Raw genomic sequence first — 115,343 nt, 5'->3', positions numbered from 1 at the left:
CTTCACCTCGTTCATCTTGTTGGTGTAGGCGGACCGCAGGACACCGCCGCCGCTGCGGTCCTCGTCGAGGATGTCCACGGCGTCGCAGAACTCCTCGTGGGTGACCACGCTGAGCGCGTGCACCACCGGCACATGGCTGGGGTGGATGCAGGTCTTGCCCTGCAGGCCGTTGGCCCGGTCCAGCTCGATCTCGCGGAGCAGGCCGTCCATGTCGCGCTCGATCAGCGTGGTGCGCAGGTCCTCGGCCTCGGGCGTGAAGGGGCTGCGGCGCAGCTGCGGCTTGAACATCCGCTCATGGTGGCGGAAGTACTCCCAGACCGGCCCGGTCACGGTGAAGCCGCTGCCGTCGGCGCGGCCCAGCACATTGACCACGTCGGCGATGACGGAGGCGACGATCTGCACGTCGTAGGCGGTCATCGCGGGGGCGCGGCGCAGCCCGTAGGACGAGCAGAAGTCGGTGACGCCCAGTCGTAGCGCCAGCACCCGGTCGCGGTACTTGTCGACGGTGCGGGCGATGCCGTTGAGCGACTCCACCCGGGTCTCCAGGTGCAGCAGCTGGGGCGATTCCAGGACCGGCATGGCGAACAGCCGGTGACCGCTGTCCGCCTCGGCCTGGGAGAGCGCCTCCAGGAAGGGGACCCCGGTCTCCTCGGTGAACTTCGGTAGTACGAATCCGGACAGCAGCGCGACGGTGTCGCCGAGCCGGGCGACGAGGTCGGTGATCTGGCCGGGGGTGCGCACCCGTATGAACAGCAGCGGGATGCCCGCGGCGGCACCGGGTCGCGCGGCGAGGTCGGCGAACTGGTGGACCAGATTGGCCTCACCTGCGCTGACGTCCCGGTCGTCGATGGAGTCCTCCAGGCACAACACCATGGACACGACGCCGCGCGCGGCCTGTTTGCGTATGTCGTCCGCGAGCTGCGGACGGGTGGCGGGGCTGTACAGCGTTGCCCCGAGGGCGACCGCGAGCATGCGTGCGGGCGAGGCGGCAGTGAACTCCTGCGGCTCGCGGTAGAACAGTTCACTCCTGGTATCAGAAGCGAGGTGTCCGAAGTGTCGCATACGCCCCATTCCGAGGTAGTGGGCCCGAGGATATCTGGCCGATTATCGTACGTGCGAGCATGCGGTACAGGTTCCCTCCCTACGTGAAAAACAGGTAACCAGGGCAGGTCCGCCGCGTGACCTTCCACGCGACGCGCCGGGCGCCCGGTTCCGGCGTTGTGGGCCGCCCCGCGGGAAGGGCAGGATGGCCCGCATGACGCACGTGATGGTGAAGGGCTCGAACATCCAGCTGGACGCTCCCGGCATCCGGGCGGTGCTGCGCTGGAGCTCCGGTCCCGGCGCCCCCGACGTGGACGCCTCGATGCTGTTGCTGGGACCTGACGGCCGGGTCCGCTCGGACACCGACTTCGTGTTCTACAACGAACCCAGGCACCCCTCGGGGCTGGCCCGCCATCTTCCGAAGACGCGGGTGGCCGAGGGCCTGACCGACACCGTCGAGGTGGACCTGGCGGCACTGGACGCCGACGTGCACCGGATCGTGATCGCCGCGTCCTGCGACGGCGGGCCGTTCCGGCTCGTCCAGGACCTGTGCGTACTCCTCTATGACACCACAGGCCCGCAGCGGGCGCCGATCGTGACCTTCGAGGTGCGCCCCGACACCGGCCACGAGACCGCGCTGATCTGCGGCGAGCTGTACCGCAAGGGCGACGGATGGAAGTTCCGCGCGCTCGGCCAGGGCTACGCGACCGGGCTGATCGGACTGGCCACCGAGTACGGCATCACCGTCGACGACGTGGAGGGCGGCGACTCCGACCGCACCGCCGTCCCCGCGGCCACCGCCCCGCCGACCGTGGCCCCGGCCGTGGCCGCCGCCGCGGACCCCGGGCCGACCAGCGCCTACGGCTACCCGCTGCAGGCGCCCGCTTCCGGCCATGTGCCCGCCCAGCCCGCCTACGGCTACCCGCAGCCCGTCGCGGGGCCCGTGATGCCCGCCGCGGCGCCCGCCGTGCCCCCGGTGCACCAGCAGCCGCAGCAGGGCTACCCCGCCTACGGCTATCCGCAGCCGGTGGCCGCCGCCGCGAGCGCCCCGGCCGACCCGTCCTTCACGCTGCCCCCGCAGGGGCCGCAGTTCCAGCCCCAGCGGTAGCGGCGGTGCCGGGCGCGGCCACGGCTACGGCCTGACGACCGCCTGGAAGGTGTACCGCCCGTTCGGCTCCAGCTTGACCAGCGCCATCGGCTTGTTCTGCGGGTTCCCGGCGGGACCCAGGTCGATCGGGCCGCTGACCCCCGACACCGGCTGCCCGCTCAGCAGGGCGTTGAGGGTGCTGCCGCTGGTGACCGGGACCGTGCCGCCGTCGCCCGCCGCATCCCTGATCGCCACCCCGAGCGTCCACAGCGCGTCGTGGGCGAGGATCACCTGGCCGTCCTGGAAGTCGTCGTCCCCGGTCCCGCCGAACTCCTGGTGGTACAGCGTCCGGAAGCCCGTGTACGGGTTGTTGGCGGGCTTGTAGAGCAGCCCGGGCAGCTCGGGGTGGCCCAGCGCGGTGTAGAGCGCCGTCACCCCGCTCACCCGCCAGTCGGCCTGGAACTGCCGGCGGGTCGCGTCGCTCACCGACGCGTCGTAGTAGACGCCGACCGCGTCGTCCCCGGTCAGCACGGTGACCGGGCAGCGCCGGCCGGCCGCCGACATCGCGGTGATGAAGCCGCGCAGGTCCACCCCGCGCCCGGCGAAGAAGACCGCGTCCGGCTTCTTGTCGCAGACCCGGTCGGCCACCGACGACAGGTCGTTGCTGATGCTGCCGTCGATCCCGGAGATGTAGCCGAGGTCGCCGCTCATCAGGGCGAGCTGCTTCTTCGCCGCGGCCCGGGTGAAGTCGGTGAAGAGCGAGGTGTTGTAGATGTCGTCCTCGTTGCGGTCACGGACGACCAGCACCTTGTAGCCGGGCTTCGCGGTCTGCTGCTGCCTGAGGTAGCCGGCCGCGCCGCTGGCCTGGTCGGCGTTGGGCGAGGAGGTGCTGAAGAAGCCCACCTCGTCGGCGGAGGCCAGGCCGTCGGCGGTCACCGTGGCGCCCATCATCGGGACCTTGGCCGCGCGCAGCGCCTTGACCGCGTCCAGCGTGCCGCCGCGGCTCTGCCCGAAACCGGCCACCGCGACCAGGTGGTTGCCGTCCTTCGTCATCGCGATGAGCTTGTCGGTCAGCGGCTTCCACTGCTCCGAGCGCAGCCCGATGTTGGCCACCAGCAGCCGGATCTGCGGCAGGTCTCCCCGGCCGCCCAACTGGGCGTCGTTGAGCTGCCGCTGGGCCAGGTACGCGCCCTCCAGCTCCTCCTTGATGCCGTACTTGATGGCCTCCTGGTTGGGGTCGGTGGTGATCGGCTCGACGTAGGCGACGCTCACCCAGGGCCGGTTCGCGTTCTTGACCCGCTTGTTCTCCGCCAGGATCTTGGCCATCACCGGCCGCAGCGACTTCTCGAACGTGAACGAGCCGTCGCTCACGCCGATGCACTCGTCGGCCGACCCGGTCTTGTCCACCCCGTGCCCGCAGCTCTGCAGATGGTCGTAGATCGCCACCCCGCCGAAGGCCGCGGCCGCCAGCAGCACCACCACGACGACGAGCAGCGGCCACTTGCGGCGCGGCGGCGTGGGCAGGGTGAAGGGCGGTAAGGGGTCCTGCGTCCCGGTGCTCACCAAGGTTTCCTCTCGTACTGCCTGACCTTGCGGTCGAAGACGTCACGGTCGCGCTCGCCGCCGCGGGTCAGCCGCCGCAGCGTCCTGAACTCCTCGGCGATGTAGTAGTAGAGCTCCGCGTAGGGATCGCCGAACGGGTCCTCGTACGCGTCGGCGCAGGGGTCCGTGTGCGGGTGCGCGGTGATCCAGCCCGCCGCGAGCAGCCGGACGATCGCCTGCCGTGCCTCGTCGCCCGTGGGGCTGCCCACCAGCCGGTCGTACCGGTCGCGGGCGGGCTCGGGCCGGCCGCCGGGCCAGCGGGCGGGCGCCCGCTGCACCGCGGACAGGTCGTCGCACCACTGCGCGGCGGGCACCGCGTGGAAGCGCGCGTGCAGATGGTCCACGGCGAGGCCCAGCTCCTCCCTGGCCAGGGCGTGGTAGGCGGCCGTGCGCGGGTCGTCGGCCAGCGCCGCCTCCCGCAGCGCGGCGTGCGCCCCGTCCCAGGAGCCGGGCCCGTCCGCGGCGCCCGCCGCGTCCAGCCTGCGCAGCAGCAGGAAGCGGACGACCGGCTGGTACACCACCTGCCCGTCGTCCTCGAAGCGGCGCCGCAGCGCGGGCGCCACATGGCGCCACAGCGCCGGGGCGGCCTCGGCCTGCCCCTGGCTGAGCGCGGCGGCGGCCCGCGGCAGCACCCGGCGCAGCCCGGAGTCGCAGTCGGCCAGCAGATGGTCGAGGGTGGCGTCGGCGACGCTCGCCGTACGCCGCCCCCCGTCGCCCGGCTGCGAGGGCGCGCTGAGCGCGGGCCACCGCCTGAGCCGCTCGTCCCAGGGGGTGTCGGCGGGGAAGCGGCCCAGCGCGTCGAGTACGGCGCCGGTGGCGGACGGCTGGCCGCGGGTCAGCCCGTGCACGATCCAGCCCAGCCAGTACCCGGCGTTGTCCGCCTCGGGCTGCCGGGCGCCCTCGGGGAGCGCGGCGAGCACCGCCTCGGCGTGCTCCTCGACCTCGCCGCGGTCCAGGTCGCGCAGCCAGCCCACATGCAGCCGCCCCACCGGGACGGGCTGGAAGTGCTCCGCGCCCGCCGCCCAGCTCGCCGCGTAGTCCGGCGCGGCCGGCAGATGCCGCTCCTCGCGGATCAGCACCTCCGGCGGGCGCCGCGAGGTCGCCACCACCAGCAGCGGATCGGTACGGGCCGGGCGGCCGTGGTCGCCGCCGCGGGCGTCCAGCAGCAGGTGCAGCAGGGACTCGCCGAGTTCGCCGTCGGCGTTGTCGAGCAGCACCAGGCAGTGCACCGTACGCCGCCGGTCGCCCGAGCGGTGCTGGTACTCGGCGCGCAGGTCCGCCAGGAACGCCTCGAAGAGCAGCCGCTGCGCCTCGCGCTGCTCCACGGGATGGCCGCGGAAGAGCCGGTTGACGCCGACCAGGAAGTCCGCGCCCGCCCGGGGGCCGCCGACGTCCCGGGCGGCGCGGGCCGCGGTACGGCTGCCCAGCATCTTGGCCCGGATCCGCTGGCCGCCGCGGAGCACCGGCACGATCTGGGTGATCCACTGGGTGACCCAGCCGGGCAGCACCCCGCCGGTGACCCGGGCCACGGCGTCCAGCAGCCCCTGCAGCGACTCGAAGGAGTAGTTCTGCTGGGCTGTGGACTCCAGCCACTGGCGCATCTGGGCCAGCGCCGCCGCCCGGTCGCGGGTGTTGACCTCGGCGACCGCGGCCAGCAGCACCACGGTGAACGACCGGAAGACCAGCGGCGGAAGGCCGTCCTTACGGGCCTGGAGCTGGTAGGCGACATCGGCCAGCGCGTCGAAGAGGGTCTTGTCGCCCTGTTCCATGGCCGTCAGGTCGAGCGAGGCCAGCGGCACCGCCGCGCCCCAGGTCTCGATGTGCCGCAGCAGCGAGGTCTTGCCGCTGCCGCGCGGCCCCAGCAGCAGAACGGCGGGCAGTTCGGCCAGCGGGCCCCGCGGGCGGGTGAGCCGGGTGCCGACATGGTTCTGTATCGCACGGTCCCGTAAGGACCGCCCGGGCCAATCGGGCACAGCTCTCCCCCTGCACGCCGCACAACGAATGTGGTGGCTACCCAGGGTGCCGCAATTCCCTCACGGAGTAAGCGGGTTGCCGCAATTTACTGGGCCGTTCAACATTGCGGTCGGTCAATACTCGGGCGGTCAAACCTTCGACTTGTACCCGCGGCCCCACTGCAGGCCCCAGCCGTAGAGCCGGTCGATCTCGGCCTGGAAGCCGTAGACGTACTTCACCTCGCGGCGCACCACCAGCTCGCCCTTGCGGTTCTCGATCAGCACCACCGCGCAGGAACGGGCCTGCGGCTCGCGCTCGTTGAGCGGGATCTCGATCCGCGGCCCCGAGGTCGGGAAGATCTCCACCTTGGCGTGCGTACGGTCGAACGCGGGCGTGCCGTCGTAGATGTAGACGAACACCAGCAGCCGCTTGAACTCGTCGCGCTTGTCGAAGTTGATGTAGAGCGTCTCGCCGGAGGTGCCGCCGAACCGGTCGTCGCCGCTCATCTGGATGAACGGCGGGGCGTCCAGGTCGCCGAGGAAGTTGCCGAGCGGCTGGACGACGCCCTTGGTGCCGTCGGCCAGTTCGTACATGCAGGCCAGGTCGAGGTCGACATTGACCATGGCGGGTCCGGCGGCCTGCACCACCCGGGGTTTGAAGACATCGAGCTGGCGGCGGAGGAAGCCGCGCTGGTCGGTGCTCCAGCCGCCGGTGTCCGAGGTGCGCATCGACCAGGAGAGGTTGACGCGCAGATTGCCGACCGCCGCTCCCTGCTTGGTCAGCGACACCATCGGGTGGCGCTTGGTGAGTTCCACGGTGTGCGCGTTCGCCACGTCGAACTGCTCGGCGCCACTGGGCCGGAACAACCTCCACCAGGACATCCGCTGTCACCCTCCCCCTTCGTCATCCCGTACACAGCACGCTGCCCCCGCCGGACGGCGAGGGCAGCGCAGGAGTGGCCGACCGGGTCAGACCCCGGTCGTGACTTCCGCCTTGTCGTCCGACTGCTCGGAGTCTTCCCCGAGTCGGCGGTTGCGTACCACCGACGACCAGTAGGAAGCGGCGATCAGCACCACACCCACCAGACCGGTGATCACCTCGCTGACGTCGTACTTGATGGTGATCATCAAGATGACCGCCAGCGCGCCGATCGCGTAGTGCGCGCCGTGCTCCAGGTAGACGTAGTCGTCCAGGGTGCCCTTGCGGACCAGGAAGACGGTCAGCGACCTGATGTACATGGCGCCGATGCCGAGGCCGAGCGCGATCTGGAAGATGTCGTTGCTGATGGCGAAGGCGCCGATGACACCGTCGAACGAGAAGGACGCGTCGATCACTTCCAGGTACAGGAACATGAAGAACGCGGCCTTGCCCGCGAGCCCGACGGCCGCGAGGGCGCCGGAGCCGTTGGACTTCGCGGGCGCGGCGGACTCCTCGCCGTCCGCCCCCTCGGCGCCGTCCTCGTCCTCGTCCTCCTCCTCTTCGAGGCGCTCCTCGAAGAAGCCGGAGATGCCGCCGACCACCAGGTAGGTGACCACGCCGGCGACGCCGGAGAGCAGCACCGTGGAGGACTTGTCGATGGTGCCGTGGCCGCCGTGCAGCGGAACCCCGGTGGCCACCGTGGTGGCGACGACGATCAGGACGGTCAGCGCCACCGCGACCGAGAGCATGTCCAGCTTGCCGAGCTTGGCCAGCGGCCGCTCCAGCCAGGCCAGCCAGTTGATCTCCCGGTCCTCCAGGATGAAGTCGAGGAAGATCATCAGCAGGAACATCCCGCCGAAGGCCGCGATCGCCGGGTGCGCGTTGGTGACCAGCGTCTCGTACCGGTCGTGGTCGTTGATCGCGACCTTGACCGCCTCGTACGGGCTCAGCTTGGCGGTGATCGCCACGATGATGATCGGGAAGACGAGCCGCATACCGAAGACGGCGATGAGCACGCCCACGGTGAGGAACATCTTCTGCCAGAACGGGTTCAGCTTCCGGACGATCCCGGCGTTGATGACCGCGTTGTCGAAGGAGAGCGAGATCTCCAGGATGGACAGGATCGCGACGACCGCGAGCCCCTTGCCCCCCCAGAAATAGCCGGCCAGGGCGAGGCCGGCGGCTGTGATGCCGAACGACCAGCCGAATGTTCTGAGGAGCACGTGCTTCCCACCCAATCCCTTGTGCACCCCCTGCAACGCAGGAGCCCCGCGCGGTACGCGGTTTTACGAAACGTTGACCCCGAAGTCTAGGGCGATGCCTCGCAGTCCGGACGCGTACCCCTGACCTACCGCACGGAACTTCCACTCGCCGCCGTAGCGGTACAGCTCACCGAAGATCATCGCGGTCTCGGTGGAGGCGTCCTCGGTCAGGTCGTAACGGGCCAGCTCGGCGCTGTCCGCCTGATTGAGCACGCGGATGTACGCGTCGCTGACCTGGCCGAAGGTCTGCGAGCGGGCATCCGCGTCGTAGATCGAGACGGGGAAGACGATCTTGTCGACATTGGCCGGGACGGCGGTCAGGTCCACCAGGATCGTCTCGTCGTCACCGCCGGTGCCGCCGACGAGTTCGTCGCCGGTGTGCTCCACGGAGCCTTCCGGGCTCTTGAGATTGTTGTAGAAGACGAAGTACTCGTCTCCCAGTACCCGGCCGTTGCCGCACAGCAGCGCGCTGGCGTCCAGGTCGAAGTCGGCTCCGGTGGTCGAGCGGGACCTCCAGCCGAGGCCGATCTGCACCTTGGTGAGATTCGGCGCGGCCTTGGAGAGGGAGACATTGCCTCCCTTGGCGAGCGTGACGCCCATCGTGGTTCGTTCCTCCCCGTAGTCACGGTCGTGTCATGCGGTTGTCGTGCCGGCGCGCGACGTCAGACGTTGACGCCGAAGTCCTGGGCGATGCCGCGCAGGCCGGAGGCGTAGCCCTGCCCGATGGCCCGGAACTTCCACTCGGCGCCGTGCCGGTACAGCTCGCCGAAGACCATCGCGGTCTCGGTCGAGGCGTCCTCGGTCAGGTCGTAGCGGGCCAGCTCGGCGCCGCCCGCCTGGTTGAGCACCCGGATGTAGGCGTTGCGCACCTGGCCGAAGCTCTGCTGGCGGGACTCCGCCTCGTAGATCGAGACCGGGAAGACGATCTTGGCGACGTCGGCCGGGACCCCGGCGAGGTTCACGTTGATGACCTCGTCGTCGCCCTCGCCCTCACCGGTGAGGTTGTCGCCGGTGTGCTCCACCGAGCCGTCGGGGCTGCGCAGGTTGTTGAAGAAGACGAAGTGCTGGTCGGAAAGGACCTTGCCCTGGTCGTTGGTGAGCAGTGCGCTCGCGTCCAGGTCGAAGTCGTTGCCGGTGGTGGTGCGGGCGTCCCAGCCCAGGCCGACCACTACCGCCGTGAGGTTCGGGGCCTCCTTGGTCAGCGAGACGTTGCCACCCTTGCTGAGGCTGACTCCCACGAGTCCTCCCAATCGGTTTCGTGCGTTGGATTGCGCCCGCGGTGCTGCGTGCGGTCCGTGCGCTGGTTGCGGATCTGCTACCGGATCAACGTGCCGAGCTTAGTGACCGGTTCCCCTGGACTACAGCGCCTGGAGGGCCTTTGCGTAGTCATGAAGGTCGCGGGCGTCCGGCAGCCCGTTGACGACGGTCCAGCGGACCACGCCGTCCTTGTCGATCACGAAGGTGCCGCGCAGCGCGCAGCCCTTGTCCTCGGCGAAGACGCCGTACGCCCGGGAGACCTCGCCGTGCGGCCAGAAGTCGGACAGCAGGGGGTACTCCAGGCCCTCCTGGTGGGAGAAGACCCGCAGGGTGGGCACGGAGTCGCAGGAGGCCGCCAGCAGCTGCACCTGGTCGTTCTCGAACTCCGGCAGCGCGTCGCGCAGCGCGCACAGCTCACCGGTGCAGACGCCGGTGAAGGCGAAGGGGTAGAAGACCAGGACGACGTTCTTCACGCCGCGGTAGCCGGAGAGGGTCACGGGCTGCCCGTGCTGGTTCATGAGCGTGAAGTCCGGGGCGGCGTCGCCCACTTCGATGGCCATAGGGCCACTTTATCCGGCGGCGGTCACCCGGGACATCCGCCCGGCAACCGCCCTGTGTCCGCCCGGCATCCACCCCGCATCCACCCCGCATCCACCCCGCATCGGCCCCGCATCGGCCCGCCGCACGCACGGGACCCCCGCCGGCCACGGCCGGCGGGGGTCCCGTTGGGTCTGTGCGGAAGGGCTAGCGCTTTCCTGCGCGGGCCGTCTTGGGGGTCACCAGTCGGCTGCCGGTCCAGTCCTTGGCGGCGTTCACGCTGCTGGTCTGGGCAAGCCCGGCGGTCTGTGCCGCCTCGCCGATCTCACTGGGCTCGACATGGCCGTCACGCCCCGTCTTCGGGGTCATCAGCCAGATCGGGGCGCCGGGGTCGACCGTCGACGTGGCGTCGACAAGTGCGTCGGTGAGGTCGCCGTCGTCCTCGCGGAACCACAGCAGGACGGCGTCGGGCACGTCGTCGTACTCCTCATCGGCGAGCTCTTCGCCCGTGAGCTCCTCGATACCCTCGCGAAGCTCCTGGTCGCAATCCTCGTCGTACCCGAGCTCCTGGACCACCTGTCCGGGCTCGAAACCAAGCCGGCTCGCCGGGTTGGTCCGCTCCTCCGCGTGGTCCGCGGTCGCGCTCACGCTTTGCCTCCTGTCATGGGGAAAATCTACCCGCGCCAGTGCGGGTTATGGGCGGTAGTCCACACGGGCGCGGCGGATCGCGCAAGTACCCGGCGTACGAGACCGCCGAAACGGTGATGATTCGACCGTGTCACCGCAACCCGTACCCCCAATGGTGACGCACATCACGGCGGTTTGCCGGTGTTGTGCGGGAATGGCGCCGCGAGTCGGTCGTACGTCCGACTGGGCGTAGAGTTCAGGTTTGGCCTCCCCCGCCCTCCGGACGGGGGTCCAGGCGCCACCTGGTCTCATGGCCGCCCGTCTCACGGTGCGGCGGTTACCGCTCGGTAGAGGTGACGTATCGAACGTCGCGGTACACGATGGAGGCGGCGCGACCCAGCAGAGCACCACCTAGCAGCGAAGGAACAGCGTGGCTTCCGGATCCGATCGCAACCCGATCATCATTGGCGGCCTTCCCAGCCAGGTCCCGGATTTCGATCCCGAGGAGACGGCGGAATGGCTTGACTCGCTCGATGCGGCCATCGACGAGCGCGGCCGGGAGCGGGCACGCTACCTGATGCTGCGCCTCATCGAGCGCGCGCGCGAGAAGCGTGTCGCGGTGCCCGAGATGCGCAGCACCGACTACGTGAACACGATCGCGACCAAGGACGAGCCGTTCTTCCCGGGCAACGAGGAGATCGAGCGCAAGATCCTCAACGCGACCCGGTGGAACGCCGCCGTGATGGTCTCGCGCGCACAGCGCCCCGGCATCGGCGTCGGCGGCCACATCGCGACCTTCGCCTCCTCCGCCTCCCTCTACGACGTGGGCTTCAACCACTTCTTCCGCGGCAAGGACGACGGCCTCGGCGGCGACCAGATCTTCTTCCAGGGGCACGCCTCCCCCGGTATCTACGCCCGCGCCTTCCTGCTCGACCGGCTGAGCGAGGCGCAGCTCGACGCCTTCCGCCAGGAGAAGTCGAAGGCGCCCAACGGCCTGTCCAGCTATCCGCACCCGCGGCTGATGCCGGACTTCTGGGAGTTCCCGACCGTGTCCATGGGCCTCGGCCCGCTGGGCGCGATCTACCAGGCCCGGATGAACCGCTACATGGAGGCGCGCGGCATCGCCGACACCTCCGACTCGCACGTGTGGGCGTTCCTCGGCGACGGCGAGATGGACGAGCCCGAGTCGCTCGGCCAGCTCTCCATCGCCGCCCGTGAGGGCCTGGACAACCTGACCTTCGTCGTCAACTGCAACCTGCAGCGCCTCGACGGCCCGGTGCGCGGCAACGGCAAGATCATCCAGGAGCTGGAGTCGCAGTTCCGCGGTGCCGGCTGGAACGTCATCAAGCTGATCTGGGACCGCTCGTGGGACCCGCTGCTGGCCCAGGACCGCGACGGCCTGCTGGTCAACAAGATGAACACCACGCCGGACGGGCAGTTCCAGACGTACGCCACCGAGACCGGCGCGTACATCCGGCAGCACTTCTTCGGTGACGACCAGCGGCTGCGTTCGATGGTCGAGCACATGACCGACGAGCAGATCCTGCACCTGGGCCGCGGCGGCCACGACCACCGCAAGGTGTTCGCGGCGTACACCGCGGCCAAGGCGCACAAGGGCCAGCCGACGGTGATCCTCGCCCAGACCATCAAGGGCTGGACGCTGGGACCGAACTTCGAGGGCCGCAACGCGACCCACCAGATGAAGAAGCTGACGGTCGACGACCTCAAGCGCTTCCGCGACCGGCTGCACCTGCCGATCACCGACAAGCAGCTCGACGAGGGCTACCCGCCGTACTACCACCCGGGTCGCGACTCCGAAGAGATCCAGTACATGCACGACCACCGCAAGGCGTGCGGCGGCTACGTGCCCACCCGGATCGTGCGGGCCAAGCCGCTGCCGCTGCCGGGCGACCAGTCCTACGCGGCCGCCAGGAAGGGCTCGGGGCAGCAGTCGATCGCCACCACCATGGCCTTCGTCCGCATCCTCAAGGACCTCATGCGGGACAAGGAGATCGGCAAGCGCTTCGTGCTGATCGCCCCCGACGAGTACCGCACCTTCGGTATGGACGCGTTCTTCCCGAGCGCGAAGATCTACAACCCGCTGGGCCAGCAGTACGAGGCGGTCGACCGTGAGCTGCTGCTCGCGTACAAGGAGTCGCCGACCGGGCAGATGCTGCACGACGGCATCTCCGAGGCGGGCTGCACGGCGTCGCTGATCGCGGCCGGTTCCGCGTACGCCACGCACGGCGAGCCGCTGATCCCGGTGTACGTCTTCTACTCGATGTTCGGTTTCCAGCGCACCGGTGACCAGTTCTGGCAGATGGCCGACCAGCTCGCGCGCGGTTTCGTGCTGGGCGCGACCGCCGGCCGCACCACGCTGACCGGTGAGGGCCTGCAGCACGCCGACGGCCACTCGCAGCTGCTGGCCTCCACGAACCCGGGCTGTGTCGCGTACGACCCGGCGTTCGGCTACGAGATCGCGCACATCGTCAAGGACGGTCTGCGCCGGATGTACGGCGAGACGGCGGACGGCAAGCCGGGCGAGGACGTCTTCTACTACCTCACCGTCTACAACGAGCCGATCCAGCACCCCGCCGAGCCGGCCGACGTGGACGTTGAGGGCATCCTCAAGGGCATCCACCGCTACAAGGCGGGCGAGTCCGGTGCCATCCCGGCGCAGATCATGGCGTCGGGTGTCGCGGTGCCGTGGGCCGTCGAGGCGCAGCGGCTGCTCGCCGAGGAGTGGAACGTACGGGCCGACGTCTGGTCCGCCACGTCCTGGAACGAGCTGCGGCGCGATGCCGTCGAGACCGAGGAGTACAACCTGCTGCACCCGGAGGAGGAGCAGCGCGTGCCGTACGTGACGGCCAAGCTGTCCGCCGCCGAGGGGCCGTTCGTGGCCGTCTCGGACTGGATGCGCGCGGTGCCGGACCAGATCGCCCGCTGGGTGCCCGGGACGTACACCTCGCTCGGCGCGGACGGCTTCGGTTTCGCCGACACGCGCGGCGCGGCACGCCGTTTCTTCCACATCGACGCGCAGTCGGTGGTGCTGGCCGTGCTGACCGAGCTGGCCAAGGAGGGCAAGATCGACCGCTCCGTGCTCAAGCAGGCGGTGGACCGCTACCAGCTCCTCGACGTGGCCGCGGCGCACCCCGGCGCGGCGGGCGGCGACGCCTGAGCAGGGGCGGAGCGACGGCGTTTACGCCGACTGAGCGACGGATGTCGCATATGTCACGTAGGCGCCCTCCGCACTGAATCGCGTACCGCGAGAACGGCCGCGGGGCCCCGGACGACTGGTCAGTCGTCCGGGGCCCCGGTGTTTTCCGGGGCCAAGAGACCGTCAGTTCATTCCGCCGCCAAACGTGATGTGAGTCACCCTTGTCCCGAGCATCGGCCCGCGTCTTCTACGCTGGTGCGCGGAACGCCGGCGAGCGGCGTGCTCTCCCCACCCCCGGCCACCCCGCCTGATCCCGGGACGAATTCGCGAGGCATCTGCGAGTGACCCTTCTTGAAGAAGCGCGCCTGAGCCCCACCTCCTTCCGCGCCCTGCTGGCCCTGGCCGTCGTCTTCGTCATGCTCGGGACCACCGGCTGGACGGCCATCCATCAGCACGGGCCGGGCGATCCACGGGCGGCCCAGCTGTCGGCCTGGATGCGGGGCACGGTCGGGGCACGCAAGCTGCCCGACCCGGACAGCGCCCCCTCGGCCGTCGCGCGCTTCTTCTCGTCGCTCACCAACGCCCAGCGGGTCCGGCTGGCCGGCCACTACCCACTGGTCGTGGGCAATCTCAACGGCGCCCCGCTGACCCTGCGCTACCGGGCCAACCACACCGCGCTCCAACAGGCCAGGGCGGTGGAGACCAGGCTCTCGCAGAGCGACAAACTCACGCCGTACGGCCGCCGCGACGCGGGCCGCACCGCGCACCGCTACACCTCGCTGCTCAGCGGCGGCCGGCAGATCCTGGCCTTCGACCCCTCGGGCAGCGGCCTTGCCGCCGAGGTCTTCGGCGACCTCGACACGGCCAGCAGGGTCTCCATCGTGGTGCCCGGCGTGGACACCAACATGCTCACCTTCGAGCGCACCAACAAGCCGTACGCCGCCCCCGTCGGCATGGCGAACGCGCTCTACGGCGCCGAGCGGTCCGTCGACCCCGGCGCGAAGACCGCGGTGATCGCGTGGGCGGACTACACCACGCCCTCCGGGCTGGGCCTCGACGCCTCCACCGGCAGCATGGCCGAGCGCGGCGCGACCCGGCTGAACGCGCTGCTGACCGCGCTGCCGCAGCACGCCGAGGTGTCGCTCTTCTGCCACTCCTACGGCTCGGTGCTGTGCGGGGTGGCCGCGCCCGACCTGCCCGCGCACCAGGTCTCGGACATCACCGTCTTCGGCAGCCCCGGGATGCGGGTCAGGCACGCCTCGCAGCTGCACACCACGGCGAACATCTGGGCGGCCCGCGACAGCAACGACTGGATCAGCGATGTGCCGCACCTGGAGTTCGCGGGCCTGGGCCACGGCGCCGACCCCGTCTCCGGCTCCTTCGGCGCCCGGGTGATCAGCGCGGCGGGCGCCAACGGCCACCCGGGATACTTCGCCCCGGGCACCGCCAGCCTGGCCAATTTCACCGAGATCGCCCTCGGCCGGTACGGCTCGGTCGCCTGCCGCAACGGCGACACCTGCACCGCCGGGCTGTCCTGACACGCTCAAGGACGGAGAGCCTGTCCTAAGCTGGCCCGCATGGGTGATGTGCTGGCCGGAAACAACGCCGTATGGGAGTTCGAGCCCGACGCTTTGGTGATCCGGTACAGCAGGGCGGTACGCGGCGCCCGGCTGCTGCAGGCGCTCGGCGAGCGGCGGATCCCCCATGAGGCGCTGGCAGGCGTGGAGTTGGAGGACGGCAGGCGCGGCACCGCGGTGCTGCGGGCGGTGCCGCGGCCCGGCGCCGACCCGCTGCTGGAGGCGGCGGGCGGCCAGTTGAAGGACAGCGCCGACCCCTACCGGCTGGTGCTGCCCGAACAGTCGCGCACCCTGGCGGAGTTCTACCGCGACGAGCTGCGGACCGCGCTCGCCGAACGGGTCCGTCGGTCGGCCGAAACCGGCCACAGCGAGCGCTTCCTGGTGGAAGCGCCCACCGTGCCGCGCTCGTTCAAGGCGTACGACGCCAAGGCCCTCTTCGACGGCCGTACGGTGACGTTCCGCTGGTTCTGGACCGGCGCGTCCTCGGCCAAGTGGAAGGCGGGCGACCAGAGTTTTCCGGTGGAGCGGCTCAGCGGCGTGGACTGGCGCTCCCCCGAACTGCTCCACGGCCATCTGCGGCTGCGGCTCAAGGACGGCGGGGACCAGCCGGGCGAGGCCGACCAGGACCCGGCGGCCGTGGTCTTCGGGCTCGGCTACGGGCCGGTGCACGAGTCACTGCCCTTCGCGGCGGCCGTACTGGCCGCGATCCGGGCGGTGCGGGTGAAGCCGAACCCGTAGCCGTACGAGTAGTCGCTGTCGTGGGCGCGGTCGTGAGCGGCGTCGTGTGCGCAGTCGTGTGCGTGGCGGGCGCTACTCGCGGTCGGCCGAGGTGCTGCTCATGTCCGGGTAGCGGTCGCCCGCGACATGCTCGGCGATCGGGTCGAGCCAGGCCAGCTCCATCTCGTCCAGGGTGATCCGGGCGGCCGCGGTGTTCTCCAGCACCCGGCTCGACTTGCGGGTGCCCGGGATCGGCACCACCGGCAGCCCGTGCACCGCGGCGCGCTGGTGCACCCAGGCCAGGGCGATCTGCCCGAGGGTCGCGCCGTGCGCCTTGGCGGCCTTGCGGACCGGGTCGAGCAGATCCGCGTTGTGCCGGGCGTTCTCGCCGGTGAAGCGCGGCTGGCTCTGCCGGAAGTCCCCGCTGGACAGGTCGGTGGCCGCGTCGGTGAAGGCGCCGGTCAGGAAGCCGCGGCCGAGCGGCGAGTACGGCACGAAGGCGACGCCCAGCTCGGCCGCCGCGCCGACCGCGGACCGCTCCACGTCCCGGCTGAAGAGCGACCACTCCGACTGGACGGCCGCGATCGGGTGCACCGCGTGCGCCTCGCGCAGCTCGGCCCCGGTCACCTCGGAGAGCCCCAGGTGGCGCACCTTGCCCTCGGCGACGAGCTCGGCCATCGCACCGACCGACTCGCTCAGCGGCACCGCGGGGTCGCGGCGGTGCATGTAGTACAGGTCGATCACGTCGGTGCCGAGCCGCCGCAGGCTGGCCTCCACGGCCTGCCGGATGTACGGCGGGTCGTTGCGGATCATGCGGTACGTCGGGTCGTCGCGGCGGCGCTCGACGGCGAATTTGGTGGCGAGGGTGATCTCGTCGCGGTGCGCCCTGACGAACGGCGCCAGGAACTCCTCGTTGTCGCCCTGCCCGTAGATGTCGGCCGTGTCGAAGAGGGTGACGCCCGCGCCGAGCGCCGTCTCCAGCGTCTCGCGGGCCGCCGCCTCGTCGGTCTCGCCGTAGAACTCGCTCATGCCCATGCAGCCCAGGCCCTGCACGCCGACCAGGGGGCCGTCCGCGCCGAGCCGTACGGTGGGCAGTCCGCCGCTGTTCGTGGTGGTGTCGCTCATCAGGCGCCCTTCCTCGCCGACACCGGCCTGGCGCCCGCGTATGTGCTGATCTTGTGGTCGAGGACGGTCAGGGTGTCCTGCAGTTCGGAGATCCGCTGGAGTACGTCCAGCCGGGTGGCCTCCAGCAGCGCCTGCCGGTCGGGATACGTGTGGTCGCCGCTGCGCACCAGCTCCGCGTACCGCACCATGTCGGCCACCGGCATCCCGGTCAGCCGCAGCTTGCCGACGAAGGCCAGCCAGTCCAGGTCCCTGTTGGTGAACCGGCGCTGCCCGGTGTGGGAGCGGTCCACGTGCGGCATCAGCCCGATCCGCTCGTACCAGCGCAGGGTGTGCGCACTGAGCCCGGTGAAGGCCGCCACCTCACTGATCGTGTACTGGTCCTGCCCGTCGGGGCGCAAGTGCCCGTCGCCGTCCTCGCAGATCGTCGTCCGATCCGGTTTGCTCTTCGCCACCTGCACGACCGTCATGCCCTCCACGCTAAGACCCTGGAGTGCACTCGAAGCAAGTGGATTCGGCGGACCGCGCCGGAGGTTAGGCTCGCGGGCATGGAGAGTCTGGGGCTGATCGGGAACTGGCCGGTGGGAGCGGCGGCCGCCGCCGTGGTGCGGCAGGACGGCACGGTGGCCGGGACCTCGGGGCCGGTCGAGCGGCGGTTCCGGCTCGCGTCGGTCACCAAGCCGCTCACCGCCTACGCGGCGCTGGTGGCGTACGAGGAGGGCGTCTTCGAGCTGGACGACCCGGCGGGGCCCGAGGGCTCGACCGTACGGCACCTGCTCGCGCACACCTCCGGGCTGGCCTTCGACGAGCACCGGCAGGTGGCCGCGCCGGGCACCCGGCGGCTGTACTCCAACGCCGGTTTCGAGGTGCTCGGCGACCACCTCACGAAGGCCGCGGGCATCCCCTTCGCCGAGTACCTGCGCCAGGCGGTGCTGGAGCCGCTCGGCATGGGCGACACCACGCTGGACGGCTCGCCCGCCGCGGACGGCGTCTCCACCGTCGCCGACCTGGCCCGTTTCGCCGCGGAGCTGCAGGCGCCGCGGCTGCTGCACCCGTCCACGGTGGCCACCGCCACCTCGGTGGCCTACCCCGGTCTGAAGGGCGTGCTGCCGGGCTACGGCAGCCAGAACCCCAACGACTGGGGGCTCGGCTTCGAGATTCGCGCCGCGAAGTCCCCGCACTGGACCGGCGCTCTCTCCTCGCCCGCCACCTTCGGCCACTTCGGCCAGACCGGCACCTTCCTGTGGGTGGATCCGGCCGCCCACGCGGCCTGCGTCGTGCTGACCGACCGCGACTTCGGCGAGTGGGCGCTGCCGCTGTGGCCCCGGCTGACCGACGCGGTGCTCACCGAGCTGCGGCAGGGCTGAGGGCTCCTGGGGCGTGCCCTAGCCGTACGACGGCTCGGCGTGCATCTCCCAGACCAGATACTCGGCCGCCCCCGTCACTTCGGCCTTCGGCGCGCCGCCGCTGATCCGCGCCGCGTCGCCCGCCGCCAGCGTCTCGTCGCCGATCCGCACCGCGCCGCGGACCACGTGCACGTACACGAAGGGCGCCTCGGGCAGCGCGGCGGAGCCCCGGTGGAGGTACAGCGCGGCGTCGCGCTGGCGCAGGGTCACGGCGGGCTCCCCGGCCCCGGCCCCGGCGGCCAGCAGGTGCGGGCCGGGGCCCTCCGGCGCGGGGGCGGGAACCGCGGCGTAGTCGGGCGGGCCGCCGAAGGTGTCGGGGTGCAGCCACATCTGCAGGAAGCGCAGGGGCACCTCGCCGCCGTTGCGCTCGACGTGCCGGACGCCGCCCGCCGCGCTGAGCCGCTGCAGACCGCCGGGGCCCAGCCGGACGGCGGGACCGGCCGGGTCACGCCGGTCCTGGTGCTCCAGGACGCCCTCCACCACCCAGGTCACGATCTCCACGTCCCGGTGCCGGTGCTCGGCGAAGCCCGCGCCGGGCGCGAGCCGCTCCTCGTTGCAGGCCAGCAGCAGCCCGAAGCCGGTGTTGGCGGGGTCGTAGTGGCCGCCGAAGGAGAACGCGTGGCGGGTGTCGATCCCGGCCGCCGCGTCCCCGCCGCGGTACCGCTCCCCGGCCCGTCGCACGTCGATCATGCGCCCACCGTACGCACTCGCGGCGGCCCGGTGGAGGCCGCCCGACGGCTGTTCGATCGAGGAGATCACGCACCCCGGCACCGCGCGGTGGTGCCGATAAGGCAGGCTTGTCCCGTGCCCGATGCCTCGCAGTCCTCGCAAGCCCCCGCCGAGAGCGGACGCGGCGGCCACGCCGCGACGCTACGGCGGCTGGAGAAGTCCGCCGGGCGGCTGGCGGCGAACGCCATCGCGCGGATGGACGAGCAGTTGCCCTGGTACCGGGCGATGCCGCCGGAGAACCGGTCGTGGATCGGGCTGGTCGCCCAGGCCGGTATCGCCGCCTTCACCGAGTGGTTCCGGCACCCCGAGGCGCCGCAGGCGATCAGCACCGACGTGTTCGGCACCGCGCCGCGGGAGCTGACCCGGGCGATCTCGCTGCGGCAGACCGTGGAGATGGTCAGGACCACCATCGAGGTGATGGAGGCCGCCATCGACGAGGTGGCGGCGCCCGGCGACGAGGGCGTGCTGCGCGAGGCGCTGCTCGTCTACGCCCGGGAGATCGCCTTCGCCACGGCCCAGGTGTACGCCCAGGCCGCGGAGGCGCGCGGCGCGTGGGACGCCCGGCTGGAGTCGCTGGTGGTCAACGCGGTGCTCTCCGGCGAGGCCGACGAAGGTGTGCTCTCCCGGGCCGCCGCGCTCGGCTGGAGCTCACCGGACAAGATCGTGGTGGTGCTGGGGACCGCGCCCAACGGCGACAGCGAGCTGACCGTCGAGGCGATCAGGCGGGCCTCCCGGCATGCGAAGCTCCAGGTGCTGACCGGGGTGCTCGGTGAGCGGCTGGTGGTGATCGCGGGCGGCGACGGCGACCCGCTGAAGGTCGCCAAGGCGCTGATCGGCCCGTTCGCGGCCGGCCCCGTGGTGGCCGGTCCCGTGGTCGGCGACCTGCTGTCCGCGACGCGCTCGGCGCAGTCCGCGGCGGCCGGGCTCAAGGCGTGCGCGGCCTGGCCGGACGCCCCGCGCCCCGTGGTCTCCGACGATCTGCTGCCGGAGCGGGCCATGGCGGGCGACCGCTACGCCCGGGAGCAGTTGGTGGAGGAGATCTACAGGCCACTGGAGGAAGCGGGCTCCGCGCTGCTGGAGACGCTGAGTGTCTACCTGGAGCAGGCGTCGTCCCTCGAAGGAGCGGCGCGGATGCTGTTCGTGCACCCCAACACCGTCCGCTACCGGCTCCGACGTGTGACGGATGTCACCGGGTGGTCGCCATCCGATGTACGCTCCGCGTTCACCCTCCGCATCGCGCTCATCCTGGGACGACTGTCCGATGCCGAGCGCTCACGCTGAGGGTTTGTTGGACACCCACAAATCGCTTTGCAGTTCTTGGTCCCTGTCCCCACGGGCGGTCATCCCCGCCCGCGAGAGAGAGTGTGAAGGTGCTCGTACTCGTCGCTCCCGGCCAGGGCGCTCAGACGCCCGGCTTCCTGGCTCCCTGGCTCGATCTCCCCGGCGCTGCCGACCGCCTCTCCGGCTGGTCCGCCGCGGCGGAGCTCGACCTCGCCCACTACGGCACGAAGGCCGACGCGGACGAGATCCGCGACACCAAGGTGGCGCAGCCGCTGCTGGTGGCCGCGGGACTGCTGTCCGCCGGTGAACTCGGCATCACCCCCGACGCGGTCGCCGGGCACAGCGTCGGCGAGATCACCGCTGCCGTCCTGGCCGGAGTGCTCTCCGCCGAGGACGCCATGACCTTCGTGGCCGCCCGCGGCCGGGCGATGGCGGACGCGGCGGCGGTCACCGAGACCGGCATGTCCGCGGTCCTCGGCGGCGACCCGGACGCGGTCGTGGCCCATCTGACCGCGCTCGGCCTGACCCCGGCGAACATCAACGGCGCCGGTCAGATCGTGGCCGCGGGCACCATGGAGCAGCTCGCCGCCCTCACCGCGGACAAGCCCGAGAAGGCCCGCGTCATGCCGCTGAAGGTGGCCGGCGCCTTCCACACCGCCCACATGGCACCCGCCGTCTCCACGCTGGAGGCCCTGGCGCCCTCGCTGAAGGTCGCCGACCCGGCGCTGCCCTATGTCTCCAACGCCGACGGCGAGGTCGTCAGCAGCGGCGCGGACGTCGTACGGCGGCTGGTGGCCCAGGTTTCCAACCCGGTGCGCTGGGATCTGTGCATGGAGGCGTTCAAGAACCGCGGCGTTACTGCGATCATTGAGGTGTCGCCCGGAGGCACGCTCGTCGGCCTGGCCAAGCGGGCGCTACCCGGGGTGCGGACTCTCGCGCTGAAGACCCCCGACGACCTCGATGCGGCCCGCGTCCTCGTCGCCGAGCACGGCGCCCCCGCCGCAGCCGAAGACGCAGCCGAATAGGAGCCGTGCAGAGATGACAGCGAAGATCAGCCCCAGCAAGGGCGCCCCGTACGCGCGGATCGTCGGGGTCGGCGGCTACCGTCCGACCCGGGTGGTCCCCAACGAGGTGATCCTGGAGCACATCGAGTCGAGCGACGAGTGGATCCGCTCCCGCTCCGGTATCGCCACCCGCCACTGGGCGGGTCCTGACGAGACCGTCGCCGAGATGTCGCTCGCCGCGGGCGGAAAGGCCATCGCGGACGCGGGTATCGCCGCCTCCGACATCGACGCCGTGGTCGTCGCTACCGTCTCGCACTTCAAGCAGACCCCCGCCGTCGCCACCGAGATCGCGCACCGGATCGGCGCGGGCAAGCCCGCCGCGTTCGACATCTCCGCGGGCTGCGCGGGCTTCACCTACGGCCTGACGCTGGCCAAGAGCATGGTCACCGACGGCAGTGCCACCCATGTGCTGGTGATCGGTGTGGAGCGGCTCAGCGACCTCACCGACCTGGAGGACCGCGCGACGGCCTTCCTGTTCGGCGACGGCGCGGGCGCGGTCGTCATCGGCCCCTCCGACGTACCCGCCATCGGCCCCACGGTGTGGGGCTCCGAGGGCGACAAGTCGGAGACCATCAAGCAGACCGTCTCCTGGGAGGTCTACCGGGAGACGCCTGCCGAGCAGGTGCGCTTCCCGGCGATCACCCAGGAGGGCCAGGCGGTCTTCCGCTGGGCGGTGTTCGAGATGGCCAAGGTCGCCCAGGAGGCGCTCGACGCCGCCGGGATCACCGCCGACCAGCTCGACGCGTTCATCCCGCACCAGGCGAACATGCGCATCATCGATTCGATGATCAAGGCGCTGAAGCTGCCGGAGCACGTCGCGGTCGCCCGCGACATCGAGACCACCGGCAACACCTCCGCCGCCTCGATCCCGCTCGCGATGGAGCGGCTGCTCGCCACGGGCCAGGCCAAGAGCGGTGACACCGCCCTGGTCATCGGCTTCGGGGCGGGTCTGGTCTACGCGGCAACTGTCGTTACTCTCCCCTAGGCACCACCCCGCGGCGCCGCAGTCCTGCTCGCCGCAACGACCCCGTTACACATCAAGGAGCGCCTCAGATGGCCACCAAGGAAGAGATCGTCAAGGGTCTCGCCGACATCGTCAACGAGATCGCCGGTATCCCCGTCGAGGACGTTCAGATCGACAAGTCCTTCACCGACGACCTGGACGTCGACTCGCTGTCCATGGTCGAGGTCGTCGTGGCTGCCGAAGAGCAGTTCGAGGTGAAGATCCCGGACGACGAGGTCAAGAACCTCAAGACGGTCGGCGACGCCGTGAACTACATCCTGAACGCTCAGGGCTGACCTGCGCATCCTCTTCGGGTCGACGCGACTGTCGCCCGCCCTTCTAGACGTGGAGAGACAATTCCTGTGAGCCCGACCAATCGCACCGTGGTCGTCACCGGTATCGGAGCAACCACACCGCTGGGTGGCGACAGCGCGTCGACCTGGGAGGCGTTGCTGGCCGGCCGGTCCGGCGTCAGCACGCTGGAGCAGGACTGGGCGGCCGAGCTGCCCGTAAGGATCGCCGCGCAGATCGCCGTGGAGCCCGGGGAGATCCTGCCCCGCCCACTGGCCAGGAAGCTGGACCGCAGCGCGCAGTTCGCGCTGATCGCGGCCCGGGAGGCCTGGGCGGACGCCGGTTTCACCGCCAAGGCGGGCGATGACCCGGCGATCGACCCCGACCGGCTCGGCACCGTCGTCGCCTCCGGCATCGGCGGCGTCACCACCCTGCTGGGCCAGTACGACGTCCTGCGCGAGCAGGGCGTACGCAAGGTGTCCCCGCACACCGTCCCGATGCTGATGCCCAACAGCCCGTCGGCGAACGTCGGCATCGAGGTCAACGCGCGCGCCGGTGTGCACACCCCGGTCAGCGCGTGCGCCTCGGGCGCCGAGGCCATCGGCTACGCGATCGAGATGATCCGTACCGGGCGGGCCGACGTGGTCGTCGCCGGCGGTACCGAGGCGGCGATCCACCCGCTGCCCATCGTCGCCTTCGGCAACATGATGGCGATGTCCAAGAACAACGACGACCCGCACGGCGCCTCGCGTCCGTACGACACCGGCCGGGACGGCTTCGTCCTCGGTGAGGGCGCGGGCGTGATCGTCCTGGAGTCCGCCGAGCACGCCGCCGCGCGCGGTGCGCGGGTGTACTGCGAGGCGGTGGGCCAGGGCATCTCCGCCGACGCCCACCACATCACCCAGCCCGAGCCCTCGGGCCGCGGCATCGCCGCCGCGCTCACGCACCTCATGGAGGGCTCCGACCTCAAGCCCGCCGAGATCTGCCACGTCAACGCGCACGCCACGTCGACGCCGCAGGGCGACGTCGCGGAGATCAAGGCGCTGCGGCGGGTGTTCGGTGACGACGTCGACCACATGGCGGTCTCCGCCACCAAGTCGATGACCGGCCACCTCCTCGGCGGCGCCGGCGGCATCGAGACCGTCGCCAGCGTCCTCGCCCTCTACCACCGCATCGCCCCGCCCACGATCAACGTCACCGACCTCGACCCCGAGGCCGACGCCGACATCGTCCGCGGCGAACCCCGCCCCCTCCCCGCGGGCACCATCGCCGCCCTCAACGACTCCTTCGGCTTCGGCGGCCACAACGTGGTCCTGGCCCTCCGCAGCTGGAACCAGTAAGCCGCTCGTACGAGTGCCCCGCCGGTTCCACCGGCGGGGCACTCGTACGTGTAGGCGTCGTGCCCCGAAGGGCGGGGAACTGCGCGACCAGCCGGGCCGTCAGACCACCTGGTGGAGCCAGCGGACGGGGGCGCCCTCGCCCGCGTAGCGGAAGGGCTCCAACTCGTCGTCCCAGGGCTTGCCGAGGAGCTTGGAGAGCTCGCTCTCCAGATCGGCCTCCCCCTTGCGGGCCCGCAGCATCGCGGCGCGCAGCCGATCCTCGGGGATGAGGATGTCGCCGTGCATGCCGATGACGGCGTGGAAGATACCCAGTTCGGGGGTGGCGCTGTAGCGCTCGCCCTCGGCGGTCGCGCAGGGCTCCGCGGTGACCTCGAAGCGCAGCAGGTGCCAGCCGCGCAGGGCGGACGCCAGCTTCGAGGCGGTGCCCGGCTCTCCCTGCCAGGAGAACTCGGCACGCCAGGTGCCCGGCGAGGCGGGCTGGCGGATCCAGTCGAGGGTGACGCGCACGCCAAGGACGCCCGCGACCGCCCACTCGACATGCGGGCAGAGCGCGCGCGGCGCGGCGTGCACGTACAGAACACCACGTGTCGTCACCGGTACCTCCAGTGTGGGACGAGGTTCGCCTTCCCCAGCGGCCTCAACACCCGAACTGGCTGCACCCGGGGCAACATGAGACATTCTGCACTATTCATCAGAATCCGGACAACAACCGGTCGATCGACGCCCGGCCACTGCCGACCTCCCGTCACTTCACGCGGGTGTCAGGGAAAAAGCTACCGTGCGGCGTCCTTGAGGGAGTCACGTACCGTCGGGCTGGTACGAGATGTCACCCACTCGTCGGAGGGAAGCAAGGGATGCGATCGCTGTTGCGACGCGGCCTGGCACTGGCCGCAGGCGCCGCTCTGCTGGGCGGATGCACCGTCAGCGCCTCTCCACCGAACGGCGGATCGGGTACACCCTCCGCACACACCTCGCATTCCGCGGCCGCCCACGCGCCGAAGCCGGTACGCCCGTGGAACGCCCATCCGCCGTCGGTCGCCGCGCTCGGCGACTCCATCACCCGCGGCTTCGACGCCTGTTCGCCGCTCTCCGACTGCCCCGAGGTCTCCTGGGCCACCGGCACCCGTACGAAGGTCGACAGCGTCGCCCAGCGGCTGCTGTCCACCGCCCCGGCCACCAAGAGCTGGAACGTGGCGCACAGCGGCGCCCGGGTCGCCGATCTGCCGGACCAGGCGCGGGCCGCGGCGGCGCACCGGCCCGCCATGGTGACCGTGCTGATCGGCGCCAACGACGCCTGCGCCTCGACCGCCGACGCCATGACGCCGGTCGCCGACTTCCGCGACGCCTTCAACGGCGCCCTGTCGTATCTGCACCGCGTGCTGCCGCAGACCCAGATCCTGGTGGCCAGCATCCCCGACCTGAAGCGGCTGTGGTCGGTCGGCCGGCAGAACCCGCTGGGCAAGCAGGTCTGGAAGCTCGGCCTGTGCCCCTCGATGCTGCGCGACGCGGACTCGCACAGCGCGGCGGCCGAGCAGCGGCGCGACACCGTACGGAACCGGGTGATCGCGTACAACGCGGTGCTCGGCGAGGTCTGCGGGCGGTACACGCGCTGCCGTTACGACGGCGGCGCGGTCTTCGACTACCGCTTCGGCACCGGCGAACTGAGCACCTGGGACTGGTTCCACCCCAACGCGGACGGCCAGGCGGAACTGGCCAGAATCCTGTCCTCGATTGCGGACAGGAACTGACCGCAAGGGTCCCTAGCGTAGGACCCATGGACACCACGAAGGACATCGTTCCTGACACCGCAGCAACAGCGTCGGACACCGGCCCGGCAGCCGGCGCGGCCCCGGCGGCGCCCGCTCTGCCCGGCCGCTGGCTCGGCTACACCGCCGTGCTCGCCGCCAGCGTGATGGACCTGCTGGACTCGACGGTCGCCAATGTCGCGGCCCCCTCGATCCGTACCGGGCTCGGCGGCTCGTACGCCGACCTGCAGTGGATCGCGGCCGGTTACACGCTGGCGATGGCGGTGGCGCTGCTCACCGGCGGACGGCTCGGCGACGTCTACGGCCGCAAGCGGGTGCTGCTGGCCGGGGTGGCCGGATTCACCCTCAGTTCGATGCTGTGCGCGACGGCCCAGACGCCGTCGATGCTGATCGTGGCCCGGATCGTCCAGGGCGCCTGCGGCGCGGTCATGCTGCCGCAGGGCTTCGGTCTCACCCGGGACCTCTTCCCGCCCCAGGAGATGAAGAAGGCGTGGGGCGTCTTCGGGCCGCTGATGGGCCTGTCGGCGGTGCTCGGCCCGGTGATCGCCGGGGTGCTGATCCACGCGGACCTGTTCGGCACCGGCTGGCGGATGATCTTCGGCATCAACCTGCCGATCGGTGTACTGGCGCTGGTGATGGGCTGGAAGTACCTGCCGGACGTCACCCCGAGCGCGCGCGGCACCCGGCTCGACGCGGCGGGCATGGCCCTCGCGGGCAGCGGCGCCTTCCTGCTGGTCTTCCCGCTCGTCCAGGGCCGTGAACTGGGCTGGCCCGGCTGGACCCTGGCGATGCTCGGCGGCTCCCTCCCGGTCCTGGCGCTCTTCGCCCTCCACCAGGTGCGGCGCAGCCGCGCGGGCCGCATGCCGCTGGTCGAGCCGAGCGTGTTCACCAAGCGGGCGTACGTCTCCGGGGTCGGCTTCGCGATCGCCTTCACCGCGTCCATGGGCGGCATGATCCTCACCCTCGGCGTCTTCCTCCAGCTCGGCCTCGGCTACAGCGCGCTGCACTCCAGCCTGACCACCGCGCCCTGGGCGCTCGGCGCGCTCTTCGGCTCCGCGTTCGGCGGGATCACGATGCACCGGCTCGGCCGCCGCGTCCTGCAGCTCGGCCTGGTCCTCATGGGCGTGGGCATCCTGGCCCTCTACGGGGTCTTCCAGTGGGCGGGCGCGGGCATCACGCACTGGGACTTCGTCGCCCCGCTGCTGATCGGCGGCTTCGGGATGGGCATGATCTTCGTGCCGCTCTTCGACATCATCCTCAACGGTGTGGAGCCGCACGAGATGGGTTCCGCGTCCGGCACCCTGCAGTCGCTCCAGCAGCTCGGTATGACGCTGGGCATCGCGGTCCTGGGCACCGTCTTCTTCGACATCCTCGGCCCGAGCAGGCCGGGCAACCCGGCGCACGTGGCGAAGGCGCTCGACGCGGCGTCCACCACGGCGCTGTGCACCGCGGGCCTGATCGCCCTGGCCTTCGCCCTCGCCTTCTTCCTCCCGAGGACGGCGCGGCCCCAGGAGGAGCCGGCGGCGGCCGAGGAGCAGGCACCGGAGCGGGAGCTGGTCGCCGTGTGAACCACGGGTGAGTCAGGCGCCGGGCGGGCCCGCGGGAGCGGGTCCGCCCGCCGCGGTGTCCGCGGTGGAGTCCGGACCGGCGTCCGCCGTCGGCTCGCCCAGGATCTCCCGGGCCAGCAGCGTGGCCCCGGCGACGGCGCCCGGCATCAGGAAGACGGCGACGAACGGCACCAGGAAGGCCAGCACCAGCGGGGTGCCGAAGCCCAGGACCAGCGGCAGCCGCCCGCGCATCAGCCGCAGCCGCTCGCGCAGCGGCACCTCGCGGCGCTGCATCGCGACGGCGGCCAGTTCCAGGGTGAGGAAGAAGCCGGAGACGCAGAAGCCGACGGCGGGCACCACCGTCTGGCCGACGAACGGCACGAACCCCAGCGCGAACAGCACCACCCCGAAGGCGGCCACCCGCAGCAGCACCCGCACGCTGTCCGCCGCCGAGATCCACAGCTCGCGCCAGAGCGGCCGGTCGGGCGGCTCCGGGGCGCCGCCCGCCGCGGTGTCCACATGCGCGGCGATCGTCTCGTAGAACGGCTGACCCACCAACAGCGTCACCGCGGTGAACGAGATCACCGCCAGCACCAGGCCGCCCCCGACCAGCGTGACCGCCAGCAGCCCCCGCAGCAGCCCGCCCCACGGCGAGGCCCAGTGGTCGGCGAACGGCGTCGCCCAGTCCGCCAGGTCCCCGACCCACACCACCAGCGCCACCAGCGCCGCCACGTACCCCACGAGCGTGATCAGCGCGGGAACCATCCCGAACCGCCACTCCCGCCCATTGCGCCCCGCCCACCGCTGCCCTTCCCCCAGCAGCCGCACCCCCACCCAGACGTCACCCATGCCAAAACCTTATGCCGCCAACGGCGGCCCGCCCCCGCGAGGGGACCCGCAGACGGCATCCCACCTGCACGGGTGGGCGGGTGGGAAAAAGCACCTACCGCGCCGGAGGCGCGACGTGCACCCGCGCCGAGAGGCGCACCTCCGCGGAGGAGTGCGCGGCCTCCACCGCGTAGTACCCCGGGAGGAGGCGCCAGCCTCCGGCCGCCTCGTCCCAGACCTCCGCGGCCCGCGGGGCCAAGGACACGACGACCTCCACCGTCGCCCCCGCCCCCGCCTCCACCGAGGCGAACCCGGCCAGCCACCGCACCGGCCGCTCGAGCCCGGCGGCGGCGCCGCCGCCGTCCGCCTCCGGCGCCAGATAGACCTGCACCACCTCCCGCCCCGCCCGCGCCCCCGCGTTCCGCAGCCGTACCCGCACCTCGGCGAGAGCCCCCTCCGCCCCCGCCTCGACCACCATCTCCTCGTACTCCCAGGTGGTGTACCCGAGCCCGTGGCCGAAGGGGTACGCGGGCGCGACCGCACCGCGCTGCCAGGCCCGGTACCCGATGAACACCCCTTCCTCGTACGGGAGTACGCCGTCCGTCGGCGTGACCCGCACCACCGGCGCGTCGGCGAGCCGCACCGGCCAGGTGGTGGGCAGCCGCCCGCCCGGTTCCGCCTCCCCGAGGAGGACGTCGGCGAGCGCCGCGCCCGCCTCCTGCCCGGGGAACCAGCTGAGCAGCACCGCGGCGACGTCGTCGCGCCACGGCATCTCCACCGGGGAGCCGGAGTTGACGACCACGACCGTGCGCGGGTTGACGGCGGCGACACGGGCGACGAGTTCGTCCTGGCGGCCCGGCAGTCGCAGGTCGGCGCGGTCGAAGCCCTCGGACTCGACCCGTTCGGTGGTGGCGACCACCACCACCGCGGTGTGCGCCTCGCGCGCCGCCGCGACCGCCTCGTCCATCAACTCCTCGGGGTCACGCGCCGGTTCGCCGTGCAGCAGGGCGAATCCGACGGCGAGGACGGGGAGTTCGAGGACCTTGGGCACGGTGTGCACCAGGCTGACCTCGACCCGCTCCCCCGCGGTCAGCTCCACGGTGCCGCGCTCCACGGGCGTACCGAAGAACGCCTCGAACGGGTCCTCGTGCTGGGTGAAGTCCAGCCCGTCGAAGAGGACGCGCCCGGCGACGGTGAGCGTGAAGCCGCCGGTGCCCCGGGTGCCGAAGCGGTGCGCGCCGCTGACCCGCGGGGTGAACCAGCCGCGGGTCTCGACGGTGTGCAGCGCGTCGTAGGTGACGCCGTCGGGCAGCTCGCCGAGCCACTGGAGCTGACCATTGGGCAGGTCCTCGGAGCCGAGTGCGCGGCCCTGCTCGTCGCGGGCGACCGCGCGCAGCGCGAACCCCTGGCCCGCGGTGGGCAGTTCCTCGGTGGGGTCGGCGCCGACGCTGTGGCTGAGCGCCACGCCGTCGTGCAGCGCCGCCCGCAGCCCGTCGAGCGGTGAGACCACATGGTCGGGGAAGACCTGGGCGGAGCCGCCGCCGAGCACCCGGGCGTCCCGCGCGGCGGCGCCGATCAGCGCGATGCCGCCGCCGATCGGCGAGGGCGCCAGCGGCAGTACGGGCGCGCCGCCGCGCGTCTCGTTGCGCAGCAGCACGAAGCCGCGGACCGCGAGGGTACGGGCCAGCGCGTCACCGTCCACCGGGGCGGGGCGGTCGGCGGGGGCGACGGCGGGCGGGGCGCCGTCGAGCAGTCCGGCGCGGGCGGCCAGCAGCAGCACCCTGCGGGCGGCGGCGTCCACCGCGGCCTCGTCGACCGCCCCGGCGCGTACCGCCGCGGCCAGCGCCTCGCCGTACACGGTCAGCGGGCCCGGCATGGCGATGTCCAGGCCGCCGAGCAGGGCGCCGACGGTGTCGCGGGCGGCGAGCCAGTCGGAGACCATGACGCCGTCGAAGCCCCACTCGCCGCGCAGCACCCCGTTGACCAGCGGACCGTGCTCGGTCATGGTGGCGCCGTTGACGGCGTTGTAGGCGGCCATCACGCCCCAGGGGCGGGCCTGCCTGACGATCGCCTCGAAGGGGGCGAGATACAGCTCGCGCAGCGGCCGGGGCGCGATGTGGTTGTCGACGGTGAACCGCTCGGTCTCCGCGTCGTTGCCGACGAAGTGCTTGACGGTGACGCCGACTCCGCCGTCCTGGACGCCACGCACATAGCCGGCACCGATCTCCCCAGTGAGGAACGGGTCCTCGCTGTACGCCTCGAAGTGCCGCCCGCCCAGCGGCGAGCGGTGCAGGTTGACAGTGGGCGCCAACAGCACGTGGACGCCCTTGCGGTGGGCCTCCTGGGCCAGCAACCGCCCGGCGCGGCGGGCGAGTTCCGGGTCCCAGGAGGCGGCCAGCGCGGTGGGGCTGGGCAGCGCGGTCGACGGGTCGCCGACCGTCCAGCGCCTGCCGCGTACGCCGATCGGGCCGTCGGACATCACCAGCGAGCCGAGGCCGATCTCGGGCAGCGCGGGCAGCGTCCACATGTCCTGCCCGGCCAGCAGCCGGGTCTTGGCGTCAAGGTCGAGCCTGCCGAGCGCGGCCTCGACGGCGCGTGCCCGCGCCGCGTCCCCGGTCCCCGCCGCGTCCTTGCCGTCCACGGCCCGCTCGGGCGTCACCGTCATCGTCCCGTCCCCTTCTCCGGCGTCCTGTCTCGTGCCACGTGCCGACACGCTACCTGTCGCCCGGTAGGAATAGATGCCGTTCCGTAATCTTGTAGGCTCACAGGAACGGCGAAGGGGGGCGAAGTGCCCAGAACCAAGACGGACCGGCGCAGCGAGCGCCGCGACGACCGGCGCGCGGAGATCATCCAGGCCGCCACCGAGGTCATCGCGGAGCGCGGTTACCGGGGTGCCACGCTGGCGGCGGTGGCCGAGCGGGTGGGGCTGACCCAGCAGGGCCTGATGCACTACTTCCCCACCAAGGAGGCGCTGCTGGTGGCGGTGCTGGAGGCGCGCGACCAGTGGGACATGGCGTCGGCGGCGCTGCACGGGCGGGCCTGGCCGCTGGAGGTGGTGGCCAACCTGGTGGAGTACAACGCCACCCGGCCCGGCATCGTCCAGGCGTTCACCGTGCTGGTCGGCGACAGCGTCACCGAGGGCCACCCGGCGCAGGACTACTTCCGCCGGCGGTACGCGTGGGTGCGCGACGGCGGGGCGGAGGCCCTGCGCGCGGAGTACGGCGACCGGCTGCCCGGCGGGCTCACCCCCGAGCGGGCCGCCACCCTGCTCGCGGCCGTGATGGACGGCCTCCAGGTGCAGTGGCTGCTCGACCCGGACGCCGTGGACATGCCCGCCGCCTTCCGCGACTTCCTCGCGCTGCTCGCCCCGCCCCCGCCGGAACTCGGCCCGGACGCAGCGCGGCAGGCGCCGCCGGTCAGCCCTTCAGGAAGGCGGCCACGGTCGAGCTGAAGGCCAGCGGGTCGTCGAGCCACGGGAAGTGGCCCGCGCCCGGCTGGACGACGAGTTCCGCGCCGGGGATCAGCTCCGCGATCTCGGCGGCCACCCGCGGCAGCGGGCCGCTGTCCCACTCGCCCGCCAGCAGCAGCACCCGGGCGTCCAGCGTCGCGAGCGCGGCCCGGGCGACGGGCGGGTCGAAGGCGCCGGCGGACGCGTAGATTTCGGCGGCCTCCTCGTTGGTCTGCGCCACATTGGTCGCGGCGTGCGCCCGCGCGGCGGCGTCCCAACGGCCGTAGAAGAAGGGGTCGACGGCGTCCCAGTCCGCGTCGGTCGCCGTACCGGCCCAGACCGCCTCGAAGGACCGGTGGGCGTCCTCGAACCACGGCTCGTCCGCGCGCAGGGCGGCCGCCTCCCGGCGGTGCTCCACGGTGAAGTCCACACCCAGGGCGCGCCCCCGCCCGGTGACCAGGGTGAGGCTGTTGATCCGCGCCGGGTGGCGGGCGGCGTGCAGCAGGGCGAGATCGCCCGCGGCGGAGTGGGCGAGGATGTCGGCGCGCTCCAGGCCCAGGTGCACGCGGAACGCCTCGACGTCCTCGACCTGGCGGTCGCAGCGGTACGTGGCCGGGTCGGCGGGGACCGCGGAGTCACCGGTGCCCCGCAGATCGAGCAGGACGAGCCCGCGGTGCCGCGACAGGCCGCCGAGATCGCCGAGGTAGGCGGACGCGCGCATCGGTCCGCCGGGCAGGACGAGCAGCGGCTCGCCGTCACCCACCAGGTGGTACGCGAGTTCGGTCCCGTCCGGAGCGCTGAAGGTAGGCATACGGCCATCCTCACGATCGGCCGGTGCGCGGGGCAAGGCCATTGCCCGGGACACGCGAACACGCGGCGCACACCCACCCTGGCGACGCGGCCGGGAAGCGGTAAGGGCCGCACTCCCAGGAGTGCGGCCCTTACCGGTTGCGGTGGTTGACACCGCGGCACGACGGGTCAGACGACCGTCAGCTCCACGGCGATGTTGCCGCGGGTCGCGTTGGAGTACGGGCACACCTGGTGGGCCGCCTCCACGAGCTGCTGTGCGGTCGCCGCGTCCACGTTCGGGATGGAGACGGCCAGCTCGACGGTGAGGCCGAAGCCGCCCGCCTCGGTCTTGCCGAGGCCGACCTTGGCGGTCACCCGCGAGCCGGATATGTCGGCCTTCGCCTGCCGGGCGACGACGCCCAGCGCACCCTGGAAGCACGCGCTGTACCCGGCGGCGAAGAGCTGCTCGGGGTTGGTGCCCGCGCCATTGCCGCCCAGCTCCTTGGGCGGGTTGACGACGACGTCGAGCTTGCCGTCGTCGGTGGCGACACGGCCGTCGCGGCCGTTCTCCGCCGTGGCGACAGCGGTGTACAGGACGTCTACGGACTGGATGGTCATGAGGAGATCCTCCTGGTTGGCCCGGTGGGGCATGGGGGTCGCGCGCTTGCAACAGTTTGTTGAATATCGGGCTCGGTGTCGAGCCCGTCGGCCGCTGTGCGGCAGGTCACTCCGGGAGGGCGACGATCATCTTCCCGGTGTTGTCACCACGCAGCACGCCCATGAACGCTTCGAGGTTGTTCTCGATTCCCGGCACCACGGTCTCGCGGTACCGCAGCCGCCCGTCGCGCAGCCAGGAGCCGACCTCGCGGACGAACTCCGGCTGCAGGTCCTGGTGGTCCGAGACGAGCAGCCCGCGCAGGGTGAGCCGCTTGCCGATGAGCAGCGCCAGGTTGCGCGGCCCGGGCGTCGGCTCGGTGGCGTTGTACTGGGCGATGGCCCCGCACAGCGCCGCCCGGCCGTTGAGCCGCATCGCGCCGATCGCGGCCTCCAGGTGGTCGCCGCCGACGTTGTCGAAGTAGACGTCGATGCCGTCGGGCGCGGCGGCCCGCAGCTGCTCGGCGACCGGGCCCTTCTTGTAGTTGAAGGCGGCGTCGAAGCCGTACTCCTCCACCAGCAGTGCGGCCTTCTCGTCGGAACCGGCGCTGCCGATCACCCGCGAGGCGCCCTTGAGCTTGGCGATCTGGCCGACCTGGCTGCCGACGGCGCCGGCCGCGCCGGAGACGAAGACGACATCGCCCGGGGCGAACTCGGCGGTGCGCAGCAGGCCCGCGTAGGCGGTCAGCCCGGGCATGCCGAGCACTCCGAGATAGGCGCTCAGCGGCGCCTGCTCCGGGTCGACGGTGACGGTGTGGGCGGCATCCACCACCGCGTACTCCCGCCAGCCGAGGCCGTGCAGCACATGGTCGCCGACCGCGACACCCTCGGCGTTCGAGGCCACGACCCGGCCGACCGCGCCGCCCAGCATCGGCTGCCCGAGCGCGTACGGCGGGGCGTACGACTTCACGTCGTTCATCCGGCCGCGCATGTACGGGTCGACCGACAGGAAGAGGTTGCGCACCACGATCTGGCCGGGGCCGGGGTCGGCGGTCTCGGTGTCGACCAGCGCGAAGTCCTCGGGCACCGGCCAGCCCTGGGGACGGGCGACCAGGTGCCACTCGCGACTCTTCGGCATGGGGAAACGCCTCCTTCGGCCACAGGCTGCCCGACCAACTGCTCGACCATGGCTTTGCTTGACTACGACAATGGTTATGTTACTGAATTAACGAGGTCCTGAATTAAAGATGTACCTTGATGTTTCAGCTTGTCAAGCAACGGAGTAACCTGGTCCCCATGACGCGCCGAACCGACCCCCTGACCGCGGAGGTCGTCGATCTGATCGGCACCGTGGTGTCGCGCTACCACCAGGAGTACGAGTCGGCCGCCGCCGGGCACCAGCTCACCGGCGCTCAGGCCCGGGTGCTCGCGCTGCTCAACGTACGGCCGATGCCGATGCGGCAGATCGCGCAGCGGCTGAAGTGCGAGCCGTCCAATGTGACCGGGATCATCGACCGGCTGGAGGCCCACGGCCTCGCCGAGCGGCGCGCCGACCCCGGCGACCGCCGGGTGAAGCTGGCCGCGGCCACGCCCGCGGGCCATGACACCGCGGAACGCCTGCGCGACTCCCTGGACTTCGCCCGCGAGCCGCTGGCTGCGCTCTCCGCCGAGGAGCGCGCGGTCCTGCGCGACCTGCTCAAGCGCATGCTCGGCGAGGACCCGGCCGCGGGCCCCACGCAGGAGTTCTGAGCAGCCGCCTATCCGGCTACTGGCACCACCACAGCACCCGCTGGCATGTCTTCGTCGGCGAGGGAGTCGCCGACGGCGGCGGCTTCGGCGTCGGGGAGCCGGGGGTGTGCGGGGTGGTGGCCGTCGCCGTGGGGTGCGACGGGTGGTGCGTGGTGGCCGGGGCCGAGGCCGTGCGGGTGGCCGTCGTGGAGGGCGGGGCCGAGGTGGTCGACTGGTGCGACGCGGACCCGCTGGGGCCGCCGGCCGGGTCGCCGCCGCCCGCGTCGGGTTCCGGCACTCCGCTGGTGGCCGTCGGCGAGAGGTCCACGAGCCCGGGCCGCGGGGGCGTGGGGCTGCCCGAGCCGCCGCCGGAGAGCGCGGCCACCGAGAACATCGTCAGCGCCCCGATGACGGCCACCGCGCCCACGCCGTAGACCGCCACCCGCTGCTGCCGCCCGCGCCGGGCGCGCACCCCACCGCGCTCCGCCCGCCGCGCCGCCCGCCGCCCGCCGCCGGTGGGCGCCAGACCGTCGTCCGCGTCGGAGATCGCGGGCAGTTGGGCGGTCTCCGCCACCCCGGGCGGCACGAGCCGGTCCGCGGGCGTGCCGCACCCGGGGCACGAGTATGCGCCGTTCAGGTGTCGCCGGCACGCGTAGCAGTAGTCCATGGCGGAAGGGACACTATGGGACCGCCGCAGCCGAGCGGAACCCCGGAGTTCGGCTTGTCCCGGCTTCACCGGGAAGTCCGGTACGACGCCCTCCGCGCAGGTCGAACCGGTTTCACCACGCCCCGCGGCCAGCCCCGTCCACGACCGCCCGACCCGGCGGCCCGCCAGCCCGCGACGGCTGGCGCCGTGTGTCCCGGCCCTGCGCGAGCGGGTGCTTCAGCCCGGCCAGACGACGCTCTGGAGTTCGCTGTAGGCGTGCAGGGCGTACGAGCCCACGTCGCGGCCGACGCCGCTGCGTTTGAAGCCGCCGAAGGGGGCCTCCATGTTGCGGCCCACGGTGTTGATACCGACGCCGCCCGCGCGCAGGCGGCGGGCGACGCGGAAGGCGCGGGGGACGTCGGCGGACCAGACGTAGTCGATCAGCCCGTAGTCGCTGTCGTTGGCCAGGGCCACGCCCTCCTCCTCGTCGTCGAAGGGCAGCACGACCACGACGGGGCCGAAGATCTCCTCGCGCACCACCCGCATGTCGGGGGCGCAGTCGGCGAGGACGGCCGGGGCGACGTAGAAACCCCGGTCCAGGAGCGGGCGTTCGCCACCCGCGACCAGGGTGGCGCCCTCCTTGCGGCCGAGCGCCACATACGCCTCGACCCGGTCGCGGTGGGCGGCGGAGATGACCGGCCCGACGACGGTGCCGCGCTCGGCGGGGTCGCCGACGGTCAGCCGTCCCGCGTACGCCGACAGCCGCTCGACGAGTTGGGCGTAGACGCCGCGCTGGGCGAGGACGCGGGTGGGCGCGGTGCAGATCTGGCCGCTGTAGAAGGTGAAGGTGGTGCCGATGCCCGCGACGGCCGAGGCGAGGTCGGCGTCGTCGAAGACCAGCGCGGCTCCCTTCCCGCCCAGCTCCATGAGCTGGCGCTTCATGTCGCGCCCGCACACCTCGGCGATGCGCTGCCCGACGGCGGTGGAGCCGGTGAAGCTCACCATGTCGGTGTCGGGCGAGGAGACCGCCGCCTCCCCGGCCGCCGCGCCGGAGCCGGTCACCACATTGACCACCCCGGGCGGCAGCCCCGCCTCGGTGAGCGCCGCCGCCATCCGGAAGACCGACAGCGGGTCCTGCGGGGCGGGTTTGACCACCACGGTGTTGCCCATGGCGAGCGCGGGCGCGACCTTGCCCGCCGGGTTGGCCCAGGGGTTGTTGTACGACGTGATGCAGGTGACGACGCCGACCGGCTGCCGTATCGCCAGCGCCCCGAACACCCCGCCCGCGCCCATCGCTGACGCCTCGTTGACCTGCGGGAGCAGCGCGGTCTCGGTGGGTTCCAGCGCGCCGCGGGCGTACCGCAGGAAGCGGGCGGCGGCGACGCCGACCTGCATCCCGCGGGCGGTCGCGGGGGTGGCGCCGCTCTCGGCGCGGGCCAGGTCGGCGTGGGGCCCTATCTCGCGCAGGATGATCCGGCCCGCCCGCTCCAGGATCGCGGCGCGCTCCTCGACCCGGGTGGCCGCCCAGCCCGGCTGGGCCGCGCGGGCGGCGGCGGTCGCCTCGAGCACCTGCGCGGCGCCCGCCTCCGGCGCCCGGCCGACGACCTCCTCGGTCGCCGGGTTGACCACGTCGTAGTACCCGCCCTCGGGCGCCACCCACTCGCCCCCGATGAACAGCCCGTCCTCAGCCGGCATGCCCGCCTCCTCCCGGCCGGGCCGTCCGAACGCGCCCCGGCCCGCGTGGAAGGCCAGCATGCCTGACGGACCGTCAGATTGGCAGAGGGCGTACGCGGTCGGCGCCCTAAGCCGCGAGGCGCGAGGCGCGAACAGCCCGGCACGCGCGGGCCGTTACGCCGACAGCAGCCCGCTGCCCAGCCAGTCGTTCTTGTCCCGCACACCCGGCAGCGCGAAGAAGTAGCCGCCGCCGGTGGGCGAGATGTAGTCGACCAGCGGCTCGTCGATCAGCCGGGTCTGGGTGGCCTCGAACTGCCGCAGCACGTCCTGCTGGTAGCAGCAGAAGACCAGGCCCATGTCGAGGTTGCCGACGCCGTCCACACCGCGGTCGTAGTTGAAGCCGCGGCGCAGGATGCGGGAGTCGTCCGTCTTGGCGGTACGGGGGTTGGCCATCCGGATGTGGGCGTCCAGCGGGATCGCGTTGCCGTGCGGGTCCTTGGCGTAGTTCGGCGCGTCGGTCTCCACCGCGCCGTCCAGCGGCGCGCCGGTGTCCTTGCGGCGGCCGAACATCTTCTCCTGCTCGGTGAGCGAGACCCGGTCCCAGAACTCGACCAGCATCCGGATGATCCGGATCACCTGGTAGCTGCCACCGGTCGCCCAGCGCGGTTCGCCCAGGGCATCGGTGACCCAGACCAGCTTGTCCATCTCCCGCCCGGAGGTGACATCCGGGTTGACGATGCCGTCCTTGAAGCCCAGCAGGTTGCGCTGCGCGCCGACCGGGCGCGGCCCGTTCTGGAAGCCGTCGATGCGCCACTTGATCTGCATGGCGCCGCGGGTGTGCCGGGCGATGTCGCGCAGCGCGTGCAGCACGGTGTCGGTGCTGCCGCCGCAGATCTGCAGCGACAGGTCGCCGTGGCACTCGGCCGCCTGCAGGTTGTCGTTGGGGAAGGTCCGCATCGGGGCCAGCCGGCGCGGCTTGGCGGCGGCCAGACCGTAGCGGTCGTCGAAGAGCGAGGCGCCGACGCCGACGGTGACGGTGAGCGCGTCGGCCGGGACCTGTGGGCCGAGCAGGCCGTTGTCCGAGGGCGGGGCGCCGACGCCGAGGTCCACCGGGGTGCCGCCCGCGGTCAGGAAGCGGGCCCGCTCGGTGATCGTCTTCAGCAGTTGCGCCAGCTCCGCCTTGCTGTCCGCGATCACGTTGAAAGACACGAAGGTCGCGGCGGACGGGGCCGGCGTGGTGATGCCCGCCTGGTGCGCGCCGTGGAAGGCCACCTCGGCCGCCCGGCCGGGCGCGGCCGAGTCCGCCTGCGCGCTGCTGCCGCCGCCGACCGTGCTGAGCGCGAGGCCGCCGCCGGCCAGCGCGGCCGCCCCGGCGCCCGCGCCGAGCGCGGTCTTCATGAAGGACCTGCGGCCCGCGCCCATCGGGCAGGTGCCCTGCAGGCCCTCGTAGCCCTGGGGGCGGCCGTCGGAACGCTCCTCGGGGCGGGCGGACTCGGCGGACGCGGACATGGGCGGGTTCCCTTCTGAGCACTGCTGGTCGGACGGTGGTACGGCGCCGCGGCGGGCGGCCATCAGGCGGACTTCCGGATCTCGAGCAGGTCGGGGATCGGCGCGAGGTCCTCAAGAAGCTGCCCGGTGGCGCCGTTGATCTTGGCGCGGGCCGCCGGGTCGAGCCCGGAGACCGGCGTCCAGGCCGCGCCCTTGTGGGCGCCGTCGAGCAGACCCTGCAGCCGGGCGATGTCGGCGTCGACGGTGGTGAGTTGCTGCGGGGCGCGCTTGGCGATCAGCGGGCGCAGCACGCTCAGCAGTTCCTTGGTGCCGCTCAGATTCGCGTCGGCCGTCGCCAGGTTGCTGCCGCTGCCCTCGTCGGTGTCGCCGGTCAGCTCGAACTGGAGGGTGTTCTCCAGGATCTCGTGGGTGCGCAGCGGCAGGTCGGACGGGTCGAAGCCCTGGGTGGGGAACGCCTTGCGCAGGCCGGTCACGTCGGCGGCCAGCTTGTCGGCGTACGGCGCGAGCACCGCCGCGGACTGGCCGTGCCACAGGCCGTACTCGATGCGGTGGAAGCCGGTGAAGTCCTTGTCGGTCTCGCCGCCGGGCAGCCCGTCCTTGCGGCCGTTGATCCGGCCGTCGAAGTCGGCGAAGGTGCCGTAGGCGGCGCCGAGCGAGGAGTACGTCAGATGCGCGGTGAGCCAGTCGGTGCGCGCGGCGGCCAGGTCGCCGGCCTTCAGGTCGGCCTGGAGCTTGGCCGTCTGGCCCTGCAGGGTGCCGAGGCCGGTGTCGACGTAGGACTTGTACGACGCGAGCGGCGGCTGGAGTTCGGACTCGGCCAGCGGCAGTACGGCCTTGGTGGCGCCGCCGCCGCTGACACGGACGGAGGCCGAGGTGACGGCCTTGCCGCCGGTCGGCACGCAGCGCCAGGCGTAGTCGCCGCTGCCGACGGTGGCGACCAGGTCGCGGGTGGTGCCGGGGGCCAGGCCCTCGATCTCGCCGAAGACCGCGTTGGTCGCCGGGTTGATCAGATAGACCTCGGACGCCTTCTTGCCGGTGTTGTGCATCGAGAACGTCTGGCGGCCGGGGTCGGGCGCCTTGAAGCCCTTGCCGCAGTCGGTCTCGGAGACGGCGACGGTCTGCGCCCCGGCGGGCTTGTCGTCGCTGAACGCCACGATCAGACCGGCGATCACCGCGGGCACGGCGACCACGGCGACCGGCACCACCCAGGCGGGCCGGGCCCGTACCGGACGGGCGGGCTCGGCGGGTTCGGCGGGCGGCGCGGGCTCGGCCGGCTTCGGCGACGCGCCGGTCCCGGCGGCCTCGCTCCCGGCGTCCGTGTCCGCCTCGACCTCGCGCTCCGGCTGCGGGGCGGGCTTGGGCTGGGGGGCCGGGGCGCGGACACCGCGCACGAACAGCGTCATGACGACCGCGAGGTAGGCGCCGTAGCCGATGACCTGGAGCCAGGTCATGGACACGGTGATGTTGAACACGCCCTGGACGAGGGTGGCGTACCAGGAGCCCGCGTCGATGTGCGGGCTGAGGTCGAAGGCGTACGCGGTCTTGCCCGCGATCACCCCGCCCTCCTGGAGGTCGCGCAGGCCGTAGCCGAGCACGCCCGCGGCGATGACGATCAGGACGGTGCCGGTCGCGGTGAAGAACCGGGTGAGGTTGATCTTGAGGACGCGGCGGTACAGGCCCCAGCACAGCCCGGTGGCGATCGCCAGGCCGATCCCGGCGCCGATCAGCGGGCCGCTGGACTCCCCCGCGGCGCGCCCCGTGGTCCACAGGAAGAGCGCGGTCTCCAGCCCCTCGCGGCCGACGGCCAGGAAGGAGGTGAGGATGAGCATCCCGCCGCCCATGGCGAGCGCCGCGGTGACCTTCTCCCTGATCTCACCGGACAGATGGCGGGCCGAGCGGCGCATCCAGAAGACCATCGCGGTCACGAAGGCGACGGCGATCACACTGAGCGTGCCGCCGAACGCCTCCTGCGCGGTGGCCGACAGGTTCGCGGCGGTGAAGGTGAGGATCGCGCCGAAGCTCATCGACATCGCGATCGCGGCCAGGACACCCGTCCAGACCTGCGGGAGCCGCGACTTCGCCTCGGCCCGCACCAGGGTGGCGACCAGGATCGAGACGATGAGTCCCGCCTCGAGCCCTTCTCTGAGCCCGATCAGAAAGCTCGGAAACGCGTCGTCCCACATGTACGTCGTCCTCCCCGGGTCCTCCCCGGTCGTCCGCCAACAGGCCCAGTGCACCGCATGCCGTAGTTAGCTTAGGCGTACCTATCTTCCGGAACGACGCCGGGGTTGTCTCTCCCGCACGGCCCCTGTTTTCGGTAAAGACCGGCCCAGGAGGAGGTCAGGCGCAGCCGCGGACTGTCACGCCCGCTCCCGTGGCGCGCCGGCGAAGGCGCTGGACATCAGTCGGCTGCGCAGGGCGACTTCGAGTTCGAAGCGCGCGTCGGGGTCGGCGAGCGCCGGGCCGAAGAGCCGCTGGACCTGGTGCAGCCGCTGGCGCGCGGTCTGCGGGTGGATGCCGAGCCGGGCGGCGACGTCGGGGGCGCTGCCGCGGTTGGTCTGCAGCCAGGCCAGCAGGGTCGCGGCCAGCCGCTCGCCGCGCTTGGGGGTGAGGGCCGACAGCGGGCGCAGCCGGCGCTCGGCGATCAGCCGGACCAGCGTGCGGTCGCCGAGCAGCATCAGTTCCGGCAGGCAGCGGTCGCAGTCGACGGGGCCCGCCGGGTGCGGCTCCGGCAGGCAGGCGCGGATGGCGCGGGCCCAGCGCAGCGAGTCGCCCGCGAGGACGGCGGGCACGGTGGGGCCGATCACCGCGCCGCGCTCGTGCAGCACCTGCTGGACCTGGCCGTCGCGCAGATAGAGGCCGGGGTCCGGCACCAGGAGGTACGGCTCGGGCCCGTCGAGGTCGGCGAGCACGAGATCGGGCAACCGGGTCCGCCGCCCCCGCGCGCCGCCCGCGGCCGCCCCGGGCGCACTTGGCGCCCCGGACCGGCCCTGCCCGGAAGCCCCGCCCTGCCCGGCGGACCCGACGTGCCCCGGTGTCCCGCCCGGCCCTGTCGGCGGCGCCGGGCCGAGCGCGACGCAGGCGACCGTCGACGGCACCGGCCAGTCGGCCGCGGCGGCGGCCTGCTCGACCGCCGTCGTCCCGGCGCCGGAGAGCAACAGACCCAGCAGCAGGTCGCGGCGGCGGCTCAGCGTGCCCGCCTCGTCGGCCTTGGCCTCCGCGTAGCCGAGCACCGAGGCGGAGGCGATCTCGTCGATGTGCGCGAAGATCGCCTCGGCGAGCACGACCATACGGTCGGCGCCCATGCCGGTCCTGCGGGCGATCCTGGCGTACCGTCGCCAGGCCACCCGGGCGCCGAGACGGTACGCGGCCTGCAGCGCGTCCAGGCTGCGGCCCTCGGTCAGTTCGCCGCGGCCCAGCGCCCGGTAGATCCGCAGCCGCTCCTCGTCCAGCGTCCGGCCGGTGGCCCCGGCGCCGCCGCCCTCCACCAGATCGGCGAATTCCTCCAGGGCCGTCTCGACGCCCTGCTGGATTCCCGCGCCGAATTGTCCGGCGAGCGGCCGGGAGAATTCCGGTATCTGCCGCCGTATCTCACCGATGATCTCGGCGGCGAGCGAGGCCCGTTCCTTTCTCACCTCAGCGGCGAAGGCTTGCGGCAATTGCGGCCAGGGGCTGTCCACTTCAGCTCCCTCCGTCGGCCTCCACCGCCGCACCGGCGGAGCGGCCCGACGCGATTATGCGGCCATATTACTGGCGAGTCAAGAGTTTTGGCACGAGCGCGGAACCCCCTCCCAGCAGTCATCCGTGCGCGCGCTTCCTCCCCGGCGACCGGGGTTCACACCGGATTTCGCGCTTCCGCATGACAGTTCCTCGATACCCGCCGGAGCGGTTCCAGGCATCTTGCCGCGCGCTTTCCGTATTCGCTGACAGGGACATTGACCGGGCCTGACGCCGTTCCTAGCATCGCCCACCCCTCACAGCTCGGTTCACGACCGGGACCACCGCCCGGAATTCACCCCTCACATTCCAGATCAAGGGACGGTCCGGAACATGAAACGCACTATTCTGCGCATCGCCGCGGCCACCGCGGGCGTACTCGGGCTCGCACTGGCGGGCACCCAGGGAGCGACCGCCTCCCCCCATCCCCTGCCGGTCGAGTACCACTTCAGCGCCGGCTTCCTCGCCGGGTTCGGGCAGCCCACGACGGCCCCCGCGGGAGCCAACGACTGGTCCTGCCGGCCGAGCGCGGCGCACCCGTACCCCGTGGTGCTGGTGCACGGCACGCTGGAGAACATGAACGACAACTGGGGCGGCGCCTCGCCCCTGCTGGCGAACAACGGCTACTGCGTCTTCGCCTTCAACTACGGCGGCACCTCGCCGACGTCGGCGGTCCAGGGGACCGGGCCGATCGAGGACGGCGCCGCGCGGCTCGCGGGCTTCGTCGACCAGGTGCTGGCGGCGACCGGCAGCGGCAAGGTGGACCTGGTCGGGCACTCGCAGGGCGGCATGCTGCCGCGCTACTACCTCAAGAACCTGGGCGGCGCCGCCAAGACGGACAAGCTGGTGGCGCTGTCCCCCAGCAACAACGGCACCACCCTCGACGGTCTCACCGAGTTCGGCCGCCAGCTCGGCCTGCTGGAGCCCGCGAACCAGTTCGTCGTGGGCCCGGCGTGCGCGGCATGTGTGGAGCAAGAGGTCGGCTCGCCCTTCCTCACCGCACTCAACAGCGGCGGCGAGACCGTACCCGGCGTGGACTACACCGTGATCACCACCACCGGCGACGAGGTGGTCACCCCGTACACCTCGGCGTATCTGCCCGCGGCGCCGAACGTCACGGACATCACCGTCCAGGACCAGTGCGCGCTGGACGCCAGTGACCACCTGGAGATCGCCTACGACCCGATCGCGCTGACGGACGTGCTCAACGCCCTGGACCCGGCCCACCCCCGCCCGGTCCACTGCCAGGTCGTGCTCCCGGTCACCGGCCCCCTGCTGTGACCGCGGCGCACTGACCACGCGCGGCGCACGGCGGGGGATTCGCCGTGCGCCGCGGGCTCGGCCCACCGGGGAGGCGGGGCGGGCGGGCTGTCAGGAGCCGCTGGGCCAGGTCACCTCCGTGGAGTGGTAGTAGCCGACGCCCATGGCCTTCCAGCGCGGGCCCTGGGCGCCGAGCCGGGTGTGGAAGGCGGTGGCGCTGTGGGTGCTCTGCGGCGACCAGCCCAGTTCGGCCAGCGCGGGCAGCCGCGGGAACGCCATGTAGTCGATGTCGGCCGCGGTGACGATCGTCTCGGTCCACAGCGGGGCCTCGACGCCGAGCACCGACGACTCGCCGACGCCCTTGAGATACGCGCCGGGGTTCCAGCCGTACGCCTTGTCGACGTCGGTCAGCCCGGCCCAGTCCTGCCCGAGCTTGGTCTTGCTGGTGTACTTCATGTCCAGGTAGGCGCGGTTGGCCGGGGACATGATGACCTTCGTGCCGGTGGCCGCCGCCTGCGCGGTGCTGCTGTCCTTCGTGGTCGTGCCCCAGAACTGGGCCACCGTCGAGGGCAGCGGTGTGGCGCGGGTGACGTCGTGCCAGCCGACCACCGTCTTGCCGTGCGCGGCGACGATCTGCTGGACGTGGTTGATGAAGGTCGCGTAGTCGGCCGCGGTGGTCGAACTCGCCTCGTCACCGCCGATGTGCAGATACGGCCCCGGGGTCAGCGCCGCCAGTTCGCCGATGACCTGGTCGAGGAAGGTGTACGTCAGCGGCAGCCCGACACACAGCGAGCTGAAGCCCACGTCGGTGCCGGTGTAGAGCGGCGGCGCCACCCCGTCGCAGTTGAGCTGGGCGTACGAGGACAGCGCCGCGTTGGTGTGGCCCGGCATGTCCAGCTCGGGGACGACGGTGATGTAGCGGGCGGCCGCGTAGGCGGTGATCGCCGTGTAGTCCGCCTGGGTGTAGTAGCCGCCGGGGCCGCCGTCGACCTCCGTACTGCCGCCGTGCGCCGCCAGGTTGGGCCAGCTGTTGATCGCCAGCCGCCAGCCCTGGTCGTCGGACAGGTGCAGATGCAGGTAGTCGATCTTGTAGAGGGCGATCTCGTCGATGTAGTGCTCGACCTGCGCGACGGTGAAGAAGTGCCGGGCCACGTCGAGCATGGCGCCCCGGTAGGCGTAGCGCGGGTGGTCGAGGACGGTGCCGCCGGGGACCGTCCAGGGTCCCGCGTGGGTGGTGGGGCTCATCACCGAGGGCGGCATGAGCTGGAGCAGGGTCTGCACGCCGTGGAAGAGACCGGCGGGCTGCTGCGCCCTGATCTCCACTCCGGCGCTGGTGGCGGTGAGTTGGTAGCCCTCGCCGCCGACGTCGGCGGGGGCGCCGGACAGCAGCAGCGCGATGGTGCCGCCGCCCCCGCCGCCGCTTCCGGTGGAGAGCGGCAGCGGGTAGCCGGTCGAGGCGCGCAGGATGCCCGCCAGATAGCCGCCGACGTTCGCGTTGTCGGAGCTGAGGGTGGTGGCCGCGGTCAGCGTGAAGGTCTTCCCGTTGGCGGTGCCGCTGACGGGCGCGGGCACCACGGTGTTGGGCAGCGCGCTGACGCGGTGCGGGCGGCCCGCCGCGGTGGCGTGGCCCGCGCCGCCGACGGCGAAGGCCAGGCCGACCGCGGTGAGCACGGTGAGCAGCGCCCGGGGCAGCCGGCCGGTCATGACCCGGCCACCACGTCGAACTTGGGCACGTTCCAGCCGGAGACGCTGACCACCGGCACCGCGCCCTGCAGGTCCGCCGAGCGGTAGGTGGCGGTGAGCGTCTCGGACTCGCCCGGCCACAGGGTGGTGTCGTTGTCGCTCCAGACCGAGGACTGGAGTTCGTTGTCGCCGGACAGCTCGGTGCCGGAGGCGTTGCCGCGGCGGATGTCGGCCCGCAGGAAGAACCCGACGGTCGGCTTGGACGAGGTGTTGGTGACGGTGACCGTCACCTGCCGGTCAGCGCCCGCCGGTCCGGCGTGGGCGCTGGTCGTCGCGGTCGCGCCGACCGAGGCGGCGGGCAGGTTCTGCAGCGCGGTGAGGTTGCCGTACTGCGTCATGGTGGCCTGCGGGTTGCCGGTCGTCTTGCTCCAGTTGGTCTTGTCGGGGGTGGTCGGCTGCCAGTAGACGTTGCGGTCGACCAGGGCGCCGTTCTGCCGTACCAGCAGCTCCACGAAGTAGACGGTGTCGGCGGTGGTCGGCACCACCGGCTTGAGCACGTCGTTGCGCACCGCTTGCGAGGCCAGGCTCAGGCTGCCGGAGGTCTGGTCGTCCAGGACGGCGCCGCTGGTGCTGTACACCTTCGCCTCGACGCTCACCCCGGACTGCGTGGCGCCGCCCAGGTTGTCCAGCGTCACCCCGCCGGTGTCCAGGGCGTAGAGGGCGTGCAGCGGGCGGTTGGCCTTCTGCACCCCGAAGTACGCCCCGGCCTGGTCGCCGTCGTTGTTGTAGAGCGACCAGAGCAGCGTCGGCCAGCCCTTGTTGAGCTGCCAGTAGATGGTGCCGGTGGACGGCGACGTGCTCCTGGTGGAGTGCGCGAGGTATGCCTCGAACTGCGCCCGGGTGCTCTCGTAGTTCTGCACCTGGGCCTCCTGCACGTACTGGCTCAGGCTGGACGGGGGCCCGTACCGCTTGGTGATCGCCGTGTCGAGGTTGTACAGGGTGCCGAAGGAGTAGCCGCTGTGGCCGGTGCCCTCGTAGTTGTTGTGGTACTGGTTCGCGCTCGGCTTCTGCCACAGGTTGGACTGGTCGGAGGCGGACAGGAAACGGTTGATCGAGTCCATGGTCGGGACGGTGTTGCCGGAGCCCTGCTCGCTGTCGAAGCCCCACGCGCCACCGGAGTTGGTCAGGTCGCCGCCGCCGCTGTGCGTGGTGTCGTACCAGTAGTTCGGCGGCACCCAGTCGTACGGGCCCTCCTTCTCACCGGCCGCGCCGAGCTGCGCGCTGCTCTTGTACTCGGCGGACGCGATGAAGGGACCCGGGTAGTCGGCCGCCGCGAAGCCGCTGAGCGCCAGCGACTCCTGCGTGTCGGTGGGCTCGTTGTCGCTCCACTGGAAGCTGAAGACGGACGGGTGGCCGCGCAGCGTCTCACCGACGGTCTGCGCGGTCAGCTTGTAGTCGGCCTGCTGGGCGCTGGTGTAGCTGGACTTCTCCCAGAAGTCGCAGCACTGGTAACCGGCGTTGACCAGGATGCCCGCGGCGTCCATCTGCTGGTACCAGTCGGCGGGCATCAAGTGGCCTTCCAGGCGCACGGTGTTGATGCCCATCGACTTCATCAGGCCGATCTGCTGGGCGGTGTCGGCCGGGTCGTAGCGCAGGAAGAGGTCGGGGTCCCAGCCGCCGCCGCGGATCACCACCGGCACATTGTTGATCTTGAAGGCGCGCACCCCGTCCGGGGTCAGCGACGAGCTGCCGGTCAGATACGAGGTGACGGTGCGGATGCCGAAGGTCGAGCTGGTCGAGTTCAGCACGGTGCCGCCCTGGGCGACCGAGGTGGCCAGGGTGTACAGCGGCTGAGCGCCGAGCTGGTACGGCCACCACAGTTGCGGGTCGGCGATGGTGAGCGCGGGGAAGGACGCGGGGGCGAACGTCACGGTCTTGGTCGCGCCCGCCGCCACCGTGGCACTCTGGCTGACGGTGACCGGTGTGCCGCCGCCCGGCGGGGTGACGGTCGCGGTGACCGTGCCGGTCTGCGAGGACGACGAGGTGTTGGTGACGTCGGTCTTCACCGTCAGCGCCGAACTGGCCAGGTTCGCCGCGGTGTTCTGCACCACGTGCGTGTTGCCGCCGACCAGCGGGGAGCCGGTCTGGAGCTGGACGGGGAACTGGATGCCGGTGTTGTTGTCCGGCGGGATCTGGCTCCAGTCCACGTTGTCCAGGGTGAGCATCGCGGCGGGGTTGTTGGGGTGCATCTCGATGGCCAGCGAGTTGGCGCTGCCCGGGGTGACCAGCGACGTGATGTCGTAACCGCGCTTGGCGTAGGCGCCGGTCACGGTCGCCGAGGTGGCCACCTCGGTGCCGTTGACCCAGACGTCGGCGGCGCCGATCACCCCGTTGAGCACCAGCCGGGAGCTCTGCCCGGCGGCCGGCGCGGTGAAGTCGGTGCGGTACCACCACGGCGCCGAGAACTGCGCGAGCGTCTCGGCGCCGACCTTGGTCATCTGGCCGAAGCAGGACTTCATGTTCGACGCCATGAAGACATTGGGGCAACTGCCGTTCTTCAGCAGGGCGTTGATCTCGGTCCCGGGTGCGCCGCCGCCGTCGTTCTGCACGGTCAGCCAACCCGAGGTGGAGAAGCCCGGCTTGGAGATCTGGGTACCGCTCTGGGTGGCCGTGGCGCTGGTCAGCACCTTCCAGCCGGTCGTCGCGCCGAGATCGGCGACGGCGGACGAACCGGTCGGCGGGTCGGCGGACGCCACGGCCGGACCGGCCGTGGCGGGGTGCCGGGCGAGGCTGACCGCGGCGCCGCTGGGCAGCGTCGACAGCGTCGCGAAGCCCAGCGCGACCGCGGTGATCAGTAACCTTCCTCGGTAGTGCATGTGCGCTCCTCTGTTTTTCATGGGGGAATGGAGCGGAACTCGCGAGACTTGACCAGGCGCTTACGCGGGGGCGGGACCGTAGGGGGCCTCGGCCGTTTTCAGGCCGAGGCTGTCGTGCGGGGTGCGGGCTGGGGGGCTTCCGGGTCGGCGGTGGCGACATGGCAGGCGGCGGAGTGGGCCGGTGCCAGTTCGCGCATCAGCGGGTCCGCCGAGGCGCAGGTGTCGACCGCCAGCGGGCAGCGGTTGCGGAACCGGCAGCCCGGCGCGGGGTCGATGACCACCGGCGGGTCGGACTTCGCCGTCGTCGCGTCCACCTCCAGCGGCGCCCGCGGGTCGGGGACCGCGGACAGCAGCAGGCGGGTGTACGGGTGCCGGGGCGCGGCGAGCACGTCCTCGGTCGGCCCGGACTCCACGACATGGCCGGCGTACATCACCAGCAGCCGGTCGGAGACGTACCGCGCGCTGGCGATGTCGTGGGTGATGTAGAGGAAGGAGACGTCCTCGCTCTCCCGCAGCCGCGTCATCACGTTGAGCAGGCCGATCCTGATCGACACGTCGAGCATCGAGACCGGCTCGTCGGCGAGGATCAGCTTGGGCCGGTACGCCAGCGCCTGCGCGAAGCCGATCCGCTGCCGCTGCCCGCCGGACAGCTCGTACGGGTAGCGGCTGAGGATCTCGGCCGCGGGTCTCAGTCCCACGGCCTCGGTGACCCGCTCGGCCTCGGCGTGCCGCTGGGCGCGGTCCAGCTCGGGCCGGTGCAGGGTGAGGCCGCGCAGGATGCCGTGCGAGACGCGGTAGGCGGGGTTGAGCGAGCTGAAGGGGTCCTGGAAGACCATGGGGACGTCGCCGCGGTAGGCCAGTTGGGCCTTGCGGCCGCGCAGCTTCGACAGCGGTCTGCCCTGGTAGCGGATCTCGCCGCTGGTCGGCCGGTAGACCTGGGCCAGCAGCCGGGCGATGGTCGACTTGCCGCTGCCGCTCTCCCCGACCAGCGCGACGATCTCCTTGCGGTTGATCACCAGGCTGACGTCGTCGACGGCGTGCAGGCTGTGCCGCGAGAAGCCGCCGCCGACGCGGAAGTGCCGGGTGAGCCCGACGGTCTCCAGCAGCGGCGGCTCGGCGGGCGTGGCCGGGGGCGTGGCCGGTGCCGGGGTGGGGGCCGGCACGGGGGTCGGGGTGCTCACGAGGTCGCCTCCACTGGCGGCGCGGGCGGGGACTGGTGGCCGGGCTCCCGCAGCAGGCACCTGGCCCGTACGGCGTCGACCGGGTAGAACTCCGGCTCCCGCTCCCGGCACTGCTCCTGCACCACGGGACAGCGCGGATGGAACCGGCAGCCGGCCGGCGGTCTGGCCAGGTCGGGCGGGTTCCCGGGGATGCCGGTCAGCTCCACCCGGGGCCCGTGGATCGACGGGAAGGCGTCCAGCAGGCCCTGGCTGTACGGGTGCGCGGGGGTGTCGAAGACGGTACGGGTCGGGCCCGCCTCCACGACCTGCCCCGCGTACATCACCAGCAGTTGGTCGGAGAAGTGGCTGACCAGCGACATGTCATGGGTGACGAAGATGACCGCGAAGCCCAGCAGCCGCTGCAGCTCCTTGATCTGCACCATCAGCGAGCGCTGCGCGACCACGTCGAGCGCCGAGGTCGGCTCGTCCATGATCACCAGGTCGGGCGTGAACAGCAGCGCCATCGCGATCATCGCGCGCTGCCGCATCCCGCCCGACAACTGGTGCGGATAGCTGCGCAGATGAACCGGGTCGATGCCGACGAGCTCCAGCACCTCCACCGAACGGGCCCTGGTCTTCTCGGCGGTGTAGTCGGCGTGCGCGTCGATGGCGTCCTTGAACTGGGCGCCGATCGTCCGCACCGGGTTGAGCGCGTTCATGGCGCTCTGCATGACCACCGAGTAGTCCCGCCAGCGCAGCACGTTGAGCTGCTTCTCCGTCATCGTCACCAGGTTCTGGCCCTGGAAGACGACGCTGCCCGCGGTCACCGCCGCCGGGGGGCTGAGCAGTTGGGCGATCGCGAACAGCAGCGTCGACTTGCCGCAGCCCGACTCGCCGACCACGCCGACGAACTCGCCCCGGTCGACGGTGAGGTCGACCCCGTCGACCGCCGCCACCTGGCCGCGGGCCGCCGCGTACTCGACCCGCAGGCCGCTCACTTCAAGAAGCCTGGGCGCGCTTGACACGCTGCCTCCTCACCGGCCGCAGCGCCGGGTTGCCGATCTCGTCGAAGGCGTAGTTGATCAGGGCGAAGGAGGCACCGAGCAGCGCCACACACAGTCCCGGGGTGATCGACCACAGCGGCATGCCGGTCTGCAGCGCCTGCTGGTTCTGGGACCAGTAGAGCATCGTGCCCCAGCTGGAGGAGTTGGGGTCGCCCAGGCCCAGGAACTGCAGTCCGGCGGCGCTGAGCACCGAGTAGAGCGCCGCCCCGAGGAAGTTCGCCACGATCAGCGAGGACATCGTCGGCAGCACCTCGGCGACGATGATGTACGAGCGGCGCTCGCCGCGTACCCGGGCCGACTCCAGGAAGTCCCGGTTGCGCAGGCTCAGCGCCTGCGCCCGCATCTGGTTGGCGCCGTACGACCAACCGGTGACCACCAGCACGGTCAGCAGCACCGTCAGCGAGCCCTTGCCCGCGTACTTGGCCAGGATGATGACCAGCGGGAAGGCCGGGATCACCAGCACCACGTTGGTGAGCATCGACAGCACGTCGTCGACGATGCCGCCGATGTAGGCCGCGGTCACGCCGACCAGCACCGACAGCACGGTGGCGAAGAAGCCCGCCACCAGCGCGATGATCAGTGACTGCCGGGTGCCGTAGACCAGTTGGGAGTAGATGTCCTGGCCGAGGCCCGTGGTGCCCAGCAGATGGCCGGTGGAGGGCTTCAGGGCCGGGGTGAAGTCCAGCGCGTTGGGGTCCTTCACCGAGGTGAACAGCCCGGGGAAGGCCGCGACCAGCGCGAAGACCAGCAAGATGACGGTGCCGACCATCGCCTTGCGGTTGCCGCGCAGCGCCCGCCAGAAGCCGCCCGTCTCGTTCTTCGTCATCGCCACAGCCGGCTCACCCCTTCGCCCGGGCGCGCGGGTCGAGCCATACGGTCGCCAGGTCGCAGATCAGCACGGCGGCCAGGACGGCGACCGTGAACAGCATGAACAGCGCCTGCATCAGCGGGTAGTCGACGTTCTGCACCGAGTTGTAGAGCAGGTAGCCCAGACCCGGGTAGTTGAAGACGTACTCGATGAGGATCGCGCCGGAGATCACGAAGCCCAGCGACATCGCGAAGCCGGACAGGTTGGGCAGGATGGCGTTGCGGGCCGCGTAGCCGTACATCACCTTGCGGTTGGACAGCCCCTTGGCGCGGCCCATCCGCACGTAGTCCTCGGCCAGCGTGGTGATCATGTTGTTGCGCATGGTGAGGATCCAGCCGCCGATCGAGGTGATCAGCAAGGTGGCGGCGGGCAGGATCGCGTGGCTCAGCACGCTGCCGACGAACCCCGGCGACCAGCCGGGCACCAGCGTGTTGTCGTAGTTGAAGTCGCTGGGCAGGAAGCCGTCGGTGCTCACCGAGAACCCCAGGATCAGCAGCAGCGCGACCCAGAAGTACGGCAGCGCCGAGGTGACCACGAAGACCGGCGGCAGGATGGCGTCCAGCCTGCCGCCGCGCTTCCAGCCGCTGATGGTGCCGATCATCGTGCCCAGGCCGAAGGCCAGGATGGTGGTGACCCCGACCAGGCCCAGTGTCCAGGGCAGGGCCTGGCCGATGATCCGGGTCACCGGCTCGCCGAGGGTCTGCCCGATGGACAGCCCCCAGTTGCCGGTGACCATGTTCCCCAGGTAGTCGAGGTACTGGACCACGATGTTCTGGTGCGGTTTGAACCCGAACGACGTGAGCATCTGCTGCAGCGCCGCGGGCGAGACCTTCCCGCGGGTGCGGTCGTGTAGCGCGGTGACCGGGCTGCCCGGCATGAACCTCGGGATGAAGAAGTTCAGCGTCAGTGCCGCCCACAGGGTGAGCAGGAAGAATCCGAGACGCCGTAGCAGGAACCTCACGGGTGCGACCCTCCTCCTACTGGGCGGAGCGGGAGTACAGATGCGTCAGCACCTGTCCCGCGTCGGGGAAGTTGAAGGCGGCGGGCTGCGCGTAGGGGTTGTCCGGCGTCGGCCAGCCCGCGATGTCGCCGGTGTTGTACTGGAACCAGTCGACCGACTCGGTGACCGGGATCACCGGCACGTCCTTGATCATCGCCGCCGCGATCTGCTTGACGATCGAGACCTGCCCGGCGTCGTCGGCCGTCGCGTACTGGGCGAACAGCGCGTCCACCGCGGGGTTGCGGTACCGCTCGTAGTTGCTGGCGGCCTGCTGGCCCAGTGGCGCGGTGTTCTTGGAGTGCAGGATCTCGCGCAGCTCGTAGTACGGGGTGGGGCCGCCGGTCTGCTCACCGTAGTAGGCGAGGTCGAAGTCCCCGTTGTACAGCTTGGTGTCGAAGGTCTGCTGCGCCAGGTCGTCGACCGTCAGGTCGATGCCGATCGGCTTCAGCTCCTGCTTGATCACCGCGAGCGAGGCGTCCCAGTCGGTGTAGCCGGTGATGGTGATGACGCTCAGCTTCAGCGGGTGCGAGGGCGAGTAGCCCGCGCCGGCCATCAGTTGGGCCGCCTTCGCCTGGTCGGGCTTGTCGAAGCCGGCGGCGCTGACCGCGCTCGCGTCGTAGTACTTCTTGAAGGTCGGCAGCACCACGCCCGACTGGTTGGCGGGCGGCTCCTGACCGCCCTCACCGATCGTGGCGATCTTCGTCCGGTCGATCGCGGTGGAGATCGCCTGCCGGACCGCGAGGGTGCTGGTCGCCTTGTGCGAGGGGTCCAGGTTGGGCCAGAGCGAGACGTTGAGGACCGGCGGCGACCAGGTGTGGTTGTCACCGGACTTGTTGAGGTAGAAGTTCTTGATCCCCGGGATGAACTGGCTGCCCCACTGCGCCTTGCCGTTGGCCAGGTCGAGGTTGGCCGGCCCGTTGTCCAGGTAGGCCGGGTACTCGACCTTCTGGATGTACGGCTTCCCCTGCTGCCAGTACGTCTGGTTCGCCGTGTACTGGATGTTGTTCGGGTTGCACGGGTCGACCTTGAACGGCCCTGTCCCGACCGGGTTCTTGTCCGCCCAGGTGTCGGGGTGCGCGGCGGCGTCACCGGTGGAGAAGATGTGCTGCGGGACGATCATCACCTGGTCGGCGACGGAGTAGAAGTACGGTCCCGCGGCCTGCTTGAAGGCCATTGTGACCTGGTTGCCCGAGGCCGTCACGCTCTTGAGCCCCGCGGCCGTCCACAGCGCGTACAGGTCGGTGGCGGGCACCTTCTTCATCAGGTTGAAGGTGAAGGCCACGTCGGCGGCGCTGAACGGCTGCCCGTCGCTCCACTTGACCCCGTCGCGGATGGTGAAGACGATCTGCGTCTTGTCCGCGTTCCACTTGTAGCCGGTCGCCAGCATCGGCGTCTCGGCCTGGTTGTTGAGCGAGTCCACGAAGATCAGCGGCTCGTACACGAACCCGTTGGATTCGAGGTAGTTCGCCGGGTTGAAGGGGTTGAACGAGCAGACCCAGGTCTGGCCCTGCTCGTTGGCGATGGTGACGGTGCCGCCCTTCTTGTGCGGACCGTTGTCCGCCACGCTGCTGGTGGGGGTCGGCGTGGCGTCCTTGTGCTTGGTGCTGGAGCAGGCCGTCGCGGCCAGACCTATCGACAGTGCGACAGCGACGAGTGCGGTGCGCCTCATTCCTGACAGTCCCTTCGTGAACTGTGTCAGTCAGTGTGCTGATCTCTGCGCCGCCCGCGGCACGTTCTCCCGGCTCTCCCGGGCGGCTTCCAGGCCGAGTGCCAGCGCTCCGAGCAGGGGCGCGTCGTACGGATAGGCAGCGGGAACGAGTTCGGGCGGATACGGCACGGCGGCGTCCAGTGCCTGCCGCAGCCGGCCGTGCAGGGCGGGCCAGGACCGGACCATGCCGCCGCCGACGGCGATCCGCCGGGGGTCGATGGCGATGGTGAGATTGACCAGGTGGTACGAGAGTTCGCCGAGGAAGCCGTCGACCGCCCGGGCCAGCCGGGGGTCGTCGGCGGCGCGGGCGAACACCTGCCCGGCGCCCTCGCCGTCGGACAGGTACGGCGCCGCCTCGGCGAGCAGCGCCTTGCCGCTGACCACGTCCTCCAGCGGCACCCGGGCGTCGAGCGGGCGGCCGACGTCGGCCACCTCCCGGAGGTTGTAACCGATCTCCCCCGAGGCGCCGTTGAAGCCGCCGAGGACGGCGCCGCCGGCGATGACGCAGACGGCGAGGCCGGTGCCGAGGTTGAGGTAGATCGCGGGGTCGCAGCCGGCCAGGGCGCCCGACTCCGCCTCCATCCGGGCGGCCGCCTTGACGTCGGTGGCCAGCCGGATCTCCGCCCCCTCGAACGCCTGCCGCAGCAGCCGCTCCAGGGCGAGGTCGCTCCACCCGGGGATGTTGGGCGCCAGCGCGACGCCCTCCGGGCCGGGGATGCCGATGGTCGCCACGCCGACCGCCGCGAGGGGCCGCCCCGGGGCGGCCTCCCCCAGCAGCCGCCGTCCCGCGGCCACGGCCCGGGCGAACCCGGCGGCCGCGCCTTCCTCGGCCCGCGTCTCCACCCGCACCGACCCCAGCCGCACTCCGTCCACCCCGGCCACGGCCAGCGCGGTCTTCGTCCCGCCGAAGTCGATCCCCAACACCACCGGACCCACCACGTCCCGCTCCTCGCGTCGCCCCGCCCCCGGTCCTCCGGGGTCCCCCCGGCCGATTAAGTAAGGAACCTAAACTATATCTCCGACCAGGACAACGCTTCTGCGCACATCCGTGCACATCGCCTCGCGCGGCGCTTGCGGAAGTCGTGCCCCGAAGGGGCGCGGGGAAGGTGCGCTGCTCGCGCGGAGGACGTGCCCCGTCAGGGGCGCGGGGAAGGTGCGCTGCTCGCGCGGAGGTAGTGCCCCGTAGGGGCGCGGGGAAGGTGCGCTGCTCGCGCGGAGGTAGTGCCCCGTAGGGGCGCGGGGAACTGCGCGCTCAGCCCCCACCGGGCCGGTGGTCCGAACACAACGCGTCTGCCCCATTGGGGCCGGTGGTGACCTGCAGGCACGCGACGGCTGGTCGCGCAGTTCCCCGCGCCCCTTCGGGGCACGTCCGGTGCCTGGTACTCCGCAAGGGCAGCGCGGCGCACCGCGACCCCTGACCGGGGCTAGGTCCTCCGCAGGGTGGCCGTTACCACCAGTGGCTGCCGATGAGGTAGGCGAGAAGCATGATCACGCCCAGGGCGAGGACGGCGATCGCCACACCCTTCGTCACGGAGATCAGCGGCCGCGTGAAGGCCGGCACGTGGGCCGCGAACCCCGGGCGCGGAGCGCGCACTTCGTGCCGGGCGAGCGCGCCGAAGACCAGCGCCGCCGCGGCGGTGACGAGGGACACGACAAGCGGTGTGAGCGCCCCGTGCTGGTGGACGAAGAACTCGATGTCGTGACCGGTCACTCCGGCGTCCTTGCGGTCCGAGACCGCCGCCACCCCCGCCTCGGCGGCCAGGATGACCGTGATCAGCGCGGTGAGGACGAGGGCCAGCGCGGCGGCGGCGAAGGCGGCCGCGCGGCTGTGCGCCGACCGCGTCACGGGCGTACGCGGCTCCTCCGTACCGGCATCCGTGACGGCCGCGGCTTTCGGGGGCCGGGAGGGGCCGTGGCGCCGCTCGGACGGCGGGTGGACCACGACCGTGTCCTCGTCCTTCGCGGGCTTCGGCGCAGGCTTCGGCGCGGTCTTCGCCGAGGCCGAGGCCGGGCCCGGCTCGGGGGCGATCCCGGGCTCCCGTTCCGGAGTGGGCTCAACAAGCACCTCGACGTGGATCTGCGCCTCGTCGGCGACCCCCTTGAGCACGACGTCCCCGGAGAGCCGCCCCTCGGCGTACGTCTCCACCCGGACGTTCAGCCCGGTCGTCGACGGCTCGACCCGCAGCCAGGACTGCGTGGACTGGGCCACGCAGTGGCGGGCCAGCGGCGGACCGCTGAGCGTCACCGGCCGGGACTCCAGGGCAGCGCCCCGCAGCACCTTGCCGAAGTCCAGATGATCGGGCGAGGGCGCCAGATGGATCTCGCGCAGGGCCCGGCTCGCCTCGTCGGCGATCTGCCGGATGTCGTTGCGGGCGACCTCCTCCAGATCCTGGCGTGCCCCTTCGGCGACGGCGAGGGAGTCGTTGGACAGCCGGGAGCGCAGCTCCAGCACGGCGCCCTGCCGCGTGAAGGCGTTGTCGCTGCCGATGGCCGACCGCAGGGAGGGCGGCGACGGGATCGCCGCGATCTTGATGCGGCTGCGCCGGTTGTGCGCGAGGTGCAGTTCCCCCTGCATCTCCACCGTCCGGCTGGGCGTCTGGTTCGGGTTCTGGCCCCGCACATGGTCGAAGACGTAGTCGTACAGCTCGTTGAGGCCGATCTCGCCGTCCGCGTCGAGATCGGCCTCCCCGGTCTCCAGGCCCTGCACCACCGCATGGGTGAACAGGGACGGCTGGGGCGCGGAGTTCTCCGCGAGGTCGGAGCCCTCGAAGGCGTACTCCATGGAGTTGGACGCGGTGATGACCGCCCAGCCCTGCGCGCCGGGCAGATTCGTGTCCTCGAACGACTCCAGGACGTTCACGTCCCCCGCGGCGCGCACCGAGGCCCCCCGGGAGAAGGCGCCGCCGTAGCAGCAGTCGAGGAACAGCACGGTGCTGCGGGCCCGGGTGCGGGACATGCACTGCCGGACGAACTGCGCCGGGACCGCCGTGGCGTCCAGCATCTGGGGCTCGGTGTCGGTGGCGGCGAAGTACAGCTCGCCGGACTCGCTCTTGATGCCGTGGCACGAGAAGTGCAGCAGCATGGTGTCGTCGCGGCGGCGGTCGTTGAAGAAGCCCTGGATACGGCGGCGCATCTGGTCGGCCGGTGCGTTGTGCACGACGTCGACCTCGAAGTCGCCGACCTCGGGGTCGTGCAGGACCTCGGCGAGGGCGGTGGCGTCCTGCGCCGGTGCCCGCAGCTTCTTGAACCCCCCGTCGTCGTAACGGTCGTTGGCGATGATGAGTGCGTGCCGGGACTGGGATTCACCCATGGGACTGGACTCCCGTCCGGGATTCGGCCCCCGTCGTGGAGTGGCGCCTGACGAAGGTCTCGAAGGCCTCCGCCACCTGCGCGTCCGTCGCCCCGGAGATCTCCAGCACGTCGTCCCCCAACGCCACCTTCAGCGTCGGACGGCCCTCATGGCACCGCCCCAGCCAGCCGCGCAGCACCGTCATCACCTGGTTGAGCGCGCCGACCGCGCCGCCCAGACTCACCAGCAGCTCGCTGATCTGCGTCACGTCCCCGGCACGCGCGCCGGGCGGAGCGGGCCCGCCACGGGCGGGAGCCACGTCGTCGACGTCGAGTTGGAGCAGTTCCTCCCGCAGATAGCCGGTGAGTTCGGCCATCCGCCGGTCTTCCGCTCCCTCGTCGGAAAGAAGGATGCGCAGTTCCTGTGCCACCGGGTCAGCCCCCTTCCGTGTGCGGAGGGGCGGCGCGACAACGGACCATCAGTGGGCGCCACGTCATCTCATTCCAGTCTGTGCCGCCCGCCGCACCGCCGCAATCGCACAGCGGTCGCCGCAGGGTCACATGCCGACGTCGGCGCGCCGGGCCAGCCGGGTCAATGCGGGGTTGCTGTACCTGTGGAGACTGATCAGGACGCGCAGCAGCTCCTGGCTGGTGGGGTGCACGCGCGCCATCTGTGGAGCCGCCGCCCAGGCGTCCTGCAGCGAGTCCAGGGCGCGGTCACGGTCGTGCAGCGCGAGGTGCGCCCGGGCCACGTTCATGTGCGTCGGTGCGATGCGGGTGGCGGGCAGTCCGGACGCCGGATCCACTGCCCCAGGGGCCGCGTCGATGGCGGCGCGGTAGTTCTCCATGTCCACGTCGGTGGCCACGACGTGGGTGAGCGTGTTGGCGGGGCCGACGCTGATGCCGTCGATGTCCTCGTCGACGTCGAACTGTTCGGCGGTGCGCAGCGCCGCGGCGCGGTGCCGCTCGGCTTCCCGCCGGTCTTTGATGCGACCGGCGAGGGTGAGGCCGCGCAGGTGAAGGGCGTTCAGGCTCTGGGCGCGTTCATGCTCGTCGCGAATGGACGCGGCCGCGACGACGGCACGGTCGACGACCGTGAGGCCGCCGTCGAAGTCGCCGGTGTTCAGGAACGTGCCGGCCTCGTCCCGGGCCGCGATGGCCACGGCCAGCGGCCCGGAGAGTTCAGCGGCCACACGCTGGCGCATCACCGCCAAGTCGGCAAGGGTCATCCATCTGTGCCGTGCGGCGAGCCAGTACACGGTGCTGTACGCCGACGCGACGGCCGCCCAGTCCTCGGGGCGCTCGGTGTGGTGAGCACGGCTCTGTGTGGCGGCGACGAGCGCGGGGAGCCGGTCGAGGACACCCGCCAGGTCGGCGGCGCTGCGGCGTGCCACGACGTCGCCGAGCAGACGCGCGACTTCCTGGACGGGCGGCGCCTCGCCCGGGATGTCGAACCGCCGGATCGTCGCGGTGAGTTCGCGGACGCGGGTCTCGTCTGCGGCCCGTGCGACGCCGAGCAACTCGTCGAGGGTGACGCCCATGGCGCGCGCGAGCGTGGCCGCGGTGCCCTGGGTGAGGGCGCGCTGCCCGGTCTCGATCTTCGTCAGGAGCGACAGTGACACGTCCGCGCGTCTGGCCAGCGCGGTTTGGCTGAGCCCGCGGGCCTTGCGGAGACGGGCGACGTTAGCCCCTGGTCCTGGCGTCTCGCTCATACGTGGCGTCTTCCCATTCGCACCTGTCCTGATCCCAGCGTTGCACGGCTCCTTACGGTGCGTGCAGGGCTGTGCAACTTCTGTGCAAGTCGCCGCTTACTGACAGTCGTTGAATGGATGCATCGAGCAACAGCACAGGTGGGGGCGACGATGGATCAGGGACGCGACCCGATCGCGGTGGGCCAGACCGCTTACGACGAGCGGCTCAGCCGCCTCGGCGAGGTGATGGAAGTCCTCGGAACGCTCGTCGCGCTCCGTCCACTTGGAGGAGGCCGCGAGTGGAACGCGGAACGACGGCACGTCCGGCCGGCGACGGCAATGGAGAAGATGCGACCGGGAGTTGCAGAGTGAATCTCCTCCGGTTGCTCGGCCGACACGCCGGCGCCTTATGGCTCGCCGCTCTCGTCACCGCATCTGTCGCGATGGGCGAACTGCTGGCGCACCTCTGACCCCTCGCCGGTCGAGGTGTCCCCGATGCGGCGAGGGCACCACGCTCGCCGCCGCGCGGATGCGCGGCAACGGGCATCCGATGCACATCTTCGACAACCAGGAGGACCGCACGATGACCACAGCCGTCCAGACCCGCACCGAGACCCGTACACGGGATCCGAAGGAACTGCGGCAAGCTCGTCGACATCGGGGTCCACCAGTTAATCCTCGACACCCCGGTCTGGTTCGCGATCTGCGACAAGTACAACGGCGGCCGGTACAAGCACCACGCACCGTTCATCCAGCGCCGCGGCGACGGACTGTGCCTGCGCACCGCGGACTTCCTCACCTCGATCGGATTCACCATCGACGAGGAGCTGTGGGCGATCGACGGCGCCGAATGCTCGCCATGCGACAACCAGGTCCCCGACAGCCACTGAACCGACCGGGAGCGGCCCCGTCCCCTCGGCCCAAGCGGGCACCATGGGACGGGGCACAGCCCGTTCCCCGCCAGCAGAGGACGCCAGATGCCCGCCCAGCACGACATCGCCGCAGAGACCGAACTGTGGGACACCTACGCCAGCAGCGCCTTCAAGGAGGATGACGAGCCCGTCTTCCGCTGGACGCAGTACGCCGGACACGGCCCCGGCCCCGAGCTGCTCGGCGACCCGGAGAGTGTGCTGGAGATCGGCTGCGGCACCGGCCGGGCACTCGCCCACCTGGCGCAGCGCGGTATCAAGGCGGCAGGGGTTGACCTGTCGCCCGTCATGGTCGGGAAGGTCGCCCAGCGGTGGGGGCCGACCGGTGCCCGGTTCCACTGCGCTGAGGTGCTGGAGTACCTGCGCAGCACGACCGAGACCTACGACGCGGTCTACTCGATCTTCGGTGCCGCGTGGTTCACCGACCCGTCCAAGCTCTTCCCACTCGTGCAGCGGTGCCTCAATCCGGGTGGTGTCTTCGTCTTCTCGCAGCCGCCCGCCATCCCCGGCGCGTACGGCCCGCAGGGCATGTACAAGGGGGGCTTCGCCGGGAAGGCGATGTTCACCTACCGCTACAGCTACCGCCCCGCGGTCTGGGAACGCCTGCTGACCCGCGCCGGGTTCGCCACCGCCACGGCCCAGGTGCTGGATGCCCCGAAGCCGGGCCACATCGGCACCCTGCTCGTGCGGGGCACTGCGGCACCCTGACGGTCTGACGTCTCGACCGAGCGCCCTGCCGCCGTGCGGCGACGCAGAAGCCTGGATTGGGGGTGCGAACCGGCGTCGCCCGGTGATCGCCCGAACAGGCTCGGTGGGGCGGGTGGGACTCGAACCCACGACCGACGGATTATGAGTCCGCTGCTCTAACCGGCTGAGCTACCGCCCCGTACGGCGCGTCGTGCTCGCCGTCTGCCGCAGCATAGCTGCTCATACGATCTGTCGCCCTCGCGGGTCTCAGACGCGTCATCGGGTGGACACCGCGGGGCGGGCGGGTGGTTCCGCGGGCAATGAAAAAGGACCCCAGGGGGGTCCTGATCCTGCGCTCCCCCGACTGGACTCGAACCAGTAACCTGCCGGTTAACAGCCGGCTGCTCTGCCAATTGAGCTACAGGGGACCGAGCTCCCCCGACTGGACTCGAACCAGTAACCTGCCGGTTAACAGCCGGCTGCTCTGCCAATTGAGCTACAGGGGATCGCTCTGCGTGCACCGAATGCGCCCGCCTGGGTGCCCCCGGACGGCGCGCGCTCGCTGCGACACATACATTAGCGCAAGTGAGGGGGTGCTCCGCCAACCGGTTGCTCCAGGGTTGCCCCCCGGGTGCACAGGGTAGGCGCCGAGCACAGACCCCCGTCCGACAACGCGGGCCCGACAAGGCAGAAGGGTGGAGCCATGCGCTACCGGCTGACGTTCATCGCTGGAGCAGCTGTCGGCTACGTGTTCGGCGCGCAGGCCGGGCGCGAGCGGTACGAGCAGCTGCGCAAGAGCGCGCAGCGGCTCGCTCAGAACCCGGCGGTCAGGAACACCGCGGAGAGTGTCGTGACCAACGGCAGGTCGGCCGCGGTGAAGGCCGCCGACGCGGCGACGGCCAAGGTCGGGGACCGGCTGCCGGAGTCGGTGACCGAGCGGGTGCGCGCACTGCGCGACCGCGGTCAGGGTGAGGACGACTGGGGTACGTCGAACACTTGATGGACCTGATGCACGGCTGACACCCCGCGCGCCCCGCGCGTGGGGCATCATCTCGTTCCATGGGGAAAGTCGCCGGGATAGACAGCTCGACCGCAGGCACCACCGTCATCGTGTGCGACACGCAGACCGGGGAGGTACTGCGGCAGGGGTACGCCCCGCATCCCCTGGACGACGGCGAGAAGCCGACCGAGCTCGACCCCCAGGCGTGGCTGCTCTCGCTCGGCGAGGCGGCCAAGGGCGGCGTCCTCGAGGGCGTGCAGGCGATCGGGATCTCCGGCCAGCAGCACGGGCTGCTGGCGCTGGATGCCGGCGGTGTGGCGGTCCGCCCCGCGCTGCTGCGAGGCGACAAGCGGGCCCAGGTGCAGGCGGCGGATCTGACCGAGGAGCTGGGCGGGCCCGGCGGCTGGGCGGAGGCGGTCGGCGCGGTGCCGCAGGCGGCCTACCCGGTGGCGAAGCTGCGCTGGATCGCCCAGCACGAACCGTCGGCGGCCCAGCGGATCGCCGAGGTCATGCTGCCGCACGACTGGCTGGTGTGGCAGCTGCTGGGGCGGCCCGCCCGCCGTACCACCGACCGCGGCGACGCCTCCGGCACCGGCTACTGGTCGGCGGCGACCGGCGAGTACCGCACCGACCTGGTCGAGCGGGCGCTCGGCCACCAGGTGAAGCTGCCGGAGGTGCTGGCCCCGGCGGAACCGGCGGGCCAGACCCCCGAGGGCCTGCTGATCTCCGCGGGTACCGGCGACAACATGGCCGCCGCCCTGGGCCTGGGCCTCGGCCCCGGTGACGCGGTGGTCTCGCTGGGCACCGCGGGCACCGTCTTCGCGGTGCACCACGAGGCGCTGAAGGACCCGACGGGTACGGTCACCGCCTTCGCCGACGCGACCGGCCGCCATCTGCCGGTGGTCCAGGTGCGCAACGCGGTCCGCGCGCTGCGCGGCACCGCCGATCTGCTGGGCACCGACCTGGCGGGCCTGTCCGAGCTGGCGCTGCGCTCGACGCCGGGCGCGTACGGGCTGGTGCTGCTGCCGTACCTGGAGGGCGAGCGGACCCCCGACCTGCCGCACACCGCGGGCACCCTGGCCGGGCTGCGGCGTGAGTCGATGAAGCCGGAGCACCTGGCGCGGGCGGCGTTCGAGGGCATGCTGTGCGGGCTGACCGACGCGCTGGACGTGCTGCGCAACAGGGGTGTGGAGGTGCGGCGGGTGTTCCTGCTGGGCGCCGCCGCCGAGCTGCCCGCGGTCCAGGTGATCGCGCCGCCGCTGTTCGGCACCCAGGTCGTCGTACCGCCGGCCGGCGAGTACGCGGCGCTGGGCGCGGCGCGTCAGGCGGCCTGGTCGCTGGGCGCGGTCCTGGGGTCGCAGTCGCAGAGCGAGCCGCCGTCCTGGACGCGGGCCGCGCACCAGCTGCTGGAGCCGGGCGAGGACGCGGCGGTGGGTTCCGCGGTCCGCCAGCAGTACGTCGCGGTGCGCGAGCACACGCACCCGGGAGCCTTTGCCTCGCTTTAATCACATGCGGCGCACGGATGTCGGAAGATAGGCTCACACGCCGCTCCCCGTGCGCCGACCCATGCCGCGCGCGCCCAAGCACCGCGGCCGCCAGCCGTAATTGCCGACACCGAGGTATTCAGTGTGCTGATCCGACTCCTGCGATCCCATCTCGGACCGTACAAGCGGCCCATCGGCCTTCTGGTGCTGCTGCAACTCGTGCAGACCATCGCCACCCTTTTCCTGCCCACTCTGAACGCCGACATCATTGATAACGGTGTCATCAAGGGTGATACCGGCTACATCCTGCAATTGGGCGCGATCATGATCGGGGTGACCGTCGTCCAGGTCGTCTGCGCGATCGGCGCGGTCTACTACGGCGCCGGCGCCGCCATGGCGGTCGGCCGTGACATCCGCAAGTCGGTCTTCGACCGGGTGCAGAGCTTCTCGGCCCGCGAGGTGGGCCAGTTCGGCGCCCCCTCGCTGATCACCCGCACCACCAACGACGTCCAGCAGGTGCAGATGCTGGTGCTGATGGGCTTCACGCTCATGGCGTCGGCCCCGATCATGTGCGTCGGCGGCATCGTGATGGCGCTCGGCCAGGACGTGCCGCTGTCGTCGCTGCTGCTGGCCGTGGTGCCGGTACTGGGCGTCGTGATCAGCTTGATCGTGCGCAAGCTCCGCCCGCTGTTCCGCTCGATGCAGACCCGGGTCGACACCGTGAACCGGGTGCTGCGCGAGCAGATCACCGGAATCCGCGTCATCCGCGCGTTCGTCAAGGACGACTACGAGAAGCGGCGTTTCGCCGGGGCCAACGACGATCTCACCGAGGTCTCCCTCGCCACCGGCCGTCTGCTGGCGCTGATGTTCCCGCTGGTGATGGCGGTGGTGAACATCTCCAGCGTCGCGGTGCTCTGGTTCGGCGCCCACCGGATCGACAGCGGCGGAATGAAGATCGGCGCGCTGACGGCATTCCTCAGTTATCTGATGCAGATCCTGATGTCGGTGATGATGGCCACCTTCATGTTCATGATGGTGCCGCGCGCCGAGGTCTGCGCCGAGCGCATTGAGGAGGTGCTCGGCACCGACTCCAGCGTCGTCCCGCCGACCGCGCCGGTGAAGACGCTGAGCCGCCACGGCGAGCTGGAGCTGTTCGACGTGGACTTCGCCTATCCGGGCGCCGAGGCGGCCGTGCTGCGCGGCGTCGACCTGATCGCCAGGCCCGGCGAGATCACCGCGGTGATCGGCTCCACCGGCAGCGGAAAGTCGACGCTGCTCGGGCTGATCCCACGGCTGTACGACGCCACCGGCGGCCGGGTGCTGGTCGACGGCGAGGACGTGACCGAGCTGGACCCGGCGCTGCTCGCCGAGACCGTCGGCCTCGTACCGCAGAAGCCGTATCTCTTCTCCGGCACCGTGGCGAGCAACCTGCGCTACGGGCGGCCGGACGCCACGGACGAGGAGCTGTGGCAAGCCCTGGAGGTCGCCCAGGCCAAGGAGTTCGTCGAGCGGCTCGACGGCGGCCTGGAGGCGGAGATCGCCCAGGGCGGCAGCAATGTCTCGGGCGGGCAGCGGCAGCGGCTGGCGATCGCCCGGGTGCTGGTGCGGCGCCCGGAGATCTACCTGTTCGACGACTCCTTCTCGGCCCTGGACTACGCCACCGACGCGGCGCTGCGGCGCGCGCTGGCCCGGGAGACGGCGGAGGCCACCGTGGTGATCGTCGCCCAGCGGGTGTCGACCATCCGTGACGCGGACCGGATCATCGTCCTGGACGAGGGCCGGGTCGTCGGCCAGGGCACCCACGGGGAACTGATGACGAGCAACGAGACGTACCGGGAGATCGTGTTGTCGCAGCTCACCGAACAGGAGGCGGCGGCCTGATGAGTGACGACGACGCGCAGAAGCCCGCCGCCAGGCCGCGGCCGACGCCGATGGCCGGGCCCGCCCGGTTCATGAGCGGCGGCCCGATCGAGAAGTCGATGGACTTCAAGGGCTCGCTGCGGCGGGTGATCCGGCTGATGCGGCCGGACCGCTTCTTCCTGTACCTGCTGCTCGCTCTGGGCACGGCCAGCGTCGCGCTGGCGGTGACCGGGCCGCGGATCCTGGGCCGGGCCACCGACCTGATCTTCGCCGGGGTCATCGGTCAGCAGATCAAGGGCGGCTCCAAGCAGCAGGCGCTCGACCACCTGCACGCGCACGGCGACGGCCGGGTCGCGGACATGCTCAAGGGCATCGACTTCACCCCCGGCCAGGGCATGGACTTCCACGCCATCGGCATGGTGCTGCTGCTGGCGCTCGGGGTGTACGCGGCCTCCGCGGTCTTCGGCATCGTGCAGATGCGCACCGCGACCAAGGTGATCAACCGGGCGGCCAGCCGGCTGCGCCGGGACGTCGAGGAGAAGCTGTCCCGGCTGCCGCTGTCGTACTTCGACCAGCAGCCGCGCGGCGAGGTGCTCAGCCGGGCGACCAACGACATCGACAACATCGGCCAGACCATGCAGCAGACCATGGGCCAGCTGGTGAACTCGGTGCTGACCATCGTCGGCGTGCTGGCGATGATGTTCTGGATCTCCTGGCTGCTGGCCCTGGTCGCGCTGGTCACCGTGCCGGTGACGATGCTGGTGGCGACGAAGGTCGGCAAGCGCGCCCAGCCGCAGTTCGTGCAGCAGTGGAAGACCACCGGCAAGCTGAACGCGCACATCGAGGAGATGTACACCGGTCACTCGCTGGTGAAGGTCTTCGGCCGCGCCGAGGAGTCCGCGGCGCTGTTCGAGGAGCAGAACGAGGCGCTGTACAGGTCGGGCTTCAAGGCGCAGTTCATCTCCGGCACGATCCAGCCGATGATGATGTTCATCGGCAACCTGAACTACGTGCTGGTGGCCGTCGTCGGCGGTCTGCGGGTGGCCTCGGGCGCGCTGTCGATCGGTGACGTCCAGGCGTTCGTCCAGTACTCACGGCAGTTCAGCCAGCCGCTGACGCAGGTCGCGAGCATGGCGAACCTGATCCAGTCGGGTGTCGCCTCGGCCGAGCGGGTGTTCGAACTCCTCGACGCCGAGGAGCAGTCGGCGGACCCGAAGGAGGGCGCGCGCCCCGCGGAGCTGCGCGGCAGGGTCGACCTGGAGGACGTCAGCTTCCGCTACAAGCCGGACAAGCCGCTCATCGACGGGCTGTCGCTGACGGTCGAGCCTGGCAACACGGTCGCGATCGTCGGCCCGACCGGCGCGGGCAAGACCACCCTGGTCAACCTGCTGATGCGGTTCTACGAGGTGTCGGGCGGCCGGATCACCCTGGACGGCACGGACGTCGCCGCGATGTCCAGGGAGGAGCTGCGCGCCGCGATCGGCATGGTGCTGCAGGACACCTGGCTGTTCGGCGGCTCGATCGCCGAGAACATCGGGTACGGCTCCGAGGAGGCGACCCGCGAGGACATCGAGGCGGCGGCGCGGGCGGCCCACGCCGACCGCTTCATCCGCACCCTCCCGGACGGCTACGACACCGTCATCGACGACGAGGGCTCCGGGGTCAGCGCGGGCGAGAAGCAGCTCATCACCATCGCGCGGGCGTTCCTGTCCGACCCGGTGATCCTGGTGCTCGACGAGGCGACCAGCAGCGTCGACACCCGGACCGAGGTGCTGATCCAGCGGGCGATGGCCAAACTCAGCCACGGCCGTACCAGCTTCGTCATCGCGCACCGGCTGTCCACGATCCGCGACGCCGACGTCATCCTGGTGATGGAGTCCGGCGCGATCGTCGAACAGGGCACGCACGACGAGCTGCTGGCCGCGCAGGGCTCGTACGCGCGGTTGTACGCCGCCCAGTTCGCGCAGGCGGTGGCCGAGGTCGACTGAGCCGGGGCCGGGCGGTGCCCGGCCGGGGACGCGAGGGGGACGAGGGCACGAGGCGTTGGTAGCCTGTGCCCTCGTTCCCCGTCGGGCAGCGGGTCCGGGGGACGGGTCTGGGCCGTCGTGCCCCGGGAGGCAGAAGTCATGAGCAGTGCCGTCACCGCACCGCCGCGCGCCCGTGGCCGGTCAGCGGCCGGACCGCGTACCGGGCAGCCCACGGGTTCGGAGCCCGCGCGCTGCCCTAGGCGCGGCGGCTCGGTGCTGGGGCGGCGCAGTGCCAGAGTGCCGATCTGGTACCTGCGGGTGATCGGTCTGGTCAACTTGATGTGCGCGGTGTCCCTCACCCTGCGCACCGAGGTCTACACCCACAACACCGGTGAGCTGTACACCCCGTTCATGCTCTTCGCCGGCTTCGGCTCGGCCGCCGCCGCCGTCTTCATGGCGATGATGCTGGCCCGGCACAAGCGGATGGCCTGGCTGGTCTTCATGGCGCTGTGCGGCGGTTACGCGGCGCTGTCGGTGTGGGGCCTGTTCTTCCACGACTTCCGGCAGCACCCGTTCAACTGGGTGTCCACCGCGCTCACGCTGACCGTGCTGTGCTTCGGGGCGCTGGGCCGCCGGGAGTTCCACGGCAAGGGCGACCGCACCAACCCGCAACTGGCCCTGGCCGTACTGGGCGTGGGCGCGCTGCTGTCGGTGCTGGTCGGCACCACCCTGGTCACCGCGGTCGGCCCGGACGGCGCCAGCGTCGGCGACCGCGTCTGGTACGTGGCGCTGCGGCTGGGCACCCTCAGCCGCGACGACGACCTCGCGCCCAACCTGCACGTCAACGCTCTGGCCGGCGGCGGCATCAACCTCGCGGGCCTGGTCCTGCTGCTCGCCGTCCTCTACGCGCTGTTCCGCTCGCCGCGCGGCCAGGAGCTCCAGGACCGCGCGGACGAGGACCGGCTGCGCGCGCTGCTGGAGCGGCACGGCGCCCGCGACTCGCTCGGCTACTTCGCGCTGCGCCGCGACAAGTCGGTGGTCTTCTCCCCCAGCGGCAAGGCGGCGATCGCCTACCGGGTGGTCGGCGGGGTCGCGCTGGCCTCCGGTGACCCGATCGGCGACGTCGAGGCGTGGCCGGGAGCGATCGACGCCTGGCTGGTCGAGGCGCGCGACCACGCCTGGATCCCGGCGGTGATGGGCGCCAGCGAGGAGGGCGGTACGGTCTTCGCCCGGCACGGCCTGGACGCGCTGGAGCTCGGCGACGAGGCGATCGTCGAGACGGACGAGTTCACCCTCGACGGCCGGGCGATGCGCGGGGTGCGGCAGGCGTACAACCGCGTACGGCGGGCCGGTTACACCACCCGTATCCGCAGGCACCACGACATCCCCGACGCCGAGATGGCCGAGCTGATCGCGGCCGCCGACCGCTGGCGGGACGGCCAGACCGAGCGCGGCTTCTCGATGGCGCTGGGCCGGCTCGGCGATCCTGCCGACGGCGACTGCGTGATGATCGAGTGCCATGACGGCGCCGGTGAGCTGCGCGCGCTGCTGAGCTTCGTGCCGTGGGGCCCCAAGGGGCTGTCGCTCGACCTGATGCGGCGCGACCGCGACAGCGAGAACGGCCTGATGGAGTTCATGGTGCTCGACCTCATCGAGCGGGCCGCGGAGGTCGGGGTGGAGCGGGTGTCGCTGAACTTCGCCATGTTCCGCTCGGTGTTCGAGGACGGCGCCCGGCTGGGCGCGGGCCCGGTGCTGCGGATGTGGCGCTCGGCGCTGATGTTCTTCTCCCGCTGGTGGCAACTGGAGTCGCTCTACCGGGCGAACGCCAAGTACCGGCCGATCTGGGAGCCGCGGTTCCTGCTCTTCGCCAAGAGCGCGCACCTGCCCAGGATCGGTCTGGCCAGCGCCCGGGCCGAGGGCTTCATCGTGGCGCCCAAGCCGCTGGCGATGCTGCGCCGGGAGGGCTGAGCCGGGCATGTCTCCGGCGCATTCCTCCGCCTTGGTCCACCATGGAGTGAAGGAGGAGCGATGCGCGGAGCACAGGCGATCGGGATGGGTGTCGCGGGGGCGCTGGCCGTCGGTCTGGCCGCGGGCTGCTCACCCACCGGCGGCAGTGACGACAAGGCCGCGCCGCCCCGGTCCGTGCTCACCGGACAGCCGGGCGCCGCGGGCCGGGTGCTCGCCGTGAAGATCGACAACGTCGGCGCCGCCCGTCCGCAGACCGGCCTGAACGACGCGGACATCGTGTACGGCATCGAGGTCGAGGGCGGACTGTCGCGGCTCATGGCCGTCTACGACAGCAACCACATGCCACCGGTCGTCGGCCCGGTCCGCAGCGCCCGCGAGACCGACCTCCAGCTCCTGGCCCAGTACGACCACCCGGCGCTCGCCTTCTCCGGCGCCCAGAGCCGGCTGCTGCCCGTGCTGAAGAAGTCGGACCTCGTCGCGAGGACCGGGACGAGCAGCTTCTTCCGCTCGTCGGGCAAACCCGCCCCGCACAACGAATACCTGCACACCAAGGGCCTCACCGACGGCGCCGGAGCGGCGAGGAACATCGGCCTGGAATTCTCCGGGACCGTACCGGCCGGGGGCGCGCCGGGCACCACCGCCTCGGCGGCCATGCCCGCCGCGCGCTTCACCTTCACCTGGAACGGGTCGGCGTACCGGGTCGCCATGGACGGTGTGCGCTCGCCCTGGACCGCCGACAACGTGATCATCCAGCACGTCACGGTCAAGGAGTCGCGCTTCCACAGCCGCACCGGGTTCGTGCCGTTCTCCCAGACCGTCGGCCAGGGGTCCGGCACCGTGCTGCGCGACGGCCGCTCGTACAGCGTGCGGTGGGACCGGCCCACGGCGGACGCCGGAACGGCGTACACCCACGACGGCCGTACGGTGCCGCTGCGGCCGGGGAGGACCTGGATCATCCTCGCACCGGACGGATCTCAGTCCAGGTAGCCGCGGAGCTGGTCGGCGAAGGCGTGGTCGCGCAGCTTGTTGAGGGTCTTGGACTCGATCTGGCGGATCCGCTCGCGGGTGACGCCGAAGATCCGGCCGATCTCCTCCAGGGTGCGCGGGCGGCCGTCGGCGAGGCCGTACCGCAGCTGGACGACCTTGCGTTCGCGCTCGCCGAGGGTGGAGAGCACCGCGTCCAGGTGCTGGCGCAGCAGCAGGAAGGCGGCGGACTCCACCGGTGACGTGGCGTCGCCGTCCTCGATGAGGTCGCCGAGCGCGACGTCCTCCTCCTCGCCGACCGGCGCGTGCAGCGAGACCGGCTCCTGAGCCAGCCGCAGCACCTCGCTGACCCGCTCCTCCGGCAGGTCGAGCTGGGCGGCGACCTCTTCGGTGGTGGGCTCGTAGCCGCGCTCCTGGAGCAGCCGCCGCTGCACCCGCACCACACGGTTGATCAGCTCCACCACGTGCACCGGGACCCGTATCGTGCGGGCCTGGTCGGCGAGCGCGCGGGACATCGCCTGGCGGATCCACCAGGTGGCGTAGGTGGAGAACTTGTAGCCGCGGGCGTAGTCGAACTTCTCCACCGCGCGGATCAGCCCGAGGTTGCCCTCCTGGACCAGGTCGAGCATGGTCAGGCCGCGGCCGACGTAGCGTTTGGCGACGGAGACGACCAGCCGCAGGTTCGCCTCGATCAGCCGGCGCTTGGCCATCCGGCCCAGGACCACCAGCCGGTCGAGGTCGACGGCGAGCTGCGAGTCGAGGTCGGGGAAGTTGCCGAGCTTCTCCTCGGCGAACAGCCCGGCCTCCACGCGGCGGGCCAACTCCACTTCCTGGGCGGCGGTGAGCAGCGGGATACGGCCGATCTCGCGCAGATACTGCCGGAAGAGGTCCGCGGACGGCCCCGCGCTCTCCTCGCGCAACGGACGCGGCTCGTCCTCCGGTTCGTCCGTGACGGCCGCCGTCCCGGCGTCACGGCGCTGTTCCGGCACCCGTGACCCCATGAGGCTGCCTGGCGGATCCGCCTGGGGCTCCATCGCCACCACCTCGGCCACGGTCATGAGGGTCGTGATCTGGGTCTGGGTCTGCACGGAAGCGACCTCCAGAGTGAGCGCACCTTTGAGCTCGGAGAGAGGACTCGCCGACCAGGCCGTCAGGCGCCGTCACCCAGTGTGGCCCACGACGCACCTTTGCTACGAGGGTCGTGCGGCGCCTTTTTCACCCCACGTCACCACATGCGTCCGCGCGGTAACGCTTGGCATATGCGGTGAAATCACCGCAAGCGGCCCGCCGGACGTCAGAGTCCGGCCGCGCCCAGTTCGCGCAGCCGCTGGCCGTACTGCTGCAGCGCCCACAACTCGCTCTGCGCCGCGGCGACTTCGGGTACGCCGTCCGGCACGCCCTGGGCGTCCAGCCGGGCGATGGTGGCCTGCACCTGCGCGACCCGGCGCTTCACCGCGTTCAGACGGACGTCGACCAGCACCTGGCCCGCGTAGAACTCCGGGCTCTTGTGCATGACCGGCTCCACCGCCAGCTCGGTGACCATCATCCGCACCGAGTCGTCCGGCGCGGCGTCGCGGACCCGCACCAGATAGTCGCCGTCGGCCTGCTCGACCCCGCCCGCCTCGCTGATGACCCGGCGCACCGCGATGTACGGCGGGCCGGTGAACTCGTCCTCGCCGTACGCGTCGAAGGCGGGCGAGACCAGCTTCGGGTACTGCAGGGCGAGCTTGAGCAGCTCGCGCTCCACGCGGTGCGCGGGGCTGCGCAGATCGAGCCGCGGGCCGCGCGCGGCGTTCTGCGCGGGCGCCGCGGACCCCTGGCCGCCACCCGCGTACCCACCGCTCTGGTACCCGCCGCCGCCCTGGCGCCCGTACTCGGGCCGCCCGGTGGTGCTGCCGCCGCCCGCCGCCCGTGCCCTGGCCATCGCCCGCACCCGGCGGATGACGGACTGCTCCTCGGACTGCGAGGCGATGCCCGCCATGCCGACCAGCCGGATCGCGTAACGGTCGCGCAGCGCCTGGTTCTTGATCGCCGCCACGACCGCGACCGCGGCGTCCACCGCGGCCACCCGGCCCTCGTCGGTGTCCAGGTTGTAGCGCGCCACGATCGAGCGCAGCGCGAAGGCGAACAGCGGCGTACGGCCCTCGATCAGCCGCTGCACGGCCGCGTCGCCCTCGGCCAGCCGCAGCTCGCAGGGGTCCATACCGCCGGGGGTGATCGCGATGGACGTCTCGGCCGCGAACTTCTGGTCGTCCTCGAACGCCCGCAGCGCGGCCTTCTGCCCCGCCTCGTCGCCGTCGAAGGTGAAGACCACCTCGGCGCCGGAGTTGTCCATCAGCAGCCGGCGCAGGATCTTGATGTGGTCGCCGCCGAAGGACGTGCCGCAGGTGGCGATGGCCGTGGTGACCCCGGCGAGATGGCAGGCCATCACATCGGTGTACCCCTCCACCACGACCGCCCGCCCGGTCCTGGCGATCTCCTTCTTGGCCAGGTCGATGCCGTACAGCACCTGGGACTTCCGGTAGAGCGGCGTCTCGGAGGTGTTCAGGTACTTCGGCCCCTGGTCGTCATCCCGCAGCTTGCGCGCGCCGAAGCCGATCACCTCGCCGGTGATGTCGCGGATCGGCCAGATCAGCCGTCCCCGGAAGCGGTCGATGGCTCCGCCGCGGCGGCTCTCGGAGGCCAGACCCGCGGTGATCAGCTCCTTGTCGGAGAAGCCCTTCCCCCGCAGGAAGCGCACCAGGTGATCCCAGCCCGCGGGCGCGTACCCGACCCCGAAGTGCTCGGCCGCCGCCTGGTCGAACCCGCGCTCGGCCAGGAACCTCCGCCCGATCTCCGCCTCGGCCCCGCCCAACTGCTCGACATAGAACAGCGCGGCCGCCTTGTGCGCCTCTACCAGCCGGATCCGCTCGCCCTGCTGCCGCCCGGGGACATGACTCCCCTCCTCGTACCGCAGCGTGATCCCGGCCTGCCCGGCCAGCCGCTCCACGGCCTCGGTGAACGACAGATGGTCGACCTTCATGACGAACGCGAGGGTGTCCCCACCCTCGCCGCAGCCGAAGCAGTTGCCGGTGAGGATGTTGTCCTCGAGGACGAAGGCGGCACCCTGTTCCACCGTGGCGCAGTAGACCTCCTCGACGCGATCGGTCGGCTCGACGGACTTGACCGTCCAGCCGCGGCGCACCAACTGCTTCGCGGAGTCGAGGTAACGCTTCCGGTGACCGGAGTTGAGGAAGAACTCCTCCGTCAGGTCCTCGTGGATGAAGTGGACACGGAAGATCGCGCTCGGCTCCCGTCCGGGGAAGCCCTCCCGCGTCTGCTGGGTGATGCCGTAGGTGCCGATCCCGAGCCGGGTGGCGACGGTCCTGACGTATTCGAGCGTCTCGCGGGACGCGCAGTTCAGGCTGACCGTGCCGTCTTCGGCCACATGGCCGTCCGCGGCCACGTAGCCCGCGAGCCAGCCGTAGAGATACGGGACCGACTCGTCCAGCGGCGGGAGGCTCTTGAAGAACTTCGGCAGGTGGTGGACGACGATCTGGCGGGGGCTCTCGACGATGGTGCTGTTGGGGAACCACCGCAGGAGTTCGGCGTCCTTGACGGGGTCGAGTTGGGCCATCGACCCGGTGTCGTTGAGGGTGCCGTCGCCGAAGGTGATGCCGTGGGCGATCCCGAACGGCGACGGGGTGGTCTGTTGGACGCGGGAGCCGGGGAACACGTAGGACAGCCGGTGTTCGGGCTTCAGGTCCTTGGTGACGACCTCGCGCGTGTTGTAGCGGTTCGTCCCGGAACGGACGAACCAACGGTGTTCCGCGGTGGCGAAGATCTCCTTGCGCTGGCCGTTCCGTCCCAGCGTCACCTTGAGCAGGGCCTGCGTGCCGAAGGACCGGAAAGGAGCCTCGTACCAGTTGCCACTGCGGGTGAGAACGCGGTGCGAGCCGCCCGCGAGCTCCCGGATCTCCCGCACGCCGTCCCAGGTGAGCACCCGGGTCTCGCCCGCCAGGCAGTGGTAGAGGCCCTTGGAGGGGCTGACCTGGAAGGAGGGGGACTTCTCGTCGTGGAAGGGGCACAGGCCCTTGAGGTTGCCGCCGCCGGCGTTCTTGAGCTGGAGGTATTCGGAGACGACGGCGTCGATCGGGACCGCGTCCCGTACCGCCTTCACGTCTTCGTCCTTGATCCTGCCCGCCACCCGCGCAAGTCTACGGTGCGGGTGGGACAGCGCCGTGCGGCGGAAGTCTTGACCGGCGGGGAAGGCGGGGTCTAGCTTCCCCGTCTATTAGGAAGCTTTCCTAACTTGACGCGAGGAGAGGCGCCGTATGCCGCCGACGCACAGCAGACGCAGGCTCCGCCGTACCGCTATCGCCGCCACCGCATCGACCGCCGTGCTGGCGGCGCTCACGGCGGCGTGGGCCGCGAACAGCGCGAGCGGCGCACCGGTGAGGGCGGCCGCCGCGACCGCCGGGCTGGTCCGGGTGAACCAGGTCGGCTACACCGACAGCGGCGCCAAGGAGGCGTTCCTGCTGGCGAAGGGGGCCGTGACCGGGGCGGCCTGGAAGCTGCTGGACAGCACGGGCGCGGTCGCCGCGTCCGGCACCACCGGGGCCAGCCTGGGGTCGTGGAACAGCGCCTATCCGGCGGTCTACCTGATCGACTTCTCCTCGGTGAAGACCGACGGCAGCTACCACCTGGCGGTCAGCGGCGCCGCCACCGGCACCTCCCCCACCTTCACCATCGGCACCTCCTCCGCGGTGTTCGACAAGCCCGCCGCGGACGCCACCGCCTTCTTCCAGGCCCAGCGCGACGGCGCGGACACCATCCCCGGCCAGCTCGGCCACAAGCCGTCGCACCTCAACGACACCAAGGCCACCGTCTACAACTGGCCCTCCTTCACCACCAGTGACGGCGACACCATCAAGGCCGCGCCGACCAAGATCGGCGGCACGGTCGACGTCTCCGGCGGCTGGTTCGACGCGGGCGACTACCTGAAGTTCACCGAGACCACGTCGTACGCCGTCGCCGCGCTGCAGATCGCCGCCCGGCAGACCGGCGCGAGCGCCTCCTCCGCCCTCGACGCGGAGGCGCAGCACGGCGTGGACTGGCTGGACAAGATGTGGGACCCGGCGACGAAGACGCTGTACATCCAGGTCGGTCTGGGGTCGGGTACGGACAGCGGCAGCGTCGTCGGCGACCACGATGTGTGGCGGCTGCCGGAGAAGGACGACGCGGACGCGGCGCACCCGTTCCTGAAGAACCGCCCGGTCTTCCGGGCCGCCGCGCCCGGCGCGAAGATCAGCCCCAACCAGGCGGGCCGGCTGGCCGCCGACTTCGCGCTCGCCGCGCAGCGCTTCGCGGCCTCCGACCCGGCGAAGGCGCGGGCGTACCTGGCCACCGCCGCGCAAGTTTACGGCCTGGCCGACACCAGCCCCGGCAAGCTGGTGACCACCGTGCCGTACGCGTACTACCCCGAGACGACCTGGAAGGACGACCTGGCGCTCGGCGGCGCGGAACTGGCGCTCGCCGCGCAGAAGCTGGGCGACTCCCGCGCCTCGGCCTGGCTGTCGCAGGCCGCCACCTGGGCCAAGGGCCACCAGACGGAGGCCGACGCCGACACCCTCAACATGTACGACACCAGCGCGCTGGCCGACCTGGACCTCGCCCAGGCGATCAAGGCGGCGGGGAACCCGAGCGGCCTCGCGGTGACGTACGACGACCTCGTCGGCTATGTGAAGGCGCAGATCACCACCGGCCAGAACCGGGCCAAGGCCGACCTGTTCCACGCGGGGGCGATCTACAACGACTTCGACGCCGACTCGCACACCCTGGGTCTTGCCGCCACCACCCGGCTGTACCGGACGATCACCGGCGACACCGCGTACAACCGCTTCGGTGTGCAGCAGCTCGACTGGCTGCTGGGCGCCAACGCCTGGGGCACGGCCTTCATGGTCGGCGAGGGGCAGAGCTTCCCGCACTGCACCGCGGGGCAGCTCGGCAACCTCGCGGGGAGCCTCGACGGCTCGGCGCCGGTCGAGCTGGGCGCGATCGTCAACGGGCCCAATGACTCGACCCAGTTCAGCGGCGGGCTCGGCGACTACCTCGACGGTATGAGGAAGTGCCCGCCGAGCGGTGACCCGTACAGTGCCTTCACCGGGCACGGCAGCCGGTACACCGACGACGTGCGCTCGTGGCAGAGCTCCGAGCCCGCGCTCGACATGGACGCCTCGGGGCTGCTGGCCTTCTACCTGTCGAGCTGAGCCGTCCGGCCCCGCGGCCCGCACGGCGTCCGCGTCACCTGACGAGGTCCTTGGTGACGAAGATGTAGTGCGGGCCGCTGGGCTCGATGACGAACTCCTCGCCGACGACGGTGAAGCCGAAGTGCTCGTAGAAACCGGTGGCCGATGTACGGCCGTTGCACCACACGACCTCGGCGCCGCGCGCGGCGCACTCCCGCAGCCCGGCGAGCAGGGCGGCGGCGCCGAAGCCCTTCCCGCGCACCTCCGGGTCGCTGCCCATGCCGCGGAAGCGGTACGCGGACAGGCCGTCCTCGCCCGCCAGGGGGTCGGGGAAGAACGTCACGCACCCCACCACCGCCCCGGCCTCGTCATAGGCGGCTATGTGGAACACGTCGTCGCGCGCGTCCTCGGGATACACCGCCGCCTCCCGCGGCATGCCGGTCCGCAGCACTGCCCAGCGCAGCGGAAAGATCTCCTCGACGGGCACTACGGCGGTACGCATGACGGTGTCCTCCCTGGTCAGTCCAGGAAAGAGGTTAGCGGCACCGTCGGGTCGCTGAGGAGCTCGGGGTCGATCTGGCGGCCGGAGCGGATGAGCTGCTGGATCTGGTCGGTGACGTCCCAGACGTTGACGTTCATGCCCGCGAGGACGCGGCCCTCGCGCAGCCAGAAGGCGATGAACTGGCGCTTGCCGACGTCGCCGCGGCAGACGACCTGGTCGTAGGAGCCGGGGGCGGCGTGTCCCGAGAACTCCATGCCCAGGTCGTACTGGTCGGAGAAGAAGTACGGGACGCGGTCGTACGAGACGGGGCGGCCGAGCATGGCGCGGGCGGCGGCGGGGCCGCCGTTGAGGGCGTTGGCCCAGTGCTCGACGCGCAGCCGGATGCCGAGCAGCGGGTGCTCGGCGTTGGCGACGTCGCCGGCGGCGAAGATGTCGGGGTCGGAGGTGCGCAGCGAGGCGTCGACGGCGATGCCGCCGCCCTCGGACGGGTCGGCCAGGGCGAGCCCGGCGATCTCGGCGAGCGCGGTGCGCGGGCCCGCCCCGATCGAGGCCAGCACGTCGTGCGCGGGGTGCTCCTCGCCGTCGTCGGTGACGGCGGCCAACACCATGCCGTCCTGACCGATGATCTTGGTGAGTTGGGCACCGAAGTGGAAGCGGACGCCGTGCTCGGCGTGCAGGTCGGTGAAGACCGCGCCCAGCTCGGGGCCGAGCACCGCGTGCAGCGGGGTCGGCTCAGGCTCCACGATGGTGACCTCGGCGCCGTAGCCGCGGGCCGCCGCGGCGACCTCCAGGCCGATCCAGCCCGCACCGGCGATCACCAGGTGGCCGTTCTCCCGGCCGAGGCTGGTCAGTACGTGCTTGAGCCGGTCGGCGTGGGCGAGCCTGCGCAGGTGGTGCACCCCGGCGAGTTCGGTGCCCGGGATGTCGAGGCGGCGCGGCTCGGAGCCGGTGGCCAGCAGCAGCTTGTCGTACAGCAGGGTGGTGCCGTCGCCGAGCCGAATGGACTTGGCGGCCCGGTCCAGGTGCACCACCGGCTGCCCGAGGTGCAGCTCGATGTCGTGCTCGGCGTACCAGCCGGTGTGCTCGACGAAGACGGAGTCCCGCTCGGCGCCCCCGGTCAGATATCCCTTGGACAGGGGTGGGCGTTCATAGGGGTGGTCGCGCTCGTCGCCGATCAGTATCACCCGGCCGGTGAAACCCTCGGCGCGGAGCGTCTCGGCCGCCTTTGCTCCGGCGAGCCCTGCTCCGACGATCACGAAGGTCTCGTGTGCGTCCACCACTGTGCGCCTCCCCTGCCGGTCGATGCTTATGTGCGAGCGTCCCGCACGTCAGGGCCGTCCGGAAGAGCGCCGCGCCGGTCCGTTCTTGCGCTGTTCATATGCCGTACGGTCATTCCGCAGGTCAGGTACCCCTCAGCCGCTGGTGAGCCGCGCGTGCAGGGCCGTCGCCGCCGCGTCGGTGAGTGACGCGATCTGGTCGATGATCGCGCGCCGACGGGTCGCGTCGTCGGGAGCTGAGGTGAAGATCGCGTGGAACTGCGGGTCGAGGCCGTACGGGGCGCGGGCCAGCAGCTCCTGGGCGAGTTCGCCGATCACCACCCTCTGCTCGGCCCGGCGGCGGGCCTGCGCGGCGCGCTGCATGACATAGCGGTCGGCGACCGCCTTGAGCACGGCGCACTCCATCCGCTGCTCGCGCGGCACCACGAGTTCGGCGCGGTAGCGGGTGAGGCGGCCGGTGCCGTAGCGCTCGCGGGTGGCGGTCTCGGCGGCCAGGCAGAAGCGGCCGATGAGCTGTGAGGCGGCGTCCTTCAGCCGGGCCTGGGCGAGCGCGGAGCCGTCGTAGCCGTGCGGCCACCAGGGCTGGTCGAGCAGCCGGTCGAGCGCGGCGGCGAGTTCGGCCGGATCGGTGTCGGCGGGCACGTACCGGGCGGCGGCGCAGCCGAACACCTCGGTCCGCTCGGCCGGGGAGCGCAGCGCGGCGGGGTCGATGTGCCCGGCCTGGAGGCCGTCCTCCACGTCGTGCACGGAGTAGGCGACGTCGTCCGACCAGTCCATGACCTGCGCCTCGAAGCACTGGCGGCCGTCGGGGGCGCCCAGCCGCGCCCAGCCGAAGACCGGCAGGTCGTCCTCGTACACCCCGAACTTGGGGCTGCCGGGGGTGGTGGGGTGACCGCCGCGCGGCCATGGGTACTTGGTGGCCGCGTCGAGCGCGGCGCGGGTCAGGTTGAGGCCGACGCTCACCAGCGCGTCGTCGCCGTCGGCGGCGGGCACGAACCGTTTCGGCTCGATCCTGGTCAGCAGCCGCAGGCTCTGCGCGTTGCCCTCGAAGCCGCCGCAGTCCGCGGCGAACTCCGCCAGCACCAGCTCGCCGTTGTGCCCGAAGGGGGGATGCCCGAGGTCGTGGGCCAGGCACGCCGTCTCCACCAGGTCGGGATCGCAGCCGAGCGCCGCGCCCAGCTCGCGCCCGACCTGCGCGCACTCCAGCGAGTGCGTCAGCCGGGTGCGCGGGCTGGTGTCCATCTCCGCCGCGCTGTGCTGCCCGGGGTCGACGACCTGTGTCTTCCCCGCCAGCCTGCGCAGCGCCGCCGAGTGCAGCACCCGCGCCCGGTCGCGCTGGAAGGCGGTGCGCCCGGGCCGCTTGTCCGGCTCCGGCACGTACCGCTCCATGTCCGCCTCGGAGTACGGCCCGTACCGCTCGTACGGTCCGGTGTGCGCGGTCGCCGCCGACGGCGGCTGGTGGTTCCCGTCCATACCTGTGACGGTAACCCGGCGACCCGGCCGGGCCGGTACCTCAGTGCGCGCGGGCGCCGAGCGGCTGGAGGGTCCGGTCGCGCGGCGGGAGCGTGGGGGCGGCCCGGTCGTAGCGGTGCAGCACCAGGCGGGCCATGGCGTCCTGGTCGCCGAGCGGGGCCGAGGCGATCCACGGCGCGGCGGCGGCGCACTGGGCGGCGAAGCGGCCGGGCGCGGTGAAGTACGACGCGACCGCGATCCGCCGGTGGCCCTCGGCGTTCAGCGCGGCGATCGCCCCCGCGACGGTCGGCGCGGCGGCCGAGGCGTACGCGGGCCGCACCGGTACGCCGCCCAGGCGGGCGCTCAGCAGCGCCGCCGTACGGTCGGTGTCGGCGGCCGAGTCGGGGTCGCGGGAGCCGGCGGCGGCCAGCACCACGGCGGTCCCGCCACCGCCTTTGGGCCAGCCCGCCTCGCGCAGGCGGGTGCGGAGCGCCTCGGCGAGCAGCGGGTGCGGGCCCAGCGGCCTTGCGCACACCCCGCGCAGCCAGGGCGCTCCGGCCAGCGCCTCGGGCAGGTCACGCTTCACATGGTGGCCGCGGCCGAGCAGCAGCGGCACCAGGACGACGTCGCCGCGCAGCGCCGTGAGGGTGTCGGTGAGCAGCGGCGCGTTGAGCTCGATGTGCCCGAGGCGCACGTCGAGGCCGGGCCGCGCGGCCCGCACCCGCTCCAGCAGGGCGGCCACCGTCCGCAGCGCCCCCGGGTCGCGGCTCCCATGGGCGACGGCCACCAGCGCGGGCCGCCGCCTCAACGCTGCGGGGTGCGGTTCGGCGCTCGGCTCCGTCATGCCGCCATGGTGGGTGGCCGATATTGCGCGGCCGTTGCGCGCGGATCACATGGCGGCTCCCGGCTCGCTCACAGGGACGGGGCGGTGGTGGTGAGGCCCACCCCGCGCGCCGCGCCGCGCTTGCGGAGGACGGTGCCCTACAGGGGCGCGGGGACGCGGGCTGCGCTTGCGGAGGACGGTGCCCTACAGGGGCGCGGGGAACTGCGCGCTCAGCCCCCACCGGCCGGTGGTCGGGAGACAACGCGTCTGCCCCATTGGGGCCGGTGGTGACCTGCAGCCCGTCGAGGGCTGGTCGCGCAGTTCCCCGCGCCCCTTCGGGGCACTCCGGTGCCTGGCCCACCGCAAGCGCAGCGCGCTTCCCCGCGCCCCTACGGGGCACTACCGGCGTGCCCTGCGACGCAAGCGCAACGGCCGTGCGGGGCGCGCTACCGCCCGGGCCGCAGCCGGAGGCGCCAGTCGCCGCCCGCGACCGGTTCGCCGGAGCGTAGGAGTTCGCGGGCGATGCGGTCGGCGGCGAAGTAGGTCCATGCGCGGGTCTGGCCGCGCTCGCCGCGGACGGTGACGGCGCGCCGCTCGTAGAGGTTCGCCGGGTCGCCCGGCGCGTACTCCTCCAGCCGGTCGAGCGCGGCGAGCACCTCGGCGTACTCCTCCGCCGCGTCCACCACCAGCTCCGCCAACTCGCCGCGGACCACGCCGGAACCGGCCGGATCGGCGACCGCGTACGGGTAGCCGGGGCCGTGGAAGAGCAGGGCGCCGGGCAGTTCGGCCGCCGCCCAGGAGAGCGCCCGGCCGTGCAGCAGCGCGTGATTGCTCTCGCCGGGGAGCAGCGTGCCGTAGAGGAAGAACGGCAGGCGGGGGTCGGTCACGGTGGCCTCCGGGGGCGTTGTCGGTGGTCGCCTCTACTGTGGGTCCCACTGTGATCCACGGCGGACGGGGAGGCTGCCGGATCGCGGGTGTTGGTGCCGCGCCCGCAACCGCGGGGAGGCGGGCGGCGTCGGTGAGGAGAGGTGTCGGGAGCGGTAGGCGGACGGGGGGAGGACGGCATGCGGATGCCGAAGTGGCGCGGGGTGCGGCTGCCGCGCACCCAGACCGGGTGGCGGCGGCTGGTGCGCTGGACGGTCGTGGTGTGCGTGGTGGCGCTGCTGCCCGCGACCTGGCTGCGGCTGGCCGGTGACGGGCGGGTGCGCACCGTCGCGGACGTGCCGTCGGAGCCGGTGGCCGTGGTGTTCGGCGCCGGGCTGTGGGGCGGGCGGCCGTCACCGTATCTGGCCCACCGGCTGGACGCGGCCGCGCAGCTCTACCGCGCCGGCAAGGTCAAGGTGGTGCTGGTCACCGGCGACAACAGCCGGACCACGTACAACGAACCGGGCGCCATGCGGACCTATCTCGCGGGCCACGGGGTGCCGCAGGGCAAGGTGGTGCTGGACTACGCGGGCTTCGACACCTGGGACTCGTGCAGCCGCGCCAAGCGGATCTTCGGGGTGGACCGGGCGGTGCTGGTCAGCCAGGGCTTCCACATACGCAGGGCGTTGGCGCTCTGCAAGGCCGCGGGGATATCGGGGTACGGCGTCGGGGTCGACGAGAAGCACGACGCCACCTGGTACGCCAGCGGTGTCAGGGAGCTGCTCGCGGCCGGGAAGGCGGCGGTGGACATGGCGGTGAAGCCCGACCCGCACTTCCTGGGGCCGCGCGAGCAGGGGGTGGCGCGCGCCCTCACAGCGGGCGGCCCGCCGCGCTGAGGCGCCCGTACCTCCCGTGTAACCGGCGCGTACGGCACCGCGAAACACGGCCCCCGCAGGCTGGGCGGATGAGTACGCCGACGACCACGCCGACGACCCTCCAGCCCGCTCAGCACGCGCGGCCCGCCGAGGTGCCGACGCCCGCCGGTGTCGACACGCACTGCCCGTACTGCGCGCTGCAGTGCGGCATGACGCTGCGTCCCCCGGCCGAGGCCGGCGCGCTGCCCGAGGTGGTGGAGCGGACCGCCTTCCCGGTCAACCGCGGCGCGCTGTGCGGCAAGGGCCGCACCTCACCCGAGGTGCTCTCCGCCGCGGTACGGCTGACCGGTCCGCTGGTGCGCGGCGCGGACGGCGAGCTGGCCCCGGCGAGCTGGGACGAGGCGCTGGACCGGGTCGCGGCGGGGCTGCTGCGGGTGCGGGCGGCGCACGGGCGGGACGCGGTGGGGGTGTTCGGCGGCGGTGGGCTGACCAACGAGAAGGCGTACGCGCTGGGCAAGTTCGCCCGGGTGGTGCTGCGGACCTCGCAGATCGACTACAACGGCCGGTTCTGCATGTCCTCGGCGGCGGCGGCCCATCAGCGGGCGTTCGGCCTGGACCGGGGGCTGCCGTTCCCGCTGGCGGACGTGGCCCGTACCGGCTGTGTGATCCTCGTCGGCTCCAACCTGGCCGACACCATGCCGCCCGCGCTGCGCTACCTCACCGAACTGCGGGACAGCGGCGGCACGCTGATCGTCATCGACCCGCGCCGCACCCGTACCGCCGAGCAGGCCGATCTGCACTTGCAGCCGCGGCCGGGCACCGACCTGGCGCTGGCGCTGGGCCTGCTGCACCTGGTGGTCGCCGAGGGGCGGCTCGACGAGGACTTCATCGCGGCCAGGACCAGCGGCTGGGAGCAGGCGCTGCCCGGGGTGATGGCGCACTGGCCGGAGCTGGTCGAGCGGATCACCGGGGTGCCTGTGCCCCAACTGCGGCAGGCCGTCGCGATGTTCTGCGACGCGGCGGAGTCGATGGTGCTGACCGCGCGCGGCCCCGAGCAGCAGGCGAAGGGCACCGACACCGTCAGCGCCTGGATCAACCTGTGCCTGGCCACCGGGCGCGCGGGCCGCCCGCTGTCCGGCTACGGCTGCCTCACCGGCCAGGGCAACGGCCAGGGCGGGCGCGAGCACGGCCAGAAGGCGGACCAGCTGCCCGGGTACCGCAAGCTCGACGACCCGGCGGCGCGGGCGCATGTCGCCGGGGTGTGGGGTGTCGACCCCGACGACCTGCCGGGGCCCGGCCGCAGCGCCTACGAACTCCTCGACACGCTCGGCGGCGACATCCGGGCGCTGCTGCTGATGGGCTCCAACCCGGTGGTGTCCGCGCCGCGCGCCGCCCATGTCGCGGAGCGGATCGCCGCGCTGGACTTCCTGGCGGTGTGCGACGTGGTGCTGTCGGAGACGGCGGCGATGGCCGACGTGGTGCTGCCGGTGACGCAGTGGGCGGAGGAGACCGGGACCACCACCAATCTGGAGGGCAGGGTGGTGCTGCGACGCAAGGCGGTCGACCCGCCGCCGGGCGTACGGTCCGACCTGGAGGTCCTGGGCGCGCTCGCCGGGCGCCTCGGCTGGGAGCAGGGCTTTCCGGCCGATCCGGAGGAGGTCTTCGACGAGCTGCGCCGGGCGTCGGAGGGCGGCCCCGCGGACTACTCGGGGATCAGCTACGCGCGGATCGCGGCGGAGGACGGGGTGTTCTGGCCCTGCCCGCGGCGGCCGTCGGACGCGACCGCCGCCCCTGGCGCCCCCGGCGCCGTCGACTCCCCCGGCACGCCCCGGCTGTTCCTCGACCGCTTCGCGACGCCGGACGGGCGGGCGAGATTCACACCGGTCCAGGACCGGCCGTCGGCGGAGGAGCCGTCGGCGGACTTCCCGTACTACCTGACGACCGGGCGGGTGCTGGCGCAGTACCAGTCCGGCGCGCAGACCCGCAGGGTGCGGGAGTTGAACGAGGCGGCGCCGGGGCCGTTCGTCCAGCTCCACCCGCGGCTGGCCGACCGGCTCGGCGTGGCGGAGGGCGATCCGCTGGCGGTCACCAGCCGCCGCGGCCGGGCGGTGGCACCCGCGCGCGTCTCGGCGGCGATACGTCCCGACACCGTCTTCATGCCGTTCCACTGGCCGGGCTCGGGCCGCGCCAACACCGTCACCAACCCGGCGCTCGACCCCACCTCACGGATGCCGGAGTTCAAGGTGTGCGCGGTGCGGGTCGAGCGGGCGTCCGACGTACGCTGATCATGCGTATCGCACGCGTATCGCACGTGTATCGGACGCCCAGCCGGGAGGATGCTGACATGCCGTCGCCGAAGACCCACAGCTATGAGGCCCGTGTCGTCTGGACCGGCGACCGCGGCGAGGGCACCGCCAACTACCGTGCGTACGACCGGGCCAGCGAGGCGACCTCGGGTGCGGCGCCGGCGATCCCCGGCTCGTCCGACCCGTCCTTCCGCGGCGACCCGGCCCGCTGGAACCCCGAGCAGCTGCTGCTCACCTCGATCTCGCAGTGCCATCTGCTCTGGTATCTGCACCTGTGCGCCGTGGGCGGTGTGACCGTGACGTCCTACGCGGACCACGCCACCGCGACCATGGCGGAGACGGCCGACGGCGGCGGCCACTTCACCGAGGCGGTGCTGCACCCGGCGGTCGAGGTGGCCGCGCCGGAGATGGTGGACAAGGCCCTGGCCCTGCACGCCGAGGCGCACCGGCTGTGCTTCGTGGCGAACTCGGTCAACTTCCCCGTCCGGCACGAGCCCACGGTCACGGTGTCGGGTCCGGAATCCGGGGCGCAGGCGGGGTCGGTCCAGCAGCCGTAGCCGGTTCGGTGGCCCGGGCGCGGAGGCGGCGGAGCATCCGGGCGTCCTGGAAGCCGACCGCGCGGGCGGCGGCCTCCACGGTGGTGCCCTGCCCGATGAGGTGTTCGGCCCGCTCGATGCGGAGTTCCTGCTGGTAGCGCAGGGGTGTGCGGCCGGTGGAGGCGGTGAAGCGGCGGGTCAGGGTGCGCTCACTGAGCCCGGTGGCGGTGGCGAGGTCGGCCAGCGCCAGCCGGTCGGTGAAGCGGGCGTCGATGACGTCCTGGGCGCGGTGGACGGCGTCGCTGAGGTGGCCGCGGTGTCGGAGCATGGCGCTCGTCTGCTGCTCGTCGCCGTTGCGCCGGGCGTAGACGACCATCTGCCGGGCGGTCCGCGCCGCGGCGGCGGGCCCGTGCCGCACCGCGACGAGGTGCAGCGCGAGGTCGATGCCGCTGGCGATCCCGGCGGAACTGACCACCCGGTCGTCCACCACGTACAGCACGTCGCGGACGACCGCGGCGCGCGGATAGCGGCGGGCCAGCTCGTCCTGTACGTCGTGGTGGGTGGTGCAGCGGCGGCCGTCGAGCAGCCCGGCCCGGCCGAGCGCGTCCGCGCCGGCGCAGATGCTGGCGACCGTGCCGCCGCCCTCGTGGTGCGCGCGCAGCCACGCCAGTGTCTCCGGGCGCAGCGCCCCGTTGTCCCGCAGCGAGTGGGACCGCCAGCCGGGCACCACGACCAGGTCGTCGGGGCCGAGCGGCGGTGGCACGGTGCCCGCACGGAGGGTGACGCCTTGCGCGGTCGGGACGTCTTCCTGCTCGGCGAGGTAGTCCAGCGTGTAGCCGAGACCGTAGTCGGCGGCCGTGGAGAACACCTGGGCCGGGCCCGCGAGGTCGAGCAGATGCAGGCGCGGGACGAGCAGGAAGACGACACGGGTCACGATCCGGTCAGCTCCTTGACGGTGGTGACGGTGGCGAAGCGGCCCGCGAGAGCGTACTCGGTACGGGCGATGATGTCTGCCGTGCCCAGGGTCCGCGGGTCGGCGAGCACTTCCGCGAGCGGGCGTCCGGCCGGGGCGTCCGGGTGGCTGATCGGCTCGGTGGCGGTGGCGTCCACGACGAAGGTGACGTCGTAGCCGAGGTCGGAGCCGAGCCGGGTGGTGGTCTCCACGCACTGCTCGGTGCGGATGCCGCAGGTGATCAGGGAGCGCACGCCGCGCTCGGTGAGGATCTGCTGGAGGTTGGTGGTGGTGAAGGCGTTGTGCGAGGTCTTGGTGAGCAGCGGCTCACCGTCCTGCCTGGCCAGGCCCTCGATCAGCCGCACATGGCCGGTGGCCGGGTCGAAGACGGTCCCGGTGCCCGGCTCGGAGTGCAGCACCCACACCACCAACTGGCCCCGCTCCCGGGCGTGCGCGACGAGGCGGCCGACCTTCACGGCCACCTCGGGATCGGACGCGGCCTGCCAGCTCTCCCGCTGCCGGAAGGACTCCTGCACGTCGATGACGATCAGCGCGGTGGCGGCGTCGGCCGCCGTGCTGTTCGCGGGGGTGTTCTCGGGGGTGTTCGCGGTCTCGGTCATGACTCCAGGGTGCGCCCGCGCGGCCCGGTCGCGGTAGGCATGATCGTGCCCGGGTACGGAACGATCCGGTCAGCCGTACCGGTCCCGCTCACAGTGCCGTACCGGCCGTGATGAGCGCACCGTTCCCCACGGGTAATGGCGGGGTCGCGGGCGGGTAACAGCGGCACCGCACTCTCATGGCATGGACATCGTGGTGGTCGGCGGCGGGATGGCGGGAGCGCGGCTCGCGCAGCAGCTCGCGCCGTACGGGCTCGGCCCGGGCGGCGCGGCGGGCGGCGTCGCGGCCGGTGCGGGCGGCGCGGGCGGCGCGGGCGGTCGCGCGTCCCGTACGGCCGCCCTGACCGTGACGGTCATCGGCGAGGAGCCGCACGCCCCCTACAACCGGGTGCTGCTGGCCGAGGTGCTGGCGGGCCGGTACGCCGCGGACATGATCACACTGCCCGGCGCGGCGCCGCGGGCGGAGCCGCGCCGGGTGGTCCGGCTGGACCGGGCCGAGCACACCGTGGTCTGCGACGACGGTTCCGCGGTGCGCTACGACCGGCTGGTGCTGGCGACCGGATCCAACCCCGTACTCCCGCCGCTGCGCGGGCTGTTCGAGGAGGGCGCGAACGAACTGCCCGCCGGAGTACACGCGTTCCGCACGATGGACGACTGCCTCGCGCTCGCCTCGGCGGCCGGACCCGGCACCCGGGTGGTGGTCGTGGGCGGCGGGCTGCTCGGCGTCTCGGCGGCGCAGGCACTGGCCGCGCGCGGCGCCCAGGTGGTGGTCGCCCAGCAGGGCGAGTACCTGATGGAACGTCATCTGGACGAGAGCGCGGCCCAGTTGCTCCGTACGCACCTGGAGTCGCAGGGCGTCGAGGTGCACACCGAGTGCCGCGTCCGGCGCCTGCACACCCGGCCCGACCCCGACGGCCGCCGTACCGTGCGCGCGGTCGAACTCGCCGACGGCTACTGCCTCGGCGCCGACCTCGTGGTGCTGGCCTGCGGGGTACGGCCCCGGGTCGGCCTCGCCTCGGCCGCCGGACTCGACGTGGCCAAGGGCATCGTGGTCGACGACGAGCTGCGGACCTCGGACCCGGCGATCCACGCGATAGGCGACTGCGCCCAGCACGCGGGCGTCGTCTACGGACTCGCGGGCGCGGCCCGCGACCAGGCGGACGTCCTGGCGCGCGTCCTGGCCCAGGCCGTCACCGCTCCCCCCGCCGTACCGACGCCCGACGCCGAGCCGCGCTACACCGGCACCCGCGCGCTGACCCGCCTGACGCTCCACACCGGCCGCCCCGCGAACCCCCTGGCGCTCAGCGAAACCCACACCGGCACCGGCACGGAGACCGGTTCGGCCACGGACACGGCCGCCGCGGGCACCAGCGGCGAGCCCCCCGCCCGCCGCCGCTCCTTCGACCTCGCCGCCTTCGGCGATCCGGTCGCCACCCCCGGCGACGACGTGCTGCGGCTGGCGGACGCCACCCGCGGCGCCTACCGCAAGGTCATCGTCCGGGGCGACCGGCTGGTCGGCGGCATCCTGCTCGGCGACCTGGCCGCGGTCGGCGCGGTCGCCAGCACCTGGGAGGGCGACGAGCCGCTGCCCTCCGCACCACTGCTCCACCTGCTCACCAACGACGGAGGTTTCTGAGCATGGCTGCACGTACGGAGAAGAACACGATCGTGCTGGTCGGCCACGGGATGGTCGGGCAGCGGTTCCTGGAGGCGCTGGCCGACCGGGGGGTGACCGAGTGGTCCCGCGTGGTGGTGCTCTGCGAGGAGCCCCGCCCGGCCTACGACCGGGTCCACCTGACCTCGTACTTCTCCGAAGGTGCGTCGCCCGAGGACCTCTCCATGGTCGAGGACGGCTTCATGGCGAAGCACGGCATCGAGCTGCACGTCGGCGACCCGGCGGTGGCCGTGGACCGCGCCGCGCGCACCGTCACCGCCCGCTCCGGCCTGACCGTCGGCTACGACACGCTGGTGCTGGCCACCGGCTCGTACCCGTTCGTGCCCCCGGTGCCCGGCAAGGACGCGGAGGGCTGTTTCGTCTACCGCACGATCGAGGACGTGCTGGCCATCGAGGCGTACGCGAAGGGCTCGGTAACCGGCACCGTCGTCGGCGGCGGGCTGCTCGGTCTGGAGGCGGCGGGCGCGCTCAAGGGCCTGGGCCTGGACACGCACGTGGTGGAGTTCGCGCCCCGGCTGATGCCGGTGCAGGTCGACGAGGGCGGCGGCGACGCGCTGCGCCGTACGGTGGAGAACCTGGGCGTGACCGTGCACACCGGGGTCGGCACCCAGGAGATCACCACCGGCGCCGACGGCCGGGTCAACGCGATGTCCCTGTCGGACGGTTCGGCGCTCAACACCGACCTGGTGGTCTTCTCCGCCGGTGTCCGCCCGCGCGACGACCTGGCGCGGGCCTGCGGGTTGCCGGTCGGCGAGCGCGGCGGCATCGTCGTCGACGAGAGCTGCCGTACGGCCGACGAGGCGGTCTTCGCCATCGGCGAGTGCGCGCTGGCCGCCGACGGCCGGGTCTACGGTCTGGTCGCGCCCGGCAACGAGATGGCCGAGACCGCCGCGCAGACCATCGCGGGCGCCGCGGGCGCCGCCGCGTTCACCGGCGCGGACCTGTCGACCAAGCTGAAGCTGCTCGGTGTGGACGTGGCGAGCTTCGGCGACGCGCACGGGACGACCGAGGGCTGCCTCGACGTCCTCTACTCCGACTCGCGCTCCGGCGTGTACCGCAAGCTGGTGGTCGGCGCCGACGGCACCCTGCTCGGCGGCATCCTGGTCGGCGACGCGGAGTCGTATGGCATCCTGCGGCCGCTGACCGGTTCGGTCCCGCCGATCGCGCCCGAGCACCTGGTGCTGCCCGCGGGCGCGGGCGCCCCCGTCTCGCTCGGCCCGGCCTCGCTGCCCGACGAAGCGGTGATCTGCAGCTGCCACAACGTGACGAAGGGCGCCATCAGGGGCGCGGTCACCGAGCACTCCTGCGGCAATGTGCCGGAGGTGAAGAAGTGCACCAAGGCCGGTACGGGCTGCGGCAGTTGCGTCAAGGTGCTCGGCCAGCTCGTGGACGCCGAGCTGGAGGCCAACGGCGTCGCGGTCGACAAGGGCCTGTGCGGCTGCTTCGCGCACACCCGCGCCGAGCTGTACGAGATCGTGCTCGCCGTGCGCGTCACCTCCTTCCGTGAACTGCTCGACGGCCACGGCCGCGAGGAGGCCCGCGGCGGTGACGGCTGCGAGGTCTGCAAGCCGGCCATCGCCTCGATCCTGGCCTCGCTGGCCCCCGAGATCGGCGCCTCGGTGCACGTACTGGACGGCGAACAGGCCGCGCTCCAGGACACCAACGACCACTTCCTCGCCAACATGCAGAAGAACGGTTCCTACTCGATCGTGCCGCGCATCCCCGGCGGCGAGATCACCCCCGAGAAGCTGATCGTGATCGGCGAGGTGGCCCGGGACTTCGGCCTCTACACGAAGATCACCGGCGGCCAGCGGATCGACCTGTTCGGCGCCCGCGTCGAGCAGCTGCCGCTGATCTGGACCCGGCTGGTGGACGCCGGCTTCGAGTCGGGTCACGCCTACGGCAAGTCGCTGCGGACCGTGAAGTCCTGCGTGGGGCAGACCTGGTGCCGCTACGGCGTGCAGGACAGCGTGAAGATGGCGATCGAGCTGGAGCTGCGCTACCGGGGCCTGCGCTCGCCGCACAAGCTGAAGTCCGCGGTGTCCGGCTGCGCGCGGGAGTGCGCGGAGGCGCAGAGCAAGGACTTCGGGGTGATCGCCACCGCCAACGGCTGGAACCTGTACGTCGGCGGCAACGGCGGCGCCACCCCGCGCCACGCGGACCTGCTGGCCCAGGACCTGTCGGACGCCGAACTGGTCCGGCTGATCGACCGGTTCCTGATGTTCTACATCCGCACCGCCGACCGGCTGGAGCGCACCAGCGTGTGGCTGGAGCGGATCGCGGGCGGGCTCGACCACGTACGCGATGTCGTCGTGCACGACTCGCTCGGCATCTGCGACGAGTTGGAGGCGCTGATGGCCAAGCACGTGGCGGGCTACCGCGACGAGTGGGCGGACACCATCAACGACCCCGAGCGGCTGAGCCGTTTCGTCTCCTTCGTGAACGCCCCCGACACCCCCGACCCCACGGTTCGCTTCGTCGCGGAACGCGACCAGATCAAGCCGCAGCCGATCGCGCTCGTCCTCTCAGAAACGGTGACCGCATGACCACCTCGACGCACCCCACCTCCGCTGCCACTGCTTTCGGCACGGGCAGCGCCACGGAGCACACCACGGCCACCGCGACCGGGTCCGTGCAACTGCTCGTCGGCGCCGAGTGGTTCGCGGTCTGCTCCCCCGAACTGCTGCTGCCCGGCCGCGGGGTGGCGGCGCTGCTCCCCGACGGCTCGCAGGCGGCGGTCTTCCGCGACAGCTTCGGCAGCGTGTACGCCATCGACAACATCGACCCGTTCACCGGCGCGGGCGTCCTCGCCCACGGCCTGACCGGCACCGCCGCGGGCCGCCCGTACGTGGCCTCGCCGCTGCTCAAGCAGCGCTTCGACCTGGCCACCGGGGCATGCCTGGACGACGACGCGGTGGCGGTGCGCAGCTACGCGGTGCGGGTGGTCTGACGGACAAGGCGCCGCCGGTGGGCCCTGCGAGCGGGGTCCACCGGCGGCATCTGTGGGGGGTCGTTGCGGGCGTTGGGGAGGGTCGTTCAACTCACCGTGCAGGCCGTTCCGTTGAGCGTGAAGGCGGTGGGCTTGGGGTTGCTGCCCGACCAGTTTGCGTTGAAGCCGAAGTTCACCGTGCCGCCCGCCGCGATCGCCGCGTTGTACGACAGGTTGGTGGCCGTCGCCGCCGCGCCGCTCTGGGTGACGGTCGCGTTCCATGCCTGGGTGACGGTCTGCCCGGCGCCGAACGACCACTTCAGCGACCAGCCGTTGACGGGCGCGCTGCTGGTGTTCGTGACGGTGACGCTGCCGGTGAAGCCGGTGTTCCACTGGTTGACCCCGTAGGTCACCGCGCAGCCGCCGCCACCGGGCGGAGTCGTCGGCGGGGTCGTGGGCGGCGTGGTCGGCGGGGTCGTGGGCGGTGTGGTCGGGGGTGTGGTCGTACCGCCGCCGCCAAGGGCCGCCTGGATCGCGTAGTAGGCGGGCTTGGGCTGGTAGTTCTCGTCGTACGGCGTGGCCGCGCCCTGGCCGGGGAAGGTGCTGGGCACCCATGAGGTGGCGTCGGTGAAGCCCCAGACGGTGACGCCCTTGCAGCGCGAGACGCCCAGGCAGTCCTTCATCACGGTGGTGTAGTCGTTGGCCTGCTGCTGGAGCTTGGTGGCGTCGGACGGCGTCTGCATCCGTACGTCCAGCTCGGTGACCGCCACATCCACGCCGAGGTCGGCGAAGCGCTGCATGTTGGCCTGGAAGGTGGACGGCACCTGGCCGAGGATGAAGTGCGCCTGGAAGCCGACCCCGTCGATCGGCACGCCCTGCTGCTTCAGCGACTTCACGAGGTTGTACATCCCGTTGCTCTTCGCCCCGGTCGCCTCGATGTTGTAGTCGTTGACGTAGAGCTTGGCGGCCGGGTCGGCGGCGTGCGCGGCGGTGAGCGCGTCGGCGATGTACGAGACGCCGAGCTGGTTGTACCAGAGGTCGGAGCGGTAGGTGCCGTCCTCGTTGAACGGCTCGTTGACGACGTCCCAGTGGGTGATCTTGCCCTTGTAGTGGGTGACTTCGTCGGTGACGTGCTTGATCATGATGCTGTGCAGTTCGGTGTTGCTGAAGCTGCCCGAGGTCAGCCAGTTCGGCAACTGGCTGTGCCACACCAGGTTGTGGCCGCGGATCTGCATGTTGTGGGCCTGGCCGAAGGCGACGATCGAGTCGCCGGGACCCCAGTTGTACGTGCCCCGGTTGGGCTCGACGGTGTCCCACTTCATTTCATTGCCCGGGGTGACGCTGTCGAACTGGGTGCCCGCGATGTTCGCCGAGGTGCCGCTGAGTTCGCTGGCCATCAGCGCCGTGCCCATGTAGACGCCCTTGGCCTCGGCCAGGTCGCGCAGTGGCTGGTCGGCGGCGTGCGCCGACGGTATGCCGACGGCGACGAGGGCGGTCACCGCGGCGAGCAGCGCGGCGGCCGAGCCGCCGAGTGCTGATCTGCGGACGCGCTTCGAAAGCATGGAGTGGTACCTCTCTCCAAGTGGGGGATTGGATCAGGTAGTTCGTGCCATGCGGAGCGGCCCCGTACCCGCCCGGGGAGGCCCCGGGCGGGTGACGGAGGAGATCTTCGAAAGTTTCGGAGATGATTCCGATCCGCGGCGCAGACCTTACGGGCGCCCCGCCGGACCGTCAACACCCCCCGCAGTCACCGCACTTCGGACGGCGGCACTTCGGACGGCGGCCGGGTGCTGCTGCGCTCCACCAGCCGGGTGGCCAGGTCGACGCGCAGGGTGCTGGGCTGCTTGCCCCTGCCCAGCTCCAGCACCAGCCGCGCGGCGGCCTCCGCCATCTCCGTCAGCGGCTGCCTGACGGTGGTCAGCGGCGGGCTGATCCAGCGGGTCAGCGGCAGGTCGTCGAAGCCCACCACGCTCAGGTCGGCGGGGATGCTCAGGCCCAGCTCGCGGGCGGCCTCGTACAAGCCGAGCGCCTGCAGGTCGTTGCCGGTGAAGACGGCGGTCGGCGGCTCCGGCAGCCGCAGCAGCTCCAGGCCGGCGGCGTACCCCGCCTCGTGGTGGAAGTCGCCGGCCCGCACCAGCTCCTCGTCGTACGCCACACCCGCGGTCTCCAGGGCCGCGCGGTAGCCGTCGATCCTGGCCCGGCTGCACATCATGCCCACCGGTCCGCCGATCATCCCGATCCTGCGGTGGCCGAGTTCCAGCAGGTGGCGGGTGGCGGCGACACCGCCCTGCCAGTTGGTCGCGCCGATCGAGGGCACGTCGTCGCCGGGGTCGCCCGCCGGGTCCATCACCACGAACGGGATGTCGCGGCTGATGAGCTGGGCGCGCTGGGCGGGGTCGAGCCCGGACAGCACCAGGATCACGCCCGCGGGACGGCGGGCGAGCACCCCGTCCACCCAGGTCTGGCCAGGGCTGAGCCGCCCGGCGGACTCCGAGAGGACCACGCTGAGGCCCTCTTCCCTGGCAACGTTCTCGACGCCGCGGATGACCTCCATCGCCCACGCGCTCTCCAGCTCGTGGAAGACCAGGTCGAGCAGGGGCGCGGGCTGCGCGGTGCCGCGCCGCCGCTGGTAGCCGTGGCGGCGCAGCAGCTCCTCCACCCGGCTGCGGGTGGCCGGTGCCACGTCACCGCGACCATTGAGCACCTTCGAAACTGTCGGAGCCGAGACTCCCGCCGCGCGGGCGATCTCGGCGAGTGTGGCCGCGCCGCTCGTACCGCTGCCGCTGGTCGGGGCCGTCGGGCCAGGGGTGCGGTCGACGGCGCTTTCCGGCTGGTCGTCGCGAGGATGCTGGACGTCTGGGGCGCTCATGCCAGCGATCGTAACCCTGTCGGGTGCGTCCGTCCGAGAGGAGGTCCGAGCAGTATGCTATCCATAGCTTCTCCCAAAACATTCGTCATGCAGTCCGAATTATTCGGCGGGCCGTTGGTGTGAGCGAGTCCGGCGGACTCCCGGCGGACTCCCGGCAGTGGGGTGCAGGGTGCCATTACGATCACTTCCGTGACGGAGACACGGGGTGAGGGCGGCGTCGCGGACGCGCGGGAGCCGGTGGACAGATCGCGGGACGGCGTCCCGGGGGCCATGTCGCGGGACGCGCCCCGGCACACGATGAGCGTGGCCAGGCTCGAAGCGTTCAGCGACGGGGTCTTCGCGATCGCGATCACCCTGCTCGTACTGGAGCTGAAGCTGCCGGGCGAGCCGGAGTCCGACTCCGGGCTGCTGCACGAGCTGCTGCACCTGTGGCCGTCGTACCTCTCCTACGTGGTGAGCTTTCTGCTCATCGGCATGATCTGGATGAACCACCACCGGATGTTCCACCACATCCGGCGGGTCGACGGCATGCTGCTCGGCCTGAACAACCTGCTGCTGCTCTCCGTCTCCTTCCTTCCCTTCCCCACCCACGTCCTCGCCGAATCCGTGCACGCGGGCCACGGCGAGCACGTCGCCGCCGTCTTCTACGGCCTCGAACTCGTCGTCGGCGGCATCTGCTTCAACGCGGTCTGGTGGTACGCCTCCCTCGGCCACCGGCTGATCGGCGACACGATGACCCCGGCGGAGGCGTCCGCACTGCGCTTGCGCTGGGGCGTCGGCCCGGTCCTCTACCTGGTGGCCGCGCTGCTCGGGCTGCTCAGCGCCGCCGCCAGCCTGGTGATGTACGTGGGGCTGCTGGTCGGGTACTACTTCGACCTCCGCCCGCGCCCGGCCGCCGCGGATCCGGCCCGGGAATTGCTCTAGCTTTCGGTCCACCTCGCTCCCTATTCTGACGGCCAGTCAGTTACGCTGCCGCCGCCGCGGCCTGAGGGGGCACGATGGGGTGGACCGCCGACGACATACCCGACCAGCGCGGCCGGACGGCCGTGGTCACCGGATCCAACACCGGCATCGGCTACTGCACCGCCCGCGAACTCGCCCGGCACGGCGCCCGGGTGGTCCTCGCCTGCCGCAACCCCGCCCGCGGCATGCGGGCGCTGGCCCGGCTCCGCGCCGAAGTCCCCTCCGCCCGCGCCGAGTTCCGCCCGCTGGACCTCGCGGACCTGGCCTGCGTACGGGCCTTCGCGGACGACTACCCCGAACCGTCGCTCGACCTCCTGGTCAACAACGCGGGCGTCATGGCACTGCCCTACGCCACCACGGCCGACGGCTTCGAGACGCAGATCGGCGTCAACCACCTCGGGCACTTCGCCCTGACCGGACTCCTGCTGCCCCGGCTGCTCGCGGCCGGACCCGGCGCCCGCGTCGTCACGGTCGCCAGCGCCGCGCACGTCCTGGCGGACGTCGACCTCACCGACCTCAACGGCACCCGCCGCTACCGGCGTTGGGCCGCGTACGGCCAGTCCAAGAGCGCCAACCTGCTCTTCGTCCACGAACTCTCCCGCCGCCTCACCGCCGCCGGCACCCCCCTCGTCGCCGCCGCCGCGCACCCCGGCTACGCCGCCACCGACCTCCAGACCCGCAGCGCCCTCATGGAAGGCCGCCGCGGCGCCGAACGCGTCTACCTCCTCGGCAACCGCCTCCTGGCCCAGTCCGCCGACCGCGGCGCCCTCCCCACCCTCTACGCCGCCACCGCCCCCACCATCACCCCCAACTCCTTCACCGGCCCCCGCCCCCCAGGCTGGCGCGGCCCCCCCTCCCCCGCCTGGCGCCTCCCCCGCACCCGCAACCCCCAAAAAGCCGCCCACCTCTGGGCGGCCTCGGAGGAACTGACGGGGGTTACGTATCCGCTCTGAGCCTCAAGCGATGAGGGCCAGAGCCGGATCGGCAGGTCCGTCGTGGGTACCCACGTTCCCCAGGAGCAGCACGCGTCCACCGCTCTGCACGATGTAGGCCCGCGCACCGCACGAGTTGGCGAGAGCGGGGTACTGCTTGCCCGGGGCACACGTGCGGCCGCTGAGCGGTGTCTTCGCCAACACACTGGCCTCGTCCCCTCGTACGTGCAGGACGATCGTCTCGGTGATGGCCTTGTCAGCCCCCAGAGCGTAGAAGCCTCCGGTGCTCGCGGGCGTCAAGGCGGTGGGCGCCATGGAGGCGATCGGCGTGCCCGTCCCTGGAACCGTGCCGGATTCGTGCGCATGATACGGCTGCCTACCGACGGGTACAACGACCACGTCACCGAGGTTGGCGGGGACGACGTACACCGTTCCCGAAGGATCCACGACCGCGGAGTCACCGACATCCTTCGACTGGTGGTACAGCCTTGCCGCCTTGCCGTCCTTCAGCGACCAGATGTTGCCCCCCTCACTGACGACGAGAGACCCATCGGGACGTTCACCGATCGGCCTTGCGGCCAGGTAGTCCGGGGAGATCTTCAGCTCTGTCTCGGTGCCGTTTCCGCTGATCACCCGGAACGCGCCAGCTGACGTCGTGGAATCGCTGAAGACCAGGGACCCATCCGAGCGCACCACCATCGCGGTGGGCGTCTTGGCGAAGACTGCTACGGCGTACCTGCTGACGTCGCCCCCCGGAGTCATCTTCATGACCTCGGGGCGTTCAAGGCTCCGGTCCATCATGTACACGTTGCCCGCGCGGTCGGTCGCCACCAGGCTCCATCTGGGCACCACGGTCTTGTTCAGGTCGTAGTCCTTGCTGAGGGCGCTCAGATCGAAGGCCGCGATCTTCCCGGCCGCCGGCGTCGGAATCCCGCGCTCGACACCGGCTCCTCCCCCACCTCCCGAGCATCCCGCCCCCAACGCGAGGACCGACACGGACGCCGCCAAGAGCCGTGTGATCCGGATGCCTGCCCTAACTGCCATCGAGCGACCCCTCGTACTTCCTGAACCCTGTGCTGAGGTCCGTCGTTGCATCGTCAACCTGCCCGCTCACACCGTCCGTTGTGGTCCACGTGATGAAGTCGGTGTTGTTCCATGCCTCCGGCGACACCGTCTCCGATGTGGGGTCGTACCAAGACATGCCCACTGGGATCGGCACTTTCCCCGACCGAATGAGCCCCTGGGCGAGGGCCGGGGTGAACGAGTTCTCCACATCTTTCGCATTGGCCGAGTTAACCGCCTGCTGATGAGCGGCGTTGTTCGTCGAGAAGGGATCAGTGGTAGGAGCCTTCACCGACCTGCCCCATGTGAGCAGCGTCTGGGAGTATTTGAAACCCTTCGTGACGAACTTACCGGTCAAGCTCTTGGGAAGGGTCGAGCCGCTGTAGAGGACGCCGGCCGTATTGAGAATGGTCAGGTTGTACTTGTGCTGCTCGTCGAGCTGCGCCGCATTGCCGTAACTGACCCCGTTCTTGGCCTTCGTGAAGAGGCCGACCATGACACCCAGGTCGGTGACCGCTGCGGACGAATCCTTGCTTCCTGCGGCGTCCCCAAGTTGTTGATGCATCGAGGCATCGAACATCGCCGCGGCGCTCGGGTCATCTCTCACGAAGAGCTGCATCGCTGCGACCAGATCGTCGTGGGGGACGACCAGTCCATGCTCCTTGGTGGAGTAACCGCCCGCCTGGGGGCCCGCGTTCCTCGACGTGGCACCCAGTTGGTCTGCCCACGTGGCGGTGATCCCGGCCAATGTGACCGCCGTGCTCTGGGGAAATGCCATGTACTCCAACCGCTCTTCTTTGGAGCGGCCGTTGAATGCGTCGTTCTCCTTGGCCGCAGCGGCCAGGATGTTGTACGCCGCATGGCCCGACTCGTCCTGGAAGGCGGGGCTGCGATCGGTGGCGGCGAGGGTGAGGATGCGACTGACGGGTTCGGAGTCGTCCATCGTCGCCGGGCCGGTCGTCTGCCATTTGTAGTCCAGCAGTTGGGCGGCGTGGCGTTTGCTGTCGGCGGTGTCCTGGCCGAGGAGGTCGCGGGATCCCTTGGGGTTGTCGCCGAGTCTGTCGAGGACGGCGAGTACGGGGTCGTTGGCACGGATGGCAGCGACCGTCCTGTCGCTCTTCGAGCCCGGGTAGACGGCGTTGTTGAGGCCGAGGTCGTTGAACCATGCCTTGCCGTCGCCGTAGTAGGCGGGCGGGCCGCCTCCCGAGGGCATCATCTCGTACAGCGGCCTCATGGCCCCCTGCTTGTCCCGCCAGTCGAGCATCGCTCCGCTGACGCCGGAGAGCACCTTCGGGTCCCACTTGCCGCCCGGGGGGCCGTACTTGAAGAGCATGCCGACCGACCACATGTCGCCGTCAGGTGGTGAGGTCAGGGCGGCGAGGTAGTCGGGCGCCGGTTTGGGGTAGTCGCCCTTGACCGCGAGCGTGCTCATGGTCTGGGTGGCTTGGCCGAACTGGCCGAGAATCCTCTCGGAGTCCTTGGCGAGGACGACGTCGTCGTGCGTGCCGTCTTCGCTGTGCAGGGCTCGCGCGACCTTTGTGGCATCGGCGATGCCCCCGGCCCGCATGAAGGCGGTCATGTAGGCCGAGTCGCCTTGGTGGTCGGCGAGGGACTGGCCGATCTCGGCAATGGTCTCTCGCGATGCGGCGTCCTTGGGATGGTCCAATGCGTTCTTGAGGGTCGCGGCCTCCTGCTGGGCCTCCTGCGCGGAGTTGATGTCCTTGGTGTCCCAGGGGATGTCGACCCAGTCGCCGGTCGGGGTGCAGAAGGCGGCACCGTTCGGCTGGCGCAGGAGGTTGAGGGCCTCGTCGGCTCGCAGGGCCATCTTCCGGGCGTCTTCCCCCACTTGCGTTGCCTGTTGGTGGAGTGGGCCGAGATTGAGGGTGCCGCCCCACTCGCTGAAGTTGTTGCGTATGGTCGGTCCGACCCGGGCAAGCGTGTCCGCGAGATCCTTGAGTCGATCCGCCAGTGTGCGTAGTCGATCCGGGTCCACCCCGGCAAAATCGTTCATACCAACCCCCCCGTTTTCGTCGGACAGTTCAGGCGTGTCCGTGGTACTTGCGGTCGCTGGCCGCCTGATCCTTCTGCGCTTTGGCGATCAGCGCCTGCTCCTCTGCCGGAAAGCTGTCGAAAAGACGGTTCAACGAGATCATTCGCCCGTCGAAGTCCGTGGCCCAGGCATCGGCCGTGGCGCCCACCCACGTCTTCGCGCCCATCACGTCATGGACCTTCTTCAGTGCCGCCCGGACGTCCGAGACATCGGCCTCGATCTTCTCCATGTCCGTACGGCACAGGTTCTCCAGCCGGTCCTCGTTGGGTATGCCCACGCTCGCTCGCCCTCTTTCGCTTGGTACCGCTCACCGGTTGACGGTCTGGAATTCGTGCACGTACGCGTCCTGCGGAGTGCCGAAACTGCCGTCGGGCAGGGCTACGGGGCGGCGTTGGCCGGTTCCGGTCCAGCTGATGTGCCAGGTGACGGTGGCCTTGAGCTGGTAGGGGCCGATGTTCTCGGTGGAGCGGAGGTAGGTGACACCGCAGGGCGGGTCGCCGGTGTCCCCCTTGGCATAGGGCGTGCCGATGTTGCCGTGGGCGTCGATCGGGCAGTTGCCGTCGGCGGGGAAGAGTGCGGCGTCCTGGGTGCCGGGGTCGATGTGGAGGCCGACAGGGGTGGCGGTGGTGATCGCCTCGATGCCCAGCACCGATACATAGGCTCGGACGGACACGGGGTGGAACGTCGTCCGGTCCATCCACACCCACGTGGGCGCGTTCACGACGAACGTCCCGTCGGGGTTGGTGCTCGACTTGCCCTGCGGGATACGGATCTGGGCGTACGCGAGTTGGGCGAGGATCTCCGGCGTCACGGCGTTCTTGACGTGCGGCGGATTTCCGGTGTCGGCCCAGAAGGGAGGATCCGTGCAGTCGTTCGCGCCAGGGTCACCGAGACGGTTCTCGTCCTGGAACGCCGTCCACCAATAGCCCTTGCCCTGCTTGGCCAGGTTGAAGTTGGTGTACGGGTGCCCGTTGACGTAACGGTCCCTGATCCACTGGGCGTCTTCCATCCCCGTATGGTTCGGGCTCCGGTCGTACCCCAGGAAGTCCCGCGCCGCCCCCTCGGAGTCGTACTTCGGGGCGTACCAGCAGGCGGGTGGCGTCCAGTCGGACACGGGAGTCATGTGGCCCGCGTCGGCGCCCTTGCCATTCTTGGTCACGTCGTACTGGACCCCGGCGGAGATGAAGCCGTTTTTGCTGCCGCCGTGCGGATTTCCGTTGGGAGGGGGTGGTGGCTTGCCATTTCCTTTGGTGCCGCCACCGCCGATTCCACCCGCATAGGCCGCGCTGGGCGCGAGTGCTACGGCCGCCGCGGCGGCCAACGCCAGGACCGCGTGCGCTAATCGCTTCACGGCTGGCACTCCTTGGCCCCACGGTTGGACAGAACGCTCACAAGAATCCACACGCCCTGTGGGTTCTTCTGCAGCCGCTCGTTGTACAGCACATAGCTGTCCGCCGTGGTCGGGGTGTTGTCGACCTTGCCGGTCTTCCGGTTCTTGGTGAACGCACGGCTCTCGTCGGAGCAGTAGATGACCACCGCCGAGCTGTCACCCCGAAGAGTGACCTTCCGATCGGAGTAAGTGATGGTGCCGATCCAGGTGTTGCCCTTGTCCAGCCAGCCCTGGACGAAATCGACCGCACCACGCAGAGCGAGACCGCTGTTGTAGAACTCCATCGCCGGCGTCCGGTTCTTGCCCTCCAGAACCGCCGCGTAGGCGGAGTCGTTCGCATGCGCCTCGTCGGAGAGGACCGCGTCCTTCTTCGGATCACCGGTGTGCTGGTTCTCGTATACCGTCTTGGACCCGGCCGGGAAGGTGATCACCGGCCGCTGGACTCCGGGCGTTGTCGCCGAAGGCGTCGGCGTCGCGGACGACGGCGCGCTCGTCGTGGCGGTCGGGATCTTGTCGGCGTTCTTGTCCCCGCCGCCCCCGCCGCAGGCGGTGAGCATGACGAGCGCTGTGGCGCCCAGTGCGGTGGCGGCCACCGTACGAGTGGTCACGGGTGAGTCCCCCCTGTGGTGCGTGAGCGTCACTGTGGGGCGTGACGCTACTTGCGTTGTGTCAGTGAACCCTCACCCTATGCGTTGCCCGGAAAACGCCGAGCCGGCGTTTGCCCAACCGCAACAGAAGGCACACAGCGTCTCCGCGCCCCGGGACGCAAAGAAGCCAGGGGCGGCGCCTCCGCACGAAGCGCCGCCCCTGGCGGTGAAGGGCCGGGGCGGGTCGTCGCCGGCGGTGAGGGTTCGGTCCCCAGGGCAAGGGACCGGCCGGCGGCGGTGACCGGGCCCCGGCCCGGTCAGGTGGATCAGAGGGGGTGAGGGGTCAGCGGGCGTCGCTCCCGGTGGACTTGGCCGCGGCGCGGCCCGCTTCGAGGCGGGCCACGGGGATGCGGAAGGGGGAGCAGGAGACGTAGTCGAGGCCGACCTCGTGGAAGAAGTGGACGGACTCGGGGTCGCCGCCGTGCTCGCCGCAGACGCCGAGCTTGAGGCCGGGGCGGGTGGCGCGGCCCGCGGCGACCGCGCTGCGGACCAGGGAGCCGACGCCGTCCTTGTCGATGGTCTCGAACGGGGAGACCCCGAAGATGCCCTTCTCCAGGTAGGCGGTGAAGAAGCTGGCCTCGACGTCGTCGCGGGAGAAGCCCCAGACGGTCTGGGTGAGGTCGTTGGTGCCGAAGGAGAAGAACTCGGCGGCCTCCGCGATCTGACCCGCCGTCAGCGCGGCCCGCGGCAGCTCGATCATGGTGCCGATCGCGAGCTTGAGCGTGGTGCCGGTGGCGGCCTCGACCTCGGCGATGACGCGGTCGGCCTCGTCGCGGACGATCTCCAGCTCCTGCACGGTACCGACCAGCGGGATCATGACCTCGGCCCGCGGGTCGCCCTTGACGGACTTGCGGTGGGCCACGGCCTCCGCGATCGCCCGTACCTGCATGGCGAACAGCCCGGGGATGACCAGTCCGAGGCGTACCCCGCGCAGACCCAGCATCGGGTTCTGCTCGTGCAGCTTGTGGACGGCCTGGAGCAGCCGCAGGTCGTTCTCGTTGGCGTCCTTGCGGGACTCGGCGAGCGCGACCCGTACCGACAACTCGGTGATGTCGGGCAGGAATTCGTGCAGCGGCGGGTCCAGCAGCCGTACGGTGACCGGCAGTCCGTCCATCGACTCGAACAGCTCGATGAAGTCGGCCTTCTGCAGCGGCAGCAGGGCGCCCAGTGCGGCGTCGCGCTCGGCGTCGGTGTCCGCGAGGATCAGCCGCTCGACGAGTCCGCGGCGTTCGCCGAGGAACATGTGCTCGGTACGGCACAGGCCGATGCCCTGGGCGCCGAAGCGGCGGGCCCGGTTGGCGTCCTCGGCGTTGTCGGCGTTGGCGCGCACCCGCAGCCGGCGGACCCGGTCGGCGTACGCCATCATCCGGTGCACGGCCTGGACGAGTTCGTCGGCCTCGTCGGCGCCCGCGTGCATCCGGCCCTCGAAGTACTCGACGACCGGCGACGGTACGACGGGTACCTCGCCGAGGTACACCTTGCCGGTGGAGCCGTCGATCGAGACGAGGTCGCCCTCCTCTATCACCACGCCACCGGGGGCGGTGAGCCGCCGCCGCTTGGTGTCGACCTCCAGCTCCTCGGCGCCGCAGACACAGGTCTTGCCCATGCCGCGGGCGACCACGGCGGCGTGCGAGGTCTTGCCGCCGCGGCTGGTGAGGATGCCCTCGGCGGCGATCATGCCGTCGAGGTCGTCCGGGTTGGTCTCGCGGCGGATCAGGATGACCCGCTCGCCCGAGCGCGACCACTTCACGGCGGTGTACGAGTCGAAGACCGCCTTGCCGACCGCGGCGCCCGGCGAGGCGGCGATGCCCCAGCCGATCCGCTTGACCGTGCCGCCGTCCGCGACGGAGTCGTCGAACCGCGGGAACATCAGCTGCGCGAGCTGCGCGCCGTTGACCCGCTGGAGGGCCTCGGCCTCGTCGATCAGCCCTTGGTCGACGAGCTGGGTGGCGATACGGAAGGCCGCGCCGGCGGTCCGCTTGCCGACCCGGGTCTGCAGCATCCACAGGTGCCCGCGCTCGATGGTGAACTCGATGTCGCACAGGTCGCGGTAGTGCGTCTCCAGCGTCTCCATGATCTGCAGGAGCTGGTCGTACGACGCCTTGTCGATGCCTTCGAGGTCGGCGAGCGGCACGGTGTTGCGGATGCCCGCGACCACGTCCTCGCCCTGCGCGTTCTGCAGGTAGTCGCCGTAGGTGCCCTGCTGGCCGCTGGCGGGGTCGCGGGTGAAGGCGACGCCGGTGCCGGAATCGGGGCCGAGGTTGCCGAAGACCATGGAGCAGACGTTGACGGCCGTGCCCAGGTCGCCGGGGATACGTTCCTGGCGCCGGTAGAGCTTGGCGCGGTCGGTGTTCCACGAGTCGAAGACCGCGCGCACCGCGAGGTCCATCTGCTCGCGCGGCTCCTGCGGGAAGTCCCGGCCCGCCTGCTTGGCGACGATCGCCTTGAAGTCCTCGACGAGCTGCTTGAGGTCGGCCGCGTCCAGACCGAGGTCGCTGTCGGCGCCCTTGGCCCGCTTGGCCTCGTCCAGGGCCTCCTCGAAGAGCTCGCCGTCGACGCCCAGCACGGTCTTGCCGAACATCTGCACAAGACGGCGGTAGGAGTCCCAGGCGAAGCGCTCGTTGCCGGCCTGCTTCGCGAGTCCGGCGACGGACGCGTCGGACAGACCGATGTTGAGGACGGTGTCCATCATGCCGGGCATGGAGAACTTCGCCCCGGAGCGCACGGAGACCAGCAGCGGGTCGTCCGGCTGGCCGAGCTTCTTGCCCATCCGCTTCTCCAGCGCGGCGAGGTGCGCACTCACCTCGTCGCGCAGCGCGGAAGGCTCCGCGCCGGATTCCAGATAGACCTTGCACGCCTCGGTCGTGATGGCGAAGCCCGGAGGGACGGGCAGGCCGAGGTTGGTCATCTCGGCCAGGTTCGCACCCTTCCCGCCGAGCAGGTCCTTGAGGTCCTTGTTGCCCTCAGTGAAGTCGTAGACGAACTTCTGCTTCTTCTGTCGTGCCGACACGGGCCTCGACTCCTCGCGACCGGGATGCCCTGACGGCGGGGAGCGTACCCATCTCGAAGGCTCTGCAGTACGTCCATCACCTCGACACACGGTCGTAACCGCTCGTCTGCCGGGAGATCGAAAGCAGACAGCCGACAACGGCGTTTCGGACTTCGTTCACGGCTCGAACGCATGACCCCGCAGAGCGAGGCGGGAAACCGCCGATTTATACGCTGAGTGACGAGTGGCGTGATCTGCTGGAGGCAACCCGGGTGGCACTGAGTGCCATGAATTCGAGAGATAGGGGACGCGTTTTCCGCTCATCTGAGCGCAAGCCCTATCAAGCGTGGCATGAATCACGTGCCGCCTGGACAGCGCGTCTCACAGTCCGGAACCCCCGGACACCCCTCAGCCGCCCGACGTGTCGCTCTCCGCGTCCTCGGTCAGCGCCGCGCACTCGTACGGGTCGTCGAGCCAGCCGTCGGGGAGGATCACGCGCTTGCCGGGCGCGGTACGGCCGCGCGGGCCGTCGGCGTGCGCGGGCCAGGACTGCTCCTGGTCGAGCTGCCCGAGGTGGTCGTCCAGCTCGGCCAGCGAGGACGCGGTGGCCAGCCCGCGGCGGTGCTCGCCGCCGACCGAGAAGCCCTTGGTGTACCAGGGCACGTGCTTACGGAAGTCGACGACGCCGCGCGACTCGTCGCCGATCCACTGCCCGAGCAGCTCGGCGTGGCGCCGCATCACGGCCGCGACCTGCCCGAAGCCGGGGGTGGCCGGTGCCGCGCCGCCCTCGAAGGCCGCCACCAGGTCGCCGAAGAGCCAGGGCCTGCCCAGGCAGCCGCGGCCGACCACGACGCCGTCGCAGCCGGTCTCGCGCATCATCCGTACCGCGTCGTCGGCGCACCAGATGTCGCCGTTGCCGAGCACCGGGATCTCGGGGACGTGGCTCTTGAGCCGGGCGATGGCCTCCCAGTCGGCGGTGCCGCCGTAGTGCTGGGCCGCCGTACGGCCGTGCAGGGCGACCGCCGTGACGCCCTCGTCGACGGCGATCCGGCCCGCGTCGAGGTAGGTGAGGTGGTCGTCGTCGATGCCCTTGCGCATCTTGATGGTGACCGGCAGGTCGCCCGCGTTGCCGACCGCCTCGCGCAGGATCGCGCGCAGCAGGTTGCGCTTGAACGGCAGCGCGGAGCCGCCGCCCTTGCGGGTCACCTTGGGCACCGGGCAGCCGAAGTTGAGGTCGATGTGGTCGGCCAGGTCCTCGTCCACGATCATCCGTACGGCCTTGCCGACGGTCACCGGGTCGACGCCGTAGAGCTGGATCGAGCGCGGCGTCTCGGTGGCGTCGAAGTGGATGAGGTGCATGGTCTTCTCGTTGCGCTCGACCAGCGCCCGGGTGGTGATCATCTCGCTGACGAACAGGCCCTTGCCGCCCGAGAACTCCCGGCACAGGGTGCGGAACGGCGCGTTGGTGATGCCCGCCATCGGGGCGAGCACCACCGGCGGCCACACCGCGTGCGGGCCGATCCGGAGCGTGCCGGGCGCGGCGGCCGGAGCGGCGGTGGGCCCCTCGGCGGGAGCGGCGCTCGGGACGGCCGGGGTCGCGGTCCTGGTCAGGGTGGTGTCAGCGGTCATGCGGCCCATTGTCCCGTACGCGGCGGGCAGCCCACGGATTTGGTTGTACGACCACAACGAATTGGTTGTACGATAAGAATGATTCGACTCGTACAACCATGGGAGTCAGCACCGATGACCGAGCTGTCGCACCGGCGCCGCCTGCTCGTCCTGGCGATCTGCTGCATGAGCCTGCTGATCGTCAGCCTGGACAACACGATCCTCAACGTGGCGCTGCCGTCCATGCAGAAGGACTTCGGTGCCTCCGTCTCCGGGCTCCAGTGGACGATCGACGCCTACCTCGTGGTGATCGCCTCCCTGCTGCTGCTCGCCGGCTCCACCGCCGACCGGATCGGACGGCGCCGGGTCTTCCGTACCGGCCTGGTGTTCTTCACCGCCGGATCCGTGCTGTGCAGCCTCGCGCCGAGCCTGGGCTGGCTGATCGCCTTCCGGATGGTGCAGGCGGTCGGCGGCTCGATGCTCAACCCGGTGGCGATGTCGATCATCACCAACACCTTCTCCGACCCGCGGGAACGGGCCCGCGCGATCGGCGTGTGGGGCGGCGTCGTCGGCATCAGCATGGCGGCGGGTCCGATCGTCGGCGGCGCGCTGGTGCAGAGCGTCGGCTGGCGGTCGATCTTCTGGATCAACCTGCCCATCGGGCTGCTCGCCCTCCTCCTCACCACCCTGTACATCCCCGAGTCCCGCGCGCCCCGCGCGCGCCGCGTCGACCCGGTCGGCCAGATCCTGGTGATCGCGCTGCTCGGCTCCCTGACGTACGGGATCATCGAGGGCGCGGGCGCGGGCTGGACCTCGCCGCTGATCATCGGCTGCTTCACCGTGACGGTGGCCGCGGTCGCCGCGCTCACCCGGTACGAGAAGCGGCGCACCGATCCGCTGATCGACATGCGGTTCTTCCGCAGCGTGCCCTTCAGCGGGGCGACGGTGATCGCGGTCAGCGGCTTCGCGGCGCTCGGCGGCTTCCTCTTCCTCAACACGCTCTACCTGCAGAACGAACGGGGCCTGTCGGCGCTCGACGCCGGTCTCTACATGGTGCCGATGGCCCTGATGTGCCTGGTCTTCGCGCCGATCTCCGGCCGCCTGGTGGGCAACCGCGGGCCGCGGCTGTCGCTGGTGCTCGCGGGTACGGCGATGACCGCGAGCGGCCTGCTGTTCGCGGCGCTGGACGCGCAGTCCTCCAACGCGCTGCTCTTCACCTCGTACGTCCTGTTCGGGATCGGCTTCGGCCTGGTCAACGCGCCCATCACCAACACCGCGGTGTCCGGGATGCCGCGGGCGCAGGCCGGGGTGGCCGCCGCGGTCGCCTCCACCAGCAGGCAGGTCGGCCAGTCGCTGGGCGTCGCGGTGGTCGGCGCCGTCCTGGCGGCCGGGCTGCACACCGCGGCCTGGTGGGTCGTCACCGGCTGCGGCGTGTCGGTGCTCGTACTCGGTACGCTCACCACCGGCCGCTGGGCCCGCGGCACCGCGGAGCGCGCGGCCGGACTGCTGGCATCCGAAGACACCCGAATCCCGGTGAGCACCTCATGACGACGACATCCGGCCCCGCCGCCTCCGCCTCCGCCTCTCCGCTCGATCCGGCCGCCGGGGAGGTGGCGGGCGAGCCGGCCGAGGTGGTCGACGAGATGACCGCTCGTGTGTGGCGCAACCTCAGGACCGTGCTGCTGGAGCGCGGCGAGCGCCGCAAGGACGTTGTCGAGGCGCTCGGGATGAGCTTCTTCCGGGTCAAGGTGCTGCGGCGGGTCGCCGTCGCCCCGGCCCCGCTCAGCGAGCTGGCCACCCGGCTCGGCTCCGACCGGCCGTACCTCACGCTCGTGGTGGACGACCTCGCCAAGCGCGGCCTGGTGGAACGCCACCAGCACCCCACGGACCGCCGCAGCAAGATCGTCTCGGCCACCCCCGAGGGCCGCGCCGTCGCCGCCCGCGCGGAGGAGATCCTCGGCACCCCGCCGCCCGCCCTCCGCGCCCTGCCGGAGGCGGACCTGGCGGCGCTGGACCGCATCATGACCACGCTCGCGGCGGCGGAGGACGACGAGGGGTGAGGACCCGGCCCCGAACCCCGACCCCGACCCGGCCTCGGACCCCGGCCCGGCCCGGCCCGGCCCCGGACTCAGCCCTGGACCCTGACCCGGACTACCCGGGCATGCCCACCCGCCGCTCGGCGCCCCGCGCCCCGGCGCCGCCGCCGGACTCGGCCAGCGCCAGCGCGTACAGCCGGTCGAGGCGCTCGCGGGTGATGTCGTCCGCCGGGGTGTACGTGGTCAGCCGCGGCCCCTGCTGCGGACCGAGCCACAGATGGGTGAAGTCGAAGGCGAGCAGGCCCACATCGGGGTTCAGGTAGCGCTTGATGTGGCCGTCGGGCTGCAGCACCTCGTACCGCTCCCACACCTCGCAGAAGTCGGGCGACGCCTGCTGGAGCCGCTTGAGCAGCGCCTTCCAGGCGGGCTCCGCGATGTGCTCCGCCATCGAGGCGCGGAACTTGGCGGCCATCAGCCGGATGCTCTCGTCCCGGTCGACCATCCGCTCGCGCCACAGCGGGTCGGTGAAGGCCAGCCACATGATGTTGCGGTCCTCGAACGGCAGCGCGTCCAGGTCGGTCACCAGCCGGCCGTAGGTGCGGTTGTACGCGATGATGTCGTACCGGCCGTTGAAGACCGCGGCGGGCAGCGGTTCGAGCTGGTCGAGCATGGTGCGGACGGCCGTCGACATGCCGGGGCAGTCCATGTTGGGGCGCGGGTCGGTGGTGCCGGCCAGGGTGAACAGATGCCTGCGCTCGGTGAGGTCGAGCATCAGGGCGCGGGCGATCGCGTCGGCGACCTGGCCCGACACCTGGATGTCGCGGGCCTGCTCCAGCCACGTGTACCAGGTGACACCGACCGCGGCGAGCTGCGCGACCTCCTCGCGGCGCAGTCCCGGTGTACGGCGGCGGCGCCCCGGTGGCAGCCCGACCTGGTCGGGCGAGATCCGCTCGCGGCGGCTGCGCAGGAACGACGCCAGCTCACGGCGGCGGATCGCGTCGGCGTCGGCGGCGGAGGGCTGGGCCTGCGCGGGCTTCGCGGGCCGCACGGCCTGCGCGGGCGTGGATGCGGCTTCCCTGCTGGGCACGATCGCGGTCATATTCCCAGGGTGCACCACCGAGGAGGCGGTTGCCAGGTGCTCGGTATACCTGGATAAACGGTCTCTGGTACCACCCTGAGAACAGGTCCAGTGTGGACCATGTGACCGAACGAATGGAACAGACCCTGCCGTCAAGGGCCCAGGTGCTGCCCCGCGTGACCCGCGTGGGAGCACCCGCCCGTCCCCTCGCCTCCACCCCTGGCACCCCCGCCCCCGCGCTGAGCGCGCTCGGCCTGCTGACCGTACTGCTCGGTGCCGCGCTGCCGATGGTGGACTTCTTCATCGTCAACGTCGCCCTGCCCACCATCGACCGCGACCTGAACGCGGGACCCGCGGTGCTGGAGATGGTCGTCGCCGGATACGGCGTCGCGTACGCCGTCCTGCTGGTGCTCGGCGGCCGGCTCGGCGACATGTTCGGACGCCGCAACCTCTTCCTGTGGGGCCTCGGGCTGTTCGCCGCGACCTCGCTGGCCTGCGGCGTCGCCCCCACCGCCTGGACCCTGGTGGCGGCCCGCGTCGCCCAGGGCGCCGCCTCCGCGCTGCTCCTCCCCCAGGCACTCGCCACCATCCAGGCCGCCACCTCCGGCAGCAGCCGCGGCAAGGCGCTGAGCTACTACGGCGCGACCGCGGGCATCGCCAGCGTCGTCGGCCAGGTGCTCGGCGGCGTGCTGGTCTCCGCGGACATCGCCGGCAGCGGCTGGCGGTCGATCTTCCTGGTGAATGTCCCCGTCGCGGCCGTCGCGCTGGTGCTGGCGCTGAAGTCCGTGCCGGAGACCCGGTCCGCCAACCCGGCGAAGATCGACCGGGCGGGCACCGTACTGCTGGCGATCACCCTGATCACGCTGCTGCTGCCGCTGACCGAGGGCCGCGCGGCGGGCTGGCCGCTCTGGTCGTGGGTGCTGCTCGCGGTCTTCCCGCTGGCGGCGGCCGCCTTCGTGGCGGTGGAGCGGCGCGGCGAGCGCACCGGGGGCAATCCGCTGCTGCCGCCGTCGCTGGTCCGTATCCACAGCGTGCGCAGCGGCCTGCTGCTGATCGTCCCCTTCTGCCTCGGCTTCGGCGGCTTCATGTTCGTGCTGGCGGTGGCCATGCAGGACGGTCTGCACTTCGGCGCTCTCGCCGCCGGCGCCGCGCTCGCCCCGCTGTGCGCGGCGTTCTTCGCCGCCTCGCTGCTCGGCCCGCGCATGGTGGCCCGCTTCGGCCGCGACGTGGTGACCGCGGGCTCGCTGATCCAGGCGGTCGGCCTGGTCTCGCTGGCCGCGACCTTCCACTACGGCTGGCCGGACCTGGGTGTGCTGACGCTCGCCCCGAGCATGGCGATCCTCGGCTTCGGCCAGGGCTTCGTCCTGCCGGTGGTGCTGCGGATCGTGCTCAGCGAGGTGCCCGCGGCGCAGGCCGGTGTCGGCAGCGGCGCGATGGCGACCACCCAGCAGTCCAGCCTGGCGCTGGGCGTGGCCACCCTGGGCACGCTCTTCCTGACCCTGTCCTCCTCGGTGGGCGTGCGGGACGCCCTGGTGTGGGCGCTGGTGGCGCAGCTCGCGGCGGTCGCCGCGACGGTCGCGCTCAGCCTGCGGCTGCCGAGGAAGGTCGTCTGACGGGCGGCCCGACGGGGCACGCCCGCTGACGTAGGTCACGCCTGGCGGTATCGCACGATCACACGTGGACTGACAGATATTGAAATCTGTCAGTCCACGTGTCAGTGTGGAGGGACACCTTCCCGAAGGAGACCCCGCGATGCGTACCCTCACCCTCGGCTCCACCGGACCGGCCGTCTCCGCCCTCGGCCTCGGCTGCATGGGCATGTCCGCGTTCTACGGCGCGGCCGACGACACCGAGTCCGTCGCCACCATCCACGCCGCGCTCGACGCGGGCGTCACCCTGCTCGACACCGGCGACTTCTACGGCATGGGCCTGAACGAACTGCTCATGCGCGACGCCCTGCGCTCCAGCTCCCAGGGCCGCGACCAGGCCGTCATCAGCGTCAAGTTCGGGGCGCTGCGCGACATCGACGGCGGCTGGGGCGGCTACGACGGCCGCCCGGCCGCGGTGCGCAACTTCCTCGCGTACTCGCTCAACCGGCTCGGCACCGACCACGTCGACATCTACCGGATCGCCCGCGTCGACGACCAGGTGCCGATCGAGGAGACCGTCGGCGCGATCGCCGAGCAGGTGCAGGCGGGGCGGGTCCGCCACATCGGGCTCTCCGAGGTCGGCGCGGACACCCTGCGGCGGGCCGCGTCCGTCGCGCCCATCGCCGACCTGCAGATCGAGTACTCGCTGTTCTCCCGCGGCATCGAGGAGGACATCCTGCCCACCGCCCGCGAGCTGGGCATCGGCATCACGGCGTACGGCGTCCTGTCCCGCGGTCTGCTCAGCGGCCACTGGACCCGGGACCGCGCCACCGGCGCCGGTGACTTCCGCGGCCGCAGCCCGCGCTTCTCCGGCGAGAACCTGGACCGCAACCTGGCGCTGGTCGACGCGCTGCGCAAGGTCGCGGAGGGCAAGGGCGTCACCGTCGCGCAGGCCGCCATCGCCTGGGTGATGTCCCGCGGCGACGACATCGTGCCGCTGATCGGCGCCCGCCGCCGGGACCGGCTCGCGGAGTCGCTGGGCGCGCTCGACGTGACGCTGGACGCCGCGGAGCTGGCCGCGATCGAGGAGGCCGTACCGGCGGGCGCCGCCGCGGGCAGCCGATACGACGCCCACCAGATGGCGCTGCTCGACAGCGAGCGCTGACCGCCGGGGAAGGTGCCCGAGGTGCGCCCGGCGGCGGACCGCGCCGGGCGGACAGCGCACACTGGACGTCCGACAACCGAAAGGCCCGCCCCGCCATGCCGCCGGAGACCCTGACCCCCGAACGGATCCTCGTCGCCACCGAGGACGTGCTGCGCCGCTACGGTCCCGCCAAGGCGACCGTGGTCGACGTGGCGCGGGCACTGGGCGTCAGCCACGGCAGCGTCTACCGGCACTTCCGCACCAAGGCGGAGCTGCGCGAGGCGGTCACCCAGCGCTGGCTGGACCGCACGCACGCCAACCTGGAGACGATCGCGGCGGCGGACGGCCCCGCCGCCGGGCGGCTGCGCGACTGGCTGGCCGAACTCTTCGCCGCCAAGCGCGGCAAGGCCGGGCTCGACCCCGAACTCTTCGCCACCTACCAGGTGCTGGTCGGCGAGCACAGCGACACCATCACCCGCCACATCGACAAGATGCTCGGCCAGCTCTCCGGCATCGTCGCGGACGGCGTGGCCGAGGGCGCCTTCACCCCGCGCGACCCGGCCACCGCCGCCCGCGCGATCTGGGACGCCACCGGCCGGTTCCACGACCCGGTGTACGCGCCGCAGTGGGCCGACCCCGGCATCGACGCGGCGTTCACCGCCGTCTGCGAGCTCGTGGTGGGCGGTCTCGGCGGCGCCTGAGCGGGCGCGCTGCGTATCTTCCGGGCGCGGCGCTACGGGTAGCGCACGCTCACCGAGCCGGAGCCCGAGGACACGTCGACGGTCCGCGGCGCGGCGCCGTCCCGCAGCAGGGGGTCGATGTCGCGGCTGCCGCTGCCGGTCTGCCCGCCGACGTTGTAGCGCCGGCCCCTGGGCACCACCACGTCCACCGAGCCCGAGCCGACGAGCGCGCTCACCCGGTCCGGCGCGGCGCCGAAGTCGAGCTGTACGGTGCCCGATCCGGCCTGTGCGGTCACCGTCCGGGAGAGCAGGTCGTCCGCGGAGATCTCCCCCGAGTCGGTACGCGCCGCGACGGCGCCGCCCAGCGCCTCCAGGTGCGTCGAGCCGGACGACGTACGGGTGTTGACGTCCCCGGTGACGTTGCGCACCTGGACCGAGCCGGACGACGTCGACACCAGAACCGACACGTCGGCGGGCACGATGACGTCCAGCGTCACCTGGCAGTCCAGCGCCTGGAGGAGGAAGAAGGCGCTGTCGTCGCAGCCCGACCGCACCTGGAGGGTGTCGCCGATCCAGGTCCGCTGCAGCGCGGGACGCGTCGTGGACCACACCGCGTGCTCGGCGACACCGACCTGGTGTGCCGCGCCCGTCGAGACGTTCACCGCGCTCGCGCCCGCGTAGACCTCCACCGCCCGCACGGGGTGCGGAAGGGTGTAGGAGCGGTCGCCCGTATGCCGGTTGACCAGCGCCCAGGCGTCGCTGCCGAGGGTGAGCGCCAGGAGGGCGCCGGTGAGCGCGGCGACGGCCAGCCACCAAGGGCGGTGGTCGCGCGGCCGCCCGGCGGGCGGCCCCGCGGGTATCGGTGCGGTCGTCACGCCCCCTCCAGGAAGCGCAGGACGGCCAGCACCCGGCGGTGGTCGCCGTCCGCGGGCGGCAGGTCGAGCTTGGCGAAGATGTTGTTGATGTGCTTGCCGACCGCGCTCTCCCCCACCACCAGCTGCTCGGCGATGGCGGCGTTGGAGCGCCCCTCGGCCATCAGCTTCAGCACATCGCGCTCGCGCGGGGTCAGCCGCTCCAGCGGGTCGCTGTTGCGGCGCAGCAGCAGCTGCGAGACGACCTGCGGGTCGAGCGCGGTGCCGCCGGCCGCGACCCTGCGCAGCGCGTCGATGAACTCCTCCACGTCCGCGACCCGCTGCTTGAGCAGATAGCCGATACCGCCGCCGCGGCTGGAGAGCAGATCGGCGGCGTACCGCTCCTCCACGTACTGCGACAGCAGCAGCACGGCGGTGTCCGGCCACTGCCGCCTGATCATCAGCGCGGCGCGGACGCCCTCGTCGGTGAAGGACGGCGGCATCCGGACGTCGAGCACCGCGAGGTCGGGGCGGTGCGTCTCGACCGCGGCGAGCACCTCCTCGGCGTCCCCGAGTTCCGCGGCCACCTCGAAGCCCGCGGTCTCCAGCACCTTCACCAGGCCGATCCGCAGCAGCAGCGAGTCCTCGGCGATCACAGCGCGCACGGCAGCTCCACGGTGATGAGGGTCGGGCCCCCGGCGGGGCTGTCGATGGTCAGGGTTCCGTCGACGGACCGTACCCGACCCGCCAGACCGGTCAGACCGGTGCCCCGGGACAGGTCGGCGCCGCCGATCCCGTCGTCCTCCACGGTCACCACCAGCCGGTCCCCGGTGCCGCGCACCACCACCTCGACGCGGTGCGCGCGGGCGTGCTTGGCGACGTTCGCCAGCGCCTCGGAGACCACGAAGTACGCCACGGCCTCGACGGTGGGCGCGGCCCGGCGCGGCATCTCGACGGTGAGCCGGACCGGCAGCGGGGCGCGGGCGGCGACCCCGGACAGCGCGGCGTCCAGGCCGCGGTCGTCGAGGACGGCCGGGTGCAGCCCGCGTACCAGGTTGTTCAGCTCCTCGATCGCGTCCTTGGCCTCGCGGTGCGCCTCGTCGATCACCGAGCGCGCCTCGGGCGGCAGGTCCTTGAGGGTGGCGCGGGCCAGGCCCAGGTTCATCGCCAGCGACACCAGCCGCTGCTGGGCGCCGTCGTGCAGATCGCGTTCGATCCGGCGCCGCTCGGCGTCGGCCGCGTCCACCACCTCGGCGCGGCTCTCGGCCAGGTCCTCGACCCGGCGGCGCAGCTGGGTGGCCCGGCTGGGGCCGAGCAGCGCCGCGGCCGACGCGGTGTCGCACCAGGTGACGGCCCTGGCCAGCAACGGGGCGGCCAGCAGGAGCAGCACTCCGGCGACGGTCAGCGGTACGTAGTTCTGCAGCGCCTCGGGCAGCCGCTTGCCGATCGGCAGCGCCCATATCCAGGACAGCACCAGCGCGCACACCGCCCCGAGGCACCAGCAGCACACCACGGCCGCCGCGCCGAGCGCCGCCGCGGGGGCGGCGAGGCCGTGGTACGCCAGCTGCCGCCAGGTCGCCGCGCTGCTCAGCCGGTGGACGACGCCGCGCGGGGTGTACCAGGGCAGGTCGTGCCGGGTCGGCGGGACGTCGAGGCCCAGCAGCGACCAGAAGCGGCTGCGCTGCACCGCGGTCATGCCCGCGGCCAGCGCGGGCAGGAGGGGGATGACGAACAGCGAGTACAGCGGGAAGGGGATCCAGCACAGCGCCACCGCGGGGACGGCCAGGGCGGGCACGACCCCGGCGGTGGCGAACGCGGTGTCGCGCCACGCGCGGGCCGACCACGGGGCGTAGCCGATCGCCCGTACCAATGCGGATTCCATGCGGCTCACCGTATTCACCCCCGAGGTCGGCTGCGTAGGGGCGCAGCCCCCGAATCGGTGGTGTACCTGGCACCACCACGGTTGGGAACCGTGCGCCACTGTTTTCCGGGCGCGGTCCCGGAAGGCTTTGCGGTGTGCCCGGTGTTGTACCTGGCACGGTGCCGGAAGGAGAACCGCCGCCATGTCGATCTACGTCCACGAACTGCCGGAGCTCGCGGAAGTCATTCCTCTGCCCGCGGCGCGGCCGACCGCTCCCGAGGCGCCGGTTCAGCCCGCCGACATAACGCATCCACGGGACAGCCCGGCGCGGCGATGGCCGGGCTACGTGCTGGTCGCCTGCGGCGTGGCGCTCGTGCCCTGGCTGGTGGTGCTCGCGGTCGGGCTGCCGACCACCACCACCGCGTCGCACTGGGCGCTGGCCTGGGTCGGGCTGGACTCCATGGAGGCGCTCGGGCTGATCGCCACCGGCGTCCTGACCCTCCGGCGCGATCCGCGGCGGTCCGTCGTGGCCGCGGCCACCGCGATGCTGCTGGTCGTCGACGCCTGGTTCGACGTCACGACCGCCGCCGCCGGCAGCGACTTCGGCTCCGCCCTCGCCATGGCCCTGGGCGCCGAGCTCCCCCTCGCCCTCATCTGCGCCACCCTGGCCCTCCGCCCACCCCGCACCCACCCCCGCTACCAGGTCTGGCGGTAACCCAAGCCCCCACCCGCCCGCCCTTTTGTCCTCAATCGCCGGACGGGCCCCGCGCCCTCAAACGCCGGACGGGCTGAATGAATTCAGCCCCGGCGGCGGTTGTGGGCAAGAAGGGGCGGGGGGGGGGGGAACGTCCGCAGCCCAGGAGGC

The 115,343-nt window shown here is 71.7% G+C and carries 94 protein-coding genes, 3 tRNA genes and 1 pseudogene (1 of these 98 running past the window's edge); 39 read left to right on the top strand and 59 right to left on the bottom strand.

The window, feature by feature from the left end; translation table 11 throughout:
• Positions 1-1,062, bottom strand: the 5' portion of a protein-coding gene (locus AB0M29_RS22925) for an HpcH/HpaI aldolase/citrate lyase family protein (RefSeq protein ID WP_365385315.1). It extends 111 nt beyond the left edge of the window; the window shows 1,062 of its 1,173 coding nt (coding positions 1-1,062); it begins with the start codon at positions 1,060-1,062; its stop codon lies off the left edge, out of view.
• Between the two features lie 193 nt (positions 1,063-1,255).
• Here AB0M29_RS22925 and AB0M29_RS22920 point away from each other — a divergent pair, with 193 nt between their 5' ends.
• Complete coding sequence (locus AB0M29_RS22920) at positions 1,256-2,149, top strand: TerD family protein (protein ID WP_365385312.1); 894 nt, start codon at positions 1,256-1,258, stop codon at positions 2,147-2,149.
• A gap of 24 nt (positions 2,150-2,173) precedes the next feature.
• On the opposite strand, the gene AB0M29_RS22915 is transcribed toward AB0M29_RS22920, so the two are convergent.
• The 8 genes from AB0M29_RS22915 to AB0M29_RS22880 all read right to left on the bottom strand — a co-directional run bounded on the left by AB0M29_RS22915 (position 2,174) and on the right by AB0M29_RS22880 (position 10,305).
• Positions 2,174-3,691 carry an ABC transporter substrate-binding protein gene (locus AB0M29_RS22915; protein WP_365385310.1) on the bottom strand — a complete coding sequence of 506 codons (1,518 nt, stop codon included), beginning with the start codon at positions 3,689-3,691 and terminating at the stop codon, positions 2,174-2,176.
• Positions 3,688-5,703 carry a hypothetical protein gene (locus AB0M29_RS22910; RefSeq protein WP_365385307.1) on the bottom strand — a complete coding sequence of 672 codons (2,016 nt, stop codon included), beginning with the start codon at positions 5,701-5,703 and terminating at the stop codon, positions 3,688-3,690. Before AB0M29_RS22910 ends, AB0M29_RS22915 begins: the two co-directional genes overlap by 4 nt.
• 129 nt (positions 5,704-5,832) lie before the next feature.
• Positions 5,833-6,564, bottom strand: a complete 732-nt coding sequence (locus AB0M29_RS22905; RefSeq protein WP_365385304.1) for a Tellurium resistance — start codon at positions 6,562-6,564, stop codon at positions 5,833-5,835.
• An 87-nt stretch (positions 6,565-6,651) separates the two neighbouring features.
• Positions 6,652-7,824 (bottom strand): DUF475 domain-containing protein, encoded by a 1,173-nt coding sequence (locus AB0M29_RS22900; RefSeq protein WP_365385301.1) that lies wholly within the window; start codon positions 7,822-7,824, stop codon positions 6,652-6,654.
• A 63-nt stretch (positions 7,825-7,887) separates the two neighbouring features.
• On the bottom strand, positions 7,888-8,463 hold the full coding sequence (locus AB0M29_RS22895) for a TerD family protein (RefSeq protein WP_365385299.1): 576 nt from the start codon (positions 8,461-8,463) through the stop codon (positions 7,888-7,890).
• Positions 8,464-8,525: 62 nt separating this feature from the next.
• A complete protein-coding gene (locus AB0M29_RS22890; RefSeq protein ID WP_365385296.1) occupies positions 8,526-9,101 on the bottom strand; it encodes a TerD family protein in 576 nt (191 codons plus the stop codon).
• Positions 9,102-9,221: 120 nt separating this feature from the next.
• Positions 9,222-9,680 (bottom strand): peroxiredoxin, encoded by a 459-nt coding sequence (locus AB0M29_RS22885; RefSeq protein ID WP_365385293.1) that lies wholly within the window; start codon positions 9,678-9,680, stop codon positions 9,222-9,224.
• 184 nt (positions 9,681-9,864) lie between these two features.
• Positions 9,865-10,305 carry a DUF3052 domain-containing protein gene (locus tag AB0M29_RS22880; protein ID WP_188285110.1) on the bottom strand — a complete coding sequence of 147 codons (441 nt, stop codon included), beginning with the start codon at positions 10,303-10,305 and terminating at the stop codon, positions 9,865-9,867.
• Between the two features lie 409 nt (positions 10,306-10,714).
• Between AB0M29_RS22880 and aceE the strand changes: the two genes are divergently transcribed.
• The 3 genes from aceE (at position 10,715) to AB0M29_RS22865 (ending at position 15,756) form a co-directional block, all read left to right on the top strand.
• Positions 10,715-13,462: a pyruvate dehydrogenase (acetyl-transferring), homodimeric type gene (gene aceE, locus AB0M29_RS22875; protein ID WP_365385289.1), complete on the top strand. Its 2,748-nt coding sequence runs from the start codon at positions 10,715-10,717 to the stop codon at positions 13,460-13,462.
• A 320-nt stretch (positions 13,463-13,782) separates the two neighbouring features.
• Positions 13,783-14,979 (top strand): alpha/beta hydrolase, encoded by a 1,197-nt coding sequence (locus tag AB0M29_RS22870; RefSeq protein ID WP_365385286.1) that lies wholly within the window; start codon positions 13,783-13,785, stop codon positions 14,977-14,979.
• 39 nt (positions 14,980-15,018) lie between these two features.
• Entirely contained in the window at positions 15,019-15,756 is a 738-nt protein-coding gene (locus AB0M29_RS22865; RefSeq protein ID WP_365385283.1) for a DUF4429 domain-containing protein, read from the top strand.
• A 72-nt stretch (positions 15,757-15,828) separates the two neighbouring features.
• On the opposite strand, the gene AB0M29_RS22860 is transcribed toward AB0M29_RS22865, so the two are convergent.
• Both AB0M29_RS22860 and AB0M29_RS22855 read right to left on the bottom strand, forming a co-directional pair.
• Positions 15,829-16,860, bottom strand: coding sequence for an aldo/keto reductase (locus tag AB0M29_RS22860; protein WP_365385280.1), 1,032 nt, complete (start codon positions 16,858-16,860; stop codon positions 15,829-15,831).
• Positions 16,860-17,327 carry a MerR family transcriptional regulator gene (locus AB0M29_RS22855; protein WP_365385277.1) on the bottom strand — a complete coding sequence of 156 codons (468 nt, stop codon included), beginning with the start codon at positions 17,325-17,327 and terminating at the stop codon, positions 16,860-16,862. The genes AB0M29_RS22860 and AB0M29_RS22855 overlap by 1 nt, the downstream gene beginning before the upstream one ends.
• A 78-nt stretch (positions 17,328-17,405) precedes the next feature.
• On the opposite strand from AB0M29_RS22855, the gene AB0M29_RS22850 reads away from it, so the two are divergent.
• Positions 17,406-18,224, top strand: coding sequence for a serine hydrolase domain-containing protein (locus AB0M29_RS22850; protein WP_365385276.1), 819 nt, complete (start codon positions 17,406-17,408; stop codon positions 18,222-18,224).
• An 18-nt stretch (positions 18,225-18,242) separates the two neighbouring features.
• Here AB0M29_RS22850 and AB0M29_RS22845 read toward each other — a convergent pair whose 3' ends face one another.
• Positions 18,243-18,953, bottom strand: a complete 711-nt coding sequence (locus tag AB0M29_RS22845) for a pirin family protein (protein ID WP_365385273.1) — start codon at positions 18,951-18,953, stop codon at positions 18,243-18,245.
• A gap of 114 nt (positions 18,954-19,067) precedes the next feature.
• Between AB0M29_RS22845 and AB0M29_RS22840 the strand changes: the two genes are divergently transcribed.
• From AB0M29_RS22840 to AB0M29_RS22820, 5 genes are all read left to right on the top strand, one after another.
• Positions 19,068-20,273, top strand: coding sequence for a helix-turn-helix domain-containing protein (locus AB0M29_RS22840; protein WP_365385271.1), 1,206 nt, complete (start codon positions 19,068-19,070; stop codon positions 20,271-20,273).
• Between the two features lie 89 nt (positions 20,274-20,362).
• A complete protein-coding gene (locus AB0M29_RS22835) occupies positions 20,363-21,298 on the top strand; it encodes an ACP S-malonyltransferase (RefSeq protein WP_365385269.1) in 936 nt (311 codons plus the stop codon).
• Between the two features lie 13 nt (positions 21,299-21,311).
• Positions 21,312-22,322, top strand: a complete 1,011-nt coding sequence (locus AB0M29_RS22830) for a ketoacyl-ACP synthase III (RefSeq protein ID WP_365385268.1) — start codon at positions 21,312-21,314, stop codon at positions 22,320-22,322.
• A 68-nt stretch (positions 22,323-22,390) separates the two neighbouring features.
• A complete protein-coding gene (locus tag AB0M29_RS22825) occupies positions 22,391-22,636 on the top strand; it encodes an acyl carrier protein (RefSeq protein WP_365385265.1) in 246 nt (81 codons plus the stop codon).
• A 66-nt stretch (positions 22,637-22,702) separates the two neighbouring features.
• On the top strand, positions 22,703-23,971 hold the full coding sequence (locus AB0M29_RS22820) for a beta-ketoacyl-[acyl-carrier-protein] synthase family protein (RefSeq protein WP_365385263.1): 1,269 nt from the start codon (positions 22,703-22,705) through the stop codon (positions 23,969-23,971).
• Positions 23,972-24,070: 99 nt separating this feature from the next.
• Here AB0M29_RS22820 and AB0M29_RS22815 read toward each other — a convergent pair whose 3' ends face one another.
• Positions 24,071-24,565, bottom strand: coding sequence for a DUF3145 domain-containing protein (locus AB0M29_RS22815; RefSeq protein WP_365385261.1), 495 nt, complete (start codon positions 24,563-24,565; stop codon positions 24,071-24,073).
• Between the two features lie 260 nt (positions 24,566-24,825).
• Between AB0M29_RS22815 and AB0M29_RS22810 the strand changes: the two genes are divergently transcribed.
• Together AB0M29_RS22810 and AB0M29_RS22805 are read left to right on the top strand one after the other, a co-directional pair.
• Complete coding sequence (locus tag AB0M29_RS22810; RefSeq protein WP_365385260.1) at positions 24,826-25,719, top strand: SGNH/GDSL hydrolase family protein; 894 nt, start codon at positions 24,826-24,828, stop codon at positions 25,717-25,719.
• Between the two features lie 26 nt (positions 25,720-25,745).
• Complete coding sequence (locus AB0M29_RS22805; RefSeq protein ID WP_365385258.1) at positions 25,746-27,305, top strand: MFS transporter; 1,560 nt, start codon at positions 25,746-25,748, stop codon at positions 27,303-27,305.
• A gap of 12 nt (positions 27,306-27,317) precedes the next feature.
• Here AB0M29_RS22805 and AB0M29_RS22800 read toward each other — a convergent pair whose 3' ends face one another.
• Both AB0M29_RS22800 and AB0M29_RS22795 read right to left on the bottom strand, forming a co-directional pair.
• Positions 27,318-28,133, bottom strand: coding sequence for an EI24 domain-containing protein (locus tag AB0M29_RS22800; RefSeq protein WP_365385256.1), 816 nt, complete (start codon positions 28,131-28,133; stop codon positions 27,318-27,320).
• 94 nt (positions 28,134-28,227) lie between these two features.
• Positions 28,228-30,777, bottom strand: a complete 2,550-nt coding sequence (locus AB0M29_RS22795) for a glycoside hydrolase family 3 C-terminal domain-containing protein (RefSeq protein ID WP_365385253.1) — start codon at positions 30,775-30,777, stop codon at positions 28,228-28,230.
• 123 nt (positions 30,778-30,900) lie between these two features.
• On the opposite strand from AB0M29_RS22795, the gene AB0M29_RS22790 reads away from it, so the two are divergent.
• On the top strand, positions 30,901-31,563 hold the full coding sequence (locus tag AB0M29_RS22790) for a TetR family transcriptional regulator (protein ID WP_365385251.1): 663 nt from the start codon (positions 30,901-30,903) through the stop codon (positions 31,561-31,563).
• Here AB0M29_RS22790 and AB0M29_RS22785 read toward each other — a convergent pair.
• From AB0M29_RS22785 to AB0M29_RS22775, 3 genes are all read right to left on the bottom strand, one after another.
• A complete protein-coding gene (locus AB0M29_RS22785; protein WP_365385249.1) occupies positions 31,529-32,371 on the bottom strand; it encodes an alpha/beta hydrolase in 843 nt (280 codons plus the stop codon). The two genes, AB0M29_RS22790 and AB0M29_RS22785, sit on opposite strands and share 35 nt — an antisense overlap.
• A 167-nt stretch (positions 32,372-32,538) precedes the next feature.
• Entirely contained in the window at positions 32,539-32,967 is a 429-nt protein-coding gene (locus AB0M29_RS22780) for an organic hydroperoxide resistance protein (protein ID WP_365385247.1), read from the bottom strand.
• Between the two features lie 106 nt (positions 32,968-33,073).
• Positions 33,074-34,081: an NADP-dependent oxidoreductase gene (locus tag AB0M29_RS22775; RefSeq protein WP_365385245.1), complete on the bottom strand. Its 1,008-nt coding sequence runs from the start codon at positions 34,079-34,081 to the stop codon at positions 33,074-33,076.
• 158 nt (positions 34,082-34,239) lie between these two features.
• On the opposite strand from AB0M29_RS22775, the gene AB0M29_RS22770 reads away from it, so the two are divergent.
• Entirely contained in the window at positions 34,240-34,692 is a 453-nt protein-coding gene (locus AB0M29_RS22770) for a MarR family transcriptional regulator (protein ID WP_365385242.1), read from the top strand.
• 16 nt (positions 34,693-34,708) lie between these two features.
• Here AB0M29_RS22770 and AB0M29_RS22765 read toward each other — a convergent pair whose 3' ends face one another.
• The 5 genes from AB0M29_RS22765 to AB0M29_RS22745 all read right to left on the bottom strand — a co-directional run bounded on the left by AB0M29_RS22765 (position 34,709) and on the right by AB0M29_RS22745 (position 42,135).
• Positions 34,709-35,257 carry a hypothetical protein gene (locus AB0M29_RS22765; protein WP_365385240.1) on the bottom strand — a complete coding sequence of 183 codons (549 nt, stop codon included), beginning with the start codon at positions 35,255-35,257 and terminating at the stop codon, positions 34,709-34,711.
• A 297-nt stretch (positions 35,258-35,554) separates the two neighbouring features.
• On the bottom strand, positions 35,555-37,012 hold the full coding sequence (locus AB0M29_RS22760) for an aldehyde dehydrogenase family protein (RefSeq protein WP_365385238.1): 1,458 nt from the start codon (positions 37,010-37,012) through the stop codon (positions 35,555-35,557).
• Positions 37,013-37,165: 153 nt separating this feature from the next.
• A complete protein-coding gene (gene efeB / locus AB0M29_RS22755) occupies positions 37,166-38,413 on the bottom strand; it encodes an iron uptake transporter deferrochelatase/peroxidase subunit (RefSeq protein ID WP_365385398.1) in 1,248 nt (415 codons plus the stop codon).
• Between the two features lie 149 nt (positions 38,414-38,562).
• Positions 38,563-40,683, bottom strand: a complete 2,121-nt coding sequence (gene efeU / locus AB0M29_RS22750; protein ID WP_365385236.1) for an iron uptake transporter permease EfeU — start codon at positions 40,681-40,683, stop codon at positions 38,563-38,565.
• A 177-nt stretch (positions 40,684-40,860) separates the two neighbouring features.
• Complete coding sequence (locus AB0M29_RS22745) at positions 40,861-42,135, bottom strand: helix-turn-helix domain-containing protein (protein WP_365385234.1); 1,275 nt, start codon at positions 42,133-42,135, stop codon at positions 40,861-40,863.
• Positions 42,136-42,550: 415 nt separating this feature from the next.
• Between AB0M29_RS22745 and AB0M29_RS22740 the strand changes: the two genes are divergently transcribed.
• Positions 42,551-43,498 (top strand): alpha/beta fold hydrolase, encoded by a 948-nt coding sequence (locus tag AB0M29_RS22740; RefSeq protein ID WP_365385232.1) that lies wholly within the window; start codon positions 42,551-42,553, stop codon positions 43,496-43,498.
• A gap of 90 nt (positions 43,499-43,588) precedes the next feature.
• On the opposite strand, the gene AB0M29_RS22735 is transcribed toward AB0M29_RS22740, so the two are convergent.
• The 11 genes from AB0M29_RS22735 to AB0M29_RS22685 form a co-directional block, all read right to left on the bottom strand.
• Positions 43,589-45,181 carry a family 20 glycosylhydrolase gene (locus AB0M29_RS22735; RefSeq protein ID WP_365385230.1) on the bottom strand — a complete coding sequence of 531 codons (1,593 nt, stop codon included), beginning with the start codon at positions 45,179-45,181 and terminating at the stop codon, positions 43,589-43,591.
• Positions 45,178-48,036 (bottom strand): beta-mannosidase, encoded by a 2,859-nt coding sequence (locus AB0M29_RS22730; protein ID WP_365385228.1) that lies wholly within the window; start codon positions 48,034-48,036, stop codon positions 45,178-45,180. The genes AB0M29_RS22735 and AB0M29_RS22730 overlap by 4 nt, the downstream gene beginning before the upstream one ends.
• Positions 48,037-48,134: 98 nt before the next feature.
• A complete protein-coding gene (locus AB0M29_RS22725; RefSeq protein WP_365385225.1) occupies positions 48,135-49,217 on the bottom strand; it encodes an ABC transporter ATP-binding protein in 1,083 nt (360 codons plus the stop codon).
• Entirely contained in the window at positions 49,214-50,221 is a 1,008-nt protein-coding gene (locus AB0M29_RS22720) for an ABC transporter ATP-binding protein (protein WP_365385223.1), read from the bottom strand. Before AB0M29_RS22720 ends, AB0M29_RS22725 begins: the two co-directional genes overlap by 4 nt.
• Positions 50,196-51,086: an ABC transporter permease gene (locus AB0M29_RS22715; RefSeq protein WP_365385220.1), complete on the bottom strand. Its 891-nt coding sequence runs from the start codon at positions 51,084-51,086 to the stop codon at positions 50,196-50,198. The genes AB0M29_RS22720 and AB0M29_RS22715 overlap by 26 nt, the downstream gene beginning before the upstream one ends.
• A gap of 13 nt (positions 51,087-51,099) precedes the next feature.
• A complete protein-coding gene (locus tag AB0M29_RS22710; protein WP_365385218.1) occupies positions 51,100-52,089 on the bottom strand; it encodes an ABC transporter permease in 990 nt (329 codons plus the stop codon).
• A 16-nt stretch (positions 52,090-52,105) separates the two neighbouring features.
• The gene (locus tag AB0M29_RS22705; RefSeq protein ID WP_365385217.1) at positions 52,106-53,797 is read right to left on the bottom strand and encodes an ABC transporter substrate-binding protein; all 1,692 of its coding nucleotides are present in this window, start codon (positions 53,795-53,797) and stop codon (positions 52,106-52,108) included.
• Positions 53,798-53,827: 30 nt separating this feature from the next.
• Entirely contained in the window at positions 53,828-54,775 is a 948-nt protein-coding gene (locus tag AB0M29_RS22700) for an ROK family protein (protein WP_365385215.1), read from the bottom strand.
• A 508-nt stretch (positions 54,776-55,283) separates the two neighbouring features.
• On the bottom strand, positions 55,284-57,146 hold the full coding sequence (locus tag AB0M29_RS22695) for a caspase family protein (RefSeq protein ID WP_365385212.1): 1,863 nt from the start codon (positions 57,144-57,146) through the stop codon (positions 55,284-55,286).
• Positions 57,139-57,555: a hypothetical protein gene (locus AB0M29_RS22690; protein ID WP_365385210.1), complete on the bottom strand. Its 417-nt coding sequence runs from the start codon at positions 57,553-57,555 to the stop codon at positions 57,139-57,141. The genes AB0M29_RS22695 and AB0M29_RS22690 overlap by 8 nt, the downstream gene beginning before the upstream one ends.
• Before the next feature lie 126 nt (positions 57,556-57,681).
• Complete coding sequence (locus AB0M29_RS22685; protein WP_365385208.1) at positions 57,682-58,836, bottom strand: helix-turn-helix transcriptional regulator; 1,155 nt, start codon at positions 58,834-58,836, stop codon at positions 57,682-57,684.
• Between the two features lie 150 nt (positions 58,837-58,986).
• On the opposite strand from AB0M29_RS22685, the gene AB0M29_RS22680 reads away from it, so the two are divergent.
• The 3 genes and pseudogenes from AB0M29_RS22680 (at position 58,987) to AB0M29_RS22670 (ending at position 60,452) form a co-directional block, all read left to right on the top strand.
• A complete protein-coding gene (locus tag AB0M29_RS22680) occupies positions 58,987-59,187 on the top strand; it encodes a hypothetical protein (RefSeq protein WP_365385207.1) in 201 nt (66 codons plus the stop codon).
• A gap of 269 nt (positions 59,188-59,456) precedes the next feature.
• Positions 59,457-59,705, top strand: a pseudogene (locus AB0M29_RS22675) (hypothetical protein); the annotation flags it as partial.
• An 87-nt stretch (positions 59,706-59,792) separates the two neighbouring features.
• The gene (locus tag AB0M29_RS22670) at positions 59,793-60,452 is read left to right on the top strand and encodes a class I SAM-dependent methyltransferase (RefSeq protein WP_365385205.1); all 660 of its coding nucleotides are present in this window, start codon (positions 59,793-59,795) and stop codon (positions 60,450-60,452) included.
• Positions 60,453-60,556: 104 nt separating this feature from the next.
• Here the strand turns inward: AB0M29_RS22670 and AB0M29_RS22665 are convergent.
• The 3 genes from AB0M29_RS22665 to AB0M29_RS22655 all read right to left on the bottom strand — a co-directional run bounded on the left by AB0M29_RS22665 (position 60,557) and on the right by AB0M29_RS22655 (position 60,937).
• Positions 60,557-60,630: transfer RNA gene (locus AB0M29_RS22665), tRNA-Ile, on the bottom strand.
• A 156-nt stretch (positions 60,631-60,786) separates the two neighbouring features.
• Positions 60,787-60,859, bottom strand: a tRNA-Asn gene (locus tag AB0M29_RS22660).
• Between the two features lie 5 nt (positions 60,860-60,864).
• Positions 60,865-60,937: transfer RNA gene (locus tag AB0M29_RS22655), tRNA-Asn, on the bottom strand.
• Between the two features lie 197 nt (positions 60,938-61,134).
• On the opposite strand from AB0M29_RS22655, the gene AB0M29_RS22650 reads away from it, so the two are divergent.
• The 6 genes from AB0M29_RS22650 (at position 61,135) to AB0M29_RS22625 (ending at position 69,697) form a co-directional block, all read left to right on the top strand.
• On the top strand, positions 61,135-61,431 hold the full coding sequence (locus AB0M29_RS22650) for a YtxH domain-containing protein (protein WP_365385202.1): 297 nt from the start codon (positions 61,135-61,137) through the stop codon (positions 61,429-61,431).
• 59 nt (positions 61,432-61,490) lie between these two features.
• Positions 61,491-62,936, top strand: coding sequence for an FGGY family carbohydrate kinase (locus AB0M29_RS22645; RefSeq protein ID WP_365385200.1), 1,446 nt, complete (start codon positions 61,491-61,493; stop codon positions 62,934-62,936).
• Positions 62,937-63,059: 123 nt separating this feature from the next.
• The gene (locus tag AB0M29_RS22640; protein ID WP_365385197.1) at positions 63,060-64,796 is read left to right on the top strand and encodes an ABC transporter ATP-binding protein; all 1,737 of its coding nucleotides are present in this window, start codon (positions 63,060-63,062) and stop codon (positions 64,794-64,796) included.
• A 50-nt stretch (positions 64,797-64,846) separates the two neighbouring features.
• Positions 64,847-66,763: an ABC transporter ATP-binding protein gene (locus tag AB0M29_RS22635; protein ID WP_365385395.1), complete on the top strand. Its 1,917-nt coding sequence runs from the start codon at positions 64,847-64,849 to the stop codon at positions 66,761-66,763.
• 138 nt (positions 66,764-66,901) lie between these two features.
• Entirely contained in the window at positions 66,902-68,710 is a 1,809-nt protein-coding gene (locus AB0M29_RS22630; protein ID WP_365385195.1) for a phosphatidylglycerol lysyltransferase domain-containing protein, read from the top strand.
• Positions 68,711-68,770: 60 nt separating this feature from the next.
• Positions 68,771-69,697 carry a DUF3048 domain-containing protein gene (locus AB0M29_RS22625; protein WP_365385193.1) on the top strand — a complete coding sequence of 309 codons (927 nt, stop codon included), beginning with the start codon at positions 68,771-68,773 and terminating at the stop codon, positions 69,695-69,697.
• Here the strand turns inward: AB0M29_RS22625 and AB0M29_RS22620 are convergent.
• Positions 69,685-70,848, bottom strand: a complete 1,164-nt coding sequence (locus AB0M29_RS22620) for an RNA polymerase sigma factor (protein WP_365385392.1) — start codon at positions 70,846-70,848, stop codon at positions 69,685-69,687. The genes AB0M29_RS22625 and AB0M29_RS22620 overlap by 13 nt on opposite strands.
• Before the next feature lie 140 nt (positions 70,849-70,988).
• Entirely contained in the window at positions 70,989-73,880 is a 2,892-nt protein-coding gene (gene dnaG / locus AB0M29_RS22615; protein ID WP_365385191.1) for a DNA primase, read from the bottom strand.
• A 127-nt stretch (positions 73,881-74,007) separates the two neighbouring features.
• Here dnaG and AB0M29_RS22610 point away from each other — a divergent pair, with 127 nt between their 5' ends.
• Positions 74,008-75,942, top strand: a complete 1,935-nt coding sequence (locus AB0M29_RS22610; RefSeq protein ID WP_365385190.1) for a glycoside hydrolase family 9 protein — start codon at positions 74,008-74,010, stop codon at positions 75,940-75,942.
• Between the two features lie 34 nt (positions 75,943-75,976).
• Here AB0M29_RS22610 and AB0M29_RS22605 read toward each other — a convergent pair whose 3' ends face one another.
• The 5 genes from AB0M29_RS22605 to AB0M29_RS22585 all read right to left on the bottom strand — a co-directional run bounded on the left by AB0M29_RS22605 (position 75,977) and on the right by AB0M29_RS22585 (position 80,862).
• The gene (locus AB0M29_RS22605) at positions 75,977-76,423 is read right to left on the bottom strand and encodes a GNAT family N-acetyltransferase (protein WP_365385188.1); all 447 of its coding nucleotides are present in this window, start codon (positions 76,421-76,423) and stop codon (positions 75,977-75,979) included.
• 17 nt (positions 76,424-76,440) lie between these two features.
• Positions 76,441-77,703: an FAD-dependent oxidoreductase gene (locus tag AB0M29_RS22600; RefSeq protein WP_365385185.1), complete on the bottom strand. Its 1,263-nt coding sequence runs from the start codon at positions 77,701-77,703 to the stop codon at positions 76,441-76,443.
• Positions 77,704-77,835: 132 nt separating this feature from the next.
• Positions 77,836-79,173 (bottom strand): deoxyguanosinetriphosphate triphosphohydrolase, encoded by a 1,338-nt coding sequence (locus AB0M29_RS22595; RefSeq protein ID WP_365385184.1) that lies wholly within the window; start codon positions 79,171-79,173, stop codon positions 77,836-77,838.
• Positions 79,174-79,213: 40 nt separating this feature from the next.
• Positions 79,214-79,996: a sirohydrochlorin chelatase gene (locus AB0M29_RS22590; protein ID WP_365385182.1), complete on the bottom strand. Its 783-nt coding sequence runs from the start codon at positions 79,994-79,996 to the stop codon at positions 79,214-79,216.
• A gap of 425 nt (positions 79,997-80,421) precedes the next feature.
• A complete protein-coding gene (locus tag AB0M29_RS22585; RefSeq protein WP_365385179.1) occupies positions 80,422-80,862 on the bottom strand; it encodes a gamma-glutamylcyclotransferase family protein in 441 nt (146 codons plus the stop codon).
• 177 nt (positions 80,863-81,039) lie between these two features.
• On the opposite strand from AB0M29_RS22585, the gene AB0M29_RS22580 reads away from it, so the two are divergent.
• From AB0M29_RS22580 to AB0M29_RS22570, 3 genes are all read left to right on the top strand, one after another.
• Entirely contained in the window at positions 81,040-81,735 is a 696-nt protein-coding gene (locus AB0M29_RS22580) for an ElyC/SanA/YdcF family protein (RefSeq protein ID WP_365385177.1), read from the top strand.
• A 68-nt stretch (positions 81,736-81,803) separates the two neighbouring features.
• On the top strand, positions 81,804-83,999 hold the full coding sequence (locus AB0M29_RS22575) for a molybdopterin oxidoreductase family protein (protein ID WP_365385175.1): 2,196 nt from the start codon (positions 81,804-81,806) through the stop codon (positions 83,997-83,999).
• Positions 84,000-84,058: 59 nt separating this feature from the next.
• Positions 84,059-84,577, top strand: a complete 519-nt coding sequence (locus tag AB0M29_RS22570) for an OsmC family protein (protein ID WP_365385173.1) — start codon at positions 84,059-84,061, stop codon at positions 84,575-84,577.
• Here AB0M29_RS22570 and AB0M29_RS22565 read toward each other — a convergent pair.
• Both AB0M29_RS22565 and AB0M29_RS22560 read right to left on the bottom strand, forming a co-directional pair.
• Positions 84,522-85,490 (bottom strand): DJ-1/PfpI family protein, encoded by a 969-nt coding sequence (locus AB0M29_RS22565; RefSeq protein ID WP_365385172.1) that lies wholly within the window; start codon positions 85,488-85,490, stop codon positions 84,522-84,524. The genes AB0M29_RS22570 and AB0M29_RS22565 overlap by 56 nt on opposite strands.
• The gene (locus tag AB0M29_RS22560) at positions 85,487-86,128 is read right to left on the bottom strand and encodes an isochorismatase family protein (protein WP_365385170.1); all 642 of its coding nucleotides are present in this window, start codon (positions 86,126-86,128) and stop codon (positions 85,487-85,489) included. Before AB0M29_RS22560 ends, AB0M29_RS22565 begins: the two co-directional genes overlap by 4 nt.
• Before the next feature lie 181 nt (positions 86,129-86,309).
• Here AB0M29_RS22560 and AB0M29_RS22555 point away from each other — a divergent pair, with 181 nt between their 5' ends.
• From AB0M29_RS22555 to nirD, 3 genes are read left to right on the top strand one after another with little or no spacing between them, the layout of a single operon-like run.
• Positions 86,310-87,761: an FAD-dependent oxidoreductase gene (locus tag AB0M29_RS22555; RefSeq protein ID WP_365385168.1), complete on the top strand. Its 1,452-nt coding sequence runs from the start codon at positions 86,310-86,312 to the stop codon at positions 87,759-87,761.
• Positions 87,762-87,763: 2 nt separating this feature from the next.
• Entirely contained in the window at positions 87,764-90,346 is a 2,583-nt protein-coding gene (gene nirB / locus AB0M29_RS22550; RefSeq protein WP_365385165.1) for a nitrite reductase large subunit NirB, read from the top strand.
• Positions 90,343-90,750: a nitrite reductase small subunit NirD gene (gene nirD, locus AB0M29_RS22545; RefSeq protein WP_365385164.1), complete on the top strand. Its 408-nt coding sequence runs from the start codon at positions 90,343-90,345 to the stop codon at positions 90,748-90,750. Before nirB ends, nirD begins: the two co-directional genes overlap by 4 nt.
• 86 nt (positions 90,751-90,836) lie before the next feature.
• Here the strand turns inward: nirD and AB0M29_RS22540 are convergent, their stop codons facing one another.
• Together AB0M29_RS22540 and AB0M29_RS22535 are read right to left on the bottom strand one after the other, a co-directional pair.
• Positions 90,837-92,291: an endo-1,4-beta-xylanase gene (locus AB0M29_RS22540; RefSeq protein WP_365385161.1), complete on the bottom strand. Its 1,455-nt coding sequence runs from the start codon at positions 92,289-92,291 to the stop codon at positions 90,837-90,839.
• Positions 92,292-92,476: 185 nt separating this feature from the next.
• A complete protein-coding gene (locus AB0M29_RS22535) occupies positions 92,477-93,598 on the bottom strand; it encodes a LacI family DNA-binding transcriptional regulator (protein WP_365385160.1) in 1,122 nt (373 codons plus the stop codon).
• 189 nt (positions 93,599-93,787) lie between these two features.
• Between AB0M29_RS22535 and AB0M29_RS22530 the strand changes: the two genes are divergently transcribed.
• Entirely contained in the window at positions 93,788-94,522 is a 735-nt protein-coding gene (locus AB0M29_RS22530; protein ID WP_365385157.1) for a TMEM175 family protein, read from the top strand.
• Positions 94,523-94,596: 74 nt separating this feature from the next.
• The gene (locus tag AB0M29_RS22525) at positions 94,597-95,514 is read left to right on the top strand and encodes an oxidoreductase (protein WP_365385154.1); all 918 of its coding nucleotides are present in this window, start codon (positions 94,597-94,599) and stop codon (positions 95,512-95,514) included.
• Positions 95,515-95,517: 3 nt separating this feature from the next.
• Here AB0M29_RS22525 and AB0M29_RS22520 read toward each other — a convergent pair whose 3' ends face one another.
• The 7 genes from AB0M29_RS22520 to dusB all read right to left on the bottom strand — a co-directional run bounded on the left by AB0M29_RS22520 (position 95,518) and on the right by dusB (position 105,260).
• On the bottom strand, positions 95,518-96,537 hold the full coding sequence (locus AB0M29_RS22520) for a hypothetical protein (protein WP_365385152.1): 1,020 nt from the start codon (positions 96,535-96,537) through the stop codon (positions 95,518-95,520).
• A complete protein-coding gene (locus AB0M29_RS22515) occupies positions 96,527-98,566 on the bottom strand; it encodes a hypothetical protein (protein WP_365385150.1) in 2,040 nt (679 codons plus the stop codon). The genes AB0M29_RS22520 and AB0M29_RS22515 overlap by 11 nt, the downstream gene beginning before the upstream one ends.
• Before the next feature lie 28 nt (positions 98,567-98,594).
• Complete coding sequence (locus AB0M29_RS22510) at positions 98,595-98,882, bottom strand: hypothetical protein (protein WP_365385147.1); 288 nt, start codon at positions 98,880-98,882, stop codon at positions 98,595-98,597.
• Positions 98,883-98,912: 30 nt separating this feature from the next.
• A complete protein-coding gene (locus AB0M29_RS22505; protein ID WP_365385145.1) occupies positions 98,913-99,956 on the bottom strand; it encodes a hypothetical protein in 1,044 nt (347 codons plus the stop codon).
• A complete protein-coding gene (locus AB0M29_RS22500; protein WP_365385142.1) occupies positions 99,953-100,603 on the bottom strand; it encodes a hypothetical protein in 651 nt (216 codons plus the stop codon). The genes AB0M29_RS22505 and AB0M29_RS22500 overlap by 4 nt, the downstream gene beginning before the upstream one ends.
• A 322-nt stretch (positions 100,604-100,925) precedes the next feature.
• Positions 100,926-103,652, bottom strand: coding sequence for a pyruvate, phosphate dikinase (gene ppdK / locus AB0M29_RS22495; RefSeq protein WP_365385140.1), 2,727 nt, complete (start codon positions 103,650-103,652; stop codon positions 100,926-100,928).
• A gap of 387 nt (positions 103,653-104,039) precedes the next feature.
• Complete coding sequence (gene dusB / locus AB0M29_RS22490) at positions 104,040-105,260, bottom strand: tRNA dihydrouridine synthase DusB (RefSeq protein WP_365385139.1); 1,221 nt, start codon at positions 105,258-105,260, stop codon at positions 104,040-104,042.
• Between the two features lie 114 nt (positions 105,261-105,374).
• On the opposite strand from dusB, the gene AB0M29_RS22485 reads away from it, so the two are divergent.
• Both AB0M29_RS22485 and AB0M29_RS22480 read left to right on the top strand, forming a co-directional pair.
• Positions 105,375-106,787, top strand: a complete 1,413-nt coding sequence (locus AB0M29_RS22485) for an MFS transporter (RefSeq protein WP_365385137.1) — start codon at positions 105,375-105,377, stop codon at positions 106,785-106,787.
• A complete protein-coding gene (locus tag AB0M29_RS22480; RefSeq protein WP_365385134.1) occupies positions 106,784-107,299 on the top strand; it encodes a MarR family transcriptional regulator in 516 nt (171 codons plus the stop codon). Before AB0M29_RS22485 ends, AB0M29_RS22480 begins: the two co-directional genes overlap by 4 nt.
• A 91-nt stretch (positions 107,300-107,390) precedes the next feature.
• Here AB0M29_RS22480 and AB0M29_RS22475 read toward each other — a convergent pair whose 3' ends face one another.
• Complete coding sequence (locus AB0M29_RS22475; RefSeq protein WP_365385132.1) at positions 107,391-108,374, bottom strand: helix-turn-helix transcriptional regulator; 984 nt, start codon at positions 108,372-108,374, stop codon at positions 107,391-107,393.
• A gap of 113 nt (positions 108,375-108,487) precedes the next feature.
• Between AB0M29_RS22475 and AB0M29_RS22470 the strand changes: the two genes are divergently transcribed.
• The 3 genes from AB0M29_RS22470 to AB0M29_RS22460 all read left to right on the top strand — a co-directional run bounded on the left by AB0M29_RS22470 (position 108,488) and on the right by AB0M29_RS22460 (position 111,787).
• Entirely contained in the window at positions 108,488-109,966 is a 1,479-nt protein-coding gene (locus AB0M29_RS22470) for an MFS transporter (RefSeq protein ID WP_365385389.1), read from the top strand.
• Between the two features lie 139 nt (positions 109,967-110,105).
• Entirely contained in the window at positions 110,106-111,107 is a 1,002-nt protein-coding gene (locus tag AB0M29_RS22465) for an aldo/keto reductase (protein WP_365385130.1), read from the top strand.
• A 95-nt stretch (positions 111,108-111,202) separates the two neighbouring features.
• Positions 111,203-111,787: a TetR family transcriptional regulator gene (locus tag AB0M29_RS22460; protein WP_365385128.1), complete on the top strand. Its 585-nt coding sequence runs from the start codon at positions 111,203-111,205 to the stop codon at positions 111,785-111,787.
• A gap of 32 nt (positions 111,788-111,819) precedes the next feature.
• Here the strand turns inward: AB0M29_RS22460 and AB0M29_RS22455 are convergent, their stop codons facing one another.
• From AB0M29_RS22455 to AB0M29_RS22445, 3 genes are read right to left on the bottom strand one after another with little or no spacing between them, the layout of a single operon-like run.
• Positions 111,820-112,641 carry a DUF4097 family beta strand repeat-containing protein gene (locus tag AB0M29_RS22455; RefSeq protein WP_365385127.1) on the bottom strand — a complete coding sequence of 274 codons (822 nt, stop codon included), beginning with the start codon at positions 112,639-112,641 and terminating at the stop codon, positions 111,820-111,822.
• The gene (locus AB0M29_RS22450; RefSeq protein ID WP_365385126.1) at positions 112,638-113,282 is read right to left on the bottom strand and encodes a response regulator transcription factor; all 645 of its coding nucleotides are present in this window, start codon (positions 113,280-113,282) and stop codon (positions 112,638-112,640) included. The genes AB0M29_RS22455 and AB0M29_RS22450 overlap by 4 nt, the downstream gene beginning before the upstream one ends.
• Entirely contained in the window at positions 113,270-114,499 is a 1,230-nt protein-coding gene (locus AB0M29_RS22445) for a sensor histidine kinase (RefSeq protein WP_365385125.1), read from the bottom strand. Before AB0M29_RS22445 ends, AB0M29_RS22450 begins: the two co-directional genes overlap by 13 nt.
• Positions 114,500-114,680: 181 nt before the next feature.
• Between AB0M29_RS22445 and AB0M29_RS22440 the strand changes: the two genes are divergently transcribed.
• A complete protein-coding gene (locus tag AB0M29_RS22440; protein WP_365385123.1) occupies positions 114,681-115,193 on the top strand; it encodes a hypothetical protein in 513 nt (170 codons plus the stop codon).
• The last annotated feature ends 150 nt before the right edge of the window (positions 115,194-115,343 follow it).

The sequence above is a fragment of the Streptomyces sp. NPDC051976 genome (assembly GCF_040680795.1).
In the GTDB taxonomy this organism is placed as follows: Bacteria; Actinomycetota; Actinomycetes; order Streptomycetales; family Streptomycetaceae; genus Actinacidiphila.
This window is presented reverse-complemented; position numbering and strand designations above follow the sequence as displayed.

Excerpts from the sequence above, each read along its gene's own strand:
- AB0M29_RS22625 (WP_365385193.1), top strand. The coding sequence starts at position 68,771 with ATGCGCGGAGCACAGGCGATCGGGATGGGTGTCGCGGGGGCGCTGGCC.
- AB0M29_RS22795 (WP_365385253.1), bottom strand. The coding sequence starts at position 30,777 with ATGACGGTGACGCCCGAGCGGGCCGTGGACGGCAAGGACGCGGCGGGG.
- AB0M29_RS22595 (WP_365385184.1), bottom strand. The coding sequence starts at position 79,173 with ATGGACGGGAACCACCAGCCGCCGTCGGCGGCGACCGCGCACACCGGA.
- AB0M29_RS22605 (WP_365385188.1), bottom strand. The coding sequence starts at position 76,423 with ATGCGTACCGCCGTAGTGCCCGTCGAGGAGATCTTTCCGCTGCGCTGG.
- AB0M29_RS22800 (WP_365385256.1), bottom strand. The coding sequence starts at position 28,133 with ATGGGTGACGTCTGGGTGGGGGTGCGGCTGCTGGGGGAAGGGCAGCGG.
- AB0M29_RS22850 (WP_365385276.1), top strand. The coding sequence starts at position 17,406 with ATGGAGAGTCTGGGGCTGATCGGGAACTGGCCGGTGGGAGCGGCGGCC.
- AB0M29_RS22735 (WP_365385230.1), bottom strand. The coding sequence starts at position 45,181 with ATGACCGGCCGGCTGCCCCGGGCGCTGCTCACCGTGCTCACCGCGGTC.
- AB0M29_RS22650 (WP_365385202.1), top strand. The coding sequence starts at position 61,135 with ATGCGCTACCGGCTGACGTTCATCGCTGGAGCAGCTGTCGGCTACGTG.
- AB0M29_RS22555 (WP_365385168.1), top strand. The coding sequence starts at position 86,310 with ATGGACATCGTGGTGGTCGGCGGCGGGATGGCGGGAGCGCGGCTCGCG.
- AB0M29_RS22570 (WP_365385173.1), top strand. The coding sequence starts at position 84,059 with ATGCCGTCGCCGAAGACCCACAGCTATGAGGCCCGTGTCGTCTGGACC.
- AB0M29_RS22855 (WP_365385277.1), bottom strand. The coding sequence starts at position 17,327 with ATGACGGTCGTGCAGGTGGCGAAGAGCAAACCGGATCGGACGACGATC.
- AB0M29_RS22885 (WP_365385293.1), bottom strand. The coding sequence starts at position 9,680 with ATGGCCATCGAAGTGGGCGACGCCGCCCCGGACTTCACGCTCATGAAC.
- AB0M29_RS22645 (WP_365385200.1), top strand. The coding sequence starts at position 61,491 with ATGGGGAAAGTCGCCGGGATAGACAGCTCGACCGCAGGCACCACCGTC.
- AB0M29_RS22770 (WP_365385242.1), top strand. The coding sequence starts at position 34,240 with ATGACGCGCCGAACCGACCCCCTGACCGCGGAGGTCGTCGATCTGATC.
- AB0M29_RS22515 (WP_365385150.1), bottom strand. The coding sequence starts at position 98,566 with ATGAACGATTTTGCCGGGGTGGACCCGGATCGACTACGCACACTGGCG.
- AB0M29_RS22860 (WP_365385280.1), bottom strand. The coding sequence starts at position 16,860 with ATGAGCGACACCACCACGAACAGCGGCGGACTGCCCACCGTACGGCTC.
- AB0M29_RS22560 (WP_365385170.1), bottom strand. The coding sequence starts at position 86,128 with ATGACCGAGACCGCGAACACCCCCGAGAACACCCCCGCGAACAGCACG.
- AB0M29_RS22680 (WP_365385207.1), top strand. The coding sequence starts at position 58,987 with ATGGATCAGGGACGCGACCCGATCGCGGTGGGCCAGACCGCTTACGAC.
- AB0M29_RS22670 (WP_365385205.1), top strand. The coding sequence starts at position 59,793 with ATGCCCGCCCAGCACGACATCGCCGCAGAGACCGAACTGTGGGACACC.
- AB0M29_RS22525 (WP_365385154.1), top strand. The coding sequence starts at position 94,597 with ATGGGGTGGACCGCCGACGACATACCCGACCAGCGCGGCCGGACGGCC.
- AB0M29_RS22715 (WP_365385220.1), bottom strand. The coding sequence starts at position 51,086 with ATGACGAAGAACGAGACGGGCGGCTTCTGGCGGGCGCTGCGCGGCAAC.
- efeB (WP_365385398.1), bottom strand. The coding sequence starts at position 38,413 with ATGGGCGCGGGCCGCAGGTCCTTCATGAAGACCGCGCTCGGCGCGGGC.
- dusB (WP_365385139.1), bottom strand. The coding sequence starts at position 105,260 with ATGACCGCTGACACCACCCTGACCAGGACCGCGACCCCGGCCGTCCCG.
- nirD (WP_365385164.1), top strand. The coding sequence starts at position 90,343 with ATGACCACCTCGACGCACCCCACCTCCGCTGCCACTGCTTTCGGCACG.
- AB0M29_RS22780 (WP_365385247.1), bottom strand. The coding sequence starts at position 32,967 with ATGACCATCCAGTCCGTAGACGTCCTGTACACCGCTGTCGCCACGGCG.
- AB0M29_RS22630 (WP_365385195.1), top strand. The coding sequence starts at position 66,902 with ATGAGCAGTGCCGTCACCGCACCGCCGCGCGCCCGTGGCCGGTCAGCG.
- AB0M29_RS22785 (WP_365385249.1), bottom strand. The coding sequence starts at position 32,371 with ATGCCTACCTTCAGCGCTCCGGACGGGACCGAACTCGCGTACCACCTG.
- AB0M29_RS22590 (WP_365385182.1), bottom strand. The coding sequence starts at position 79,996 with ATGACGGAGCCGAGCGCCGAACCGCACCCCGCAGCGTTGAGGCGGCGG.
- AB0M29_RS22905 (WP_365385304.1), bottom strand. The coding sequence starts at position 6,564 with ATGTCCTGGTGGAGGTTGTTCCGGCCCAGTGGCGCCGAGCAGTTCGAC.
- efeU (WP_365385236.1), bottom strand. The coding sequence starts at position 40,683 with ATGTGGGACGACGCGTTTCCGAGCTTTCTGATCGGGCTCAGAGAAGGG.
- AB0M29_RS22920 (WP_365385312.1), top strand. The coding sequence starts at position 1,256 with ATGACGCACGTGATGGTGAAGGGCTCGAACATCCAGCTGGACGCTCCC.
- AB0M29_RS22845 (WP_365385273.1), bottom strand. The coding sequence starts at position 18,953 with ATGATCGACGTGCGACGGGCCGGGGAGCGGTACCGCGGCGGGGACGCG.
- AB0M29_RS22805 (WP_365385258.1), top strand. The coding sequence starts at position 25,746 with ATGGACACCACGAAGGACATCGTTCCTGACACCGCAGCAACAGCGTCG.
- AB0M29_RS22810 (WP_365385260.1), top strand. The coding sequence starts at position 24,826 with ATGCGATCGCTGTTGCGACGCGGCCTGGCACTGGCCGCAGGCGCCGCT.
- AB0M29_RS22540 (WP_365385161.1), bottom strand. The coding sequence starts at position 92,291 with ATGCTTTCGAAGCGCGTCCGCAGATCAGCACTCGGCGGCTCGGCCGCC.
- AB0M29_RS22475 (WP_365385132.1), bottom strand. The coding sequence starts at position 108,374 with ATGACCGCGATCGTGCCCAGCAGGGAAGCCGCATCCACGCCCGCGCAG.
- AB0M29_RS22730 (WP_365385228.1), bottom strand. The coding sequence starts at position 48,036 with ATGCACTACCGAGGAAGGTTACTGATCACCGCGGTCGCGCTGGGCTTC.
- AB0M29_RS22610 (WP_365385190.1), top strand. The coding sequence starts at position 74,008 with ATGCCGCCGACGCACAGCAGACGCAGGCTCCGCCGTACCGCTATCGCC.
- AB0M29_RS22580 (WP_365385177.1), top strand. The coding sequence starts at position 81,040 with ATGCGGATGCCGAAGTGGCGCGGGGTGCGGCTGCCGCGCACCCAGACC.
- AB0M29_RS22440 (WP_365385123.1), top strand. The coding sequence starts at position 114,681 with ATGTCGATCTACGTCCACGAACTGCCGGAGCTCGCGGAAGTCATTCCT.
- AB0M29_RS22535 (WP_365385160.1), bottom strand. The coding sequence starts at position 93,598 with ATGAGCGCCCCAGACGTCCAGCATCCTCGCGACGACCAGCCGGAAAGC.
- AB0M29_RS22705 (WP_365385217.1), bottom strand. The coding sequence starts at position 53,797 with ATGAGGCGCACCGCACTCGTCGCTGTCGCACTGTCGATAGGTCTGGCC.
- AB0M29_RS22465 (WP_365385130.1), top strand. The coding sequence starts at position 110,106 with ATGCGTACCCTCACCCTCGGCTCCACCGGACCGGCCGTCTCCGCCCTC.
- AB0M29_RS22775 (WP_365385245.1), bottom strand. The coding sequence starts at position 34,081 with ATGCCGAAGAGTCGCGAGTGGCACCTGGTCGCCCGTCCCCAGGGCTGG.
- AB0M29_RS22760 (WP_365385238.1), bottom strand. The coding sequence starts at position 37,012 with ATGCCGGCTGAGGACGGGCTGTTCATCGGGGGCGAGTGGGTGGCGCCC.
- AB0M29_RS22740 (WP_365385232.1), top strand. The coding sequence starts at position 42,551 with ATGAAACGCACTATTCTGCGCATCGCCGCGGCCACCGCGGGCGTACTC.
- AB0M29_RS22445 (WP_365385125.1), bottom strand. The coding sequence starts at position 114,499 with ATGGAATCCGCATTGGTACGGGCGATCGGCTACGCCCCGTGGTCGGCC.
- AB0M29_RS22635 (WP_365385395.1), top strand. The coding sequence starts at position 64,847 with ATGGCCGGGCCCGCCCGGTTCATGAGCGGCGGCCCGATCGAGAAGTCG.
- AB0M29_RS22520 (WP_365385152.1), bottom strand. The coding sequence starts at position 96,537 with ATGGCAGTTAGGGCAGGCATCCGGATCACACGGCTCTTGGCGGCGTCC.
- AB0M29_RS22895 (WP_365385299.1), bottom strand. The coding sequence starts at position 8,463 with ATGGGCGTCACGCTCGCCAAGGGAGGCAATGTCTCCCTCTCCAAGGCC.
- AB0M29_RS22460 (WP_365385128.1), top strand. The coding sequence starts at position 111,203 with ATGCCGCCGGAGACCCTGACCCCCGAACGGATCCTCGTCGCCACCGAG.
- AB0M29_RS22575 (WP_365385175.1), top strand. The coding sequence starts at position 81,804 with ATGAGTACGCCGACGACCACGCCGACGACCCTCCAGCCCGCTCAGCAC.
- AB0M29_RS22470 (WP_365385389.1), top strand. The coding sequence starts at position 108,488 with ATGGAACAGACCCTGCCGTCAAGGGCCCAGGTGCTGCCCCGCGTGACC.
- AB0M29_RS22865 (WP_365385283.1), top strand. The coding sequence starts at position 15,019 with ATGGGTGATGTGCTGGCCGGAAACAACGCCGTATGGGAGTTCGAGCCC.
- AB0M29_RS22825 (WP_365385265.1), top strand. The coding sequence starts at position 22,391 with ATGGCCACCAAGGAAGAGATCGTCAAGGGTCTCGCCGACATCGTCAAC.
- AB0M29_RS22695 (WP_365385212.1), bottom strand. The coding sequence starts at position 57,146 with ATGGGTGAATCCCAGTCCCGGCACGCACTCATCATCGCCAACGACCGT.
- nirB (WP_365385165.1), top strand. The coding sequence starts at position 87,764 with ATGGCTGCACGTACGGAGAAGAACACGATCGTGCTGGTCGGCCACGGG.
- AB0M29_RS22485 (WP_365385137.1), top strand. The coding sequence starts at position 105,375 with ATGACCGAGCTGTCGCACCGGCGCCGCCTGCTCGTCCTGGCGATCTGC.
- AB0M29_RS22830 (WP_365385268.1), top strand. The coding sequence starts at position 21,312 with ATGACAGCGAAGATCAGCCCCAGCAAGGGCGCCCCGTACGCGCGGATC.
- AB0M29_RS22480 (WP_365385134.1), top strand. The coding sequence starts at position 106,784 with ATGACGACGACATCCGGCCCCGCCGCCTCCGCCTCCGCCTCTCCGCTC.
- AB0M29_RS22685 (WP_365385208.1), bottom strand. The coding sequence starts at position 58,836 with ATGAGCGAGACGCCAGGACCAGGGGCTAACGTCGCCCGTCTCCGCAAG.